The organism is Mesorhizobium sp. WSM4842 (assembly GCF_055901575.1).
This window is the reverse complement of the sequence record NZ_CM148372.1, coordinates 5,323,731-5,433,990: the sequence shown is the minus strand read 5'-3', so window position 1 is coordinate 5,433,990 and position 110,260 is coordinate 5,323,731. Positions and strand designations below refer to the sequence as shown.

General features: G+C 63.0%; 110 protein-coding genes, 1 tRNA gene and 2 pseudogenes (2 of these 113 only partly in view). 56 read left to right on the top strand and 57 right to left on the bottom strand.

From position 1 onward, the window contains the following. Together AC0NIE_RS26590 and AC0NIE_RS26585 are read left to right on the top strand one after the other, a co-directional pair. Positions 1-666: the 3' portion of a LacI family DNA-binding transcriptional regulator gene (locus AC0NIE_RS26590; RefSeq protein ID WP_473489799.1), read on the top strand. 381 nt of this gene lie to the left of the window's left edge; 666 of the gene's 1,047 nt are visible here — the last part of the coding sequence; the start codon falls outside the window, past its left edge; the stop codon is at positions 664-666. A gap of 454 nt (positions 667-1,120) precedes the next feature. Further along, entirely contained in the window at positions 1,121-1,726 is a 606-nt protein-coding gene (locus AC0NIE_RS26585) for a DUF922 domain-containing protein (protein WP_473489815.1), read from the top strand. Positions 1,727-1,730: 4 nt separating this feature from the next. Here the strand turns inward: AC0NIE_RS26585 and AC0NIE_RS26580 are convergent, their stop codons facing one another. From AC0NIE_RS26580 to AC0NIE_RS26560, 5 genes are all read right to left on the bottom strand, one after another. After that, positions 1,731-2,786 carry an endonuclease/exonuclease/phosphatase family protein gene (locus AC0NIE_RS26580; protein WP_473489800.1) on the bottom strand — a complete coding sequence of 352 codons (1,056 nt, stop codon included), beginning with the start codon at positions 2,784-2,786 and terminating at the stop codon, positions 1,731-1,733. A gap of 96 nt (positions 2,787-2,882) precedes the next feature. Beyond that, a complete protein-coding gene (locus AC0NIE_RS26575; RefSeq protein WP_473489801.1) occupies positions 2,883-4,343 on the bottom strand; it encodes an AMP nucleosidase in 1,461 nt (486 codons plus the stop codon). 131 nt (positions 4,344-4,474) lie between these two features. Next, complete coding sequence (locus AC0NIE_RS26570; protein WP_473489802.1) at positions 4,475-4,669, bottom strand: hypothetical protein; 195 nt, start codon at positions 4,667-4,669, stop codon at positions 4,475-4,477. A gap of 35 nt (positions 4,670-4,704) precedes the next feature. Next, positions 4,705-4,857: a hypothetical protein gene (locus AC0NIE_RS26565; protein WP_165848692.1), complete on the bottom strand. Its 153-nt coding sequence runs from the start codon at positions 4,855-4,857 to the stop codon at positions 4,705-4,707. A gap of 313 nt (positions 4,858-5,170) precedes the next feature. After that, complete coding sequence (locus AC0NIE_RS26560; RefSeq protein WP_473489803.1) at positions 5,171-5,515, bottom strand: DUF2147 domain-containing protein; 345 nt, start codon at positions 5,513-5,515, stop codon at positions 5,171-5,173. A 472-nt stretch (positions 5,516-5,987) separates the two neighbouring features. Between AC0NIE_RS26560 and AC0NIE_RS26555 the strand changes: the two genes are divergently transcribed. Together AC0NIE_RS26555 and AC0NIE_RS26550 are read left to right on the top strand one after the other, a co-directional pair. Continuing rightward, a complete protein-coding gene (locus AC0NIE_RS26555; protein ID WP_027152750.1) occupies positions 5,988-6,254 on the top strand; it encodes an SEL1-like repeat protein in 267 nt (88 codons plus the stop codon). Positions 6,255-6,665: 411 nt separating this feature from the next. Further along, positions 6,666-7,787, top strand: a complete 1,122-nt coding sequence (locus AC0NIE_RS26550) for an ABC transporter substrate-binding protein (RefSeq protein WP_473489804.1) — start codon at positions 6,666-6,668, stop codon at positions 7,785-7,787. A gap of 116 nt (positions 7,788-7,903) precedes the next feature. On the opposite strand, the gene AC0NIE_RS26545 is transcribed toward AC0NIE_RS26550, so the two are convergent. The 8 genes from AC0NIE_RS26545 to AC0NIE_RS26510 all read right to left on the bottom strand — a co-directional run bounded on the left by AC0NIE_RS26545 (position 7,904) and on the right by AC0NIE_RS26510 (position 15,288). Beyond that, complete coding sequence (locus AC0NIE_RS26545) at positions 7,904-9,862, bottom strand: acetyl/propionyl/methylcrotonyl-CoA carboxylase subunit alpha (RefSeq protein ID WP_473489805.1); 1,959 nt, start codon at positions 9,860-9,862, stop codon at positions 7,904-7,906. 49 nt (positions 9,863-9,911) lie between these two features. Beyond that, complete coding sequence (locus AC0NIE_RS26540; protein WP_473489806.1) at positions 9,912-10,289, bottom strand: hypothetical protein; 378 nt, start codon at positions 10,287-10,289, stop codon at positions 9,912-9,914. A 118-nt stretch (positions 10,290-10,407) separates the two neighbouring features. Then, positions 10,408-10,938 carry an O-acetyl-ADP-ribose deacetylase gene (locus tag AC0NIE_RS26535; protein WP_473489808.1) on the bottom strand — a complete coding sequence of 177 codons (531 nt, stop codon included), beginning with the start codon at positions 10,936-10,938 and terminating at the stop codon, positions 10,408-10,410. Position 10,939: 1 nt separating this feature from the next. Further along, entirely contained in the window at positions 10,940-12,547 is a 1,608-nt protein-coding gene (locus AC0NIE_RS26530) for a carboxyl transferase domain-containing protein (protein WP_473489809.1), read from the bottom strand. 4 nt (positions 12,548-12,551) lie between these two features. Continuing rightward, positions 12,552-12,935 (bottom strand): PIN domain-containing protein, encoded by a 384-nt coding sequence (locus AC0NIE_RS26525; protein ID WP_192356790.1) that lies wholly within the window; start codon positions 12,933-12,935, stop codon positions 12,552-12,554. Continuing rightward, positions 12,932-13,324 carry an AbrB/MazE/SpoVT family DNA-binding domain-containing protein gene (locus tag AC0NIE_RS26520; protein ID WP_473528076.1) on the bottom strand — a complete coding sequence of 131 codons (393 nt, stop codon included), beginning with the start codon at positions 13,322-13,324 and terminating at the stop codon, positions 12,932-12,934. Before AC0NIE_RS26520 ends, AC0NIE_RS26525 begins: the two co-directional genes overlap by 4 nt. A gap of 85 nt (positions 13,325-13,409) precedes the next feature. After that, entirely contained in the window at positions 13,410-14,573 is a 1,164-nt protein-coding gene (locus AC0NIE_RS26515) for an isovaleryl-CoA dehydrogenase (RefSeq protein ID WP_473489811.1), read from the bottom strand. Positions 14,574-14,661: 88 nt separating this feature from the next. Beyond that, the gene (locus AC0NIE_RS26510) at positions 14,662-15,288 is read right to left on the bottom strand and encodes a TetR/AcrR family transcriptional regulator (RefSeq protein WP_473489812.1); all 627 of its coding nucleotides are present in this window, start codon (positions 15,286-15,288) and stop codon (positions 14,662-14,664) included. Between the two features lie 157 nt (positions 15,289-15,445). Here AC0NIE_RS26510 and AC0NIE_RS26505 point away from each other — a divergent pair, with 157 nt between their 5' ends. Continuing rightward, entirely contained in the window at positions 15,446-15,955 is a 510-nt protein-coding gene (locus AC0NIE_RS26505) for a MarR family transcriptional regulator (protein WP_473613764.1), read from the top strand. Positions 15,956-15,985: 30 nt separating this feature from the next. Here the strand turns inward: AC0NIE_RS26505 and AC0NIE_RS26500 are convergent, their stop codons facing one another. Further along, on the bottom strand, positions 15,986-17,098 hold the full coding sequence (locus tag AC0NIE_RS26500) for a pyridoxal phosphate-dependent aminotransferase (protein ID WP_473489816.1): 1,113 nt from the start codon (positions 17,096-17,098) through the stop codon (positions 15,986-15,988). Between the two features lie 142 nt (positions 17,099-17,240). Here AC0NIE_RS26500 and AC0NIE_RS26495 point away from each other — a divergent pair, with 142 nt between their 5' ends. After that, a complete protein-coding gene (locus tag AC0NIE_RS26495) occupies positions 17,241-18,920 on the top strand; it encodes a tetratricopeptide repeat-containing sulfotransferase family protein (RefSeq protein ID WP_474044381.1) in 1,680 nt (559 codons plus the stop codon). A 369-nt stretch (positions 18,921-19,289) separates the two neighbouring features. On the opposite strand, the gene AC0NIE_RS26490 is transcribed toward AC0NIE_RS26495, so the two are convergent. Both AC0NIE_RS26490 and AC0NIE_RS26485 read right to left on the bottom strand, forming a co-directional pair. Further along, on the bottom strand, positions 19,290-20,444 hold the full coding sequence (locus AC0NIE_RS26490; protein ID WP_474044109.1) for an IS4 family transposase: 1,155 nt from the start codon (positions 20,442-20,444) through the stop codon (positions 19,290-19,292). Positions 20,445-20,891: 447 nt separating this feature from the next. Continuing rightward, complete coding sequence (locus AC0NIE_RS26485; protein ID WP_473613661.1) at positions 20,892-22,088, bottom strand: porin; 1,197 nt, start codon at positions 22,086-22,088, stop codon at positions 20,892-20,894. Positions 22,089-22,553: 465 nt separating this feature from the next. On the opposite strand from AC0NIE_RS26485, the gene AC0NIE_RS26480 reads away from it, so the two are divergent. Together AC0NIE_RS26480 and AC0NIE_RS26475 are read left to right on the top strand one after the other, a co-directional pair. After that, positions 22,554-22,644 (top strand) — tRNA-Ser (locus AC0NIE_RS26480). Positions 22,645-22,875: 231 nt separating this feature from the next. Further along, positions 22,876-23,118 (top strand): GIY-YIG nuclease family protein, encoded by a 243-nt coding sequence (locus AC0NIE_RS26475; protein WP_473486636.1) that lies wholly within the window; start codon positions 22,876-22,878, stop codon positions 23,116-23,118. Between the two features lie 23 nt (positions 23,119-23,141). Here the strand turns inward: AC0NIE_RS26475 and AC0NIE_RS26470 are convergent, their stop codons facing one another. Further along, positions 23,142-24,035: an alpha/beta fold hydrolase gene (locus tag AC0NIE_RS26470; RefSeq protein WP_473486637.1), complete on the bottom strand. Its 894-nt coding sequence runs from the start codon at positions 24,033-24,035 to the stop codon at positions 23,142-23,144. Between the two features lie 292 nt (positions 24,036-24,327). Further along, positions 24,328-26,367 (bottom strand): lytic transglycosylase domain-containing protein, encoded by a 2,040-nt coding sequence (locus AC0NIE_RS26465; protein ID WP_473486638.1) that lies wholly within the window; start codon positions 26,365-26,367, stop codon positions 24,328-24,330. Between the two features lie 331 nt (positions 26,368-26,698). Here AC0NIE_RS26465 and dapA point away from each other — a divergent pair, with 331 nt between their 5' ends. The 3 genes from dapA (at position 26,699) to AC0NIE_RS26450 (ending at position 29,078) form a co-directional block, all read left to right on the top strand. Then, on the top strand, positions 26,699-27,580 hold the full coding sequence (gene dapA / locus AC0NIE_RS26460; protein ID WP_473486639.1) for a 4-hydroxy-tetrahydrodipicolinate synthase: 882 nt from the start codon (positions 26,699-26,701) through the stop codon (positions 27,578-27,580). A 246-nt stretch (positions 27,581-27,826) separates the two neighbouring features. Further along, positions 27,827-28,306, top strand: a complete 480-nt coding sequence (smpB, locus tag AC0NIE_RS26455) for an SsrA-binding protein SmpB (protein ID WP_473486640.1) — start codon at positions 27,827-27,829, stop codon at positions 28,304-28,306. 28 nt (positions 28,307-28,334) lie between these two features. After that, a complete protein-coding gene (locus AC0NIE_RS26450; protein WP_473486641.1) occupies positions 28,335-29,078 on the top strand; it encodes a glycoside hydrolase family 25 protein in 744 nt (247 codons plus the stop codon). On the opposite strand, the gene AC0NIE_RS26445 is transcribed toward AC0NIE_RS26450, so the two are convergent. Both AC0NIE_RS26445 and AC0NIE_RS26440 read right to left on the bottom strand, forming a co-directional pair. Further along, a complete protein-coding gene (locus AC0NIE_RS26445; protein WP_473486642.1) occupies positions 29,047-29,724 on the bottom strand; it encodes a uracil-DNA glycosylase in 678 nt (225 codons plus the stop codon). The genes AC0NIE_RS26450 and AC0NIE_RS26445 overlap by 32 nt on opposite strands. Beyond that, the gene (locus AC0NIE_RS26440) at positions 29,721-30,302 is read right to left on the bottom strand and encodes a LabA-like NYN domain-containing protein (protein ID WP_123149816.1); all 582 of its coding nucleotides are present in this window, start codon (positions 30,300-30,302) and stop codon (positions 29,721-29,723) included. Before AC0NIE_RS26440 ends, AC0NIE_RS26445 begins: the two co-directional genes overlap by 4 nt. 309 nt (positions 30,303-30,611) lie before the next feature. Between AC0NIE_RS26440 and rpoZ the strand changes: the two genes are divergently transcribed. From rpoZ to AC0NIE_RS26380, 12 genes are all read left to right on the top strand, one after another. Next, complete coding sequence (gene rpoZ, locus AC0NIE_RS26435; protein ID WP_473486643.1) at positions 30,612-31,013, top strand: DNA-directed RNA polymerase subunit omega; 402 nt, start codon at positions 30,612-30,614, stop codon at positions 31,011-31,013. 111 nt (positions 31,014-31,124) lie between these two features. Continuing rightward, complete coding sequence (locus AC0NIE_RS26430) at positions 31,125-33,353, top strand: RelA/SpoT family protein (RefSeq protein WP_095496691.1); 2,229 nt, start codon at positions 31,125-31,127, stop codon at positions 33,351-33,353. Positions 33,354-33,455: 102 nt separating this feature from the next. Then, the gene (gene pyrE, locus AC0NIE_RS26425) at positions 33,456-34,034 is read left to right on the top strand and encodes an orotate phosphoribosyltransferase (RefSeq protein ID WP_473486644.1); all 579 of its coding nucleotides are present in this window, start codon (positions 33,456-33,458) and stop codon (positions 34,032-34,034) included. 74 nt (positions 34,035-34,108) lie between these two features. Next, positions 34,109-34,489, top strand: a complete 381-nt coding sequence (locus tag AC0NIE_RS26420) for a VOC family protein (RefSeq protein WP_123149812.1) — start codon at positions 34,109-34,111, stop codon at positions 34,487-34,489. 393 nt (positions 34,490-34,882) lie between these two features. Next, entirely contained in the window at positions 34,883-35,296 is a 414-nt protein-coding gene (gene acpS, locus AC0NIE_RS26415; protein WP_473486645.1) for a holo-ACP synthase, read from the top strand. Positions 35,297-35,373: 77 nt separating this feature from the next. Then, positions 35,374-36,123 carry a signal peptidase I gene (lepB, locus tag AC0NIE_RS26410; protein ID WP_473486769.1) on the top strand — a complete coding sequence of 250 codons (750 nt, stop codon included), beginning with the start codon at positions 35,374-35,376 and terminating at the stop codon, positions 36,121-36,123. 4 nt (positions 36,124-36,127) lie between these two features. Continuing rightward, on the top strand, positions 36,128-36,853 hold the full coding sequence (gene rnc, locus AC0NIE_RS26405) for a ribonuclease III (RefSeq protein WP_095496687.1): 726 nt from the start codon (positions 36,128-36,130) through the stop codon (positions 36,851-36,853). Continuing rightward, complete coding sequence (era, locus tag AC0NIE_RS26400; RefSeq protein WP_473486646.1) at positions 36,850-37,782, top strand: GTPase Era; 933 nt, start codon at positions 36,850-36,852, stop codon at positions 37,780-37,782. The genes rnc and era overlap by 4 nt, the downstream gene beginning before the upstream one ends. A 42-nt stretch (positions 37,783-37,824) precedes the next feature. Then, complete coding sequence (locus AC0NIE_RS26395) at positions 37,825-38,748, top strand: aminoglycoside phosphotransferase family protein (RefSeq protein ID WP_473486647.1); 924 nt, start codon at positions 37,825-37,827, stop codon at positions 38,746-38,748. 41 nt (positions 38,749-38,789) lie between these two features. Further along, positions 38,790-39,566 carry a DNA repair protein RecO gene (gene recO, locus AC0NIE_RS26390; protein ID WP_473486648.1) on the top strand — a complete coding sequence of 259 codons (777 nt, stop codon included), beginning with the start codon at positions 38,790-38,792 and terminating at the stop codon, positions 39,564-39,566. Further along, positions 39,563-40,081, top strand: coding sequence for a PaaI family thioesterase (locus AC0NIE_RS26385; RefSeq protein ID WP_473486649.1), 519 nt, complete (start codon positions 39,563-39,565; stop codon positions 40,079-40,081). The genes recO and AC0NIE_RS26385 overlap by 4 nt, the downstream gene beginning before the upstream one ends. 63 nt (positions 40,082-40,144) lie before the next feature. Further along, the gene (locus AC0NIE_RS26380; protein WP_473486650.1) at positions 40,145-42,886 is read left to right on the top strand and encodes a DUF2339 domain-containing protein; all 2,742 of its coding nucleotides are present in this window, start codon (positions 40,145-40,147) and stop codon (positions 42,884-42,886) included. A 3-nt stretch (positions 42,887-42,889) separates the two neighbouring features. Here AC0NIE_RS26380 and AC0NIE_RS26375 read toward each other — a convergent pair whose 3' ends face one another. Together AC0NIE_RS26375 and AC0NIE_RS26370 are read right to left on the bottom strand one after the other, a co-directional pair. Continuing rightward, positions 42,890-43,318: a type II toxin-antitoxin system VapC family toxin gene (locus AC0NIE_RS26375; RefSeq protein ID WP_473486651.1), complete on the bottom strand. Its 429-nt coding sequence runs from the start codon at positions 43,316-43,318 to the stop codon at positions 42,890-42,892. Further along, positions 43,308-43,562, bottom strand: coding sequence for a type II toxin-antitoxin system VapB family antitoxin (locus AC0NIE_RS26370; protein WP_292216872.1), 255 nt, complete (start codon positions 43,560-43,562; stop codon positions 43,308-43,310). Before AC0NIE_RS26370 ends, AC0NIE_RS26375 begins: the two co-directional genes overlap by 11 nt. A gap of 280 nt (positions 43,563-43,842) precedes the next feature. On the opposite strand from AC0NIE_RS26370, the gene AC0NIE_RS26365 reads away from it, so the two are divergent. The 5 genes and pseudogenes from AC0NIE_RS26365 to AC0NIE_RS26345 all read left to right on the top strand — a co-directional run. Continuing rightward, positions 43,843-44,361, top strand: a complete 519-nt coding sequence (locus AC0NIE_RS26365) for a sigma-70 family RNA polymerase sigma factor (RefSeq protein ID WP_135936357.1) — start codon at positions 43,843-43,845, stop codon at positions 44,359-44,361. After that, entirely contained in the window at positions 44,358-45,149 is a 792-nt protein-coding gene (locus AC0NIE_RS26360; RefSeq protein ID WP_473486652.1) for an anti-sigma factor family protein, read from the top strand. The genes AC0NIE_RS26365 and AC0NIE_RS26360 overlap by 4 nt, the downstream gene beginning before the upstream one ends. Before the next feature lie 169 nt (positions 45,150-45,318). Beyond that, a complete protein-coding gene (locus AC0NIE_RS26355; protein WP_473486770.1) occupies positions 45,319-46,518 on the top strand; it encodes a peptidase C39 family protein in 1,200 nt (399 codons plus the stop codon). Beyond that, complete coding sequence (locus AC0NIE_RS26350; protein ID WP_473486653.1) at positions 46,515-47,978, top strand: RimK family protein; 1,464 nt, start codon at positions 46,515-46,517, stop codon at positions 47,976-47,978. Before AC0NIE_RS26355 ends, AC0NIE_RS26350 begins: the two co-directional genes overlap by 4 nt. A 40-nt stretch (positions 47,979-48,018) precedes the next feature. Continuing rightward, positions 48,019-48,573: pseudogene (locus tag AC0NIE_RS26345) on the top strand (fatty acid desaturase); the annotation flags it as partial. A 48-nt stretch (positions 48,574-48,621) separates the two neighbouring features. On the opposite strand, the gene AC0NIE_RS26340 reads toward AC0NIE_RS26345, so the two are convergent. The 3 genes from AC0NIE_RS26340 to ygfZ all read right to left on the bottom strand — a co-directional run bounded on the left by AC0NIE_RS26340 (position 48,622) and on the right by ygfZ (position 52,348). Continuing rightward, complete coding sequence (locus AC0NIE_RS26340) at positions 48,622-50,772, bottom strand: putative bifunctional diguanylate cyclase/phosphodiesterase (RefSeq protein ID WP_473486654.1); 2,151 nt, start codon at positions 50,770-50,772, stop codon at positions 48,622-48,624. Between the two features lie 65 nt (positions 50,773-50,837). After that, on the bottom strand, positions 50,838-51,470 hold the full coding sequence (locus tag AC0NIE_RS26335; RefSeq protein WP_473486655.1) for an HD domain-containing protein: 633 nt from the start codon (positions 51,468-51,470) through the stop codon (positions 50,838-50,840). After that, entirely contained in the window at positions 51,470-52,348 is an 879-nt protein-coding gene (ygfZ, locus tag AC0NIE_RS26330; protein ID WP_473486656.1) for a CAF17-like 4Fe-4S cluster assembly/insertion protein YgfZ, read from the bottom strand. Before ygfZ ends, AC0NIE_RS26335 begins: the two co-directional genes overlap by 1 nt. Positions 52,349-52,431: 83 nt before the next feature. Here ygfZ and AC0NIE_RS26325 point away from each other — a divergent pair, with 83 nt between their 5' ends. Next, the gene (locus AC0NIE_RS26325; RefSeq protein WP_473486657.1) at positions 52,432-53,763 is read left to right on the top strand and encodes a dihydroorotase; all 1,332 of its coding nucleotides are present in this window, start codon (positions 52,432-52,434) and stop codon (positions 53,761-53,763) included. A gap of 21 nt (positions 53,764-53,784) precedes the next feature. On the opposite strand, the gene AC0NIE_RS26320 is transcribed toward AC0NIE_RS26325, so the two are convergent. The 4 genes from AC0NIE_RS26320 to AC0NIE_RS26305 form a co-directional block, all read right to left on the bottom strand. Beyond that, complete coding sequence (locus AC0NIE_RS26320) at positions 53,785-54,588, bottom strand: hypothetical protein (protein ID WP_473486658.1); 804 nt, start codon at positions 54,586-54,588, stop codon at positions 53,785-53,787. A gap of 138 nt (positions 54,589-54,726) precedes the next feature. Beyond that, the gene (locus tag AC0NIE_RS26315; protein ID WP_077381793.1) at positions 54,727-54,984 is read right to left on the bottom strand and encodes a hypothetical protein; all 258 of its coding nucleotides are present in this window, start codon (positions 54,982-54,984) and stop codon (positions 54,727-54,729) included. Positions 54,985-55,297: 313 nt separating this feature from the next. Next, positions 55,298-55,675, bottom strand: a complete 378-nt coding sequence (locus tag AC0NIE_RS26310) for a TIGR02301 family protein (RefSeq protein ID WP_123149796.1) — start codon at positions 55,673-55,675, stop codon at positions 55,298-55,300. 48 nt (positions 55,676-55,723) lie between these two features. Then, on the bottom strand, positions 55,724-56,143 hold the full coding sequence (locus AC0NIE_RS26305) for an NUDIX hydrolase (protein ID WP_473486659.1): 420 nt from the start codon (positions 56,141-56,143) through the stop codon (positions 55,724-55,726). 125 nt (positions 56,144-56,268) lie between these two features. On the opposite strand from AC0NIE_RS26305, the gene AC0NIE_RS26300 reads away from it, so the two are divergent. Next, positions 56,269-57,027: an SOS response-associated peptidase gene (locus tag AC0NIE_RS26300; protein ID WP_473486660.1), complete on the top strand. Its 759-nt coding sequence runs from the start codon at positions 56,269-56,271 to the stop codon at positions 57,025-57,027. Positions 57,028-57,110: 83 nt separating this feature from the next. Here the strand turns inward: AC0NIE_RS26300 and AC0NIE_RS26295 are convergent, their stop codons facing one another. Then, positions 57,111-57,266 (bottom strand): hypothetical protein, encoded by a 156-nt coding sequence (locus tag AC0NIE_RS26295; RefSeq protein WP_095496669.1) that lies wholly within the window; start codon positions 57,264-57,266, stop codon positions 57,111-57,113. A 389-nt stretch (positions 57,267-57,655) separates the two neighbouring features. On the opposite strand from AC0NIE_RS26295, the gene cysS reads away from it, so the two are divergent. The 8 genes from cysS to AC0NIE_RS26255 all read left to right on the top strand — a co-directional run bounded on the left by cysS (position 57,656) and on the right by AC0NIE_RS26255 (position 64,758). Further along, positions 57,656-59,128 (top strand): cysteine--tRNA ligase, encoded by a 1,473-nt coding sequence (gene cysS, locus AC0NIE_RS26290; RefSeq protein WP_473486661.1) that lies wholly within the window; start codon positions 57,656-57,658, stop codon positions 59,126-59,128. Further along, positions 59,125-59,511 carry a VOC family protein gene (locus AC0NIE_RS26285; RefSeq protein ID WP_473486662.1) on the top strand — a complete coding sequence of 129 codons (387 nt, stop codon included), beginning with the start codon at positions 59,125-59,127 and terminating at the stop codon, positions 59,509-59,511. Before cysS ends, AC0NIE_RS26285 begins: the two co-directional genes overlap by 4 nt. Positions 59,512-59,515: 4 nt before the next feature. Beyond that, positions 59,516-60,007: a GFA family protein gene (locus AC0NIE_RS26280; RefSeq protein ID WP_473486663.1), complete on the top strand. Its 492-nt coding sequence runs from the start codon at positions 59,516-59,518 to the stop codon at positions 60,005-60,007. Further along, a complete protein-coding gene (locus AC0NIE_RS26275) occupies positions 60,004-60,480 on the top strand; it encodes a GFA family protein (protein WP_473486664.1) in 477 nt (158 codons plus the stop codon). The genes AC0NIE_RS26280 and AC0NIE_RS26275 overlap by 4 nt, the downstream gene beginning before the upstream one ends. After that, positions 60,477-61,433: a prolyl aminopeptidase gene (gene pip, locus AC0NIE_RS26270; protein WP_473486665.1), complete on the top strand. Its 957-nt coding sequence runs from the start codon at positions 60,477-60,479 to the stop codon at positions 61,431-61,433. The genes AC0NIE_RS26275 and pip overlap by 4 nt, the downstream gene beginning before the upstream one ends. A 2-nt stretch (positions 61,434-61,435) precedes the next feature. Then, on the top strand, positions 61,436-63,052 hold the full coding sequence (cimA, locus tag AC0NIE_RS26265) for a citramalate synthase (RefSeq protein ID WP_473486666.1): 1,617 nt from the start codon (positions 61,436-61,438) through the stop codon (positions 63,050-63,052). Between the two features lie 83 nt (positions 63,053-63,135). Next, positions 63,136-64,056, top strand: coding sequence for an EamA family transporter RarD (rarD, locus tag AC0NIE_RS26260; protein ID WP_473486667.1), 921 nt, complete (start codon positions 63,136-63,138; stop codon positions 64,054-64,056). Positions 64,057-64,071: 15 nt separating this feature from the next. After that, complete coding sequence (locus AC0NIE_RS26255) at positions 64,072-64,758, top strand: glutathione S-transferase family protein (RefSeq protein WP_473486668.1); 687 nt, start codon at positions 64,072-64,074, stop codon at positions 64,756-64,758. Positions 64,759-64,767: 9 nt separating this feature from the next. Here the strand turns inward: AC0NIE_RS26255 and AC0NIE_RS26250 are convergent, their stop codons facing one another. Continuing rightward, positions 64,768-65,025 carry a CorA family divalent cation transporter gene (locus tag AC0NIE_RS26250; protein WP_473613662.1) on the bottom strand — a complete coding sequence of 86 codons (258 nt, stop codon included), beginning with the start codon at positions 65,023-65,025 and terminating at the stop codon, positions 64,768-64,770. 31 nt (positions 65,026-65,056) lie between these two features. Between AC0NIE_RS26250 and AC0NIE_RS26245 the strand changes: the two are divergent. Beyond that, positions 65,057-65,655, top strand: a pseudogene (locus tag AC0NIE_RS26245) (PQQ-dependent sugar dehydrogenase); the annotation flags it as partial. 78 nt (positions 65,656-65,733) lie between these two features. Here the strand turns inward: AC0NIE_RS26245 and AC0NIE_RS26240 are convergent. After that, positions 65,734-66,345, bottom strand: a complete 612-nt coding sequence (locus AC0NIE_RS26240; protein WP_473486670.1) for an LOG family protein — start codon at positions 66,343-66,345, stop codon at positions 65,734-65,736. 146 nt (positions 66,346-66,491) lie between these two features. Between AC0NIE_RS26240 and AC0NIE_RS26235 the strand changes: the two genes are divergently transcribed. From AC0NIE_RS26235 to AC0NIE_RS26225, 3 genes are all read left to right on the top strand, one after another. Beyond that, positions 66,492-67,868: a LysM peptidoglycan-binding domain-containing protein gene (locus tag AC0NIE_RS26235; protein WP_473486671.1), complete on the top strand. Its 1,377-nt coding sequence runs from the start codon at positions 66,492-66,494 to the stop codon at positions 67,866-67,868. 75 nt (positions 67,869-67,943) lie between these two features. Then, a complete protein-coding gene (locus AC0NIE_RS26230; protein WP_473486672.1) occupies positions 67,944-68,270 on the top strand; it encodes an ArsR/SmtB family transcription factor in 327 nt (108 codons plus the stop codon). 99 nt (positions 68,271-68,369) lie between these two features. Further along, complete coding sequence (locus AC0NIE_RS26225) at positions 68,370-70,256, top strand: ABCB family ABC transporter ATP-binding protein/permease (RefSeq protein WP_473486673.1); 1,887 nt, start codon at positions 68,370-68,372, stop codon at positions 70,254-70,256. 3 nt (positions 70,257-70,259) lie between these two features. On the opposite strand, the gene AC0NIE_RS26220 is transcribed toward AC0NIE_RS26225, so the two are convergent. Then, complete coding sequence (locus AC0NIE_RS26220; RefSeq protein ID WP_473486674.1) at positions 70,260-71,132, bottom strand: SMP-30/gluconolactonase/LRE family protein; 873 nt, start codon at positions 71,130-71,132, stop codon at positions 70,260-70,262. A 256-nt stretch (positions 71,133-71,388) separates the two neighbouring features. Between AC0NIE_RS26220 and AC0NIE_RS26215 the strand changes: the two genes are divergently transcribed. From AC0NIE_RS26215 to AC0NIE_RS26205, 3 genes are all read left to right on the top strand, one after another. Continuing rightward, the gene (locus tag AC0NIE_RS26215; RefSeq protein ID WP_123149893.1) at positions 71,389-72,087 is read left to right on the top strand and encodes a phosphatidylserine decarboxylase; all 699 of its coding nucleotides are present in this window, start codon (positions 71,389-71,391) and stop codon (positions 72,085-72,087) included. 3 nt (positions 72,088-72,090) lie between these two features. Beyond that, complete coding sequence (gene pssA / locus AC0NIE_RS26210) at positions 72,091-72,906, top strand: CDP-diacylglycerol--serine O-phosphatidyltransferase (protein WP_473486675.1); 816 nt, start codon at positions 72,091-72,093, stop codon at positions 72,904-72,906. A gap of 261 nt (positions 72,907-73,167) precedes the next feature. Further along, positions 73,168-73,431, top strand: coding sequence for a hypothetical protein (locus tag AC0NIE_RS26205; RefSeq protein WP_473486676.1), 264 nt, complete (start codon positions 73,168-73,170; stop codon positions 73,429-73,431). Positions 73,432-73,434: 3 nt separating this feature from the next. Here AC0NIE_RS26205 and AC0NIE_RS26200 read toward each other — a convergent pair whose 3' ends face one another. Next, on the bottom strand, positions 73,435-75,657 hold the full coding sequence (locus AC0NIE_RS26200; protein ID WP_473486677.1) for an AMP-binding protein: 2,223 nt from the start codon (positions 75,655-75,657) through the stop codon (positions 73,435-73,437). 176 nt (positions 75,658-75,833) lie between these two features. Next, positions 75,834-76,241, bottom strand: a complete 408-nt coding sequence (locus AC0NIE_RS26195; RefSeq protein ID WP_292184285.1) for a tautomerase family protein — start codon at positions 76,239-76,241, stop codon at positions 75,834-75,836. Positions 76,242-76,353: 112 nt separating this feature from the next. Here AC0NIE_RS26195 and AC0NIE_RS26190 point away from each other — a divergent pair, with 112 nt between their 5' ends. Continuing rightward, positions 76,354-77,217 carry a LysR substrate-binding domain-containing protein gene (locus AC0NIE_RS26190; RefSeq protein ID WP_473486678.1) on the top strand — a complete coding sequence of 288 codons (864 nt, stop codon included), beginning with the start codon at positions 76,354-76,356 and terminating at the stop codon, positions 77,215-77,217. 153 nt (positions 77,218-77,370) lie between these two features. Here the strand turns inward: AC0NIE_RS26190 and AC0NIE_RS26185 are convergent, their stop codons facing one another. Then, a complete protein-coding gene (locus AC0NIE_RS26185) occupies positions 77,371-78,255 on the bottom strand; it encodes a DMT family transporter (RefSeq protein ID WP_473486679.1) in 885 nt (294 codons plus the stop codon). Positions 78,256-78,580: 325 nt separating this feature from the next. Between AC0NIE_RS26185 and AC0NIE_RS26180 the strand changes: the two genes are divergently transcribed. Continuing rightward, the gene (locus tag AC0NIE_RS26180) at positions 78,581-79,087 is read left to right on the top strand and encodes an OsmC family protein (RefSeq protein ID WP_473486680.1); all 507 of its coding nucleotides are present in this window, start codon (positions 78,581-78,583) and stop codon (positions 79,085-79,087) included. Positions 79,088-79,098: 11 nt separating this feature from the next. Here AC0NIE_RS26180 and AC0NIE_RS26175 read toward each other — a convergent pair whose 3' ends face one another. The 15 genes from AC0NIE_RS26175 to AC0NIE_RS26105 form a co-directional block, all read right to left on the bottom strand. Beyond that, a complete protein-coding gene (locus AC0NIE_RS26175; RefSeq protein ID WP_123149778.1) occupies positions 79,099-79,305 on the bottom strand; it encodes a hypothetical protein in 207 nt (68 codons plus the stop codon). A gap of 126 nt (positions 79,306-79,431) precedes the next feature. Next, complete coding sequence (locus tag AC0NIE_RS26170; RefSeq protein WP_473486681.1) at positions 79,432-80,061, bottom strand: hypothetical protein; 630 nt, start codon at positions 80,059-80,061, stop codon at positions 79,432-79,434. An 83-nt stretch (positions 80,062-80,144) separates the two neighbouring features. Beyond that, entirely contained in the window at positions 80,145-80,891 is a 747-nt protein-coding gene (locus AC0NIE_RS26165; RefSeq protein ID WP_473486682.1) for an SDR family NAD(P)-dependent oxidoreductase, read from the bottom strand. A 112-nt stretch (positions 80,892-81,003) separates the two neighbouring features. Next, complete coding sequence (gene purF, locus AC0NIE_RS26160) at positions 81,004-82,473, bottom strand: amidophosphoribosyltransferase (RefSeq protein ID WP_473486683.1); 1,470 nt, start codon at positions 82,471-82,473, stop codon at positions 81,004-81,006. Positions 82,474-82,551: 78 nt separating this feature from the next. Then, positions 82,552-83,220, bottom strand: a complete 669-nt coding sequence (locus AC0NIE_RS26155; protein WP_473486684.1) for a CvpA family protein — start codon at positions 83,218-83,220, stop codon at positions 82,552-82,554. Between the two features lie 27 nt (positions 83,221-83,247). Next, entirely contained in the window at positions 83,248-84,651 is a 1,404-nt protein-coding gene (radA, locus tag AC0NIE_RS26150; RefSeq protein ID WP_292397778.1) for a DNA repair protein RadA, read from the bottom strand. Positions 84,652-84,731: 80 nt separating this feature from the next. Then, the gene (locus tag AC0NIE_RS26145) at positions 84,732-85,244 is read right to left on the bottom strand and encodes a hypothetical protein (RefSeq protein ID WP_473486685.1); all 513 of its coding nucleotides are present in this window, start codon (positions 85,242-85,244) and stop codon (positions 84,732-84,734) included. A gap of 2 nt (positions 85,245-85,246) precedes the next feature. Then, positions 85,247-86,737: a replicative DNA helicase gene (locus AC0NIE_RS26140; RefSeq protein ID WP_123149771.1), complete on the bottom strand. Its 1,491-nt coding sequence runs from the start codon at positions 86,735-86,737 to the stop codon at positions 85,247-85,249. Between the two features lie 206 nt (positions 86,738-86,943). Beyond that, positions 86,944-87,912 (bottom strand): small ribosomal subunit Rsm22 family protein, encoded by a 969-nt coding sequence (locus AC0NIE_RS26135; protein ID WP_473486686.1) that lies wholly within the window; start codon positions 87,910-87,912, stop codon positions 86,944-86,946. 3 nt (positions 87,913-87,915) lie between these two features. Next, positions 87,916-88,239: a YnfA family protein gene (locus AC0NIE_RS26130; protein ID WP_091590534.1), complete on the bottom strand. Its 324-nt coding sequence runs from the start codon at positions 88,237-88,239 to the stop codon at positions 87,916-87,918. Between the two features lie 84 nt (positions 88,240-88,323). Beyond that, positions 88,324-89,613, bottom strand: coding sequence for a class I SAM-dependent methyltransferase (locus tag AC0NIE_RS26125; RefSeq protein ID WP_473486687.1), 1,290 nt, complete (start codon positions 89,611-89,613; stop codon positions 88,324-88,326). A 277-nt stretch (positions 89,614-89,890) separates the two neighbouring features. Next, positions 89,891-90,475, bottom strand: a complete 585-nt coding sequence (rplI, locus tag AC0NIE_RS26120) for a 50S ribosomal protein L9 (RefSeq protein ID WP_095496637.1) — start codon at positions 90,473-90,475, stop codon at positions 89,891-89,893. A 210-nt stretch (positions 90,476-90,685) separates the two neighbouring features. Continuing rightward, positions 90,686-90,934, bottom strand: coding sequence for a 30S ribosomal protein S18 (gene rpsR, locus AC0NIE_RS26115; RefSeq protein WP_006203718.1), 249 nt, complete (start codon positions 90,932-90,934; stop codon positions 90,686-90,688). After that, positions 90,934-91,428 (bottom strand): 30S ribosomal protein S6, encoded by a 495-nt coding sequence (gene rpsF, locus AC0NIE_RS26110; protein ID WP_473486688.1) that lies wholly within the window; start codon positions 91,426-91,428, stop codon positions 90,934-90,936. Before rpsF ends, rpsR begins: the two co-directional genes overlap by 1 nt. Positions 91,429-91,729: 301 nt before the next feature. Next, a complete protein-coding gene (locus AC0NIE_RS26105; RefSeq protein WP_473486689.1) occupies positions 91,730-93,655 on the bottom strand; it encodes an LTA synthase family protein in 1,926 nt (641 codons plus the stop codon). A gap of 268 nt (positions 93,656-93,923) precedes the next feature. Here AC0NIE_RS26105 and fabD point away from each other — a divergent pair, with 268 nt between their 5' ends. From fabD to gmk, 7 genes are all read left to right on the top strand, one after another. Beyond that, the gene (gene fabD, locus AC0NIE_RS26100; protein ID WP_473486690.1) at positions 93,924-94,877 is read left to right on the top strand and encodes an ACP S-malonyltransferase; all 954 of its coding nucleotides are present in this window, start codon (positions 93,924-93,926) and stop codon (positions 94,875-94,877) included. A 56-nt stretch (positions 94,878-94,933) separates the two neighbouring features. Continuing rightward, positions 94,934-95,671: a 3-oxoacyl-[acyl-carrier-protein] reductase gene (fabG, locus tag AC0NIE_RS26095; RefSeq protein ID WP_473486691.1), complete on the top strand. Its 738-nt coding sequence runs from the start codon at positions 94,934-94,936 to the stop codon at positions 95,669-95,671. A gap of 189 nt (positions 95,672-95,860) precedes the next feature. Beyond that, positions 95,861-96,097, top strand: coding sequence for an acyl carrier protein (locus AC0NIE_RS26090; RefSeq protein WP_006203723.1), 237 nt, complete (start codon positions 95,861-95,863; stop codon positions 96,095-96,097). A gap of 34 nt (positions 96,098-96,131) precedes the next feature. Continuing rightward, positions 96,132-97,394 carry a beta-ketoacyl-ACP synthase II gene (fabF, locus tag AC0NIE_RS26085; protein ID WP_473486692.1) on the top strand — a complete coding sequence of 421 codons (1,263 nt, stop codon included), beginning with the start codon at positions 96,132-96,134 and terminating at the stop codon, positions 97,392-97,394. A 102-nt stretch (positions 97,395-97,496) separates the two neighbouring features. Then, positions 97,497-98,735, top strand: coding sequence for an endolytic transglycosylase MltG (gene mltG / locus AC0NIE_RS26080; protein ID WP_473486693.1), 1,239 nt, complete (start codon positions 97,497-97,499; stop codon positions 98,733-98,735). A 179-nt stretch (positions 98,736-98,914) separates the two neighbouring features. Then, positions 98,915-99,805, top strand: a complete 891-nt coding sequence (locus tag AC0NIE_RS26075; protein WP_473486694.1) for a YicC/YloC family endoribonuclease — start codon at positions 98,915-98,917, stop codon at positions 99,803-99,805. A gap of 5 nt (positions 99,806-99,810) precedes the next feature. Then, positions 99,811-100,485 (top strand): guanylate kinase, encoded by a 675-nt coding sequence (gene gmk, locus AC0NIE_RS26070; protein WP_473486695.1) that lies wholly within the window; start codon positions 99,811-99,813, stop codon positions 100,483-100,485. Between the two features lie 12 nt (positions 100,486-100,497). On the opposite strand, the gene rsmA is transcribed toward gmk, so the two are convergent. The 6 genes from rsmA to lptF all read right to left on the bottom strand — a co-directional run bounded on the left by rsmA (position 100,498) and on the right by lptF (position 108,271). Then, positions 100,498-101,337, bottom strand: coding sequence for a 16S rRNA (adenine(1518)-N(6)/adenine(1519)-N(6))-dimethyltransferase RsmA (rsmA, locus tag AC0NIE_RS26065; protein ID WP_473486696.1), 840 nt, complete (start codon positions 101,335-101,337; stop codon positions 100,498-100,500). 22 nt (positions 101,338-101,359) lie between these two features. After that, entirely contained in the window at positions 101,360-102,394 is a 1,035-nt protein-coding gene (pdxA, locus tag AC0NIE_RS26060) for a 4-hydroxythreonine-4-phosphate dehydrogenase PdxA (RefSeq protein ID WP_473486771.1), read from the bottom strand. After that, positions 102,391-103,323, bottom strand: coding sequence for a peptidylprolyl isomerase (locus AC0NIE_RS26055; protein ID WP_473486697.1), 933 nt, complete (start codon positions 103,321-103,323; stop codon positions 102,391-102,393). Before AC0NIE_RS26055 ends, pdxA begins: the two co-directional genes overlap by 4 nt. 229 nt (positions 103,324-103,552) lie before the next feature. Further along, complete coding sequence (locus tag AC0NIE_RS26050; protein ID WP_473486698.1) at positions 103,553-105,841, bottom strand: LPS-assembly protein LptD; 2,289 nt, start codon at positions 105,839-105,841, stop codon at positions 103,553-103,555. A 128-nt stretch (positions 105,842-105,969) separates the two neighbouring features. Continuing rightward, positions 105,970-107,052: an LPS export ABC transporter permease LptG gene (gene lptG / locus AC0NIE_RS26045; protein ID WP_473486699.1), complete on the bottom strand. Its 1,083-nt coding sequence runs from the start codon at positions 107,050-107,052 to the stop codon at positions 105,970-105,972. Between the two features lie 16 nt (positions 107,053-107,068). Then, positions 107,069-108,271, bottom strand: a complete 1,203-nt coding sequence (lptF, locus tag AC0NIE_RS26040; RefSeq protein ID WP_473486700.1) for an LPS export ABC transporter permease LptF — start codon at positions 108,269-108,271, stop codon at positions 107,069-107,071. A 145-nt stretch (positions 108,272-108,416) separates the two neighbouring features. On the opposite strand from lptF, the gene AC0NIE_RS26035 reads away from it, so the two are divergent. Both AC0NIE_RS26035 and AC0NIE_RS26030 read left to right on the top strand, forming a co-directional pair. Beyond that, the gene (locus AC0NIE_RS26035) at positions 108,417-108,782 is read left to right on the top strand and encodes a hypothetical protein (protein WP_473486701.1); all 366 of its coding nucleotides are present in this window, start codon (positions 108,417-108,419) and stop codon (positions 108,780-108,782) included. Between the two features lie 54 nt (positions 108,783-108,836). After that, positions 108,837-110,260, top strand: the 5' portion of a protein-coding gene (locus AC0NIE_RS26030) for a leucyl aminopeptidase (RefSeq protein ID WP_473486772.1). 88 nt of this gene lie beyond the right edge of the window; only the first 1,424 of its 1,512 coding nucleotides appear in the window; it begins with the start codon at positions 108,837-108,839; its stop codon lies beyond the right edge, outside the window.

Here is a 110,260-nt window from a genome sequence, read left to right as displayed (position 1 = left end):
ATTTTGGGCCATAGCGTAGACATCGACCTGATCACCTCGGCGCAGCGCCGGCGCTTGCCATTCGTCATCCTCGAAAGCGATGCCGGCCCGGATATCAATTCGATCCGGATCGACGGCAGGAGCGGAGCGCTGATGGCTGTCGGGCACTTGGCTGCTCTCGGGCACCGGCATTTTGTGATCCTCTCCATCCGGCGCACATCCGGACCACCGATTGTCCACATGCCGGGCAAGGGCAAGATTACCGCGGGCTTTCAGCTCGACTATGAAAGGCTTGATGGCTTCGCCCAAGGCTTGGCGGAGGTCAATCTGTCGATCGATGATTTTCCGATCATCGAAACCACCCCTGGGGAGCCTTCGGCCGGAGCTGTCGTGTTCGATCGATTTCCAGAAGCAACGGCAATCCTGACCATGTCGGACTGGCAGGCAATCACCGTGCTCGACGAAGCGGTTCGTCGCGGCATAAACATACCCGAGCACGTGTCGGTTGTGGGCTTCGATGGCACCGCGGAATCGGCACGCACCACGCCCCCACTCACCACTGTCACGCATGACATCGTCGGGAAGGGTCGCCTTGCTGCCCAGATGGTGTTTGAAAACGGCCAGCCGAGGCAGATCATCATGTCGGTTGAACTGGCGGTCCGCGGATCGACGGGTCCGCCGCGTTGAGGAAATCCGCAAGGATCGCGATTGGCGCGCAGCACGCCGCCCTGCCGAACGCATGACGCGTCGCCCCCTTTCCGTGCCGCAGGCGCTTAAGAGACGCCGCGTTTGCGCCAGCCAGCGGACCATCGGGAACTCGGGGTGTGTTGAGATTCAAGTCAGGCCGCGCCGACATGGTGGTTTCCGAGAACCGGAACGGAGCGTATGTTCGGGTACGAGAGCCCCGGAAGCGCAGGAAGTTCGCTTCTGGGTCGAGAGACGTTCCGGCCAGTTCAATGTGCGATCGAAGGCGCCGCTGTCATGAGTAGATCAATGGAGCACAACGTCAGCGTGTGAAGTCCAACTGAACCGTCGACCAAAATGAAAGCCGGGGAAAGTCCGTTATATTTGCGGCGTCTAAAAGAAGTTGAAGCGGCGCGGCGCTTGTGGTTCCCTTCCCTCCTGACCCGGAGACATGACCATGCGCCTGGCGGTTTTGACGTGCCTTGTGGCTATTGGTGGCTTGTGCGGCTTCGCACCGTCGGCATCGGCTGACACGAAGGTGCTGGTCAAGACCCGAACCTACGACATATCAGGAACCACGGGCGCCGCCCTGATCGAGGCCATGGACCGGAAAGGTCCGAAGAGGCACGGCTTCATGACGCACGCCATCGCGCTGGCCGCCTATACGGTAAATTGGGACCTTGAGATCACCAGGGAGGGTGGTGTCTGCCGTCTGCGGCAGGCCAATGGGACACTCGATCTCACCTACACCTTACCGCGCATGATCTCAGCCGCGACGCCGGCGCTTCAGAAGCGCTGGAAGCGATTTTTCGCGGGCGTTCGTGCCCACGAGCATAACCACGGCCGCATCGCCAGGACAATGATGCGGGCGACCGAGAAATCGATCACCGGACTGGAACTCGCCGACAACTGGGTTTGCAGCAAGACGCATCGCGAGGCGAGGCGCCGGATCAAGGCTGTCTATGCCGAATACGAGGCGAAACAGAACGCTTTCGACGCGCGCGAGCATCGCGCCGGCGGCCATGTCGAACGCCTCATCGGTGCCCTGTTGCGCAAGCGCTAGGCGATCAGCTTCGAGTCCTGCCGTCCTGTCTCACGGAGGCGGTCGCGGTTTCATGTTCGTCGACCGGCTCTTTCTGTTCCGGCCTGAGCGAGAATTCCACCATCAGCGGAAGATGGTCGGAGCCGGTGCCTTCCAGCCTCGACACCGAATGGATGAGAACCGCGCCCTTGCTGAAAACCTGGTCGATCGGCAGTCCGGCGAAGCGCAGGAAATCCGGCAGCTCGATATAGAGCCAGGTCGGCCCCGGCGAAGGCGCCACGGTCAGCTTGCCAAGGTCTGCGACGCGCCGGACGGCGGCGCTCCACGGCACTGCATTGCAGTCGCATGCCATGATCGATGTTTCGCCGAGCGAGGCGAACTCCCCCGACAATCCGCCGATCTGCTGTGACTGGTTGCGCGGCCATGGCCAGGTGAGGTGCATGGCGGCGACGTCGACGTCGATTCCGCCGAAATCGACCGTCGCGATGGCCATCGCACCGCGGCCATCGCAGCGCGGTTGCGTGCCGGTGGCAAACGGCCGTCTGGACAGCAGCGCAACGCCGAAAACGCCATTGGGGTAGGGGCAGAGGATCCGGTAAGGATAGGCACTGGCGAGATGGTCAAGCTTCGCCTTCCACATGTCGGACACCTCATCGAGGGTGATCACATCAGGCTGGGTCCGGCCGATCAGCGATAGGACTTTTTCAGGCGTTGGATTGTTGAACCGCAGATTCATCTGCAGCAGGCGGTAGACCGCCTGGTCACCGGGGACCGCCTGATCGCCGGCCTCGGCTTCGTAGGCTGCCTGGACCGGCCACAGGCGGGGCACCGACAGGGCGTTCGAGGTGGTGGCAAAGGCAGCCACCGCAAAGAGCAGTGCTGTGGCCGCCTCTAGGCGAAACGAGGTCGCCAGCAGCGGCAGCGCGCAAAGCGCCATCAGCACAGCAAGATGAGCGCGGAAATGAGCGAAGGAATCGAAGGCCGGATGCAGCGTTCCGAAAAACCCGGCCACCAGCGCGACCGAGAAGACGAGCATTGCTACGAATGCTGCCGACGCCATCATGTTTCGAACGCGTGCCATCTACTTTGTTTATCGGCAGAAATGCAGCCCAAATCAAGATTACGAAATGCCCTGCCGCGCGGTTACCAAGGTCCGGTCGATGCAAGCCGATCGGTGCTACTGGAACGCCGTCTCCGAAAAGCTTCTGAGCTTGCGCGAATGCAACCGTTCCATCGGCATCTCGGCCAGCTTTTCCATCGCCCTGATGCCGATGGTCAAATGCTGTGCCACTTGTCGCTTGTAGAACTCGGTCGCCATGCCGGGCAGCTTCAATTCGCCATGCAGGGGCTTGTCCGAGACGCAAAGCAGGGTGCCATAGGGCACGCGGAAACGGAAGCCATTGGCTGCGATCGTCGCCGATTCCATGTCGAGCGCGATCGCCCGTGACTGCGACAGCCGCTGCACCGGCCCCCGCTGGTCGCGCAACTCCCAGTTGCGGTTGTCGATGGTGGCGACGGTGCCGGTGCGCATGATGCGCTTGAGGTCGTAGCCGGAAAGGCCGGTGACTTCGGCGACCGCCTCCTGCAGCGCAACCTGGATTTCGGCCAGCGGCGGGATCGGCACCCAGACCGGAAGATCGTCGTCCAGAACATGGTCTTCCCGCACGTAGGCATGCGCCAGCACATAGTCGCCCAGCGCCTGGGTGTTACGCAGCCCGGCGCAATGGCCGAGCATCACCCAGGCATGCGGCCTGAGCACCGCGATGTGGTCGGTGATCGTCTTGGCGTTGGAGGGGCCGACGCCGATGTTGACCATGGTGATGCCGCCATGGTTCGGCTTCTTCAGATGATAGGCCGGCATCTGCGGCAGGCGCGGCGGTGCCACGCCATCGCTAGGCGCGCTTTGTCCAGCCTTGGTGACGACGTTTCCCGGCTCGACGAATTCGACGTATCCGCCGCCGCCATTCGCCATCAGCTTGTGCGCACGGGCGACGAATTCGTCGATGTAGAACTGGTAGTTGGTGAACAGCACGAAATTCTGGAAATGCTGCGGACTGGTCGCCGTGTAGTGCGACATCCGGTGCAGCGAGTAGTCGATGCGTTGCGCCGTGAACGCCGCCAGCGGCCTGGCTTCGCCTAACGCCACTTCGAACGTGCCGTTGGCGATCTGGTCGTCGGTGCCGTCGAGGTCCGGCACGTCGAACAGGTCACGAATCGGCCGCCTGATGCGCTCGGCTGCCGCGCCGTCGACATGGGAGCCTTCCAGGAACGCGAAATGCAGCGGGATGGGCGTCGTTGATTCCGAAACCGTGACCGGAACGCCGTGATTGCGCATGATCAGGCCAAGCTGTTCGGTAAGATAGCGTTCGAAAAGGGCAGGCTGGGTTATGGTGGTCGAGAAATGCCCAGGTGTCGGCATGTGGCCGTAAGCCTGCCGCGAGTCGATCTGGGTGAATGAAGTCGTGGTGACGCCGACCTCGGGATAGAAGGCCCGGTAGCGCTTGTTGTTGTCGCCGCCTGCGGCGAGCGCCGTAAATGAATCGCGCAGGAATTTGGTGTTGCGATCGTAGAGGACCTGCAAGGCCGCGACGGCCTTTCCTGCATCATTAAAGCTTTGCCGACCAAACGGCTCCGGCATCACGACTGAGTCTATGGCTTGGGGATAGATTCGCTTTTCCATGACCCAATATAGAGGCTTGGCCATGCGGTTGGGAGGGGCCAAAGGGTCGTTTTTTGTTTTTGGATAGTTTCGATGAAGGCCGATTGCGCCTAGCCGCGCCGCAGGCTGACCAACAGCACAAAGCCGACGCCGGTCTTCTTCAACGCCGGCGCTTCGATCGTCGAGCCGGCATCGGCGCGCATCGAGGGCACGGCCAGAACCGGCGCTGCAAGAACCATCAGGATGAGCGTCGCCCGCGGCACAAGCCGAAGGGTCTTGAGGGCGTTGGCGATGATGCGGTTCATGGTGTGTTGCTTCTCTCTAAGGGTTTCTGTCGGCGTCAATGGCGAAGGTGGCTCGGGCAACCGAACCGGCAGGAATTGGCCTGGTCCCAGGAGCGGGCTGGGCGGCCGGCCTCGGCAACGAGGATGGCGAACGACATGCCGAACAGGCTCATCAGCAGGCAGACGATGGTGAAGCGGCGGGCGAACATTGCGTGGTGTCTCCTTCAACACACATGAGAATGCCCTTATGCAACTGAACCGGTTCTGATGCCGGCGTTCATCTGCGGTTCAAATTTATCGACGGAGGGTCGAGTGCCCGCCGCCACCGCGCCGTCGCCGGCCACGAGCGCCGCCGCAGTCTTGCTACCGACATCCAATCTTGCTGCCGACAAGGGCGGGTAAAATTGCTATTAGGGCGCTGAAGGCACGGCCCGCACGATTGATCCGTTGTCCCAAGCAGACGGCGCAAACAAAAAAAGGGGCCTTCGCGGCCCCGTTTTCAATTTGTGGCAGCGGAAACGATTAGAGCTTGTGCCAGGTCTGGCTCCTGCAGATCAGCCCGCCGAGCACGCAGCCGCTCATCTTGAGCGAAGCGCCCGAGACCGAGGCCTTGCCCGAATAGGTCTTGTCGGTCTCCGGGTCGGCTATGGTCCCCGTATATTTGTTGGCGCCGGACACCTTGAACGAACCGATGCGCTTGCCGGCAAACTTGCCTGATTTGAGCGTGATCGAAAATGCACCGCCGCCGCTTGAGATGGCGGCAGTCGAACCGGCTTGCGTTTTCCAGTTGCCTTCGATCGGATCGGCCCAAGCCGCGCCGGCCATGATCAAGGTGGCCGCAAGGGCCATGCTGATTTTGCGAAACATGTTTCTCCTCCCTCTGGGCATCCGGCCGGGTGTTCTGCCCCGCCTGTCTGCCTTTTACGCAAACGTAAGCTAATTCACCTCCCGACAAAACAAAAGCGGTGCCGCTGCGGAAGACTTCAGGATTTTCTGGCCGCACGAAGCGGTCTCGTCGGTGGGAAATGAAAAGTTCGCAACTCCGTCTTTGTCTCCCGTGGTTAGCGGAGTCTTGATCTTCGCCTCGCAAATTTTCGTCAAATTTAGTGCAAACCGGCGCAATTGCTGGCTTTGCATCCTTAACGAATTCTCGTGTTTACCTCTTGTTTTAGCTTTGTTTTCCTCAAATTAAGCACGCCACTTAACCGCGGATTCAAGCCTCCGGTTCATTCTCGAAAGCATCGAAAGAGCGGCCACCCCCAAGGGTTATCAACAGACACCAAGGGACAGAACGAGGCAGCTCTCGGGAGCCTGACAGGGGCTAGAACAGGGGATTGAAATGGCACGTTTTGAAATGCCTGAAGCCGGCTTCGGCGCCATGGGGGCAACTGCCCAGGCCGACATCCTTTTCGAATTGGGCATGATGTATGCGACCGGCCGCGATTGCGAGACCGATGTCGTCGCCGCCCACAAATGGTTCAACATCGCGGCGATCAAGGGCTCGGTCCGCGCCGCGGAACTGCGCTCGGAATTGTCGGCCGCCATGTCGAAGGTCGAGATCGCCAGGGCGCTGCGCGAAGCCCGCGAATGGATGACGATGCACTAAGTTGGCCCTGAGTTCATCGGGCACTGAGTTGATCGGGCACTGAGATCATCGACAGGGACGCTTCAGGTCAAGGCCGCGCAAGACGGCCGGACCGGCAAAAACAAGGCCGCGCAAGACGGTCGTACCAACAATGACAAGAACGCGGCAGGCCGGATACGGCCAACCTGCGCGACGGACGGGGAAGGCGAGCGGTTTTCGGACGCGGGAGCGCTTGGGATCGTTCGATCGACAAAAGCCGCGACCGGCCGGAACAAGGCAGGCGCGGCTTTTGTGTTCAGGCCTCAGGTTGCAGGCCCAATCGAGTGCCGCCGATGCGCCTAGACAGGCTTGGCGAGGGGTGAAATTCTCCCACCTATTCTGGAAGAGGCGCGGCCGAAGCGGCCGTGCGCGGAGTGGAGGAGTTGTATCGCCATGAAAAAGTTGGTTATTTTGAGCGCGGCCATTGTCGGCCTGGTGATGAGCGCGCCGATTGCCTTCGCCGAAGACATCACCTTTTCGGTGGTCGGACCGATGACCGGACAGCTTGCCACCATCGGCGACCAGTTCAAGCAGGGCGCGCAAGCCGCCGCCGACGCGATCAACGCCGCTGGAGGTGTCGAAGGCCGCCAGATCAAGCTCGACGTCCAGGATGACCAGTGCGATCCGAAGCAGGCGGTTTCGGTCGCCAACCGCATCGTCGCCAACGGGGTCAAGTTCATCGATGGCCATGCCTGCTCGGGCTCGAGCATCCCGGCCTCGGCCGTCTATGCCGAAGCCGGTGCGCTGATGATGAGCCCAGCTTCATCGAACCCAGAGCTGACCGACGCGGCGGCGAAAGCCGGCTGGCCGACGATCATGCGCCTTTATACGCGCGACGATGCGCAGGGCGCGTTCATCGGTCCATGGATCGCCAAGAAATATGCCGGCAAGAAGGTCGTCATCATGCATGACAAGAGCGCCTATGGGCAGGGCGTGGCCGATGCCGTCAAGGCGACGATGAACCAGAACGGTCTCAACGAGATCCTCTACGAGGGCATCAACGCCGGCGAAAAGGACTACTCGGCGCTTGTCACCAAGCTCAAGGAACTGAAGGCTGATGTGGTCTATTTCGGCGGCTACCACCCCGAGGCCGGCCTCATCCTGCGCCAGTCGGCGGAACAGAACCTCAAGTTCCAGCTGATCATGCCGGACTCGATCGCCACCCCGGAATTCTGGCAGGTTGCCGGCCCGGCCGGCGAAGGCACCATGTTCGTCTTCCCGTCGGATCCGCGGGCCAAGCCCGAAGCCAAGGAAGCCATCGAAAAGATCAAGGCGGGCGGCTTCGTGCCCGAGGGCTTTACGCTGTTCTCCTATGCCGTGATCCAGGCCTTTGCCGAGGGTATCAAGCGCGCCGGCAGCGACGACCCGGCCAAGGTTGCCGAAGCGTTGAAGAACGGCGAGCCGATCAGCACCGTCGTCGGCTCTGTCATTTTCGATGAAAAGGGCGACCTCAAGAACGTCAGCTACGACATCAACCAGTGGCACGACGGCAAATACGCGCCGATCCAGCCGTAACAATTGGCGTCGCTTGCGGTAAAACGGAAATGGCCGCGTCAGACCGGCCATTTTCATTTGGGCATGCGTTTGTGGCGCGTGTCTTCAACGTCACCTTATGAATGGGGGAACAGCGGTCAGCCGTGGGCTTCCTCGGCAAAACGCACCAGCACGGTCCCGTCGGTGACCTGCGCGCCTTCCGCTGCGATTTCGGCGATCGTGCCGTCATGGGTGGCGGAAATCGTGTGTTCCATCTTCATCGCTTCCAGGATCAACAGCGGCTGGCCCTTGATGACGGCCTCGCCCTTGGCTGCACGCACCAGCTTCACCAGACCCGGCATCGGCGCCCGCAGGCTGTCAGAACCGGCGGCGATTTCGTCGGCCCTTGCCAACGGGTCCGGCACCGCGAAGCTGTAGCCGACGGCGCCCGAAAAGACAGTGACATGGCCCGGCCAGCGGGCAAGGCGAGAGCCAGCGCGCAGATCAAGCGCGCTGTCATAAGGTGCGTCCAGTGCCACTTGGAAGCGTCCGTCCGGCCGCACCGACACAAGCGCGAGGATCTCATCCTCGCCGTAGCGCAGCCGCGTGCGCCGCGCCAAGGTGTGAAAATGTCCATAACCGGCAAGCGACGACCACGGATCGTCGGACGGCGGCTGAGCGCCGGCGCCGGACGCTGCAAATGCGGCTGCGGCGACGATCTCGCTGCTCGGCGGCGGCACTGCGGTCAGCGCTTGCTGATGCCTGCCGATCAGGCCGGTATCGACATCACCTGCCGAAAAATCCGCGTCAGCGGCAAGAGCGGCGAGAAAGGCGGTGTTGACGGTCGAGCCAGCGATCTCGGTCTGCGAAAGGGCCATGCTCAGCGCTTCGAGCGCCGCCTGCCTGCCCTTGCCGTGCACGATCAGCTTGGCGATCATTGGATCGTAGAAGGGCGAGATGGCATCACCGGCCCGCACGCCGGTCTCGATCCGCATGCTGGCGCCCTCGGGCGCAGTATCCGGAAATTTCAGGTGATGCAGCGTGCCCGTCGCCGGCAAAAAACCCTTTGCCGCGTCCTCGGCATAAATGCGCGCTTCGAAGGCATGGCCGGAGAGCGTGATCTCGCTCTGCGTCTTCGGCAGTTTTTCGCCGGACGCCACCTGCAACTGCCACTCGACCAGATCGGTACCGGTAACCATTTCGGTGACCGGGTGCTCGACTTGCAGGCGGGTGTTCATTTCCATCAACCAGAAGCGGTCGGCCTTCAGCCCTTGTGAGGCATCGACGATGAACTCGATCGTGCCGGCGCCGGAATAATTGATCGCCTTGGCGGCCTTCACCGCCGCCTCCGTCATCGCTTTGCGCAATGCTGGCGTCATGCCGGGGGCGGGGGCTTCCTCGATCACCTTCTGATGGCGGCGCTGCGCCGAGCAGTCGCGCTCGTAGAGATGCACGACGTTGCCGAAGATATCGCCGAATACCTGAACCTCGATGTGGCGCGGCTTGTCGATATATTTCTCGACCAGCACACGGTCGTCGCCGAAAGCGGCCTTGGCCTCGCGCCGCGCACCCGACAGCGCCTCGGAAAAGTCGTCGGGGTGTTCCACGCGCCGCATGCCCTTGCCACCGCCACCGGCGCGCGCTTTGATCAGGACGGGATAGCCGATCTCGCGTGCCTTGGAGGCGAGCAGCACAATCTCCTGCGCCTCGCCGTGATAGCCCGGCACGACAGGCACGCCGGCCTTCTCCATCAGCCGCTTGGCCGCGTCCTTCAGCCCCATGGCGCGGATCGAGGCGGCTGACGGGCCGATGAAGACGAGCCCCGCCGCCGTCACCTGATCGACGAAATCGGGGTTTTCCGAGAGGAAGCCGTAGCCCGGATGGATGGCCTCGGCGCCGGTGGCCAAAGCCGCGGCGATGATCTTGTCGCCGCGCAGATAGCTTTCGCCGACCGGGGAGGGACCGATATGCACCGCCTCGTCGGCCATCTCGACATGCAAAGCCCCGGCGTCGGCGTCGGAATAGACGGCAACGCTACGTACGCCCAGCTTGCGCGCCGTGCGGATCACCCGGCAAGCGATCTCGCCGCGGTTGGCGATCAGGATTTTGGCGAACATGAAACCTCCCGGATTTTCCGCGGGCGGTGCCAGTCAGCCAGGCGACTGACTATTTGGAAAGCGCGATCTGACAGCCGCCGCTCGCAAGCCTGACTTTCCACTTTTTCAAGCCTGACTGACAGTTCCGCAGCGCCAAATCTTCCGCCGCCTTTTGCGATGGTGCGTTCAGCCGCGCGCCGCAAATGATGGAGATGTCGACGACGCGCGAATAAAAGGTCGTTGCATAGGCTGAATGGCCGCTGGCCGCCACATAGGCGTTGTACGTCTTGGTACACGGATCCTTCGGGTTTCCAGCCAACGTCGGGTAGAAACGGATGTCGCCTTTGTTGCCCGCCAGTGATTCCGCAGCGCTGCTGCCTGGAGCAGCTAATATAAGAAGCCCTGCAAGTATCGATGCAGTAGTTTTCTGAGAAAGTCCCAGTCTCATCTTCGCCCCATCCCCATGGAAATTGCAAATCAGCAATAGCCGCAATTTTTCCGTCTGGCCAGTTCGATGTTTGAAAATGAGTCTGAAGGGTGTGGATGGGATTTCTCATCGGGACAGGTCACGCTCCCGCCAGGCGCAGCAACGCCTGCTGGTATAGTTCTGCCGTCTGCTGGTCGAAGCAGCAGAAAATGACAGTTTCCGGAACCGCGTTCTGGCCGACGAAGGCGCTCACAGTGCCAACGGCGATCTGCGTCGCCTGGTCCTTTGGATACCGGTATACACCGGTCGAGATCGCCGGGAATGCCACGGTCCGGCAATCCTTGGCGACGGCGAGTTCGAGCGACCGGCGATAGCAGGAGGCGAGCAGATGGGCTTCACCTTTGCCGCCGCCTTGCCAGACCGGACCGACCGTGTGGATGATATAGCGTGCCGGCAGCCTGTAACCCTTGGTGAGTTTTGCGTCGCCGACCTTGCAGCCATTGAGTGTTCGGCATTCGGCCAGAAGCTCAGGGCCGGCCGCCCGGTGAATGGCGCCGTCGACGCCACCGCCGCCCAGAAGTGACGTGTTGGCGGCGTTGACGATGGCATCGACCGCCAGCTTCGTAATGTCGCCGATATGAACGCGAATCCTCTGATTGATTTCGCTCATCTCACATCCTGAACACGCCGAACCGTGTCTCCTCGATCTCGGCGTTCAGCGCAGCTGAAAGGCTGAGCGCCAGCACCTCGCGCGTCATGGCCGGATCGATGATGCCGTCGTCCCAGAGCCGGGCGGAGGAATAGAGCGGGTGACCCTCATGCTCGTATTTCATCAGGATCGGCTTCTTGAATTTTGCCTCCTCCTCCGCGCTCCATTCCCCGCCCTTGCGCTCGATCCCCTCGCGCTTGACGACGGCCAGCACGGTGGCCGCCTGCTCGCCGCCCATCACCGAAATGCGGGCATTCGGCCACATCCACAGGAAGCGCGGCGAATAGGCGCGTCCGCACATGCCGTAATTGCCGGCGCCGAACGAGCCGCCGATGATGATGGTTACCTTCGGCACCCGGGCCGTGGCGACGGCCATCACCAGCTTGGCGCCGTCCTTGGCGATGCCGCCGGCCTCGTATTTTCGCCCCACCATGAAGCCGGTGATGTTTTGCAGGAAGATGAGCGGGATCTTGCGCTGGCAACACAGCTCGATGAAATGCGCGCCCTTCAGCGCGCTTTCGGAGAACAGCACGCCGTTGTTGGCGATGATGCCGACCGGCATGCCATTGAGATGGGCAAAGCCGGTGACCAGCGTGGTGCCGTAATTCTGCTTGAACTCATCGAAGTCGGAGCCGTCGACGATGCGGGCGATCACTTCACGCACGTCATAGGGCTGGCGCAGATCGGTCGGCACGATACCGTAGAGCTCATCGGCTGCATGAAGTGGCGGACTCGGATCGCGAAGTGCCAGCCCGATCTGCTTCTTTCGATTCAGGTTCTTGACAACGCGGCGCGCGATCGCCAGCGCATGCTCGTCGTCCAGCGCAAAATGGTCGGCAACGCCGGAAAGCCGCGTGTGGACGTCGGCGCCGCCCAGCTCCTCCGCGCTGACGTCCTCGCCGGTGGCGGCCTTCACCAGCGGCGGGCCGCCAAGGAAGATGGTCGCCTGGTTGCGCACCATGATCGTCTCGTCCGACATCGCCGGCACATAGGCGCCGCCCGCCGTGCACGAACCCATGACGCAGGCGATCTGTGGTATGCCCGAAGCCGACATGTTGGCCTGGTTGTAGAAGATGCGGCCGAAATGGTCGCGGTCGGGAAACACCTCGTCCTGATTGGGTAGATTGGCGCCGCCGCTGTCGACCAGATAGACGCAAGGCAATCTGTTCTGCAGCGCGATTTCCTGGGCGCGCAGATGCTTCTTCACCGTCAGCGGATAATAGGTGCCGCCCTTCACTGTGGCATCGTTGACGACGACCATGACTTCGGTGCCTTCGACGCGGCCGATGCCGGCGATGATGCCGGCCGATGAGATGTCTTCGCCGTACATCGACCATGCAGCGAACTGGCCGATTTCAAGGAATGGCGAGCCGGTGTCGAGCAATTGGGCAAGGCGCTCGCGCGGCAAAAGCTTGCCGCGGCTCTGGTGGCGCTCACGCGCTTCCTGCGAGCCGCCACGCTCGACGGTTGCCGCCTTTTCCGCAATGTCGGCGACCAGCGCCCGCATGCGCTCGGCATTGGCGCGGAAGGTGCCGGAGGCGGGCGAGATCTGGGAGGTGAGGGTGGGCATGATGTTACCGGATCAGTTCGATCTTGCAGCCGATATCCAGGTCGCCCCAGTCACGGTCAGCGGTGACGGCAATGGCGTTCTCGCGAATTGCCAGTGCGAGGCAGGCGCGATCGCCCAGCGACAAGCCGCGATGCCGCGTCAACTCGCGAAGCTGACCGGCGGCGATGCCCATCATTTCGTCGAAAACAGCGACCGGCATGCCGAGGCTGGCGAGGTCGTCCGCGGCCTCTTCCATGCTGCGTCCCCTGTCGATCAGCTTGGCGATGATTTCGGCCGCATTGACGGAGCTGCATTGCGCATCCGGCGCGAAACCCAAGGCAATATCGGTGCCTTTCTCGTTGAGCAGGATCGCAAGCGCCGCCGAGCTGTCCATGACGTAAGGTTTCACTTCGCCCTTTTCCTCGCCATTCCTTCGGCATGAAGCCGGTCCAAACGCTCATCGCTTCGGCGCTGTTCTTCCCGCCGCTCCTTTAGAAATTCATCGACGACACTTTCGCCCGGCCTTTTCAACGCCGACAATTCCGCCTGGACGCGCCTGAGATTCCGAAGCCACGACCTTACCCGCAACTCGCCGTTCTCGACATGAAGGATCAAGTCTTCACCAGGCTTCACGCCCATTTCCTCGCGCATCGCAGCCGGGATAACAAAGCGTCCGCCCTCGCCAAGTCTAACGCGCTCGCGTTTCGCTGGAACCCGGAGCGGAGTTTTCCGAGCTCCGGCCTCGAATTGTGTTTGCGGATTTTCGTCAAACCCAGCCTTTTCGGTTCCGTTCGCCATAGTCTGCCTCGTTCCCGAAATGTGGCACATTCTAATCATTATGGCACAATTGCCTATTCATGGCAAAGATTCAAGAAAGGGACCACTAGATCGCCTCCGCCATGATTTCCCGCCCGATCAGCCAGCGGCGGATTTCGCTGGTGCCGGCGCCGATCTCATAGAGCTTGGCGTCGCGCAAAAGCCGCCCAGTCGGATAGTCGTTGATGTAGCCGTTGCCGCCCAGCAGCTGGATGGCGTCGAGCGCCATCTGCGTCGCCTTCTCGGCAGCGAACAGCACGCAAGCGGCGGCGTCCTTGCGGCTCGTCTCGCCGCGGTCGCAGGCGGCGGCCACGGCATAGACATAGGCGCGCGCGGCATTCATCGTCGTATACATGTCGGCGAGCTTGCCCTGCACCAGCTGGAACTCGCCGATCGGCTGGCCGAACTGCTTGCGTTCGTGCACATAAGGTATTGCCACATCGAGGCACGCCGCCATCAGCCCGATCGGGCCGCCGGCGAGCACGGTGCGCTCGTAGTCGAGGCCCGACATCAGCACTTCGACGCCGCGCCCTTCCTCATGCAGCACATTGTCGAACGGCACCTCGACGTCTGAAAAAACCAGTTCGCCGGTGTTGGAGCCGCGCATGCCGAGCTTGTCGAGCTTTTGCGCGACGGAAAATCCGGCAAAATCCTTTTCGACGATGAAGGCGGTGATGCCGCGCGAATGGAGCTCCGGATCGGTCTTGGCATAGACGACCAGCGTCTCGGCGTCCGGGCCGTTGGTGATCCACATCTTGGTGCCGTTGAGCACGTAGTGGTCGTTGCGCTTTTCGGCACGCAGTTTGAGCGACACGATGTCGGAGCCGGCGCCGGATTCCGACATTGCCAGCGCGCCGACCTTTTCGCCGGTGCACAGCGCAGGCAGATATTTCTGCTTCTGCGCCGGCGTTGCCCAGCGATTGATCTGGTTGACACAGAGGTTGGAATGAGCGCCGTAGGAGAGGCCGACCGATGCCGAGGCGCGGGAAATCTCCTCCATAGCGACAACATGAGCGAGATAGCCCATGCCGGAGCCGCCGAAATCCGGATCGGCGGTGATGCCGAGCAGGCCGAGCCCACCGAGCTCGGCCCACAGATGCGCCGGAAATTCGTTCGAGCGGTCGATCTCGGCGGCGATCGGCGCGATCTTGTCCTGGGCGAAGCGCCGCACCAGGTCGCGCAGCGCCTCGATGTCTTCGTCAAGCCCGAAGTTAAGTGTGTGCGTGTACATGCCGTTCCTCCCGGCGCACGACCCCGAAATCGAATTCGATTTTCGCGGTGGATCATGCGCAAAATCAAAGTGCTACAGCGTCGTTTGCTCACCCGGCGCTGTAGGTCGTTGTCGCACTGCGGGCCTTTACTCCAACCAGGCGCATCGTCATTGAAAGATATGTGGCGGTTACCTCCGAGATCGATAGCCGCTCGCCCGGCCGGAACCAGACGATGACGCCGGTCATCATCTGGATCAGCGCCATGGCAGTCAGCCCCGTGTCTTCGACGTCGAAGACACCGGCTTCTGCGCCGTCGCGCAGAATGGCGCGCAGCTCCTTTTCATAAGTCGTGCGCATGCGCAGGATCTGCGTCAGGCGATCATGCGACAGGCTGCGCAATTCCATGTTCGAGACATGGGTGGAGTGGCGGCGTTCGATGTGGAAGGCGATGTGGTTTTCGACATAGGCGGCGAGCCGCGTCGCCGGATCGGCCACGGCGGGGCGCGCCGCATCCCACGCCTCGATCAGCCCTTCCATGTGCTCGCGCATCAGCGTGAACAAGAGGTCTTCCTTGGTCGGGAAATAGCGGTAGAGCGCGGCGGCCTGCACGCCGACCTCGGCAGCCAGCTGGCGCATCGACATTGCCTCGTAGCCAAGACGCGCGATCAGGCTGGCCGCCGCCTCGCGGACCGCTGCCTCGGTCTTTTCCCCGTCAGAACCGGTCGTGCGCGCCATGATCGCCTCTCGAGTGGCAATAATAAAACGAACGTTCAATTAATTCAAGCGTGGATTCGATTCCAAGATAAATGACCATGTCTTTTAAATAGTTGACTTAGTCAATCGATTTGGCGATGATCCTGCAGCGTAGAAATCTCCTGAGAAGGAGCCTGCCATGCCGGATGAGCGGAATGCCATGGTCACCGAAATCCGCCATTTCAACAGGTTTTACACCAGCTTGATCGGGCTGCTCGACGAGACCTTGATGCAGAGCACCTACACGCTGACCGAGGCGCGGGTGCTGTTCGAGCTGGGTCACCGGGCGGGCGCCGTCGCTAGCAACCCGAGCGGCGAGGCAAGGTTTCTCGCGCGAGCGTTCCATCTCGATCTCGGGCCAGCGGCGTCCGGGATTGCCGGCGAACTCCGGCTGGACTCTGCCTATGTCGCGCGGATCCTCAGAAAATTCGCCGCCATGGGCCTGATCGAACTGCGTGCCGACCCGGACGACCGGCGTCGGCGCATCCTGTCGCTGACCGCGCGGGGAAACTCGGAACTGGCCACGCTGCAGGCGGCGGCGGACCGCGATCTTACCCGGCTGACGGCCGGCCTGGCCGACAACGAAGCCGCCGAGCTTGCGGACGCCTTGAAGCGGGTCATGTGCCTGCTCGGCGACGGGGGGAAATAGCGGCAGGGCCGAAACGATATTTTGCGATCCTCAGTTCCTCCGTGCCGCCGCCAGCGCACCGGGCAGCTCCTCAGCAAAAATGTCGAGCTCGTGGTCGAGGCCGACGCTGACCCGGATGCAGCGGTCGAGCACCGGCACCATCGGCTTGCGGATGAACACATCGCGCGACAGCAGCGCCTGCAGCACGTTCAGCGCGAAGGCGCCGTCGCCGCCGCAGTCTATGGTGACGAAGTTGGTTGCAGACGGCAGCGGCTTCAGCCCGTTCGCCTCGGCTATTTCAGCGATGCGGCGGCGGCCGGCAGCAACCCGTGCCACCACGCTTTGCAGATAGTCCTGATCGGCCAGCGCCTCGACACCGGCGATCTGCGCCATGCGGCTGACGCCGTAATGGTTGCGGATTTTCTCGAAATCGCGGATCACCTGGGCTTCGGCCACCGCATAGCCGCAGCGTATGCCGGCTAGCCCGTAGGCCTTAGAGAAGGTGCGCATGCGGATGACGTTCGGCCGCGCGACCTCGATTGGCGGCAGTGCTGAGGCCGGGCCCAATTCGCCATAGGCCTCGTCGAGCACCAGCATGGTGGTCTCCGGCAGGGCTTCGATGAAGCGGATGAGCTCGACCGCTTCCCACCAGCTGCCCATCGGATTGTCCGGGTTGGACAGATAGACCAGCGGCGTATTTTCCCTGGCGACAGCAGCCAACAGGCCGTCGAGGCTTTCCCGGTCGTTCTCGTAGGGAACCGCGACCAGCCGGCCGCCGACGCCGGCAATATGGAAATTGAAGGTCGGATAGGCGCCGAGCGAGGTGACCACCGCATCGCCCGGGGCCACATACATGCGCGCCACCAGGCTGAGCAACCCGTCTATGCCTTCGCCGACCACCACGTTTTCGGCGCCAACGCCGAGATGCGCGGCAACAGCCACCTTCAAATCGTGATTGTCGGGGTCGCAATACATCCACATGTCCCGGGCGACGCTGGCCATGCGGGCGAAGACGCGCGGCGAGGGCCCGAAACTGCTCTCATTGGCGCCGATGCGGGCGCGAAACGCGCGGCCCCGGTCACGTTCCTGCGCCTCCGGGCCGACAAACGGCACCGCCGAGGGAAGCGCACTGACGATCGGCGTGAGGGGAGGGCGCTGGCGCATGGCAAAAGGCTCGTTCGAAAAGGGCCTTCTTGCTAGCGCGGCACAGTTGGCCGCGCAAGCTCCCGCCTTGGCTGCAACCAGCATGCTGGATTCTCCCCGCTCTTTTTGCTAGCGAGATATCTCTTTTTGCTAGCGAGATATCATGAACAATCGACTCCCGCCTGCCTGGTCAAAGCACATCAAGCCCGGACCCGCGCCGAAAGCGAAGGTGCCGATAGCGAAGCCGTTAGCGAGCCCGCAGAAAGGAAACGCCCAATCGCGTTCGCAGGCCGACGACGCGCTGCTGAAACAGGCATATGCCTTTCAGCAGGCCAAGCGGCTCGACGAGGCTCAGGACCTATGCCTTCGGGTTCTGGCGCGCACGCCAAATCATCCGCTCGCCTTGTACATCCTGGGGACCGTATACCTGGGTTACGATGACGAGAGGGCCTTGCGATATTTCGCAAGGGCGGTCGGCGAGGAACCTAAAAACCCCTACTACCACCTCAGCCTGGGCGAGGCCTATGTGAAGGTCAGCGAGTATTCGCCAGCAATCAGGCATATGCAGTACGCCTTGGAACTGCAGCCCGGCCTTATAGAAGCACTTTGCGCATTGGGCCTCACCTACACGGCGTTTGACAAACCCGACTTGGCTTTGCCGCTTTACGAGAAGGCGCTGAAAATCAACCGCGATCATCCCAAGGTGCGAGCCGGGCTGGCCGGCGCGCTCAGCGGCCTGGGGCGTATGGATGAAGCCGCCGTCTATCTGAAAGAAGCGATCGATCGCCGTATTGGGGTGCCGGCTGCCTACAACGACCTTGTACAGACGCGAAAGTTCACCGAGGAGCCCGAGGAGCTCCAATCCATCCTTGGTGAACTTGGCAATCCGAAACTTGGTTCGGAAGGCGCGCAGCAACTCCATCACGCCGCCGGCAAGGTGCTGAACGACCTCAAGCGCTACGATGAGGCATTCGACCATTTCAACAGGGCGAAACAGGCCTCCGGCTACAAGTTCGACATCGACTTGTATCGTCGGTGGATCGATTCGATGATTGAAACCTTCACGCCGGACTTTTTGGCTGCCCGGGCCGGCTATGGAAATCCTTCCGAAATGCCTGTGTTCGTGGTTGGCATGCCCCGCTCGGGAACGACGCTCACGGAGCAGATCTGCGCCAGCCATCCCGATGTTCATGGTGCAGGGGAGCTTAGCAAACTAAGGCGGGTCGCGAATGCGATCGGTCTCAAGACATCATCGGCTGGAGATTTGCACCAGCCAATCATGTCGATCACGGAAGACCTGTCCAGAACGCTGGCCGAAGAGCATCTGTCCTATTTGCGGGAGCGGGCGCCTGCCGCACTTCGCGTCGTTGACAAGACGCCGCACAATTTCGAACTGATCGGCCTTATCGGGCTTCTCTTCCCCAAAGCACGCATCATTCATTGCCGTCGTGACGCCATCGACAATTGCGTCTCCTGCTTTGTCCTCAACTTCAGCGAGGGGCACAGCTACAACACCGACCTGAAAACACTAGGCCTGTACTATCGCGAATATGACCGCCTGATGCAGCATTGGAACAAGGTTTTTCCGGGCCTTATCTTCGAAAATCGTTACGAAACGCTTGTCGAGGACCAGGAAGCGCAGTCACGCCGCCTGATAGATTATCTCGGGCTGCCTTGGGACGACGCCTGCCTGCGCTTTTTCGACAGGGATGGTTCGGTCAACACGCCCAGTCGCTGGCAGGTTCGTCAACCGATTTACAAATCGTCCGTCAAGCGCTGGAAGAATTATGAAAATGAAATTCAGCCGCTGATACAGTCGCTGGGCGATCTTGCAGAGATTTGACTTGAGGATGGCGATCCGCATTGCGCGGACCGCGAGGGTCGCAAGCGCATAGGCTTAGCCGATCTTCAGCCGCCAAATGCCCAACATCTGCGATTGGCCGCAGGCCACCATGCCTTCGCAGGGCGGAGCGAACGGCTTATCCTGTTCCTTCCAAGCGCTGCTGCGGTGCAGAATCTTTCAAGACGCTGGAGGGACAGCGCCCCATAGGCGCTAACTTAGGGCATGAGCGTTATCCTTGCTGCGGCGGATTGGCTTTTTCGTCGCCTCGGTGGATCGCAGACGTGGCGGATGATTTCGGCAAAGCGCGCCACGATTTTTCCCGGCCGCATCACGATCAGTATGGCGTTGAGGATTGCAGGACGCAGGAGACTATGCAGCCTCCAAAGGGACAGCGATTGCGCTGTGGGTGGTTTCATCTTCACAGGGGGGAGAGTCGAGAACGTCGGTGACGGCCTCGTCGATCATCAGCGCCAGGATCAGATGGGCTGTCAGCCAGCTTCGAGCGAGCCGCTCATCGCGTGCGGGAAGCTTATGGATACCCATTCCACTCTTGAGCCGCTTGAAGGTGAGTTCGACTTGCCAGCGCAGCCGATAGGTTTGCAGAACCTCGTCGGCCGCCAATTCATCGGCTGGGATCGACGTCAGCAGCATGACGAAGCCTGCTGCGGTGAGGGTCATCGGGTGCAGCCTCTTGCTGCCACGTCGCTGATGCCCTCGCCTTGCCGCCTTCTGTGCTTTTTGCGTGGCCTCCTCATCCTTGCGCTTGACGATGAGCCTCGCCGGCAAGAGCGGCTTGCCTCGGCTCTTGCTCGTGCGGCCTGAATGCTCCAGGAGCACGCTCATCTCGCAAACTTCACCGGGCTGCAAGGGCTCAAAGATGGCGTTCCAGTCGACCCGTTGCCCTTCGGGCGTGGTCAGCCGAACACTGTTCCAGCCCGTGCGCACGATGAAGTCGCCGCCCGCCGCCACCACCTTTTCAAGGGACGGGGTACGAGCGTAGGCGCGATCGCCGACAACGATGTCGCCTTGGCAAAGCGGAACACGAAAGAAGCCTTCACCGCCGCGAGCGTCGCTAATCTCCAGATGCGTGAACCGCGCAAGCGCAGGTTCGTAGGTGGCGTGCAGCCGCCAGTCCGTGCCGGCACTGCCGGGGTGCGAGATCGAACTGCCATCGACGACGCGCAGCCGACGCCCCGTCGCCGCGGTACTTTTGACACAAGCGTTTTCCAGCAAGGCGCCTGCGATGCAGCCAAGCCAATCGGCCGCTCCACGCAAGCGCTTCAAAAGAGCAACATCGGAAAGGCTCGCAACGTCGTTCATCCCGGCCCAGGCGGCCGCCGAGCGCAGGCTCATCCCGCCGGGGCCATAGGCCAAGGCCAGACGCAGCAATGTCGCTGCGTCCGCAACATTGCGACGACGTACCAGCGCTCCCGTCGCTCGCGCCGTCGTGTCAAGATCAACACATTGCGACAGTCTCGAGATCAGAGCCTGCCAGTCGCTTTCAATCGAATCATTCCTTTGCATCTGGCCTAGGAATCACATCTCGATTCCACCACTCTACCCCTAAGGTTAGCGCCTATGGGACAGCGCCCCCCTCTGTCCTGCCCTCTTTGCCAAAACTTGACATCTCCCCCACGAGGGACCCTCAAGGGGGGAGATTGGCCGTCATTGCGGCTTTCGCTAATCTCCAACGTTGATGAACAGGCGCTGTCAGCGAAGCTGCCGATCTCCCTCCTTGTGGGGGAGATGCCACCATTTTGGCAAAGAGGGCAGGACAGAGGGGGGCGCGAAGGATCGCTGCTGCTTTCATTCTGCGCAGCCGATCGGCTTCCAACCTGTCAGAAATCACAGACCGAGATCCAGCACAGAACGACCATGGCGGCGCCATGAATCACGCAACTTGACAGTCACGCCGACACGAAAAAACCCGGCGGTTGCCCGCCGGGTTGGAGTTCAGTCAGGCAAAGCCTGTTAGAACGAGCGCTGGAAGCGGAGCATGCCGCCGAGGCTGTCTTCGTCGTCCGCAGCGGTCCAGTTGGAGAAGCCGTCCTCGCCGAACTCGCCGGCGTGCAGGTAGTCGACTTCGGCCGTGATCGTCAGGCCGGGAACGATGTCATAGGCAATGTTGGCGGCGATGCCGAGGTTTTCACCTTCGTCATACGAGATCTGGGTGTTGAACGAGGTCTTCTCGTTGATGGTGTAAGTGCCACCGCCCCAGACCGCCCAGTTGCCGGACCACAGCTTGTAGAAGCCGCGGCCGCCGGCGGCGGGGAACGCATAGCCGCCGTCCGTGAGGTTGTCGTCGGTGCCGTAGCCGGCCATGATGAACAGCGACAGGTTCTCCATCGGGGTGACGTCGAGGCGAACCTTGCCGGCGACTTCTTCATAGTTGGCGTCGTAAGCAATGACGCCGGTGATGGCGCCCCAGCCCTGCGTCCACTTCACGCCGCCGACGACATTCGGAACATAGCTGTCGATCGTGAAGTCGCCATAACCTTGTTCGAGAGAGACCACGGCCGAGAAGCCGTTGCCGGCATCGAAGTAGTACTGAACGACGTTGGTGTCGAAACCACCGTAGGGAACCAGCGTATCCTGGATGACGTTGCCGGCATAACCGATGAACGTATCGAAGGCCGATTCGTCTTTACCGACGCGCAGCCCACCGAGCTGAATCCAGGCGAAGTTCAGCGAAATGCCTTTGTTTTCGGCAGGGTTAAAGACATAGGTCGTGACCGGTAGCAGCGGACCCGCACCGTCCGGGTCGGTGGTGTCGACGCTGACGTGTCGGTTCCGGTTGCCGAAGTTGAAACGGGTCTCGGTGTAGGTCTTCAAGGTGCCGAGCTCGGTTTCCTGGCCGGTCCAGGTCTTCAGCGTGAAGCGGGCCTGCTTGTAGTACGTGTCCTGCGCGTCACCGTCCTCGACGTCGAAGTTCTCAGCACCATCGAACGAGCCGACGTCGCCGATGCCGATGTCGTAGCGGACATAGCCGCCGATGCGCAGGCAGGTCTCGGTGCCGGGGATGTAGAAGTAGCCAGCGCCGTAGACGTCGCAGATGCGGACGTATTCAGCGGGTTCCGGCTCGGCAACGACGACGGCGTCGGCGGCGCGCGCACCGGAAACTGCGACCAGTGCCGCAGCGGAGCCAAGAAGAAGGCTCTTGATGTTCATTTTCTGACCTCCAGTCAAAAGTTAAAAAACGGGTCTGGGTATTCTTTGCTGAAGGACAGCGTTCCCTGCCCCATCCCCACTACCGAAAAAGATGCGCACCGCGCCGCTCCTTCGAATTCGACATTACCCATGAGGCGGCGGCGTTCAACCACCATCGCATCGGCGAAAGGTCTGTGCGGGTGCTATCCCCCTGCGTTGTTGCACAAATGACACGATTTGGCCTCACTCGGAAAGCTCCCGTTAACCATTGAGCTGTCGGAGACCCTTGGGCGAGCCCTTGCAATCCGGCCGATTCCGGCAATTGCCCCTCCCGGAATTGCGACGATGTCGTGAGTCGTCAGCCAAGGGATTGCCGCAGAATCGCCGCATGGCAAAAGCGCCGTTTCGGCAGAAGCCGGTTTTTTCAACGATAATGGGTCAGGCTTGTTGATTGTGCCGGCGCTTTTCTTTATCCACCGGCGCAACGGAGAGGTGGCCGAGTGGTCGAAGGCGCTCCCCTGCTAAGGGAGTAGAGGTCAAAAGCTTCTCGTGGGTTCGAATCCCATCCTCTCCGCCATCCTGCTTCGCGCTTCGCGCTTCGCAGGACAAGTCCAGCAAATCCATCCTGCTTCGCGCTGCGCGCTTCGCAGGACAAGTCCAGCAAATCCCTCTCCGCGCGAAGCAGGATGCCCTCCGAAGGCTTGGCGAAGGAGGGCTGCAAAACAGGGTTGGCAGTGTTCCTCTCGCGAAGCAGGATGCCCTCCGCGTAGTCCTGCGAAGCGCGAAGCAGGGAAGGAGGGCCGATTTCGTGTGGTATGTATATCTGCTGGAAAGCAAGGCTGCCGAAGGTGAGCGCTATATCGGCGTAACTTCCGACCTGAAACGACGGAATGTCGAGCACAACGCCGGAAAATCCAGCCATACTTCCAAATTCATGCCATGGCGGATCGTGACCTATGTCGCCTTCTCGAACCAGGCTAACGCGACTTCATTCGAGCGTTATCTTAAATCCGGTTCCGGGCACGCTTTCGCCAACAAACGTCTGTGGTGAATGTCCGCATCCCTCGCAAAAATTCACTTTGCGGCGAAGCATTGCTCGGCCATATCAAAAAAGTTGGCGATGGCGCCGGGCAGGCCGCCGGTCTCGAGGAAAGGCGCATGGCCTTGGCCCTCGACCATGATCGTCTCGACACAAGGGTGACGCTTTCGCATCTGTTCGAGCGTCTCAGTGGACAGCAGCTTCGAATTGGCACCGCGTATGGCGAGCAACGGAATCGCCGTCAGCGCCTCGAACTGCGGCCACAGGTCAGGCAGGTTCTGGGTCAGGTCGAGTCCCGCCAGCGTGTCGACCAGCTTCGGGTCGAAATCCGGCACCTGCCCCTCATCCGTCTCTCGGTAGAGGGCCGATACCATCCGCTCCCAATCCGCCTCGGTCAGAGCAGGAAAGTCGCTGCCATGCGCGCCGCGCTGGGCGCCGACCGCCTCGGCGCGGGTTTTCGGCTTCGGCACGCTCTCGAGATAGGAGCGGATATGGGCGAGGCCGCCGGCCTCGACCACCGGGCCGATATCGTTGAGTACGACAGCCCTCAGGACGGCCGGGCGCATCGCGCCGAGCACATGGATGATCAGCCCGCCGCGTGACGTGCCGATGAAACCTGCCTCCTCGATATCAAGCGCCGCCATCCCGGCGAGGATATCACCGGCTTCGACGCCGACATTGTAGTGGCCGACATCGGGGTCATAGGCGGATTGCCCGCGCCCGCGATAGTCGAAGGCGATAATTTTTCGCGGACTTTCCGTCCGTCGCGACAGGTGCAGCGCCAGCTCATGAAAATCGCGGCAATTGCGAGTCAGGCCGGGCAGGCAGACGACCGGCCAGTGGCCGGAGTTCGCTTCGCCATAGATACGGGCGTGGAGTTGCAGCCCGTCCGGCGAGGGGTAGAAAAAATCGGAAAAACCGCTCGACATTTGGACTCGATTCCTCGCCGTTGCCGGATCGTCGAGACTGCTACAGGCGAGGGCGGGGGTGGTCAAATCGGCTTAGCCGTCGGCGGGACAGCACCCCCCTCTGTCCTGCCGGACATCTCCCCCACTTGGGGGGAGATTGGCAGTTCGGGCGCCCCGCCAGTTCTGCGACGTTGGCGATTGGCGAAGGCCGAAGTGACATCCAATCTCCCCCCCAAGTGCCCCCAAGTGGGGAGATGGCCGGCAGGCCAGAGGGGGGCGCGAAAGATCGCTTGCTTTTGTCCAATCGCGCCCTTCAACTCCGCCCGTTCACCAGATCTCCGACAATATCGTACTTACCGGTAATACGCATCTTGTAGACTTCGTAATTCTCCATCACGCGCTGGACGTAACTTCTTGTTTCCGTGTAGGGAATCCGCTCGATCCAGTCGACGACGGCGTCGATGTCCTTGCCGCGCGGGTCGCCATATCTAGCCACCCACTGGGCGGCGCGGCTGGGGCCGGCATTGTAGCCGGCAAATGTCAGCACATAGGAGCCGTCGAAGCGGCCGAGCTGCTCGCCAAGGAAGGCGGCGCCCAAGGTCGCATTGTAGCCGGCGTCGGTGGTCAGCCGCGCCTGCGAGAAGATCATCCCGGCCTTCTTCGCCAATTGCCTGGCGGTCCCCGGCATCAGCTGCAGCAGCCCGCGCGCGCCGGCGCTGGAGACGGCGCCGATGTTGAACTCGCTTTCCTGGCGGGCGATCGCATAGGCCAGCGCCTTGCCCGAGCCGGAAATGTTGGCGGTCTCGGGAATGACGCCGAGCGGATGCGACAGCGCCCCGATAGCGATGCCGCGCGCGCCGGCGATCTTGCCGACTTTCAGCGCCAGGAAGTGATTGCCCTGCTTTTCCGCCATCGCGGCCAGCAGCGCCAGCTCTCCAGGGCTGGTCAACTGTCCAGCGAGGTCGCGGTAAAGCGTGTCGGCGTAGCGCTCATAGCCCGCCTCCTGCAGCCGCCTGATGGCGCTGACCGCCTCGCGATTGGCGAAATTCCGGTGATCGGCGGCGCTCGGCTGCGGATGGGCGATGTTGAGGACCTGCCGGCCGACGCGCTCGCCGGCGAGCTGGCCGTAGAAGGTCGTGCCATAGGCGGCGGCACGGATGAAATAATCCTTCGCACTGCCGGGGCCGCCGGCTTCGGCCGCACGGCCGAGCCAGTAATAGGCGCGCGACAGCGATATCGGCCCCTGGGTGAGAACGGCGATCCGCGTAAAATGCCTGGCAGCGGGGTTGGGGTCGTTGAGGCCGCGCAGCGCGTACCAGCCGGCATGGAACTCGGCATCCGCCGCGTTGGTAGCACTTTCGGCGGCGTGCGCGGCGACTATTCTGTAGGCGGTCTTCATATCGCCCTGGTCGACCAGTTCGCGCGACAGCACCCGGCGCTCGGCCCACCAGGCATCCGGGTCGACAAGCGCGATGCGATCGCTCGGCGCCTTCATCACCATAGCGGCGGCGTCGGAAAACTTCTCCTGCTTGCGCAGATATTGGGCTTGCGCGAAGAGATAGCCGGCCGAACGCTGCGCGGCCGGCACGGCCTTCAGCAGTTTGGCCGCATTCTTGTCGCCCCTGTCCGCCGCCGCCCAGGCGTCAGCCAGCTGCCGGGCGCCGGCAAGGTCGGCGACGCGCAGCGCCGAATTGATCCGGTCGGCATAGAACATGCGCTCCATGCGAAATCGGTGGTCGGCGGCGGCGATCAGCTTGCCGAATTCTTGGATGATCGCCGCCTCGTCCCTGGCTTCCAGTTTTTCGGTGCGCCAGAAAGGCGACAGCACCGAGCGCGCCGCCTCGACGTTGCCGTGCGACACATAGGAGCGGGCAAGGATCACCACGCCCTCGACTGTTTGCGGCTGGCTGCCGCCAAAAGCCTGCACCACGATCTCCGGCGCGGGGTTTTCACGGTAGAGCGCGCGCTCGCTGTTCCTGCGCAAGGCGATCATGCCCGGCCAGTTCGGCAGCATTTTCGCAGCATCGGCGATCTCGCCGCTTGGCACCTTGTCGCCGCCATAGAGCGCGATCGACCAGGCAAGGATGTGCTGGTCGAGCGAATTGACCGGCAGGGCATCGCGCACTCGACGCGCGCCGGCAATGTCGTTTGCCGCCAGCGCATCGAGGCCGCTCTTCAGCCTGGCGACACTGGCGGGAGGGGATTCCGGACCCTGCGGGCCCGTATCCTGCAGGTTTGGCATCGGAATGGCCGAAGTGACCTGCACATCGACTTTGCCGGCGGCCACAAGGCTCGGCGTCAACAGGAGAATTGCGCCAAGCAGCGCGAAAAAATGAGGCTGCCTGGTCGGCATGGCTTTCATCATTCCTGCCTTGCACATTACCAACAGGCACAGATCAACTGAAGCCTAGTTGGCTGTGATGAAGAGCCCGTAAATAAAGGCTGTCGAGGTCTTTCTAATTGCGCTTGCTGGCACTACCGCCACGCTTGCCGCGCAACAGTGTCGAGACTATGGTGCGCCGCTTCGCTTTCGGCTAGAAGGCGCGCACGACAAAACACCTACGGCGCCGCGCGTCTTCTCGGACGCGCAAAGGACGCTGTAGCACATTAAATTTGGCGCATGATCTTTCCGTAAATCGACACCGATTTTCGGGTCATGCGCCAGTCCCAAGGAGTTGGACGACATGCTGAGAGGCTCGCTTACCGCGCTCGTGACACCGTTCGAAAAGAGCGGCCGTTTCGACGAGAAAGCCTTTCGCGCCTTCATCGCCTGGCAGATCGCCGAAGGTACGACGGGCGTGGTTCCGGTCGGCACCACCGGCGAGTCGCCGACGCTGTCGCATGACGAGCACCGCCAAGTCGTCAAGGTCTGTATCGAGGTAGCCAAGGGCCGCGTTCCGGTCGTCGCCGGCGCCGGCTCCAACAACACCGAAGAGGCGGTCGGCCTGGTGCAATATGCCGAGAAGGCGGGCGCCGACGCGGCACTGGTCGTCACGCCCTACTACAACAAGCCGACGCAGCGCGGCCTCTATGCGCATTTCGCTGCCGTCGCCAAGGCGACCAGCCTGCCGATCATCATCTACAACATTCCGCCGCGCTCGGTGATCGACATGATGCCCGAGACGATGGGCCAGCTGGTGCATGACTTCAAGAACATCGTCGGCGTCAAGGACGCCACTGGCAAGGTCGAGCGGGTTTCCGAGCAGCGCGCCACCTGCGGCAAGGATTTCATCCAGCTTTCCGGCGAGGACGCCTCGGCGCTCGGCTTCAACGCCCATGGCGGCGTCGGCTGCATCTCGGTGACGGCGAATGTCGCGCCACGGCTGTGCGCCGAATTCCAGGAGGCGACGCTTTCCGGTGAGAGCGCCAAGGCACTGGATTTGCAGGACCGCCTGCTGCCGCTGCACAAGGCGATTTTCCTGGAACCCGGCGTGTCCGGCGCGAAATACGCGCTGTCGAAGCTGGGCAAGGTGGAGAACGTGCTGCGTTCGCCACTGGTCACCGTCGAGCAGTCGACCGCCGAGAAGATCGATGCGGCCATGAAGCACGCCGGCTTGATTAATTAGCGAGCCCGTTTGGAAACTCTACTCCTGCGGCCATCTGAAGGCGTCACCTGCGCTTCCGGTGCTCACGTACTATATGTACGCTCCGCTCCGGTTCGCGCATGGCCCCGAAAGCGTTCGCTTTCGGAAAGGACCATGCGCAAAGTCAGACTTTTAGAGCGCCCTTTGCGCGTTTGAAAAACACGCGGCGCTCTAGTGCCACCATCATCTGACTCGCAGGAGCGAGTTTCGAAACGGACTCTAGGCGTCATGAATCAAGTCAGAAAAGCCGACCCCAACAACAAGACCGTTGCGGAAAACCGCAAGGCGCGGTTTTCCTATGAGGTGCTCGACACGATCGAGGCCGGCCTGGTGCTGACCGGCACCGAGGTGAAGTCGCTGCGCCAGGGCCAGGCCAACATCCAGGACAGTTACGCCTCGGTCGAGGGCGGCGAGATCTGGCTGATCAACTCCTATCTGCCGGAATATCTGCAGGCCAACCGCTTCAACCACGAGCCGCGCCGGCGCCGCAAACTCCTGCTCAACAAGCGCGAGATGGCCAGGCTGGCGCAGAGCGTCGATCGTGAAGGCATGACGCTGGTGCCGCTAAAAATCTATTTCAACGACCAGGGCCGGGCGAAGCTTTTACTCGCCGTCGGCCGCGGCAAGAAATTGCACGACAAGCGCGAAACCGAAAAGCAGCGCGACTGGTCGCGCGAGAAGGGCCGGCTGCTGAAGGAGCGTGGGTAGGCTGGGAGCCACTCTTTTGAAGAACCGGATGAAGAACCGGATCGTCTTTTGGGGTGCGGCCAGCCTGATCCTGGCGTGCCTCGTCGCGGTCGGCGGCTATTTCTATTTCCATCCGTTTTCTCCGGACCGCGGCAAATATCCGGTCAGGGGCATCGACGTTTCCCATCATCAGCGGCAGATCGACTGGCGGCGTGTTGCCGCCGATGATGTCGCCTTCGCCGTCATCAAGGCAACCGAAGGCGGCGACTATATTGATGACGCCTTCGCCGCCAATCTACGTGAGGCCCGTGCGGCCGGTCTGGCGGTCGGTGCCTATCATTTCTTCACCTTCTGCAGGCCTGGCGCCGATCAGGCGAAGAATTTCATCTCCGTCGTGCCGCGCGGTCAACCGCTGCTGCCGCCGGTGGTGGATATCGAATTCGTCGGCAATTGTCCGCGGCGGCCATCGCCCGAAGAATTGAATGTCGAACTCTCCGCTTTCCTTGGTCCTGTCGAAGCAGCCTTCGGCAAAACGGCGATCCTTTACGTGACCGACGACGCGGCGCGGGCCTATGCCGGGCAGATTGTCGGCCGCCCGCACTGGGTTCGTTCGCTGGCGCTACAGCCAGGTCATGACGAGTGGATCTACTGGCAGTACCACGACAGGGGTCGCGTCGACGGCATCACTGGCGATGTCGATCTGAATGTCCTTCAGGGCGGGCAGGAGAAATTGGCCGAGCTGTTTGCGCCGCCGCCCGAATCTATCTCTCGAGAAGCGCCGCTATCTCCCTGAACACGTTGACGAACATCGCTTCCGTCAGCACGCCCGTGTTGGTGTTGTAGCGCGAGCAGTGATAGCTGGAAAACAGCGTGATGCCATTGGTTTGCTGCTGTCCGCCATGCCTGAAAGGGTAGGCGGCAACACGCTGGCCGAGCGCCCGCACAGTCGACTGGTGCGCGATCGAGCCCAGCGCCAGCACGGCGCGCAGGTTTTTAAACCGCGCGATCGTCGGCACCAGGAACCTCCGGCAGGTGGCAATCTCGGCGCCGACCGGCTTGTTGTCCGGTGGCACGCAGCGCACCGCATTGGTGATCGCCGTGCCGACAAGCTCCAGCCCGTCATCGGGCCGCGCCTTGAATTGGCCGCGCGCAAAGCCGTGTGCGATCAGCGTGTTGTAGAGCAGGTCGCCGGCATAGTCGCCGGTGAAGGGGCGTCCGGTGCGGTTCGCCCCACGCAGGCCCGGCGCCAGCCCGACGATCAGCAGCCGCACCGTATCCTCGCCCTCGGGCGCCATGAAGGTCGGCACCGGCGCATTGAACCAGGACGGCTCGCGCTGCCGCCATTGCGCTCTAAAATCATGCAGCCGCGGGCAGAGCGGGCAGTCGCGATCCGGCTCGGGGGATGCGACCAGGGGAGCGGTCAAGACCGCCGCCGTCAATAATCGTCCTCGTCGACTTCGGCCGGCTCGGGCCGGCGCACCGGCCGCTCGGACGGATCGCGGCCGACCTCGCTCTTCAGCGTCATCAGGTCGATGAAATGGTCGGCCTGGCGGCGCAGATCGTCGGAAATCATCGGCGGCTGCGAAGCCATGGTGGAGACGATCGAAACCTTGCGCCCGCGCCGCTGCAGCGCCTCGACCAGCGTGCGGAAATCGCCGTCGCCGGAAAAGATGACATAGTGATCGACGACATCGGCGAGTTCCAGCGCATCGACGGTCAACTCGATGTCCATATTGCCCTTGATCTTGCGGCGGCCGGTCGAGTCGGTGAACTCCTTGGCCGGTTTGGTCACCACCTTGAAGCCGTTGTAGTCGAGCCAGTCGATCAGCGGCCGGATCGAGGAGTATTCCTGATCCTCGACGAGCGCGGTGTAGTAGTAAGCACGCAGCAGATAGCCGCGCTTCTGGAAGCTCGACAAAAGCCTGCGGTAGTCGATATCGAAGCCGAGCGCGCGCGACGTGGCGTAAAGATTGGCACCGTCGATGAAAAGGGCGATTTTTTCGCGAGGGTCGAACATGGAAAATATTCCTTTTCGAAAAAAAGCGGTCGTCTAAATGCGCGTGACTATCGGTCGGCTTGAAATAACCGGCTGACCTTCGTCATTCGAGATAGCGCCGGTTTTACGGCAATCCAAGGGTATGATGCTGCAAGCAAGCAATTGTGATCGGTGCCGTATCGTCGCAGGCGGCGCGCGCCCAGACGGCCTTGGCCCCGGCCCCGGCCCTGGCCCCGATCTTGGCATTGCCAAAAAGCTTGTATTTTGGCGGCGTTCGGGTTATGGACCGCGCCTGTTTTCCATCAAATCCAGGCATGAAAGGGGCAGCTCATGGCCCGCGTAACCGTTGAAGATTGCATTGACAAGGTCGACAACCGCTTCGAGCTCGTGCTTCTGGCCGGCCACCGCGCCCGTCAGATCAGCCAAGGCGCGCAGATCACTGTTCCTCGCGACAACGACAAGAATCCGGTCATCGCGCTGCGCGAGATCGCCGAGGAGACATTGTCGCCCGACGACCTCAAGGAAGATCTGATCCACTCGCTGCAGAAGCATGTCGAGGTCGACGAGCCGGAAGCCGATGGCGAGGCGATCGCCGACCAGACCGGTACCGCCGCTTCGGCAACCGATGCCGACGACACCGAGGACAACATCACCTTCGACCGCATGACCGAGGAAGACCTGCTGGCCGGCATCGAAGGTCTGGTACCGCCGGAAAAAAGCGACGATTATTGATCTTCGCAGCGGCCGCCGACACTTTCGCGTCGGCAGTTTCGTGGTTATCTATGACATGCGCCGTACGCCAGTGCGGCGCATGATTCATTTCAGCACTGCGAGATCCCGCCCATGATGCGTCAGTATGAGCTTGTCGAGCGCGTCCAGCGCTACAAGCCTGACGTCAACGAGGCGCTGCTCAACAAGGCCTATGTCTACGCCATGCAGAAGCATGGTCACCAGAAGCGCGCCTCCGGCGATCCCTATTTCTCGCATCCGCTCGAAGTCGCCGCCATCCTCACCGAAATGCACATGGACGAGGCGACCATCGCGGTTGCCCTGCTGCATGACACGATCGAGGACACCACGGCGACCAGGGCCGAGATCGACGAGCTGTTCGGTCCGGAAATGGGCAAGCTGGTTGAAGGCCTGACCAAGCTGAAGAAACTCGACCTCGTCTCCAAGAAGGCCGAGCAGGCTGAAAACCTGCGCAAGCTCTTGCTGGCGATCTCGGAAGACGTTCGCGTGCTGCTGGTCAAACTTGCAGACCGCCTGCACAACATGCGCACGCTCGACCATGTGCCCGAAGCCAAGCGCCTGCGCATCGCCGAGGAGACGATGGATATCTATGCACCGCTGGCCGGGCGCATGGGCATGCAAGGCATGCGCGAGGAGCTTGAGGAGATCGCCTTCCGCTTCATCAATCCGGAAGCCTACCGCGCTGTCACCGCGCGGCTCGCCGAAATTTTCGAGCGCAACAAGGGCGTGCTGTCCGAGATCGAGACGGCGCTGTCCACGCTGTTCGACAAATATGCGATCAAGGCCGAGGTCAAGAGCCGCCAGAAGAAGCCGTGGTCGGTGTTCCGCAAGATGGAGGCCAAGGCGCTGTCCTTCGAGCAGCTGTCCGACATTTTCGGCTTTCGTGTCGTCGTCGATACCGTCGAGGACTGCTACCGGGCGCTCGGCGCCATCCATACGACATGGTCGATGGTGCCCGGCCGCTTCAAGGACTACATCTCGACGCCGAAGCAGAACGACTACCGTTCGATCCACACCACCATCGTCGGACCGTCGCGCCAGCGCGTCGAGCTGCAGATCCGCACCTATCAGATGAACAAGATCGCCGAATATGGCGTTGCCGCGCATTCGATCTACAAGGACAGCGGCGGCAAGGTGAACGGCACTGCCCATGCGATCTCGAAGGAGACCAACGCCTATGCCTGGCTGCGGCGCACCATCGAGCAGCTTGCCGAAGGCGACAATCCCGAGGACTTCCTCGAAAACACCAAGCTGGAGTTGTTCCAGGACCAGGTTTTCTGCTTCACGCCCAAGGGCATGCTGATCGCGCTGCCGCGCGGCGCCACGCCGATCGATTTCGCCTACGCCGTGCACACCGATGTCGGCGACACCTGCGTTGGCGCCAAGGTCAACGGCCGCATCATGCCGCTGATGACCGAGCTGAAGAATGGCGACGAGGTCGAGATCATCCGCTCCAAGGCGCAGGTGCCGCCGGCGGCGTGGGAATCGGTCGTCGTCACCGGCAAGGCGCGTTCGGCAATCCGTCGCGCCACCAAGGCCGCCATCCGCAAGCAGTATTCGGGTCTCGGCGTTCGTATTCTGGAGCGTGCGTTCGAGCGGTCCGGCAAGACCTTCACCAAGGAAAGCCTGAAGTCGGTACTGCACCGGCTGGCGCGCAAGGACATCGAGGATGTGCTGGCTTCGGTCGGACGCGGCGAACTTGCCTCCACCGACGTGATGAAGGCGGTGTTTCCCGACTACAAGGATGAACGCGTCACGCTGGTTGCGCCCAAGCAGCGCGAAGAGGGCTGGTCGAAGATCCGCAACGCCGCCGGCATGCTGTTCCAGATTCCGGGCCGGGCGGCGCGCAAGGACAAGGACCAGCCAAAGGACGGCGCCGTGCCGATCCGCGGCGTCCGCGGCGACCTGCCGGTGCGCTTCGCGCCGGAAGGTGCTGTGCCCGGCGACCGAATCGTCGGCATCGTGCAGCCGGGGACCGGCATCACCATCTATCCGATCCAGTCGCCGGCGCTGCAGGCCTTCGATGACCAGCCAGAACGCTGGATCGACGTGCGCTGGGACATAGACGAGCGCACCAAGGAGCGGTTTCCGGCGCGAGTCTCGGTTACCGCCATCAACGCGCCGGGCTCGCTGGCCGACATCGCGCAGGTCGTTGCATCCAACGACGCCAACATCCATACATTGTCGATGGTGCGCACCGCGCCCGATTTCACCGAAATGCTGATCGATCTCGAAGTCTGGGACCTGAAGCACCTGAACCGGCTGCTGTCGCAGCTCAAGGACAATTCGAGCGTCAGCGATGCGCGGCGGGTGAATGGGTGAATAGTGAATAGTGAAAGAAGGGTGCTCTCACTACTCACTACTCACTACTCACTACTCACCACCATTCACCATTCACCATTCGCCATGGACATGGAGCGAACAATGAACACCGATGAAGTGCTGGGCATTTTCCGTGAAGCCGGTGCCGTTCTCGAAGGGCATTTCATCCTGACATCGGGCTTGCGAAGCCCGGTCTTCCTGCAGAAGGCGCGGGTCTTCATGCATGCCGACAAGACCGAGCGCCTGTGCAAGGCGCTGGCCGAAAAGATCCGCGCTGCTGTGTCCGGCAGGATCGATTACGTCGTCGGCCCGGCGATCGGCGGGCTGATCCCGGCCTACGAAACCTCACGCCATCTTGGCGCACCGGCGGTCTGGGTCGAACGGGAAGGGGGCGAGTTCAGGCTCCGCCGCTTCGAGATCGCCAAGGGTTCGCGCGTCGTCATCGTCGAGGACATCGTCACCACCGGCCTGTCGATCCGCGAGACCATCGACTGCCTGCGCGCGCTTGGCGCCGATGTCGTTGCCGCAGCCTGCATCATCGACCGCTCGGCCGGCAAGACCGATGTCGGCGTGCCGCTGATCGCGCTCGCCGAATACGAGGTTCCGGCCTACCCGGCCGACAGGCTGCCGCCCGAGCTCGCCGCCATACCGGCCATCAAGCCCGGCAGCCGCAATATCTGATGCATGTCGCCCAAAACTGCGCAGCGGTTTTGGGACAATGACATGCATAGAACAACGTTAACTGAGGCGCTGCCGTGATTGCAGGCATCGATCATTTCGTACTGACGGTTCGCTCCGTCGAAGACACCTGCGCCTTCTATCAGCGCGTGCTTGGTTTCAGGCGCCTCGACGAGCCGAACCGGCCGACGGCGCTGCTGTTTGGAACGCAAAAGGTCAATGTGCATGAGGTCGGGCGCACCTTCGAGCCCAAGGCCAAGGCGCCGACTCCGGGCTCCGCGGATTTCTGCCTGGTCGCCGGCCGTCCGCTGTCGGAGATATGCGCCAGCCTGGCGGCCAACGGCGTTGCCGTCGAAGTCGGGCCGGTCGAGCGGATCGGCGCCCGTGGCCCGATGATGTCGGTCTATTTCCGCGACCCGGACGGCAATCTCGTCGAGGTCAGCGAGTATGGGCCGTAGATAGCTGGAGTTGCTGCCGATTTCTGCGGCGACTCGCCTCCTCAAATCCGCCGCGATCATACTGTGTCCGGAGTGGCGAAACGCCGGCCCCGCAGGCGACAGCAAGCGGACGGCATGCAGCTACGGTTGTTCTGCGGCCAGCGTATCGCTATATCAAGGTCGTTGTTGCCTTTCGACGGCCGCAAAGCGCAAGATGTAGCTGTCGTGCCCGGCCCAGGATGGTCGGAGCGGCAGCTTTGGATATCAGGACAGGAACAGAGTGCTTTTTCGACGCCGCAAGCCTGAAGGTTTTCTCGAGCGGGTGCGTACCTATCTATGGCGATGCCGCTCGTTCTCGCGCTCGCTGCGCCTGGCGGACAGAGCTGGAATCGCCGGACGGGAAGTTCCCGCCGAATGATCATTGGTATCGGCAGCGACCTGATCGATATCAGACGCATCGAAAAATCGCTGGAGCGCTATGGCAAGCGCTTCATCCAGCGCATCTATACCGAGGTTGAACAGGCCCGCTCCGAAAACCGCGGCGCCCGCGTCGCTTCCTATGCGAAGCGCTTCGCTGCCAAGGAGGCCTGCGCCAAGGCGCTGGGCACCGGTATGGCGCAAGGGGTGTTCTGGCGCGACATGGGCGTCGTCAACCTGGCCAGCGGCCAGCCGACCATGGCGTTGACCGGCGGAGCGGCGGCGCAGCTGGACAAAATCCTGCCTGACGGGCACAGGGCGGCGATCCACCTCACCATCACCGACGATTTTCCGCTTGCTCAAGCCTTTGTGATCATCGAGGCGTTGCCCGTCGAAGAAGCGCCATATTGATTGCATCTGACCACCGGCATGGCGTTGCCCAGCGCACGCCGAGACTCTATACCAACCAACGCATAATCGAGGACGACATGAGCGTGGCTGAAAAATCCCAGAAGAAATCCGGCGGGCTTGGCGAAACCGTCAGCGTCATCGTCCAGGCGCTGTTGCTCGCTCTGGTCATCCGCACGCTGCTTTTTCAGCCATTCTCTATCCCGTCCGGGTCGATGCGGCCGACCTTGCTCGAAGGCGACTATCTCTTCGTCACCAAATGGTCGTATGGCTTCTCCCGCTATTCCCTGCCGTTCGGGCCGGACCTCTTTTCGGGTCGCATCTGGGGCGCCGAGCCGAAGCGCGGCGACGTGGCGGTGTTCAAGTTCCCGCCGGACCCCTCCGTCGACTACATCAAGCGCGTCGTCGGCCTGCCGGGCGACACGATCCAGGTCAAGGACGGCCAGCTCTTCATCAACGGCGTCGGCGTGCCACGCCAGAAGGTCGGGCAGATCGACAATCGCGACATCACCGAGGAGAGCGGGCCGGTCGACGTCTATCGCGAGACATTGCCGAATGGCGTCAGCTATGACACGCTCGACCTGATACCCAACTCGATCGGTGACAACACCAAGGAATTCGACGTGCCGCCCGGGCACTATTTCATGATGGGCGATAACAGAGACAATTCCTCGGACAGCCGCTTCACCGTCGGTTTCGTGCCCGACGACAACCTGGTTGGCCGCGCCAATCTCATCTTCTTCTCGATCGGTGGCAGCGCCAGCCCGCTCGAAATCTGGAAATGGCCGTCGCTGATGCGCGCGTCGCGCCTGCTCCATTTCGTCAATTAGGGTCATGGCGGCAACAAAACGGCTGACCGTCGACGCGCTCGCCGAAGCGCTCATGGAGCGCACCGGCCACGCCTTTGCCGACCGCCAGCGCTTGCAGCGCGCGCTGACCCATGCCAGCGCCCGCAGCAGCCATGCCGGCATCGACTATGAGCGTTTCGAATTCCTGGGCGACCGCGTCCTCGGCCTGGTCGTCGCCGACATGCTGCTGGCGGCGTATCCTGACGCTGCCGAAGGTGAGCTGTCGCTCCGGCTCAACGCGCTGGTCAATGCCGAGGTGCTGGCGGACATCGCCGAGGAGATCGGCCTGCCGGAGTTGATCCGTGCCGGCTCGGACGTACGCGGCCTGGACGGGCGCAAACGCGTCAATCTGCGGGCTGATGCGCTGGAATCGCTGATCGCCGTGCTCTATCTCGACGGCGGGCTGGAGGCGGCCCGCGCCTTCATCCACAAATACTGGCGGCCGCGCTCGCAGGCCATCGGTGCCGCCCGCCGCGATGCCAAGACCGAACTGCAGGAATGGGCGCATCAGGCGGCAGGCGCCGTCCCGGTCTACATAATTGACAGCCGCGAGGGACCGGACCACGATCCGCTATTCACCGTCAGCGTCAAGGTCGGCGCCTATCCGCCGGCGACCGGCAGCGGGCGCTCCAAGCGCGAGGCCGAGCAAGCCGCCGCTACTGCACTGCTGTTGCGCGAAGGCGTCTGGCTAAATAAGGGGAGCGCGGCATGACCGCCACCGAAGACGTCCCGCCGGCAACAGAAGCCGCCACCACGCATTCTGGCTTCGTTGCGCTGATCGGCGCGCCCAATGCGGGGAAATCGACGCTGGTAAACCAACTGGTCGGCGCCAAGGTGTCGATCGTCACCCACAAGGTGCAGACGACGCGCGCCATCGTGCGCGGCATCGCCATCCACAGTAACGCACAGATCGTCTTCGTCGACACGCCGGGCATCTTCAAGCCGAAGCGGCGGTTGGACACGGCGATGGTGACGACCGCCTGGGGCGGCGCCAAGGACGCCGACATCGTGCTGTTGCTGATCGACGCCGAGCGCGGCATCAGGGGCGACGCTGACGCGATCCTCGAACGGCTGAAGGATGTCCGCCAGCCGATGGTGCTGATCCTCAACAAGGTCGACCGGGTCAAGCCCGAGGCGCTGCTGGCGCTGTCCGCGGCAGCGAATGAAAGGGTGCCCTTCAAGCGCACCTTCATGGTCTCGGCGCTAACCGGGTCGGGTTGCAAGGACCTGCTCGACTATCTGGCCGAAACCCTGCCTGCCGGCCCCTGGTATTACCCGGAGGACCAGATCTCCGACCTGCCGATGCGTCAGCTGGCGGCGGAGATCACTCGCGAAAAGCTCTATCTCAGGCTGCATCAGGAACTGCCCTATTCCTCCCATATCGAGACGGAGAAATGGGAAGAGAAGAAGGACGGCTCGGTGCGCATCGACCAGACCATCTATGTCCAGCGCGACAGCCAGAAGAAGATCGTGCTCGGCCACAAGGGCGAGACGATCCGTGCCATAGGCCAGGCGGCACGCATGGAGATATCAGGTATCCTCGAACAGAAAGTGCATCTTTTCCTGTTCGTCAAGGTGCGCGAGAACTGGGGCGACGACCCCGAGCGCTATCGCGAGATGGGGCTGGAGTTTCCGCATTAGAGCATGTTCCCGAAAAGTGGGAGCCGGTTTTCGGCAAAGATCATGCTCAAACACGAAGTTACTATCGACACAGCCCTCGTGAGCCGGTTGGTCGCCACGCAATTTCCCCGATGGAAGGATCTTGCTGTCCGGCCGGTTTCATCATGCGGATGGGACAACAGGACCTTTCATCTCGGAGACCATATGCTGGTGAGGCTGCCGAGTGCGGCGGCCTATGCCTTGCAAGTGGAAAAGGAACATCGCTGGCTGCCAAGGCTTGCGCCTCTGCTGCCGCTGCCTGTCCCGGTCCCGCTGGCGATGGGAGCCCCGGCCGACGGCTATCCCTGGCATTGGTCCGTCTACCGCTGGATCGAAGGCGAGACGGCGACGCTGGAGCGTATTGCCAGCCTGCCGCAATTCGCGGCCGGCCTGGCCCAATTCCTGGTCGCCTTGCAACGGATCGATCCCGCCGGTGGACCGGCGCCAGGGCAGCACAATTTTTTTCGCGGCGGACCACTGAGCGTCTATGACGGCGAGACCCGGCAGGCAATTGCGGCCCTCGACGGCAAGATCGACACTGGCGCCGCGAGCGCGGTGTGGGAAGCAGCGCTTGCCGCGACATGGCATGGTGCGCCCGTCTGGTTCCACGGTGACGTCAGTTGGGGAAACCTGTTGGTCAGGCAAGGCGCTTTGAGCGCCGTGATCGACTTCGGGACTTCCGGCGTGGGCGATCCCTCGTGCGACTTGGCGATTGCGTGGGCGCTCCTCGAAGGGAAAAGCCGAGAGGTGTTTCGCGCGGTTCTTCATGCCGATGAGGCAACCTGGGCACGGGGCCGTGGTTGGACGCTATGGAAAGCGCTGATCACGATCGCCGGCCATATAGACATCAATCCAGTCGAAGTTGAAAAGTCGCGACGCGTGATCAATGAAGTGCTTGCCGATCACCTCCGCGCGGACCGCCGCGGAGGGCACCCACAGAGCGCCTGAAAAACTTGATTTCGCCACCGAAGCAGTGACAAGCTCCGTTCATGGAATGGCGCGACGAGGGAATTATTCTCGGCACCCGCAAGCATGGCGAAACCAGCGCCATTCTTGAGGTCATGACGCGTGCGCATGGCCGCCACCTCGGCCTTGTGCGCGGCGGCCGCTCGCGCAAGCAGCAGCCGGTTCTGCAGCCCGGCAACCGCGTCGACCTGCTGTGGCGGGCGCGGCTCGACGAACATCTTGGCACCTTTCAGGCCGAGGCGATCGAGATGAACGCCGCCCGGCTCATGGACAGCGCCGTCGCCATCTATGGGCTGCAGACCATGGCTGCGCATCTGCGCCTGCTGCCCGAGCGCGACGCCCATGACGGCCTCTACGAGACGCTGGCCGTGATGATCGCCCATCTAGACGATGCGGACGCCGCCGGCGAGCTGGTGGCGCGCTTCGAATTGCTGATTCTCGACGAACTCGGCTTCGGCCTCGATCTCAGCCAGTGTGCTGCGACCGGCGCCAGGCAAGACCTTGCCTATGTCTCGCCGAAGTCCGGGCGCGCCGTGTCGCGCCAGGCCGGCGCGCCATGGCGCGACAAGATGCTGGTGCTCCCCGCTTTCCTGCAGCGCGGCTCCAGCCTGCGCGCCGATCCGGCGGCGATCGAGGACGCCTTCCGGCTGACCGGCTTCTTTTTTACCCGCCATGTCTACGAGCCGCGCGGCATTGAGGCGCCCGGTGCCCGAGCCGGCTTCCTCGCCGCCTTGCGCAAGCACCACGCGGCGGGCAAAGAGATTGGCGCCGAGACCGCCGCCGGAGAAATCACCAGATGAGCGAAGTGGAACTCTATCCCGGCCGGGTCTCGCCGCTCGGCCTCGGCACCATTCCGCACGGCGACATCTCTAGATATACCGGCCTGGAATTGCTCCAGCGCATCATCGACAACAAATATCCGGCGCCGCCGATTTCCTTCCAGCTCAGCTTCGACCTTACCGAAGTGTCCGAAGGTCGTGCGGTGTTTCGCGGCCTGCCGAACGAGCGCTATCTCAATCCGCTGGGTGGGGTGCATGGCGGCTGGGCCGCGACGCTGCTGGATTCGGCTCTTGCCTGCGCGGTGCAAACGCTGCTCGACAAGGGCGAGGCCTATACGACGGCGGAGTTCAAGGTGAACCTGACACGGCCGATCACGCCGAAGACCGGCGAGGTGGTGTGCGAGGGCAGGGTGGTGCACAAGGACCGCACATTGGCGGTTTCGGAAGCGACGCTGAAGGATGCCAACGGCAAGCTGCTGGCTTTCGGCACCGAAACGTGCTCGATCTTTCCGGCCGCCAATCTGGCGGCGCGCTGACTCGGCTGGCCGTCTGGCCGCCGTATTTGTCAGTAACTACTGGCTTGGTTTGGGGGAACCGCCATGTTCGAAAGCCTGATCGGCCTAGTCGCGATCATCGCGCTGTTCGTCATTATCTCGCGCCAGCAGAGCCGCATCGGCCTGATCGAGCGCGAACTTGGTGCGCTGCGCAGCCTCGTGCTTTCGGGCGCGCATGTGGCCCCGCCGCAGGCCAAGCCGGCAGAACAGGCCGCAAACGACAGCATGTCAACAGACGCGGCAGTTGCGGCCGTGACCGAAATTGTCCCGTCATCGGCGGGCGAGGCTGAGGAAAAGCCGTCCACAGAGGTTGAAGCCGGGGAGATTGCATCCGGACCGTGGGCTGCGGGCGAAGCGGCGCCGGCTGGATCTGCACCTGCGCAACCGGCCGCCGCGACGGCGAAAGCGACGCAAAAGCCTGACATTGAAACGGCGCTCGGTACCCGATGGGCGGTCTGGGTCGGCGGCATCGCGCTGGCGCTGGGCGGCCTGTTCCTGATCCGTTACACCATCGAGGCCGGCATTTTCGGTCCCGGCGTGCGGCTGAGCATGGCAGCAATGCTCGGGCTGGTGCTGGTCGCCGTCGGCGAGTTCATCCGCCGCACCGGCTTCAGGGTGCCGGTGCAGGGCGTCGCCGGCGCCTATATTCCGGCGATCCTGACGGCGGCCGGTGCTTTCATCCTGTTCGGCACGGTTTATGCCGCGCATGGCGTTTACGGCTTCATCGGGCCGGCGCTCGCTTTCACGCTGCTCGGCGCCATCGGTGTGGCGACCATCGCGGCCGCCCTCGTCCACGGCCAGGCGCTGGCCGGCATCGGCCTGCTCGGCGCGGTGGTGACGCCGATGCTGGTCGCCTCGCAGGCACCGAATCCTTGGGCGCTGTTCGGCTATTTGGCGATCGTGCTCGCCGCCACCGGCGTCATCGCCCGCCTGCGCGACTGGAAATTGCTGATGGCGGCAGCGTTTGTGGGCACCGGCCTCTGGACCATTCTTTACATGACTGATGCGCCGGGCACCGACCTGCCTGTCATCCTCTTCATCAATGCGGTGACCCTGGCCGTGCTTGCCTTCGTCTGGCTCGGCCGTCGCGGTGGCGAAGCAGAGCCCGCCAGGGGCTTCGACTGGCCGTCGATCGCACCTGGCTTCTTCGTCGGCCTTTCGGCGATGGCGCTGTTCGTCGACCCGGCATACGCTGCCGGCGATGCTCTGCCGGGAGCAGCCCTTATCGCAGCCCTGGTCGCGGTAGCGCTCTACCGGCCGCTGGCGCTGGCGCTTCTGCACGCCGCAGGGCTGGCGACGGTGCTGGTCTATCTCGGCATTATTCCGCCAACCTCCGTCGCTGCAGAGTTTTCAGGTGGCGTTCTCGACGTCGAAGGTCTGCCGGCGGGAGTTGCCGATACGCTGATGCTCAGGATCGGTATCTTTCTTGGACTTATGTTCATCGGCGCCGGATTCTGGGCTGCGCGCAAATTTGCCGCGTCGGCACAAATCCGCGCCGCCTCATGGGCGGCATGGGGCGCTGTCGCGCCGCTGGTCATTCTGTTGGCGCTCTGGTTCACCTTCGGCAATCTCGACCGTGATCTTGTCTACGCGGCGGTTGCAGCCCTTCTGGTCGTGGTCTTCGCCGCCGGCGGCGAGTGGATCGCGCGCGGTGAAGAGCCGCCGCTACAGGGCGGTGCTGCCGTCTCCTTCGCGCTTGGCGGGACAGCAGTCGCCGCCTTGCTGATGATCTACATGGCTTTCGGGTCCGGCTGGACCACCATCCTCCTGGGTGCCGCGGCCATCGTGCCGGCGCTGGTCACCCGCTGGCGCGCCTATCCGGTGCTCGGCTGGATTTCGGTCGGGACGGTCATCGCGGTGCTCGGCCGCGTCGCCTTCGATCCGACAATCGTCGGCGCCGAATTCCTGTCGACGACGCCGGTATTCAACTGGCTGCTGCCGGGCTACGGCGTGCCGGCGCTTGCCTTCGGCTTTGCCGCCTGGCAGCTTGCCCGCACCACAAATGGCCGGCCACGCCTCGCCATGGAAGCTGGCGCAGCACTCTTTGCGCTGCTCACGGTTGCGATATTGGTGCGCCACGCCATGCATGGCGGCGTCATCGACACGGGTGCCATCACGCTCGCCGAGCAGGCAATCTATACGCTGATCGCCATCGGCGCCGGCGCCATCCTGGTCGCCATCGACATGCGCTCGCCAAGCTCGGTGCTGCGCTATGGTTCGCTTGCCGCGGGCGTGGTCTCGGTCGCCTTCATCGTCATCCAGCATTTTGTGGCGCTGAACCCGCTGTTTACTGACGAATCGACCGGGCGAATCCTGGTGTTCAACCTGCTGTTCCTCGCCTATCTCTTGCCGGCCGTCGCTGCCGGGGGGCTCGCGCTCTATACCAGAGACAAGCGGCCGAAATGGTACGCCGCGATGCTGGCGCTGGCGGCGGCACTGCTTGCCTTCGCCTATGCGACGCTGTCGGTGAGGCGGCTGTTCAAGGGCGAGTTCATTGGCCTCTGGAGCGGCCTCGGCCAGCTCGAGACCTACACCTATTCCGCGCTGTGGCTGATCATCGGCGTGGCGCTGCTCACCGCCGGCGTCTGGCTGAAGTCGCAGGCGCTGCGCATTGCGTCGGCAGCGCTGATCTCGGTCGCCGTGTTGAAGGTCTTCCTCTTCGACATGTCGGAACTGGAAGGCGTGCTGAGGGCGCTGTCCTTCATCGGCCTCGGCGCGGTGCTGATCGGCATCGGCCTGTTCTATCAGCGTCTGCTGACAAGAACGGTCAAATCCGATGCCGGATAGTATTCAGGCCAGATCGGTCTGCAAGAAATCATTGCCCTTGTAGAGCAGGGGTACCCGGTAGGCCTTGGCGCATGCATAGCTGAAGCAGTCGCCGAAATTCAGCTTGGCGGGATGGCCGACGTATCGACCGTAGTCGCGCGCGGCTTTTACTGCGAGTTCGCGAATGGCAGCATCCAGTGGAACTTCCACGGCCATGAGTTCGGCCAAGAAGCCGATGACGATCGTTTGGCATTGATCGATCAGAGCAGGCGGTGTCGGAGCTTGATCGCCGCTTTCAGCCACAGATTTCCTGCGGGCGATTCCGAGGATAGCTTCAAAAGCGGAACTCGGCGAGAAATAGAGCGTCTCGGCAGCTTCAATCCTTCTCAGCAGACGAGCCGCATCTGCCTCTCTCAAAATCAGCGCAATAATGGCGGACGCATCAAGAAACATCGGGTTCCCCCCAGGCCTCGTCCATGAATTTCTTCATATCGAAGGTGGGGTCATCGGGACCAAGTGCGCTCGCGGCATCCTGATACTTTTTGATACGCTCGCTCAGCGGAAGGACAGAGTTCGCTCGTTCAAGCTCGCGCTTGAGAGCGATTCGCACTGCTTCAGTCTTCGTGGGCGCCTTGATGGCGGACTGCAACTGACGAGCCAGCGCGTCGACCTCGTTATCGCGGATGTACAGAGACATATCGATTTCTCCAAACGTATATTCCAAGTCGAATATACAAAATATATGACTTCGAATATACGCCTTCAGGGCGCGCTTTCAACCTCACACCTCTCATTCATGGCGTGCGGCGCCTTGACAGGTGGCCCTCCAGCGCCGGCCGGGAATAAATCGCCCGCCGGCCGCGTTATCTTGTTGCTTGGGTGGCCGGGGCGGCGGACCGCTTCGCGCTGGCCGCTTGCGCCGCGCCGTGAAGGCGCGTTCAATCGGATGAACAAGGGCGACCTCAGAACCAGCGGTCATGGACGAAAAGAAGGCAGCAATCCTGGGCGAAATACCACGCCTGCGCCGTTATGCGCGCTCGCTGCTGCGCGACCGCGATTCCGCCGACGATCTCGTTCAGGACTGTCTCGAACGGGCGCTTGTGCGGCTCGACAATTGGCAGACTGGAGAAAGCCCCAGGAGGTGGCTGTTTACGATCATGCATCATTTGTTCATCGACCAAATGCGCAAGGTGAACCGGCGCGGCGAAGCCGCGATGCTGCCGCTGGAAGCGAGCGAGGCGCAGGCAGCACCAGCCGAGCAGGTGGAGAGCATCGCCTCGCGCGAAATTATCGACGCGTTGCAGGCGATAAGCCCCGATCGGCGCGCAGCACTGGTCATGGTCGCCATCGAAGGCTTTTCCTATGCCGAAGCCGCCAACATCCTCGGCGTGCCGGCCGGCACGCTGATGTCGCGCATCGCGCGCGGGCGTGATGAGTTGCGCGGGCTGCTGGATGACGCCGCGCGTCGCCGGGCGATAAGGATCGTCGAGAAATGACCCGGCGCGATTTTTCCGAACGCGACATCCACATGGCCCTCGATGGCGAGTTGCCGATTGACGAGCGCGTGGCTTATGACGCCTGGCTCGACGCCAATCCTGAAATGAAGGCGAGGAGCGCCCGCTATGTCGCCGACCGCGCAGCGCTTCGTGCCGCCTTTGCCGGCGTGCTCGACGAGCCGGTGCCGGCGCGGTTGCAGAAGATCGTGTTCGGCGAGGCGCCGGTCAAGACGGTGCCATTGGGCTCGCGCTGGTGGCTCCCGGCTGCCGCAGCGGCGATGCTGGCCATTGGCGGTGTTGGCGGTTATTTCGCCGGCATCGACCATCTCGGCCTGGAAGACCCCGCCGAGGACCAACTCGCCGAGCAGGCGATCGCAGCCCATGTCATCTATGCCGCCGAGCAGCGACATGCGGTGGAAGTGCCCGCCAGCGACAAGGATCATCTGCAGACCTGGCTGTCCAATCGGGTCGGCCTGAAGCTGGTCGCACCGGATCTGGCGGCGCAAGGATTCCAGCTCGTCGGCGGCCGGCTGCTGCCCGCTGGCGAGAGCAAGGCCGCGATGCTGCTTTATGAGGACGACAAAGGCGAGCGCATCTCGCTGTTCGTCACGGCCGAATCGGCCGAGAAGGCCAAGGGCACCTATGGGTCGGAAGAGAACGGCCCCGAGGCCGTCTACTGGCTGGATAAGGGCTATGGCTGCGCCGTCGTCGGCTCGCTGCCGCGCGCGCAGCTGACTGCGGTGGCGAAGAGCGCCTACAGCCAGCTTCTTGCCGGGCTGGCCAGCTGAGCTGCGCCTGTTTTTCAAAGGTTGCGTCTACAGCGCCGCGCGTCCTTTGGACGCGCAAAGGACGCTGTAGCACTTTAATTTTTGCGCATGATCCTTTCCGAAAATCGATTTCGATTTTCGGGCCGTGCACCCGGCGAAACTGTCACAATTGAGCCCGAATCGAGGTGCGATAGCGCTTGACGGATGCTGGCGCTTCGGCTGTGTTGTCGACACTTCTGACCAGGGCCTTTTCCACAACGCAATCGAGGTTTTCCGAGCCCGCATGCCTGCCGAGATTCGCACGGCCCGCGCGTCCGACGTCGATGACCTCGCCGTCATCGAGAAGGCTGTTTTCTCGAGCGATCGCATTTCCCGCCGCTCCTTTCGCCAGTTGATCGAACGCGAAAGTGCCGAGCTGCTGGTTGCCGAAAGCGACGGCCGCGTCGCCGGCTATGCGGTCGTGCTGTTTCGCAAAGGCAGCGGCGTCGCGCGGCTCTATTCCATCGCCATCGGTCCCTTTTTCGGCGGGCTCGGCATTGGCCGCATGCTGCTGGCATCGGCGGAGGAGACCGCCTTCGAACACAACCGCATGATGCTGCGCCTCGAGGTGCGCGAGGACAACAGCCGAGCCATTCGCATCTACGAGCAGAGCGGCTACCGCAAGATCGGCCGCGAACCGGGCTATTACGAGGACGGCGCCTCGGCGCTGCGCTACGAAAAGACCTTGCGGGGCGACATTCCGGTCGCCACCAGGGTGCCGTTCTACCAGCAGACCTGCGAATTCACCTGCGGCCCGTGCTGCCTGATGATGGCAATGGCCAATTTCGAGCCCGGCTTCGTGCCCGACCCGGTCATGGAAATCCGTTTGTGGCGCGAGGCGACCACCGTTTTCATGATGTCGGGGCCTGGCGGCTGCGAGCCGTTCGGCCTCGCCGTTGCCGGCCATGAAAGCGGGCTCTCTGCCGAGATATATGTCTCCTTCCATGGCGCGCTGTTCCTGCAGTCGGTGCGCAGCCAAGACAAGCGCCGGGTGATGGAACTGGCGCAGGTCGACTTTCGCCGGCGCGCGGAACATTACGGCATCCCGGTGAATTACCGTCCATTCGCCATCGACGATATCCGCACCGCGATCGCCGAGGGGAAACTGGTGTTGGTCCTGATCAGCGGCTTCCTGATGTTCGGCAAGAAGGTTCCGCACTGGGTGCTGGCCATCGGCGACGACGGCGACCATATCCTGATCCACGATCCCTGGGTCGAAGACGAGAGACAGGAGACCATTCTTGATGCCGCCAACATTCCCGTGCCTTACGGCATCTTCATGAACATGGCGCAGTTCGGCCGCGACGGATTGCGTGCCGCCATTACCCTCGGAAAGCGCGACAGACAATGACCTGGGTCATCCTTACCGGCCGGCAGAACGATCTCGATCAGGTGGCGACACCGCACAAGATCATCACCAATCGCGACTACCTTGCCCATCCTGCGCTGTTTCGCGGACAGCGGCCGAAGGTCATCAACCTGTCGAACAATTACGGCTACCAAAGCCGCGGCTACTATGCCTCGCTGCTGGCCGGTTCGCGCGGCCACAAGGTCATCCCGACGGTCGAGACGATGATCGACCTGTCCGAGCGCAAGCTCTACGATCACGCGCTGCCGGAGCTGGAACTCGCGCTCAACAAATGCCGCAAGGATCTGGGCGGCGCCTTTCCGCAAAAAGTCTGCATCTTCTTCGGCATCGGCCCGTCGAGGATATGGGATCGCTTCGCCAAGCTTTTGTTCGACTGGTTTCGAGCGCCGGCGCTGGAAGTCCGCATCACCGACGGCGCCGAATGGGCGTCGGTCCGCAAGATCGGCTTCCATCCGCTGGCCAGGATGACCGAGGAGGAAGAAAAGCGCTTCCTTCAGTGCCTCGAGACCTATACCAACCGCGAATGGCGTGACACCAAGGGCCGCACGCCGGCGCGCTACACCTTCGCCACATTGGTCGATCCGCATGAGGAGTTGCCGCCGTCGGAGATTTCGTCGCTGCGCTACTGGGCCAAGATCGCCGAAAAGATGGGCGTCGAAATCGAGCCGATCACCAAAAAGGATCTGGCCAAGCTCGCCAATTACGACGCGCTGTTCATCCGCGAGACCACTTCGATCTCCAACCACACTTACCGCTTCGCGCGCCGCGCCCAGCAGGAAGGCATGCCGGTCATCGATGATCCGCTGTCGATGATCCGCTGCACCAACAAGGTCTATCTCAACGAGCTGATGACCTACAACAAGGTGCCGGTGCCACCGACGGTGATGATCGCCGGCACCTCGGATCTCGAAGTTGCGGCGCGGGCGCTGGGCTTTCCGCTGGTGCTGAAGATCCCGGACTCGTCGTTTTCGCGCGGCGTCAAGAAATGCGCCACCTTCGAGGAACTGAAGACGCTTGCCACCGAATGGCTGGAGGATTCCGATCTCTTGATCGCGCAGAAATTCATTCCGACCGAATATGACTGGCGCGTCGGCGTGCTCGGCGGTCAACCTCTGTTTGCCGTGCACTATCTGATGGCCAAGAAGCACTGGCAGATCGTCAACCACAAGGCCAACGGCAAGCCGGACCAGGGCGGCATCAAGACCTTTACCTTGAAGGAGGCGCCGGCCCATGTCGTCGAGACGGCGGTGAGGGCGGCGCGCTGCATCGGCGATGGCCTCTACGGCGTCGACCTCAAGGAGACCAAGGACGGTGTCTTCGTCATCGAGGTCAACGACAATCCCAATCTCGACCATGGCTGGGAGGACTCCGGCGAAAAAGACGAGGTCTGGGTGCGGCTGACGCAGTGGTTCCTGGAACGGCTCGACCGACAGGGTCGGTAACCGTTCCACTTGGGGAGACGGAGAGATGCTATTCATAGTGACCCAGGATCCGGAGAACGACCCGGAACTGGCCTTTCCCAAGCCGGAAACGCTGCGGCAGTATATTGTCCACGTCTCCGGCATTCCGGTGTGGTGGGGCCACTTCAAGAGGCTCTACATCAACGCCACCGGCAGATGCCAGGACAGTTGCGTACCGCCAAAAGGCCGGCCCAAGGTGCGCGCCGAGGCCCGCGCCATGATTGCCTTCTATGCCGTCGTGCTTGTGCTGGCCGTCTGGTTCCGGGCAACCACGCTCGTCTATGTCTGGATCGTGCCGGCGCTTCTCGGGCAGCCGTTCCTACGCCTCTATTTGCTGGCCGAGCATGGCCGCTGCCCTTTCGTGGCCAACATGCTGGAAAACACCCGGACGACGCTGACCAACTGGTTTGTCCGCAAGCTCGCCTGGAACATGCCCTTTCACGCCGAGCATCATGCCTATCCGGGTGTGCCGTTCCATCAACTGCCGGCGTTTCACGCGCTGATCGAGCGCCATCTCAAGGAGATCGAAGCCGGTTACGTGCGCTTCCAGGAAAAATATATCGAAACATTGCGCTGATGGCAGGTATCTCAGGCCGAGCCGATGACTGGCTCGGCGCTGTCGCGTTCAACCGGATTGTCTGACCACCGCGCTCGACTTCAGCAGGCGCTGGATATCCGCCGCATTCGACGGCACACCGATCAGGTAGCCTTGGGCCTCGACACAGCCTTCCCTGCGCAGGAATTCAAGTTGCGCTCCGGTTTCGACGCCTTCGGCGGTGACGGTCGTTGCAAGCTGCGCACCGAGCCCGATAACCGTGCGCACGATCGCGGCCGTGTCGCGGTTGTCGATGTCGCGGATGAAGGAGCGGTCGATCTTGATCTTGTCGACCGGGAAGCGGCGGAGATAGCCGAGCGACGAATAACCGATGCCGAAATCGTCCAGCGCGATTCGGACGCCGAGGTCGCGCAACTGCCTGAGCGTCTTGAGCACGGTATCGCTCTCGTCCATCAGCACTGTTTCGGTGATTTCTAGTTCAAGCCGATCGGCCGGCACGCCGGAAAATGCCAGCGCGGAGATCACGCTGCGGGCAAAGGTGCCACTTTTGATCTGCACAGCCGAGACATTGACCGCGATACGCAACCCATGCGGCCAGCCCGCCGCAACCGTGCAGGCTTTCCTCAGCGCCCATTCCCCGAGCGGCACGATCAGCCCGGTTTCTTCGGCGACCGGGATGAAGTCGTCTGGCGGCACCAAGCCGCGTGCCGGCGAGTGCCACCGCATCAGCGCTTCGGCGCCGACGATTTCGCTGGAGGCGATGTTCATGATGGGTTGGAAATCGAGCTCGAATTCCCGCCGCCGCAGCGCTGCCTGCAGGTCGGTTTCGAGTGCGCGTCGTGCCCGTACCATCGCATCCATGCCTGGCTCGAAGAAGCGATAGACGTTGCGTCCTTCGCTTTTCGCCCTGTAGAGGGCCATGTCGGCGTTTTTTAGCAGCGTGTCGGCATCCCTGCCGTCATTGGGGAAAAGGGCGATGCCAAGGCTGATGCCGACATGCATGTCGCGGCTTTTGTCGCGAAATGGCTTTCCGATGATATCGATAATGCGTTTTGCCAGTTTTTCCGCATCGCCGGCACCTTTTGGGCCGGCACCTTTTGTATTGAACTGGATGATGACGAACTCATCGCCGCCGAAACGAGCGACCACGTCCGTTTCGTTGCGAAGGCAATTTTGCAGCCGCTCGGCCACGCATTTCAGCAGCCAGTCGCCCGCCGGGTGCCCCCAGGTGTCGTTGACGGACTTGAAGCGGTCGAGGTCGAGCGAGAATATCGCCAGGTCCGTGGCCTCGCCCAAGGCCTGGTCGAGCCGTTCGCGGAACATCGAGCGATTGGGCAGATTGGTCAGCGTGTCGTGATGTGCAAGGTGGGTCATGCGCTCTTCGACGCGCCTGCGCTCGGTGACGTCGTCGAAAGTTGCGACCCAGCCACCTCCACTCATCGGCCGCCGCACGACCAAAAGCGTTCTGCCATCGGCAAGATGGCGATAGGTTGACCGCATTTCCCCGGCTTGAAGGCAGGCTGCGGTTTTCGAGATCTCGCTGTCGATGTCGATCTCTGCATAGATACCCAGGCGCACGAGCTGCTCAAGCGCGTCGCCGTGGCTCATGCCAAGCGGAAAATCGGCCGGCGTCACGTGGTAGAGTTCCAGGAAACGTTCGTTGCGCACGATCAGCCTGCTGTCTGCGTCATACATCAAAAGGCCTTGCGACATGTTGGCGAGTGCCGCGTCGAAGCGTCGATGCTGCTCCTTCAGCTCCTGCTCGGCGCGCCGTTGTTCGGTGATATCCTCGTAGATCGACACCCAGCCGCCTGAAGCCAGCGGCCGGTGCGAGATGTTGATGATGCGGCCATCCGACAGCGTTTCCTCGTAGGTCGAGGGTTTCGCCCGGTCGATATAGGGCTTGCGGATGGCGTAGAGTTCTTCGGCGCTGTGCGAGGCGACACCGATGTCGACGCTGTGCTGGAGGATGTCGAAAAACCGGATGCCGGGCTGCACGATCTCGGGGTCGAGGCAAAAGATGCTGGTATAATTGCCGTTGCAGATGATCATACGCTCGTCGGCATCGAACATGGCCAAGCCATGCGACATGTTCTCGACGGCGGCCGAAAAACGATCATCCTGTTTTCGCAGTTCGTCCTCTATCCGTCGCGGCAGGCCTATACCTTCGGCCCTCCGTCCGCGGACGGGCGAACCAGCCTTGGCATGAGTGACGGACATGAGGCGTGCCTGCAGACCGTGATCGAACACGGCACTGTTGTCCTTTTCGGTTAATTTACCGTTTTTCAGTCGGCCGGCTGCAGCGTTTGACGCCGCGATTTCTCGATTGCCGCATACCGTTTGAGGAACGCGTTTTGCGCCCAGGTCACCGAACGCGGGGTGAAATCGAAGCGTTCGGCATTGAAGCCGCGCGGTCGGCCGAAGAATTCGGTCGCCTCGGCGGTCGAAAAGCCGGCAAGCAGCGTCGCCTCGAAATAGGCGGCGATCTGGTCGGCGCGCTTGATTTCCTTGCGCAGGCCCGCACTAGGTTCGACCGGCAGCGAAAAGCGCAGATGGATGGCGCGCTGCAGCCTCAGCTCGCACTCCTTGTAGCTGCCGCCCATCACCGATTTGAACGGTGAGATCATGTCACCGATGACATATTCCGGCGCGTCGTGCAGCAAAGCCGCCAGCCGCGCGTCGGCCGGGGCGTCCGGCGCCAGCTCGCCGAAAAGCGCCTCGACCAGCAGCGAATGCTGGGCGACGGAAAAGGCGTGATCGCCGCTGGTCTGGCCGTTCCAGCGGGCGACGCGGGCAAGCCCGTGGGCGATGTCCGAAATCTCGATATCAAACGGCGAAGGGTCAAGCAGATCCAGCCTCCGGCCCGACAGCATGCGCTGCCAGGCGCGCGGCGGCGCGCCGGCACGGTCGGCCGCCATCAGGCCTCCTCCGCGCCGACGGATTCCTGCGGGCCAACGGTTTCCAGCGGAAAAGTGAACTTCGCCCAGGCAGGGATGGTGAGCGACACAGTGACGTCATCCGCCATGATCGGCTGGCCGACGTCGAGCGCTGCCTTGACTCGGTCGATACGGGCTATGGCGAGGCCTGCCGTGCCGGCGGCAGTACCAAGCGTGCCGACCGGTCGCCCGGCAACTGTCAGTTCGGCACCAGGAGCCGGCAGGGGCCGCTCGGCCGAAACGATCAGTACCCGCCGTCTGGCGGTGCCGCGATGCTGCATGCGCGAGACCACCTCCTGGCCGACATAGCAGCCCTTCCTGAAGCCGACACCGCCGGTCTCGTCGAGCAGCACATCATGCGGGAAGGCGTCGCCGAGCTGATAGTCGCTGCCGCTTTCGGCAATCCCATGGGCGATGCGCAGAGCTTGCCATGCGGCCGGATCGCCGCCGGCGGCCGTGCCGCCATAAAAGCGCGTTACGGACGCGTCGCGGAACCGTGCATCTGCAACCGGCGTTGAATCAAACTGCGAAGCGGTTGAGTCATCCCCCCACGCAACAGCGACAAGTCCCTGATCTGCCTTGGCGATCTCGACCTTGGCGCGCAATTTGTAGAGCATCAGCCGCCGGATGAAATCATCTGATACATCGGCTCGGCATTCGAGGCGGAAGGAATTCTCGCCAGCGCGGGAGATCAGGAAGTCGAACAGGATCTTGCCTTGCGGCGTCAGCAAGGCGCCAGGCTTTGCTTCGCCGGCAGCCAGTGCGTCGAGGTCGGTGGTCAGGATGTTCTGCAAAAAGTTCTCGGCATCCGGGCCTGACACGGAAACGAGTGCGCGATCTCTCAGTAGGGCAAAGGGCATGGGCGGAAAAAGAACCTGATCTTGCAAAACAGTCGGCCATTACGTAAGCCGCTCACACTCCCCCCGCAAGAGACCGGATCAGCATGGCCACGACCTACGACCTCATCCTGACAGGCGGCACGGTGGTCAATCACGATGGCGAGGGCCGGCGCGACGTCGGCATCAACGGCGGGCGCATCGCCGCCATCGGCGATCTTGGCCAGACTTCAGCCGGCGAGACGGTCGACTGTCGTGGCCTGCACGTCCTGCCCGGCGTCGTCGACAGCCAGGTGCATTTCCGCGAGCCGGGGCTGGAGCATAAGGAAGATTTGGAGACCGGCTCGCGGGCAGCTGTGCTGGGCGGCGTCACCACCGTCTTCGAGATGCCCAACACCAACCCGCTGACCACCAGCGAGGCAGCCCTTGCCGACAAGGTGCGGCGCGCCTCCGGCCGCATGCATTGCGACTTTGCCTTCTGGGTCGGCGGCACCCGCGACAATGCCGGGGATGCCGGCGAACTGGAGCGGCTACCCGGTGCTGCCGGCATAAAAGTATTCATGGGCTCGTCCACCGGTGACCTTTTGGTCGAGGACGATGAGGGCGTCGCCTCGATCCTGAGGAATACCCGCCGCCGTGCGGCCTTCCATTCCGAGGACGAATTCCGGCTGCGCGAGCGGCTCGGCGAACGCATCGAGGGCGACCCGGCCTCGCATCCGGTTTGGCGCGACGAGATCGCCGCCTTCCGCTGCACCGAGCGCCTTGTGCGCATTGCTCGCAAAGCCCGCGCGCGTATCCATGTGCTGCACATCTCGACCGCCGAGGAGATCGCCCTCCTCGAACGGCACAAGGACGTCGCGACCTGCGAGGCGACACCGCATCATCTGACGCTGAGCGCTGACGACTATGCACGCCTCGGCACGCTGATCCAAATGAACCCGCCTGTGCGTGCAGCACGCCACCGCGACGGCATCTGGCACGGCATTGCGCAAGGCATCGTCGATGTGCTGGGTTCCGACCACGCCCCGCACACGCTGGCCGAAAAGGCAAAGCCCTATCCGACCTCGCCGTCGGGCATGACCGGCGTGCAGACGCTGGTGCCGATCATGCTCGACCACGTCAATGCCGGCCGGCTGACGTTGCAACGTTTCGTCGACCTGTCCAGCCACGGCCCGCAGCGTATCTTCGGCATGGCCAGCAAAGGCCGCATCGCCGCCGGCTACGACGCGGATTTCACGATCGTCGATTTGAAACGTCGCGAGACCATCACCAATGCGCAGGCAGGCTCGAAGGCTGGCTGGACGCCCTATGACGGCAGAGAAGTGACCGGGTGGCCGGTCGGAACAGTCGTGCGCGGCCGCCGCGTGATGTGGGAAGGCGAGATCGTCACGCCCGGGCAGGGCCGGGCGGTGGAGTTTTCCGAGGCGCTGGCGGTCTAGAGCGTCGGACTTTCAAGCCGCTCAATCCCCGGCGACGAAGAACGTCCACTGTCCGTCCGGCGTGATGCCGACGCGGTAGAAGATGTAGGCGCCGAACTGCTTCATGCTGTCATAGTCGCCGGCGGTGACGATCTTGAACAGCTCGACCCGCTGCCTGGCGTCGAGCTTGTCCAGCGGCAGCGCGAAGAAATATGGCCAGACATAGAGCTCCTGCGGCGTGCCGACATCGACATGGACATAGCCGGCACTGAGTACCTCTTCCAGGATGGCGAGGATTTCCTGGCCTTCCGTGTCGCCCGAAAGACCTTTCAGGAAGGTGATCGGGTCGCCTTCGATCTCGCTCAGCGACAATTGGGTCATCGTATCGCCCTGGCCGATCAGCGGCCGGAGCTTTTCGATGTCGCCGCTCTTGCAGGCCCCGATAATCAGATCGTGCATGCGCCTGACCGGCTCCGGCAGCTTGCTGAGATCGTAGACGACCTCGGGCAAGGGTTCATCCGGGTCGACTTGCGGATTGGCTATGCCACCATCGTCTGTTGGCCTCTCCGGTTCGATCTGTTCCCGCTCGTCGGGGGGCGTTGGCTGGCTAGCCGCAGGCGGCGTCGTGGCGAGCGGGTCGGGCATCGGCACCGCAGTTCCCGGCGGCGGCATGTCGTCGTCGGCGGGCGGCGCGACCGGCGAAGGAAGGTCCTCGCGCTTGATTTCACTCAGCGCATATCCGGGGCTGCTTGCGAGGCAAAGCGCGAGCGGAACCGCGGCGCAAAAAGCGGCGAGCCGGATGCTGAGGGCCAAGCCACGCGGCTGGCCTGACGTCGAAAAGTTCACCGCCTGCCTCTCCATGATTCCGTCCAGATGCCCAGGCCCTTACAGATGCCCAGGCCCTTACAGGTGCCCAGGCCCGCCCAGGTGCCCGGGGCATGACCGCCCAAGCGGCACGCCGTGGTCAAAGAGCCTGATGCCGGTTCAGTGCCGCAGCCGTCCTGGTTCGAAGGCCCCGGCTATCACCTTTTCACGCATGCGGTCGAGCAGGGCAAGGGCCGAGGTCTCGCCATTGGCGCGCAGCATTTCGCCGAACGCGGTTTCAAGGGCCGCCTCGGCGATGATTTCCGGCTCGATTCCGGCCGAAAGCCCTTCCGCCCAGGCCTCGCTGTGGCTTTCCACGGCAGTCAGGCGCTTTTCTTCCCTGACCAGCGCGTCGATGTCGTTGACGCCATGTTCCATTGCGATGTCCACCCTTTTCAAGCGGCGATCCGGCAGATGCGGATCAGGCTTGGGCTGTCCCTTTTACACGCAGGTTAAGTAAGTACTTGTAAATACGACATTTCTAGGGTCGTTTCGACAAGGGCTCGTCACGTTTTGCAAACCTGCGTTCGATCCGATTCAAACTTAGCCGATTAGGCCGGCGAGCGGGATGAAAACCTTCAGTTTGAGTTAATTCCACATCCGCGCGGTAACGTTTCGTTAATGCCGTTGCAGAAGTGCAACACAAGGATTGCACTAAGACGCCACCGGACACAAGCAGGGGGTGCCAAGGTCAGTTGCCGTAGCGCGAGGCGATGTCGCGCGACAGCGTCTCGCCTTCCTTCATGTAGCGGCTGATGGCTTCGGTCGCCGAGGCGGTACACTGCGTGTAGGTGCCGCCGAAGGAGCGGTAGCCGCGATTGAAGCTGGCGATGAAGCGGGCGCGCCGCTCCGGGTCCGGATTTTCCGAAGCGATCAGCTTCTCCATCTCGACCCGCCAGCGGTCGCCCTTCTCGCCGCACAGATTACGCAGGAAATGCAGCGACCCAAGCACCTCCGCCAGCCGCATCAGCCCCGGCTCGAACGGCGACTCGGCGGCCAGCGCCGGCCGCGCGCCGATTGCCGTACTGGCGGCGAGGCAAGCTGCAAGGAAAAGCGATGCGCGGATCATAAGTCTATGTGGCCAAACAATTTGTCGGCTGCAAGGCGATTTTGGAGGTTACGCCCCTGCATTCCTGAGCAATTCTTCGGCAACGGCAAACACCGAAGCGGCAAGCGGCAGCGCCGTCATTTCGCCGAGCGTATAGAAGGCGGCGGTCTCGGCGTCGTCGCTGGCTACGGGCTCGCCGCCGACATAGGTGGCGCCGAACACCGTCAGCAGATAGTCGACCGGGTGCCCGTCGCTGCCGCCGTCGATGTGGATTTCCCGAAGTGGGCGGTAGTTGTGAGCCTGCAACCCGGTTTCTTCCAGCAATTCGCGCTGCGCGGCTTGTTGCAGCGTTTCGCCGGCCTCGACCTTGCCGCCTGGAAACGCGTAGAATCCTTGCGAAGGCTGCCGCGCCCGCTTGACCAGCAGCACCGTGTTGCCGCGGACAATGGCGACCGAGACAGCCGGGAGTATCTTGCGCATCTCGTCCATGGATCTCCGATCGTCATTTGCTGCAGCCCGTTGTGGACCGGTCGGCTTGAAGAAGCATTAGCGATTGCGCAACGCCGGTTCCATTGCCACCTTCGCATCCGACCAATTCAACGAGTTTTTAGCTTATGTGCGGACGCTTCGCCTTGACCGCCACGCCGGACCAGACTGCCGCCTTTCTCGGTCTGACGGAGCTGGAGGATTTTCCGGCCCGCTACAACATCGCGCCGACGCAGCCGGTCCTGATGGCGATTGCAGGCTTGCCGCAGGCGTCAGGCTCGAATCTGCCTGACCGGCAGCCGATGCTGGTGCGCTGGGGACTGATTCCAGCCTGGGTGAAGGACACGCGTGAGTTTCCGCTGCTGTTCAACGCCCGCTCGGAGGGAGCAACGGAAAAGGTCTCGTTTCGCACCGCCATGCGCCATCGCCGCGCTTTGGTCCCGGCTTCCGGCTTCTACGAATGGCGTCAATCGGGCGGCGAGAGGGGGCAGCCCTATTGGGTGCGGCCTAAGCATGGCGGGCTTGTCGCCTTCGCCGGGCTGATCGAGACCTATGCCGAGCCGGGCGGTTCGGAGATGGACACCGGCGCCATCCTGACCGTTAACGCCAATGCCGACATCGCCCATATCCATGACCGGATGCCGGTGGTGATGGATCCGCAGGATTTCGCCCGCTGGCTGGATTGCCGCACGCTGGAGCCGCGCGACGTGGCCGACCTGCTCAGACCGGCACTGCTCGATTTCTTCGAGGCTGTTCCGGTTTCCGACCTCGTCAACAAGGTCGCCAACACCGGGCCGGAGATTCAGGGGGGCGTCGTGGGGCCGGAGCCCGGGAAGGCCAGGCGCCAGAAGCCCGGCGCGGACGACAATCAGATGACCTTGTTTTAGCAGTAGCTGCTATTTCCTGGGGCGCTTCAGCGCCTTCATTGCCGGCGCCCCATTTACTGGCGACCGGCCGGCCGCACGTCACATCAGGCAGCGCGCGGCGATATGATCTTCTGCACCGGCTTCTTCTTCTTCGCTGTGTGGAGAAGGGCGGCGACGATCGCGGCCGGGCCGATCGCCCGGTATTGGCTGGCGAGCGCCGGTTGCTTGGCACTGCTGGAGTCCTGCTTGGTTCGGGGCATTTTTCTCTTCCCTGGTAACGTCTTCGTGTCCGCGTTTGCTGGTCGAATCCGACCAAATCGTGACATCTGGTGATCTAGCCGGCGAATGTTTCATGACTGTGCCGAGATGTTTAATAAAATGTTTCACTGCGTCATTACCTGTGATCCAGCGACTCTTTTGCCGAAAGTTGCGACTTGACGGCAACACTGGGTGAGGCGATAAAGCCGCTCATGAGAACGTCTTTCGCCATTTGTGGCATTTGCATTATTGGCTAGCTTCGCGCTGGTCCGGACGTTTTCGCCTATCTTCCTTCTAGAGTGGACAAACGCCCCGGCCAGCAGGCTGGTGCCTGATTTGCGTCTCGGCGCAAGTGGGCCCAGCCAAAAAGTAACGCACCGGGAAGGCACGAATGTCTGACGCATCGCAGGGCCTGCGCCTCTACAACACGCTGACGCGGACCAAGGAGGATTTCTTCCCGATCGATCCGCGCAATGTGCGCATGTATGTCTGCGGCCCGACGGTCTACGACTTTGCCCATATCGGCAACGCGCGGCCGGTGATCGTCTTCGACGTGCTGTTCCGTCTGCTGCGCCATCTCTACGGGCAAGCGCAGGTCACCTATGTACGCAACATCACGGATGTCGACGACAAGATCAATGACCGCGCACTGCGCGATTTCGGCGGCGAGATTGCCTCGGGAAAGCTGTCGCTGAACGAGGCGATCCGGCGGGTCACCGAAAAAACCGCCGACCAGTTCCACAAGGATGTGGCAACGCTCGGCTGCCTGGAACCGACGGTCGAGCCGCGTGCCACCGAATTCGTCGAGCCGCGCGCCGATGGCAAAGTCGACATGATCTCCTTGATTCAACGGTTGATCGAACGCGGCCATGCCTATGTTGCGGCAGGCGAAGTTCTGTTCGACACGGCCTCGATGCCGGACTACGGCCAATTGTCGAAGCGCAATCTCGACGAACAGCAGGCCGGCGCTCGCGTCGCCGTCGATCCACACAAGAAGAACCCTGGCGATTTCGTGCTGTGGAAGCTGTCCTCGCCGGAAGAGCCGGGCTGGGACAGCCCGTGGGGCAGGGGCCGGCCGGGCTGGCACATCGAGTGCTCGGCGATGTCGGCCGCCTATCTCGGCGAGGTCTTCGACATCCATGGCGGCGGGCTCGACCTGATCTTCCCGCACCACGAGAACGAGATCGCCCAGTCGCGCTGCGCCCACGGCACCGATGTGATGGCAAAAGTGTGGATGCACAACGGCTTCCTGCAGGTCGAGGGGCAGAAGATGTCCAAGAGCTTGGGCAACTTCTACTCGATCAACGAGTTGCTGGAGACCGAGACCTTTGGTGGCCGCAAATGGCCGGGCGAGGTGCTGCGGCTGGCGATGCTGATGACGCATTATCGCGAGCCGATCGACTTTTCCGTGCGCAAGCTGGAAGAGGCGGAAAATACGCTGCGTAAATGGAAGCGGGCGGCGGATATCGCACCGGCGGCGGCAATGCAATTGCCGGTGGAAGTGGTGGAAGCCCTGTCGGACGATCTCGCAACCTATTCTGCGTTCCAGGTGCTGACGCAGTTGGCCGGCGAGGCTGTGGATTTCAATGCTGCCGGTGGCGGTAACGCTGCCGCAGCGGGCAACGATGCTGCCGCTTCGCTGAAGGCGGCGTTGCTGTTCCTTGGCTTCGACGTTACGCCGGCCAAAGTCGATGAAGACGCCATCGCCAGGGCGATCGCCAAACGCCTGACCCTCATCTCTGCTGGAAATTGGGCCGAGGCCGACCGCATCCGCGCCGAATTGCTGGCGCAAGGTATCCAGTTGAAGGACGGCAAGGACCCCGTCACCAGCGCCCGCATCACCACCTGGGAGGTAAAAAGATGATCGATCATCTTGGCATCACCGTTTCCGATTTCGACGCGTCGAAGGCGTTCTATGATAAGGCGATGGCGCCGCTCGGTGCCTCGCTGCTCTACATGGTGCCGCAGGAATATACCGGCGGTGCGAAGGTCGGCGGCTATGGCCGTGACCGGCCGGTGTTCTGGCTGCATCAAGGCAAGGACAAGCCGAAGGACCGCCAGCACGTCGCCTTCACCGCGCGCAGCCGCGCCGAGGTCGATGCCTTCCACGCCGCCGCCATCGCTGCCGGCGGCAAGGACAATGGCGGGCCGGGCCTGCGTCCGCACTATCATGCGAACTACTATGGCGCCTTTGTCTTCGACCCCGACGGCAACAATGTCGAAGCCGTCTGCCATACCCCGGAGTGAAGCAATGAGCCTAGACAACAGACCAGTCTACACAGGCGGTTGCCAGTGCGGCGCCGTGCGCTTCCGTGTCGAAGGCGCGCTGGGTGACGCCTCCGTCTGCCATTGCCGCATGTGCCAGAAGGCAAGCGGCAATTTCTACCTGCCGCTGGTGTCCGTGCGTGGCGCAAAACTCGACTGGACGCGCGGCGAGCCCAAACGCTTCCGCTCCTCCAACGCCGCATGGCGCGGTTTTTGCGCCGATTGCGGCACGCCGCTGACCTTCGAGGCGCCCGACGGCATCGCACTCGCCATCGCCGCCTTCGACGATCCGGAGGAGATCGCGCCGACCATCCAGTGGGGCATCGAAGCAAAACTCCCCTATGTCGATCACATCCACGAATTGCCCGGCGAGGACACGATGGCCGATTTTTCGTCGTCCTCGTATCTCGCCGACCTCGTCTCTTACCAGCACCCCGACCACGACACCGAACAATGGCCGCCGGAGGAAAGATCATGACCGAAACCGTTCGAACCGGCGGCTGCCAGTGCGGCGCCGTGCGTTTCCGCATTCGTGGGGCGCTTGGACGCCCGTCCATCTGCCATTGCCGCATGTGCCAGAAACAGTTCGGTTCCTTCTTCGGCGCGCTGGTGACGGTGCCGAAGGACGGCGTCGAATGGGTGCGCGAGGAGCCGAGCTATTTCCAGTCGTCGGTCAACATCGATCGCGGCTTCTGCGCCCGCTGCGGCACGCCGTTGGCCTACAGGCAGCCCGGCGGGCTTGAGATCGCCATCGGCGCTTTTGACGATCGCTCCGACCTCGCACCGCAGATCCAGGTCAACTACGCCGCCCGGCTGCCCTGGGTGGAGAAGATCTTCGACGCGCCGGTCCATGACGATCCCGACTACTACACCCGGCAGGAATCGATCATCTCCTTCCAGCATCCGGATCACGAGACGGCCAACTGGCCGCAGCAGGGCCTGAAATTATGAGCAGTGAACTGCGCACCCTCTATCCGGAGATACAGGCTTACGAGTCCGGCATGCTGGATGTCGGCGACGGCCATCAGGTCTACTGGGAGCGTTCCGGCACCAGGGGTGCCAAGCCGGCCGTATTCCTGCATGGCGGACCGGGCGGCACCATTTCCCCGAAGCACCGGCGGCTGTTCGATCCGAAGCTTTACGATGTCATCCTGTTCGACCAGCGCGGCTGCGGGAAGTCGACGCCAAACGCCTCGCTCGAGGCCAACACCACCTGGCATCTGGTCGCCGATATCGAGCGCCTGCGCGACATGTGCGGCTTCGACAAATGGCTGGTGTTCGGCGGCTCGTGGGGCTCGACACTGGCGCTGGCCTATGCCGAGACGCACCCCGAGCAGGTCAGCGAACTGGTCGTGCGCGGCATCTACACGCTGACGCGCGCGGAGCTCGAATGGTATTACCAGTTCGGCGTCTCGGAAATGTTCCCCGACAAATGGGAGCGCTTCCTGGCGCCGATCCCCGAGGCCGAGCGCGGCGACATGATGGCCGCCTATCGCAAGCGGCTGGTCGGCAGCGACCGCAAGGCGCAGGTCGAGGCCGCCCGCGCCTGGAGCCTGTGGGAGGGCGAGACGATCACGCTGGTGCCCGATCCGGAAACCAGCAGCCGGTTTGGCGAAGACGACTACGCCGTCGCCTTCGCCCGAATCGAGAACCATTATTTCGTCCATGCCGGCTGGCTGGAGGAAGGGCAATTGCTGCGTGATGCCTTCAAGTTGAAGGATATCCCCGGCACCATCATTCATGGCCGCTACGACATGCCGTGCCCGGCGCGCTATGCCTGGGCGCTGCACAAGGCGTGGCCGAAGGCGGATTTCCACCTGATCGAGGGTGCCGGCCATGCCTATTCGGAGCCGGGCATCCTCGACCGGCTGATCCGGGCGACGGATCGGTTTGCGGGGAAATGAGCATGGGCCGCGAGCGCCTCTATCTCTTCGACACGACACTGCGTGATGGCCAGCAGACGCCGGGCATCGACTTTTCGGTCGAGGACAAGATTGCCATCGCCGGGCTGCTCGACGGGTTCGGCGTCGACTATGTCGAGGGCGGCTATCCTGGCGCCAATCCGACCGACACCGCTTTCTTCGCCGAGCACCGCACGGCCAGTGCCAAATTCGTCGCCTTCGGCATGACCAAGCGGGCAGGCGTGTCGATCTCGAACGATCCAGGCCTTGCCGCACTGGTCCAGTCGAAGTCGGACGCCATCTGCTTTGTCGCCAAGAGCTGGGACTACCATGTCCGCGTCGCGCTGGGCTGCACCAACGAAGAAAACCTCGAGGCGATCAAGGCCTCGGTCGAGGCGGCGGTTGCTGCCGGGAAGGAAGCACTGGTCGACTGCGAGCATTTCTTCGACGGCTTCAAGGCCAATCCCGATTATGCGCTCGCTTGCGCCAGGACCGCCTACGACGCCGGCGCGCGCTGGGTGGTGCTGTGCGACACCAATGGCGGCACGCAGCCGTCGGAAGTGCGTGCCATCGTCGAGAAGGTCATCGTCTCAGGCATTCCCGGAGACCATCTCGGCATCCATGCCCATGACGACACCGGCCAGGCGGTGGCGAATTCGCTGGCCGCCGTCGAGGCCGGCGTGCGCCAGATCCAGGGCACGCTGAACGGCATCGGCGAGCGCTGCGGCAACGCCAATCTGATCTCGATCGTGCCGACGCTGGCGCTGAAGCCGGCCTTTTCCAACCGTTTTATGACAGGCATCTCGGCCGAAGCATTGGCCGGCATATCGCGCCTTTCCCGCGCCTTCGACGAATTGTTGAACCGTGCGCCGGAAGCGCAGGCGCCCTATGTCGGTGCTTCCGCCTTCGCCACCAAGGCCGGCATCCATGCCTCGGCGCTGGCCAAGGAGCCGGCCACCTACGAGCATGTGCCGCCGGAAGCGGTCGGCAATCGCCGCCGCGTCATGGTCTCGGACCAGGGCGGCAAGGCCAATTTCCTCGCCGAGTTGAAACGGCGCGGCATCGAAATGCCGAAGGACGACCACCGGCTCGATGCGCTAATATCAGTGGTCAAGGAGCGCGAGGCCGAGGGCTATGCCTATGAAGGCGCCGACGCCAGCTTCGAGCTGCTGGCGCGCAAGATGCTGCACGGCCTGCCGGAATTCTTTAGCGTCACCTCGTTCCGCTGCATGGTCGAGCGCCGCTTCGACGCCAACGGCCAGCTGAAGACGGTCTCCGAGGCGATCGTCAAAGTGCTGGTCGACGGCGAGGAGAAGATGTCGGTGGCGGAGGGGCACGGTCCGGTCAACGCGCTCGACATCGCGCTGCGCAAGGATCTCGGAAAATTCCAGAACGAGATCGCCGACCTCGAGCTTGCCGACTTCAAGGTGCGTATCCTCAATGGCGGCACCGAGGCGATCACCCGCGTGCTGATTGAATCGCATGACAGCACCGGCGCCCGCTGGTGGACGGTCGGCGTCTCAGAAAACATCATCGACGCTTCGTTTCAGGCGCTGATGGATTCGATCGTCTACAAGCTGATGAAGAACCGCGAGTTGGCTGGGCTGGTCGCGGCAGAGTAGGATTGAACCATCAGCGAAAGTCCATTGATCCATCAGAACTTTGCGATGGTCTTGGCCCGGCGGCTGGCGCATAGCGTTGGGCCATGGCCACGCAAGCAATTCAGCTCGAAGCAGACTCAAAGGCCCGGCGTGGCTTCCTGCTGGCGCTGGGCGCCTATCTCCTGTGGGGGTTGCTGCCCTTCTATATGAAGGCGGTCGCACACCTGCCGCTGGCCGAAGTCATCGCGCACCGCATCGTCTGGTCAGTGCCGATCGCGGCCGCCGTTTTGATCTGGGCCGGCCGCACGGCGGATTTCAAAGCGGCGTTGCGTTCGCCGCGCATCATTTCTATGGCGGCGCTGACGGCGGCGCTGATTTCGGTCAACTGGGGCATCTATGTCTGGGCCATCGCGGTCGACCGTACCATCGAGACCGCGCTTGGCTACTACATCAACCCGCTTGTCAGCGTCGTTGTCGGCGCGCTGCTGCTCAGCGAACGGCTCAACCGGCTGCAAATCGCGGCGGTGGTGCTGGCGGCCATCGCGGTCGCGGTGCTGACGATCGACGCCGGCAAGCTGCCCTGGGTGTCGCTGGTGCTGGCGTTTTCCTTCGCCGCATACGCCTTCTTCCGCAAGACGCTGCCGATCGGTCCTAGCCAGGGTTTTTTGCTTGAAGTGCTTTTGCTGTCGGTGCCGGCGCTCGGCTACATCATCTATCTCGTCGTCACTGGGCAGGACCATTTCGTCTCCAGTTCGCTGAACGATACCGCGCTGCTGATCGGCTGCGGCCCGGTCACCGCCATACCGCTGCTGCTGTTTGGCTTCGGGGCCAAGCTGCTGCGTCTCTCTACCATCGGCATCATGCAGTATATCGCGCCGACCATTGTGTTCCTGATCGCCGTGCTGATTTTCGGCGAACCCTTCGGCAGCATCCAGGCCATCGCCTTCGGCCTGATCTGGACGGCGCTGGCGATCTATTCCTGGTCGATGTTCCGCGGCCGCGAGATCCGGCCGGCAGTGCGTTAGAACGAGGGATTTTCGATGTACGTGCTACACATAGCAAACAAGAATTATTCCTCGTGGTCGCTGCGGCCCTGGGTGCTGATGCGGATATTGGACGTCCCCTTCGAGGAGCGGCTGACACCGTTTCCGACCGGATCGAGCTGGAGGCTCTACCGGCCGTTCTCGCCCAGCGGCCGCGTACCGTGCCTGATTGACGATGGCTGGGCGGTTTGGGATTCGCTCGCCATCGTCGAATATCTGGCCGAGCGCCACGCCGGCGTCTGGCCTGCCGACGCGAAGGCGCGAGCCTGGGCGCGGTCGGCTGCGGCCGAAATGCATTCGAGCTTCACCGCCTTGCGCGGCTCCTGTCCGATGAATTGCGGTGTCCGCGTCGCGCCGGTGCCGATGTCGGATGCGCTGAAGCACGACCTCTTCCGTCTCGGCGATCTCTGGGGCGATGGGCTGCGCCGCTTTGGCGGACCGTTCCTGGCTGGCGATCGCTTCACCGCCGTTGACGCCTTCTTTGCCCCGGTGGCGTTTAGGGTTCAGTCCTACGGACTGTCCTTCGAGGGCGCAGCTGCCACCTATCCGGCGCGATTGCTGGCTCTGCCGGCAATGCGCGAATGGTATGCGGCAGCCCTTGCTGAGACGTGGCGCGAGCCGAACCACGAAGCGGAAGTGCGCGCTGGCGGCACTGTCATCGAGGATCTTCGCGCCACCTTGTAGCGGTTGCTGCTACATCCCGCGCCCCAGACGCCTGACGAACAGATAGACGACCGCCGCGACCGCGAGCGATATCGCCGACGCCACCCAAAAGCCCACCCGCGTGTCGACCAGCGGCAGCCCGCCGACATTCATGCCGAACAGGCCCGAGATGATCGTCATCGGCAACAGCACCGCGGTCATCACCGACAGCATGTAAAGCAACTGGTTCGACTGCGTCGTCAGCTTGGCCATCAGCTCGTCCTGCAAGAGCCTGGCGCGTGCCTGCAATTGCTCGCCGTCGTGATGCAATGTATGGGCGCATGTCGCGAATACCGACGCGCTTGTCGCTTTCCCCTACTCCAATGGCCAGACCCGAGCCACAACGCCGCCGGAAAGATCGTCGACTTACCGGCCGGAGATCTCAACCATCATTGGACCAAGGATGTGATCGCAAGTGCGGATGGACGCAAGCTCTATGTCACCGTCGGCTCCAACAGTAACGTTGGAGAAAACGGCATGGCCGCGGAGAAGAACCGCGCCGCCGTCCTTGAAGTGGACCGGTCGACCCGCGGTACCCGGGTCTTCGCGTCAGGGCTGCGCAACCCGAACGGGCTTTCCTGGAGCCCTGAAACTGGCGAGCTTTGGGTCGCCGTGAACGGGCGTGACGAAATCGGCGACGATCTCGTGCCGGATTACATGACCTCGGTTCGTGACGGCGCTTTCTACGGCTGGCCTTACAGCTACTACGGACAGAACGTCGACGAACGCGTCAAGCCGCAGCGCCCCGATCTCGTGGCGAGGGCGGTCAAGCCCGACTATGCGCTGGGTTCCCATACCGCCTCGCTGGGACTGACCTTTTCCAAAGGCGCGTCGCTCGGTCCGGCCTACGGCAACGGCGCCTTCGTCGGCAATAGGGGAATAGGGGAATAGGGGAGTTCATGAGCGGCATTCACTACCTACTCCCCTACTCCCCTACTCCCCTACTCCCCTATTGCCTTAAAGCTTGTCGATTACCGACTGCACACCTTCGGTCGGTGCGTCGACCGATGATCCGGCGACCATGATGGCGGCGACGATCGCTTCCGGATCGTCGACCACCAGCGGCCTGACCCGCTGCGCGGTATGGATGAAGCCTTCGGCCATCATATGGTCGAGCAGCGCCAGCATCGGATCCCAGAATCCCCCAACGTTGCCGAAGACAATCGGCTTGCGATGATGGCCGAGCTGGCCCCAAGTCATGATCTCGATGATTTCCTCGACCGTGCCGATGCCGCCCGGCAGCGCCACAAAGGCGTCGGATTTCTCGAACATCGTATGCTTGCGCTCGTGCATGTTGTTGGTGATCACGAGCTCGTCGAGCCGGTTAAGCGCGGTTTCGGTGGCCTCCCTGTTGATCAGGAAGCGCGGAATGATGCCCGTCACCTTGCCGCCAGCCCGCAACGCGCCTTCGGCAACGGCTCCCATGATGCCCCTGGTGCCGCCGCCATAGATCAGACGCAGGCCGGACTTGGCGATCGAACGCCCAAGCAGGTGTCCGGCCTTGGCATAGGTTTCATCGCGGCCTGGAGACGAGCCGCAATAGACGCAGATAGATCGAATCGTGTTCATGAGATGATTGGTGATTGGGTCTTTATTCGCGGTCAAGCCCGGGCGGGCTTTTTCTTGCTGGCCCCTTTTTCTTGTCAGTCCCCTTTTTCTTGTCGGTTTGGGCAAAACAGGCTAGACCGGCATTAGGTGGCTAAGGGCAGGGAAATATGACGATTAATCCAATGAAGGCGCTTTTGTTCGCCGTCGGCGGCTCCGTCGCCGCGGCGGGGACCGCCTATGTATCGGGCGCGCTCGACCCGTATCTCAATCGCGCGCCACCGGCGGAAGTGGCATCACTGACGCCGCCGGTGAAGAAGCCGGCCGAGCCGGGGACCGATGGACCGCCTCCGCCCGCGCCGGCCTCAGATGCGATGGCACCGGCAGCGCCGGCCGCGGCCGATGCGATCGCGCCGACCTTCGATATCGTTCGGGTCGAAATCAAGGGCTCTATCGTCGTCGCCGGCAATGCCGCACCCAACGCCAAGGTCGAGATTCTCAACGGTTCGACGGTTCTCGGCTCGACGGTCGCCGGTGCCGATGGCGCTTTTGCCATCGTTCTCGACGATCCGCTGAAACCCGGCGATTACACGATCGCGCTGCGTTCGATGACCGGCAATGTCGTGACCCCCTCTGCGCAGACAGCCGTCGTCTCGATTCCCCAGAGTCCTGCTGGCCAGGTGCTGGCGATGATCGAGGAGCCGGGCAAGCCCTCCGAATTGCTCACCGTTCCTACACCCGGGAAGAAGCCTGAAGGCCCTGCCGGCGACAAGGCGGCCGCTCCGGCTGCCGGGGACCCCGCTGCCGCAGCACCAGCCCCAGGCGCACCGGCTGCCACGGCGCCGGCCACTGTCGAAGCCGTCCCCGTGCCGGCTCCGGACGTGCCGGTCGCACCGGCAACACCAGCTGCAGGGCCAAAGATCATCGTCGAAGCGATCGAGATCGACGGCAACAAGATCTTCGTCGCCGGGCTCGCCGATCCAGGCCGCAAGGTGCGCGCCTATGCCAACGACATCTTGCTCGGCGACGCGAAAACTTCGCCCGACGGCCACTTCCTGGTCGAGGCGACGCGCAACATTCCGGTCGGCACCTACACCATCCATGTCGACGCACTCGATGCCGACGGGGTCAAGGTGGTGGCCCGTGCCGCCGTGCCGTTCGAGCGCGAGCCGGGCGAGTCGGTCGCCGCCGTGGCGCCCGCCGAGCAGAAGCCTGCCAAGCCGCCCGCCGCCGCGGACACGACCGCGCCTGCTCCACCTGCCACATCGGCTGAAATTCCCGAGACCGCGGCACCGAAGCTCGAACACGCCGACGGCGCCGTCATCATCCGCCGCCACGACACGCTGTGGCAGATCTCGCGGCGCGTCTATGGCCAAGGCGTGCGCTACTCGACCATCTACCTCGCCAATCAGGATCAGATCAGGAATCCAGACCGCATCTGGCCGGGGCAGGTGTTCAAGGTCCCGGAAAAATCGCAGGAAGGCGAAGCCGCCAACCTCAAGGCGATGGGCGACCAGATGACGACCGCCCCTGCCAAGTCCAACTAGAGGTCCAGCAGAAATCTTTTTTCTTCGTTAGGCTCTCTTGCGGAAAGTTCGTTCATCGTCTATCGCCGATAGACGATGAACGCTCCCTTGACCGAGAAGACCTGTGGCTTCGCCGACAGCCAGTCCGTCGCCGCGAAGCTCGCCGCGCTTTCGCATCCGGCCCGAATCGAGATCCTCCGGCATCTGTCGGCCAGCCGCTCCTGCTGCTGCCGCGAGGTCGTCGACCATCTCGACCTGGCGCAGTCCACCGTTTCGCAGCACCTGAAGATATTGGTCGAGGCCGGGCTGGTCCGCTACGAGCCGGACCGGCAACGCTCGCGCTATGAAGTCGACGGCGATGCGCTCGCCGATGTTTCCGCATCGCTGGCCGCGCTCGTCAATTCGTGCTGCACCGGCCGCTAATCATGATCCCGAATCGAAGGACCGCGTCAGCGAAAAGTGGAAGCCGGTTTCGGAAAAGGTGACGGTCAAGCAGTGAGATATAAGAAAAAGGCGATAAAAATGGCCGAAAAAACCGTTTCCGCTGAATCCGGTTCGACCGTCAAGACATTGCGCAATCTTTGGCCCTATATGTGGCCGGCCCACCGGGCCGACCTCCGGGCGCGGGTGGTGTGGGCGACCGTGCTTCTGGTGGTCGCCAAGCTGACACTGGTTGCCGGCCCCTATTTCTTCAAATGGGCGACCGATGCGCTAGCCGGGGATGCCAAGTCGGTGCCGCCGCTGCCGGCCTTCCTGCTGGCGCCGGTCATGCTGGTCATCGCATACAATGTCGTGCGGCTGGTGCAGCTCGGTTTCAACCAGCTGCGCGACGCGCTGTTTGCCCGCGTCGGACAATATGCGGTGCGCCAGCTCGCCTTCCGCACCTTCATCCACATGCATCAACTGTCGCTGCGCTTCCATCTCGAGCGCCGCACCGGCGGCCTGTCGCGCATCATCGAGCGCGGCACCAAGGGTATCGAGACGATCGTCCGCTTCACCGTGCTCAACACCTTGCCGACCATCCTCGAATTCGCGCTGACGGCCGCCATCTTCGCCGTCACCTATGGCTGGAAATACGTGGCCGTGGTGGCGGTGACGGTCTGGCTCTACATCTGGTTCACCATCAGGGCGAGCGACTGGCGCATCGTCATTCGCCGCGACATGAACGACAGCGACACCGACGCCAGCACCAAGGCGATCGATTCGCTGCTCAATTTCGAGACGGTCAAATATTTCAACAACGAGAGCATGGAAGCCGAGCGCTTCGACCGTTCGATGGCGCGCTACGAGACCGCCGCCACCAGGATATGGACCTCGCTCGGCTGGCTGAACTTCGGCCAGGGCGTCATCTTCGGTCTCGGCACGGTTATCGTGATGTGCCTTTCGGCGCTGGAGGTGCAGGCTGGTACGCAGACGGTTGGCGACTTCGTCTTCATCAACGCCATGCTAATCCAGCTTTCGGTGCCACTCAACTTCATCGGCTTCATCTATCGCGAAATCCGCCAGGGTCTGACCGACATCGAGCAGATGTTCGATCTGCTCGATGTGCCGCAGGAGATCGTCGACAAGCCGGGTGCCAGGCCGCTGGTCGTCGGCGCCGGCAAGGTCGAGTTCCGCGACGTGCAGTTTTCCTACGATCCCAACCGCAAGATCCTGAAAGGCATCAGCTTCGAAGTGCCGGCCGGCAAGACGGTTGCCATTGTCGGGCCGTCGGGCGCCGGCAAGTCGACCATTTCGCGGCTCCTGTTCCGCTTTTACGACATCCAGGGCGGCAAGATACTGATCGACGGCCAGGACATTCGCGACGTGACGCAGGAGAGCCTGCGCGCGGCGATCGGCATGGTGCCGCAGGACACCGTGCTGTTCAACGACACCATCGCCTACAACATCCGCTACGGCCGCGTCGATGCCAGCGAGGAGGATGTGCACAAGGCGGCAGAACTCGCTCAGATCGGGCCATTCATCGAGCGGCTGCCCGACGGCTACCGTTCGATGGTCGGCGAGCGCGGGCTGAAACTGTCGGGCGGTGAGAAGCAGCGCGTGGCGATCGCCCGCACCATTTTGAAGGCGCCGCCGATCCTGATGCTCGACGAGGCGACCTCGGCTCTCGACAGCCATACCGAACAGGAGATCCAGGCGGCGCTCGACCTCGTCAGTAAGGGCCGCACGACCATCGTCATCGCCCACCGGCTGTCGACGGTGATTTCGGCCGACGAGATCATCGTGCTGCAGGACGGCCAGATCGCCGAGCGTGGCACGCATGCCGCCTTGATGCGCAAGGCCGGTCTGTACGCGTCGATGTGGGACCGCCAGCGTGAGGCAACCGAGGCCGAGGAGCGGCTGCGCATTGCTCGGGAGCGCGACGAGTTCGGCGTCGTCGTCCGCCGCCGCCCCTCGGAAGTGTCGTAGCCCTTATGGCCAGCCGGCGCCCGGTGCGGAAGCCTCGATGCTGAGCACCTGGCCGGTGCGGGCATCGCTGATCATGTGTTCGAAGCCGCGCCATTCGGCGGCGACGATGAACAGTGTCTTGCCATCGGCGCCGCCGAGCATGCAGGCAAAGCAGCCGCGATCGGCATCGACACTCTCGAGCATTGCGCCGCCTTCGCGCACGCGCACGCAGTGCCGGTTGGGCACGTCGGCATACCAGACAGCGCCTTCGGCATCGAGACAGATGCCGTCTGGAAAGCCGTTGCCGAGGTCGGCCCATCGCCGCCGGTTGGCGAGGCTGCCATCGGCGGCGATGTCGAAGGCGGTTAGCCTGTTGGCGTGGGATTCAGCGACGATCAACGTTTTGTTGTCAGGCGTCACCGCCATCCCGTTGGCAAAGGCGATCTTGTCCGCCACCTGCCGCACCGACCCATCCGGCGCAATCAGCACGATGGTGCCGGGGCCGAAATGCTGGCCGGGAGCCGGCGCCGGCCCACCGCCATTGACGTAGATGTTGCCGCGCCCGTCGACGACGATCTCATTCCAAGGGCTCGTTGAAAAACCCCGCAGATCGGCGTGGGTGGCCAGCGTACCGTCTGCTTCTTGCCGCAGCACCAACCCCTCACGCCCGCAGACGACGACCAGGCGACCGTCCGGCAGCCAGTCGATCGAATAGGGCAGGGTGGCCGGCACAGTGAGCATGACCTCACTGTTGCCGTCGGCATCGACGGCGATGATCTGGCCGGTTCCCCAGTTGCAGAACCAAAGCCTGCCATCATGCCAGCGCGGCGACTCGCCGAACGCCAGACCGTTCATCACGACATTTGCTTCTTTGGCTGCTAATTTCTGCGACGGCATTGCGGGCTCCCAGGTTTCGTGCCGTAGGCGCCCCACTCGGCCGATATAAAGCGCCTCTCACCAAGGACGGGCGAGGATGCCGCGCGCCGACAACTGCGCCGGTTTTTTCGCAAAGGCCGGATCGGTTCCAATATGCGTAAACCGGATACGTGCCCCAACGCACCCGCGCCGAACCGGCTTTCGCTCATTGTTGCGTTGCGGCCACAGGGTGTTTCCGCTATTGAGGCCGGACCTGAAACTAGGCTGTTTCCATTCCATGGACCTCGTCGACACGATCAAGAAAACGTTCGTTCCGATCCATCGCGAAGGCTATCCGTTTATCGCCGCCTTCGCAGCGGTGACGCTTTTCCTCGGCTATTTCTCTTCGATCCTGTTTTGGGTCTGCCTGATCCTGACCGCCTGGTGCGTCTATTTCTTCCGCGATCCCGAGCGCGTCACGCCTGTCGATGACCGGCTGGTGGTGAGCCCGGCCGACGGCATCATCACGGCGGTCGGTCCGGCCGTGCCGCCGCGCGAACTTGGCCTCGGCGGCGGCGAGATGACCCGCATCTCGGTGTTCATGGACGTCTTTTCCTGCCACGTGAACCGGGCGCCGGTGCGCGGCCGCATCACAAGAATCGAGCATCGGCCGGGCCAGTTCCTCAACGCCGCACTCGACAAGGCGAGCGCCGACAACGAGCGCAACGGGCTGGTCATCGACAGCCCCAACGGCACGGTGGCCGCGGTGCAGATCGCCGGCCTGGTGGCGCGGCGCATCGTCTGCTGGGCCGAGACCGGCGGCACGATCGGCATCGGCGAGCGCTTTGGGCTGATCCGCTTCGGCTCGCGCGTCGACGTATTCCTGCCGTCGGCCGCAACGCCGCGTGTCGCCGTCGGCCAGACTGCGGTCGGTGGTGAAACCATACTGGCCGAATTCGGCGGCATTGCCGCAACGCCGCTCGTGCGGGTGTCCTGAGCCGTGGGCGCGCCGTTCAAGAAATTCGAGGCGCATGGCAGCGGCGGTCCGCGCATCCATGAAATCCCGATGCGCATGGTGCTGCCCAATCTCGTCACCGTGCTCGCCATCTGCGCCGGCCTGTCCGGCATCCGCTTCGGCTTCGAAGGCCGTTTCGAGCCGGCAGTGGTGATGGTGCTGCTCGCCGCCTTCCTCGACGGCATTGATGGCCGCCTGGCGCGGATGCTGAAGGCGACGTCCAAATTCGGCGCGCAGATGGATTCACTGGCCGACATCGTCAATTTCGGCGTAGCACCCGCGCTGGTACTCTATGCCTTCCTGCTCGACCAGGCCGGCTCGCCTGGCTGGATTGCCGCGCTCCTGTTCACCATCGCCTGCGGGCTGAGACTCGCTCGCTTCAACGTGCTCGACGAAGAAACAGATCGCCCGCAGTGGCAAACCGAGTATTTCGTCGGCGTGCCGGCGCCGGCGGGTGCAGTGCTGGTGATGCTGCCGCTTTATCTGTACTTCCTGCGGCTTGGCGTGGAGCCGTCCCGCCCTGCCGCCTTCGTCGCCGCCGGCTTCACCGTTCTGGTCGCCTTCCTGCTGGTCAGCCGGCTGCCGGTCTATTCCGGCAAGAGCCTGAAAGTCCCGGGCGACAAGGTGCTGCCGATCATCCTCGGCGTCGTCCTCCATATCCTGCTTTTGATGACCTACCCCTGGTACACGCTGACAGCGTCGGTCGCCGGCTATCTGCTGTTCCTGCCGTTCAGCGTGCGCGCCTATTCCAGGCGCGCCAAGCGCGAAGGCGAGAAGGTGCCGCCTTCAGACATCGGCTGACAGGCCTGTCGCCAATTCGCTCCGACGGTCACCTCAAGCATTTGCAGCCAAGTGGAACCACTTGGCGTCGCAGAAATGCGGCTAAAACAAATAGATAGAGCGGGATGCCCAGTTCAATTCGGACGCATCCCGCTCTAGCGGGAACCTGCCGGGCATCTTGACCGTTTTGTTTCAGCGAGGCGAGCGACCTCGCGAAGCGCCTTGCTACCAATCTCTCAAGTTGCTGTGCCAGGCGCAGGAGTTGAAGAAGAGTGAGGAGAAATGGCTGTCGTCCTCATTGGTGCGTTGCTCATTGTCGCTGGCGTTGTGTACATGGCTGGCGCAGCCCTATGGCGCGGGCGGCTCAGCGAACCGGCACCTGTTCGCACGGCGGCGGATAGCTCGACGCCAAATCTCGCAACGCCAGGCCCGACACTTGAGCCGCGGCGGCGCGGCCTCGGTTTCCTCGGCCTGTCGCAGAACTGGCCGGGCCTGCTGATGATGGCGGTCGGGTTCATCCTGCTGTTGTCAGTGGTGGTCCTCTAAGCGCTAAGCTGCCGCGCTGAGCCCCAGCCGGTCAATCGCCAGCTTGCGGGTCGAGACATAGTCGGTCTTGCCTGAACCCAGCACCGGGATTTCCTCCACCTTGACGATGTCGTTCGGCACCATCAAATCGGCGGCACCGGCTTGTCTGCCAAATTTGCGCAATTCATCGGGGTCGGCGTCATCAGCGGTGGTGACCAGCACGATGCGCTCGCCGCGGCGCCTGTCCGGCACCGCCACCACAGCGTGGTGCTCTTCCGGCCATAGCGACTGCACCAGCATCTCGACTGCGCCCAGCGACACCATCTCGCCGGCGATCTTGGCGAAGCGCTTGGCCCGGCCGCGAATGGTGATGAAGCCTTCGCGGTCGACCGAAACGATGTCGCCGCTATCGTGCCAGCCGTCGAGCGGCTGCAATTCGCCGGGCCTATCTGATGTCATGTAGCCCATCATCAAATTCGGCCCGTCGAGCCACAACCGTCCGGCGCCGCTAATGCCCTCGACCGGCTCGAGCTTCATGCGCATGGCCGGCAACAGCCGCCCGACCGTGCCGTCGCGGCCGTGGATGGCGGTATTGACGGCAACGACTGGTGACGCCTCGGTCAGGCCGAAACCCTCAATGATCTCGGCCTGAAAACGCTCTCGGTAGACGCGGCGTGTCTCCGGTTTCACAGCCTCGGCTCCGGCGACGATGAAGCGCAGGCTGGAAAAGTCGCCGTCCTTGGCGGTGCGCGCATAGTTGGCGAGGAACGTGTCGGTGCCGAACATGACGGTCGGCCTTGCCTTGCGTGCGACCTCGGGGATCAGCTTGTAGTGGAGCGGCGAGGGATAGAGAAATAGTTTCACTCCGGTGACCAGCGGCAGGATGGTGCCGCCGGTGAGTCCGAACGAGTGGAACACCGGCAGCACGTTGAGCAGGATATCGGCCGGTGAGATGGTGATGCGGGCTTCGGCCTGCATGGCGTTGACGAGAAGGTTCCTGTGCGACAGCACCACCGCCTTGGGCGTGCCTTCCGAGCCTGAAGTGAACAGGATCACCCCTGGCTTGGCGGCATTCTGCCGCTGTAGCGGCCAGCGCCACAGCAAGGCGGCAGCGAGCTTGTCCAGTACGGTTACGCTGGCCCGCACATCCTCCAGCCACAACAGCTTGGCGCCGCCTTCTTCTACCGCCGCGACGATGTCAGCGAGGCTGGCCTTGTCGACAAAGGCGCGCGACGAGACCACGGTGCGGATCTCCGCCGTGCGCACGGCGGCGGTCACGCTGGCCGGGCCTGCGGTGTAGTTGATCATCGCCGCCACCCGGCTCGCCGACAACAGGCCAATGAGCGACAGCACGACGCCATTGGCGTTGGGCAGCAGCAGTCCAACCGCTTCGCCCGGCGCCGTCACCGCCTCGAAGCGGCGGCCCAGCACACGCGCGCCGATGAACAGTTTTCTGTAGTTCAGCGTGCCGCTGACCACGTCTTCGACGATAGGATGCGAGGCGCCGACACGGTCGGCGGCGTCGCGTATGGCGAGGAACAGGCCGCGGTTAAGATCGCTGCCGAAAAGGCGGGCTTCGGCGACACGGTCGAACAGCGCATTGGTGTTCGAGGACTGTTCAGGATTTCGTGCCACCAGCTCGGCGATGGTCATTGGCTCCAGCACGCTGATCGACAGAAGGGGAAACCAGCGCCGCGGCGCCTTGTCCGCCGGCGTCAGCGATACCGGCAGGGTGCGCGCACCGGCGACGAAGATCGGCACGATGCGGGCGTCGGCCTGCATGGCGATGCGGGTGACGGCGCGAAACAGGCGAAATGTCTTGATATCAGGCTCGACCGCATCCGGCAGATAGACGGCAAGGCGGCCCTTGCCCTTCAGCACCCGCACCAGCCGGCGGCTGACGAAGACATGCTCGGCGTTGAAAGCGATGGTGCGGCCAAGCTCGCGCCATGGTTCGAGCCAGGGCGATCGCGCCGAGACTTCGTCGAGGATGTGCAGGGTGTCTTCCGGCAGTAGTGACAGCATCAGCGCCGGTTCGAGACGCGACTGGTGCGAAATGACGTAAATGACCGGGGCGGCTGTTCTGCGGGCGATCTTGATACGATCATCGGCGACCCGGTAGGTGAGCTTGAACGGCACGTAGAGCAGCGCCTGGGTGAAGCGCAAGCCGAGGCGGAATTTTTCCACCACGGCGATAAGCAGCCAGGCCGCGACGAGGCCCGCAAGCAGCGCCAGTGTCAGGGTCATGCCGCGTCTCTCCCAACGGATTCTCACGTCGCGGCTCTTTCCTGGCCGCTTCAATGAGAACCTAGACGAAGTGGGCTCAACGTCAATGCTGCTCGACCAGGGCTGGCTGCAGGCCTGTTACGCTTCACCGTCGCTAATATGACTTGCGGGATGAGCGTGGAACTGAACGGCGCCCTTCAAGCCGCTTTCAACCTCCCGCTGATGAAACGGAATTCCTGTGTCTTGCCGCCATAGCCATAGGCGGCGGCCGGCACTTCGTGCACGAAGGCGTAGCTTTCTTCGTGCATCTCACCCAGCATGCGGCCAAAGGCGGCGAAGATCGCCTTGAGATAGGCTTCCAGTTCGAGCTTGGTGTTGGTGCCGTCGACCACCTTGATGTCGAGCCAGAAGGTCTTGGCGCCGTGCTCGGCCAGCGACTTGCCGCCGGCGAACCAATGCTGCGGGTCGAGATAGGATATGGCGACCGCGGTGATGGTCGGATCCTTGCGCAGATGCATTGCGGTCAGTTCGGTCACTTCCCTGGCGATGGTGGCGGACAGAGCGGCATCGGGCCTGCCGGTGACGCTGACATTGATGATCGGCATAATTTTTCTCCTCGGGTTACGCGGCATCTCTTCGCCGTCAGAAATCTTTGCCATCGCTCTTTCATTATGAAAATCAAATTGTTTTTGGCAGACACTTTGATATTATCGAATTATGCGAATGCTCGACCCCGATCTCCTCAAAACCTTTCTCGCCTTCGTCGATGGCGGCTCGCTGGCGCAGGCGGCGTCAGTTGTCGGCCGCTCGGCGTCGGCGGTGACCACGCAGATGCAGCGGCTTGAGGATATTGTCGGCGAACCGCTTCTGGTGCCGCAGGGGCGGGGCCGCGTCCTGACGCCGGCCGGGGAGGATCTGGTCGGCCACGCACGGCGTATCCTGGCAGTGCATCGCGCGGCGTGGCTGGCCCTCAAGGGCGTGCGAGCCGATGGGCGCGTGGCCATAGGCACGACACAAGATTTCGCCGACAGCGGCCTGCCGGATTTGCTCAGGGCCTTCGCCGTGAGTCATCCACGCGTCAGGATCGAATTGCGCGTCGGCCGCTCCGCCGAATTGGCCGAGGCGCTGCAATCCGGCACCCTCGATCTGGCGATCGCCATGCGCCAGGCGCCGGCGCCGGACGAAGTCGGCGTGCTCCGCGAGCCGATGGTCTGGCTCTGTTCGCAAAAGGGGCTGGTTTCGCGCCAGGACGAGCTGCCGCTGGCGCTGCTCGATCCGCGTTGCGGCTTTCGTGAAGCAGCGATCGCGGCACTCGACACGACCGGCCGCCGCTACCGCATCGCCGCCGGCAGTGCCAGCCTGGCAGGACTGCGCACAGCGGTGAATGCCGGCATCGCGCTGACGCTGCGGACGGCGCGCTTTGCCCATTCCGGCATCGTCGAGGCACCGCGCGACCTTGGGCTGCCGCCGGTTCCCATCGCCGAGTTCGCCATCCGGCTGCGCCAGGATGCCGAGCCCCCAGCACAGCATCTGGCTGCGCTGTTCAGCGGCAATCTTGCCTTGGCAGGCGCACCAAGCTGATTTCGCAAAAAGAAAAAGCCGACCTTGCGGTCGGCTCTAGGTTAGACGGGCCGAGGGGTTTGGGGGGACTTGGGGTGACCCGTCGAACCCAACAATGCCTGAACCCGATGATGGTTCCATGACTTTACAAATTTATTTCAGGGGCAGTTTTTCTCAGGCAGAGCGCTGCCTCGCCATGTGCCAGTCACGCCCGGCATGGGCGAACACAGCGCAGAGCACGATGGCGCCGCCGATCATGCTGGCGGCCGGCGGGACTTCGGCCAGGAACAGGAAGGCGAACAGGATCGCGAACGGCACTTCAGCCGAGCCTAGCAGGCCGGATTCGGCTGCCGGGATGAGCCGTGCGCCCTCCGTCCACAGGATCGAGGCCAGCGCGAAGGACATGCCGAAGGTGACGAGCAGCACTGCGTCTCTGGCCGAAACCGCCAGTGGATCGGTGACGAACCAGCCGAGCACGAACAAAAGGAACGCCGACATCGCTCCGGCCCACACCACAGGCGTGTCGCGGAAAGCGCGCACCATGATCATGTAGAGCGCGCTGCCGATTGTCATCAGCAGCGCCAGCCCGTCGCCGAACAGATGCCCGGTACCGAAGCCGGACCAGACCATGATCGCCACACCGCTGAGCGACACGGCGGCGGCGGCAAGCGTCTGCAGTCGGAAGCGCTCACGGACCAGCATGAAGGCAAGCAGCGCGGTGACGAAGGGCGCGGTGGCGTAGATGATCGCGACGTTGGCGACGAAGGTGAATTTGAACGCTGAGATGAAGGCGATGCTGGCCAGCGCGCCCTCGATCGCCAGCAGCCAGCCGCGCCACCCGAGACGCAGGCTTTCACGCCTGCCGGAGCGGCGGCGGCGCCAAAGCACATAGAGGGTGATCAGGATCGAGCCGACGAAGCCGCGCCAGCAGGTGATGGTGAGCGGGTCGGCATGGATCGACTTGGTCAATACGCCGGTGAGGCCGAACACCGCCGCCGACGCCGAAACCAGGATGATGCCAAGGGTGCGCTCGGCGGCGGTGTCAGTGGTGGCTGGCATGCTTAGGGATCCCGTCATGTCACCAGACTATGCTGCCTTGTCCTGACATCGTACTGTCAGCAGCGGTTGGCGCATCCTACAGCCGCTTGTGGAAATGTTCGTTGCCGATGATCAGCAGGCCGGCCCCAAAGATCAGCGCCGCGCCAAGAAACACTTCGCGGCGCGGTGGCCCCGCTGGTCGACCGTTTTTTCTGCTAATGACGCAGCAATGTCTGGACAGCTTGTCACTACGGTCCAAACGTCGTGAAATCGAAGTTTTTAGGCCGTATCGGTTCTATTCGAGTATCCTGACGAGCGATAAAGCCGACTGCCAAAAGGGTTGGACATGGACGCCACCGGACTGAAGGCCATGCAGGCGCCGCTCAAGGAGGCCTATCGCGAAGATGCGTCGAGCGCGCTGGTCACGCTGAGGGCCAGGGGCTCGATCGACGACCAGTCGATCGCCTGCAAGGTCGAGACCGGCAGGGCGCTCGCCGTTGCCGGTCTGCATCCGGCTACCGGCGGCTCGGGGCTCGAACTGTGCTCGGGCGATATGCTGCTGGAGGCGCTGGTCGCTTGCGCCGGCGTAACGCTGAAGGCAGTGGCGACGGCGCTGGAGTTCAAGCTCGGCGCCGCCACGGTGGAGGCCGAAGGCGATCTCGACTTTCGCGGCACCTTGGGTGTGGCAAGAGATGCGCCGGTCGGCTTCCGCGCCATCCGGCTGACATTCGGCCTCGACAGCGACGAGTCACAGGAGCGCGTCGACGCGCTGCTCAAACTGACCGAACGCTACTGCGTGGTGTTCCAGACCATCAATACCAGGCCGGAACTGACGGTCAGCGCTCAGCGCTGAACGCGCGCCGGCTACTCACTTTCGCCCTCGTCGGCGAAGGGCGAGGCGCTCGGCACGCACTGCACCGACCAGCCGGCCGGCGTTGGCTGCTTCTGATATTCGGTGACGGCGGAGGTGCACTGTTCGCGGGTGTCGAACGTGCTGGGCAGCACCACCATGCCGCCTTGCGGGCCGGCAATCACCAGATACCAGACCAACGCTACGCTCGGAGCCGCCATGGGATTTCCTCTTTTGTTGTGGGAGTCGGGCGATCCTATCAACTCTGGGCAATCGACGAAAGCGCGGCCGGGCGCGGTGGTTCGCCACGGCAGCCCGCGTGAATGTCCTACGTCCGTTGGAACGGCTCAATTCACGGCAAAGCAGTAGAACAGGCCGTCGCCACCGGTGCTCCTCAGCGCCTCCTGACTGCAGCCGCCACGTGAAGCGTGCGAGGAATTCCACGATTTGGCGGCGGCCGAATCGTCGAGACCGGTGCGGTCGTGATGGCCCGTCATTGCCGCACCTTCTGCTCCGCTGAGCGTCCAGTCGCCGCAGGTCTGGTCGGCGATTTTCGTGCCGTCGGGCTTGGAGCCGGTGAGCACGTCGTGCCGGTTGGGCTTGTCGCTGCGGCCGTTGATCATTTCGCCCTTTTCGTCGAGCGCCGTCTGCTTGGTAATGGCGTTGGCATCGCTATGCAGCGAAGCGACATCGTCGGCGATCTTGACGCCCTTGGCGTTGAACCACGGTCCCTTGCCGATGCGATCGCGCGCATCGGTGTCGCTGGTCGAGAGATAGGCGCGCCATGTTTTGCCGGTAACGCCGGCGGCTTCGGCCAGCGAACCGCAATGCGCGTCGGCTCCTGCGAGGCCGCCGAGATCAGCGCCCTTGCCCAAGCCAACACTGGTGACGAAGAAGCTCATCGTCGCATCCTGTGAGGATGCGACGCCGACAGCTGTTAGCGATGCAGCGGCGGTGACGAGAAGCAGTCTGCGCATGGTGGTCCTCCGTTTGCGAACATTTGGCATTCCGACAACGTCGGTTGCGGCGCTATTCCTCCGCCAAAAAATGCGCGATGCGTCTACTCCGGCTGCCGGTAGGCAACAAAGCGATTATGCTTGGCCTGGAAGATCAGCCCGGTTTCCCTGAGCGCAGGGCTGGCCAGCGGCACGATGCGCTTGGCGATCTCCTGGGGATGCGGCAGCGTCTCCGGATCCTCGCCGGGCACCGCCTGCGCCCGCATGGCGGTACGGGTGGCGCCGGGGTCGGCGGCATTGACCCTGAGGGCCAAGTTTTCCGTCTCATGCGCCCAGGAACGCATCATCGTCTCGACCGCCGCCTTCGACGCCGCATAGGGCGCCCAGAAGGCCCGCGCCGAATGGGCGGCGTTGGAGGAAAGCACGATGGCGCGGCCGGCATCGGAGAGCCTGAGCAACGGATCGACCGAGCGAATCAGCCGCCATGTCGAGGTGACGTTAATGGTCATCACCTTCTCGAAGGTCTTGGCCTCGACATGGCCGATCGGCGAGATGACGCCGAGCACCGCCGCATTGGCGACCAGGATGTCGAGCTTGCCCCAGCGCTCGTGGATGGCGCCGCCCAGCCGGTCGATGCCGGCCATGTCGGCGAGGTCGAGCGGCACAAGTGTGGCTTGTCCGCCCGCCGCCTTGATCTGGTCGTCGAGTTCTTCCAGCCCGCCGACGGTGCGGGCAACCGCGATGACATGCGCTCCGGCAGCGGCAAGTTCCAGGGCGATGAAGTAGCCGACGCCGCGCGAGGCACCGGTGACGACCGCGACGCGGCCGGAAAGGTCGAGGGCAGGGGTCACCGGGCAGCTCCGAAGGTTAGCGCTCTATGATGTCCGGCAGGACAGTGGGGGCGCGACACAGCAATCGCGACGAAATTTGCAAACCGGCGAAATTCGCGGGTTGCAGCAAGACCTACGAACCTCCTGCCGCCAAGAGCGACAGCGTGCGCACATTGTCCGAACCTTCGAAGTCGGCAAGCCGGGTCGGATATTGCCCGGTGAAGCAGGCGTCGCAGAATTGCGGCTGCTCATTGTCGCGGCCGGCCTCACCGACGGCGCGGTAGAGCCCGTCGATCGACAGGAAACCGAGTGAATCGACGCGGATGAACTCGGCCATCTCTTCCACCGACATGCGCGACGCAAGCAGCTTCGACTTCTCCGGCGTATCGACGCCATAGAAGCACGAAGCGCGCGTCGGCGGCGAGGCGATGCGCATGTGCACTTCCTTGGCGCCGGCATCGCGCACCATCTGCACGATCTTCTGGCTGGTGGTGCCGCGCACGATCGAATCGTCGACCAGCACCACGCGCTTGCCTTCGATCATGCGGCGGTTGGCATTGTGCTTGAGCTTGACACCCATGTGGCGGATCGAATCGCCAGGCTGGATGAAGGTACGGCCGACATAGTGATTGCGGATGATGCCGAGCTCGAACGGGATGCCCGCGGCTTGCGAAAAGCCGATCGCCGCCGGAGTGCCGCTGTCCGGCACCGGCACGACAATGTCGGCCTCGACCGGGCTTTCCAGCGCCAGCTCGGCGCCGATGCGCTTGCGAACTTCGTAGACGTTGCGGCCTTCGACCGACGAATCCGGACGCGCGAAATAAACATATTCGAAGATGCAGAAGCGGGTCTTCTGCGGCTCGAACGGAAACAGGCTCTCGATACCCTTGGCTGTGACGACGACCATCTCGCCGGGCTTCAGGTCGCGCACGAAACGCGCGCCGATGATGTCGAGCGCGCAGGTTTCGGAAGCCAGGATCCAGGCGCCGTCGAGATCGCCGAGCACCAGCGGCCGGATGCCGAGCGGATCGCGGCAGCCGATCATCTTCTTTGAAGTCATCGCCACCAGCGAGAAGGCGCCTTCGACCTGGCGCACCGCATCGATGAAGCGCGAGTTGAGATCGCGTTCCCTGCTGGTAGCGACCAGATGCAGCAGCGTCTCGGTGTCGGAGGTCGATGAGAAGATCGCGCCCTGTTTCTGAAGCGCGCGCTGCACGGTCATGGCGTTGGTGAGGTTGCCGTTGTGGGCGACGGCGAAGCCGCCATCGGCGAGCTCGGCGAAAAACGGCTGGATGTTGCGCTGGCCGGCGCCGCCTGTGGTGGCGTAGCGCGTGTGGCCGATGGCGCGGTTGCCTTGCAGGCTGTCGATGACGCGCTGCTTGGTGAAGGTGTCGCCGATCAGGCCGACGTGATGTTCGACATGGAACTGGGTGCCGTCATAGGAAACGATACCCGCTGCTTCCTGGCCGCGATGCTGCAATGCATGCAGGCCGAGCGTGACGATAGCCGCGGCGTCCTGCCGGCCAAAAATACCGAACACACCGCATTCGTCATGGAAATGATCGTCAGCTTCGGCGGAAAGCAAGTCGTCTGCGTCTGCCATCTTCAGCTCCGCTAAAGTCGCTATATAGTGTGATGACTGCTCGAGAGCAACGTAGAGTTTGCCGCTTTCACATGATCGTCAGTTTGCCGGCGCCGGATTGGCCGGTGCATTGTCGGCTGGTGGCGCGTTGGTCTCGCTGCCGTCGAGCGCCGGAGCATCGTCGCCGGTTGCCGGTGCGTCCGCCGCGGGTGCGTCCGCCGCCGGAGGTGTCTCGGCTCCGGTGTCGGGTGCCGGCTGATTCGGATTGAGCCTGTTGAGGATCGCGTTTTCCGGATCCTCGGGCAGCAGGCTTTCGAGCTTGGCGCCGATCGATTCGAGCAGCGGCCGCGACTTGGCGTTGGCGACCCAGCCCGGAGCCTTCGGGCCGGCCAGCCAGTTGAAGAACAGTAGGGCCACCGCGACGACCAGGATGCCGCGCGCCGCGCCATACAGGAAACCGAGCGTGCGGTCGAGCGCGCCGACCCTGGAATCTATGATCCAGTCGGCGAGTCTCATGGTGATGACGGAGACGACGATCAGCGCGACGATGAAGACGATGCCGGCGGCCACCACCATGGCAATCTTCTCATTGTCGACATAGGGCTGAACGTAAGGCAGGACCGGTTGGTAGAAGAAGAACGCCGCAGCCGCCGCCGCTATCCAGGAGACGACGGAGAGGATCTCGCGCGAAAAGCCGCGAACCATGGCGAGCATCGCCGAGACCAAGGTGAAGCCGACGAGAATTCCGTCAAGCAGCGTAATCGGCATGTCTTTTGCCCCACTTCATGAGCCGCGTCACTCTTGCTCGTCGGCGCGGCTGCGCCGTGAGCCGGCTATGCGCGCCACGAGATCGGCAAGCTCGGTGGGCTGGAAAGCTCCGGCCCCTATGCCGCCGGCAAGTTCCTCGCTGCCCAAGGGCAGAACCGCGCTTCCAAAACCCAGCTTTTCGGCTTCCTTCAGGCGCTGCTGCGCATGCGCAACCGGCCTCACGGCGCCCGAAAGGCTGATTTCGCCGAAATAGACGCAATCGGCGGGAAGGGCAAGACCGGTGAGCGAGGAAACCAGTGCGGCCGCTACCGCCAGATCGGCAGCCGGCTCCGAGATACGGTAGCCGCCGGCGACGTTGAGATAGACGTCATGCGTGCCGAAGCGGACGCCGCAATGGGCTTCGAGAACGGCGAGGATCATCGACAGCCGGGCGCCGTCCCAACCGACGACGGCGCGGCGCGGCGTGCCCAGCGACGACGGCGCCACCAGCGCCTGGATCTCGACCAGCACCGGGCGGGTGCCTTCCATGCCGGCGAAAACCGCGGCGCCCGGCGCCTTCGCATGGCGTTCGCCGAGAAAAAGCTCGGACGGATTTGCGACCTCGCGCAGGCCCATATCAGACATTTCGAAGACGCCGATCTCGTCGGTTGGTCCGAAGCGGTTCTTGACCGTGCGCAGGATGCGGTAGTGGTGGCCGCCTTCGCCCTCGAAATAAAGCACCGCGTCGACCATATGCTCGACGACGCGCGGCCCGGCGATCTGGCCTTCCTTGGTGACGTGGCCGACGAGCACGATCGCCGCGCCTGTGGATTTCGCATAGCGGATCATCGCCTGGGCGGCGGCGCGCACCTGGGTGACGGTGCCGGGAGCCGAATCGGCCATGTCGGTCCACAAGGTCTGGATCGAATCGAGGATCACGAGGTCCGGCCGCTTGCCGTCGGCGATGGTGGCGAGGATGTCCTCGACATTGGTTTCGGCGGCAAGCTCAACCGGGGTCGAGGCGACGCCGAGCCGCTGCGCACGCAGCCTGATCTGGGCAACCGCCTCTTCGCCCGAGACGTAGACGATGCGGTGGCCCTTGGACGCCAGTGCTGCGGCAGCCTGGGTCAACAGCGTCGACTTGCCGATGCCGGGATCTCCGCCGACCAGAAGGGCCGAGCCGCGCACGAAACCGCCGCCGGTGGCGCGGTCGAGTTCGCCGATGCCGGAGACGATACGCGGCGCATCCTCGATATCGCCGGACAAAGTCGTCAGCACCACGGCGCGGCCCTTGCGGGCATTGCGGGTGTTGGCCGGACCCGAGCCGATGCCGCCGGACGTGCCTTCTTCGACCAGCGTATTCCACTCGCCGCAGGCATCGCATTTGCCGGCCCAGCGCTGATGCACCGAACCGCAATTCTGGCAGATGAACTGGATGCGGGATTTAGCCATGGAGCCGCACCCAGTTTTGAATGGTGGCTGACTGGAACTGTCCACGTATCCGAGCGTGGTTTGGAGAGTGTGGATGCAATTCAGTGCTTCTTGGCGTGAGCGCGGACTTCGGCAAGCGCCTCGTCGAGCAACTCAGGATTGGGCGGTAACATCTGCGTGTCGTAGATGGAGATCATACCTTGTGTCTGGCCGGCAAGTTCAGGCAGGCCTTTCCGCGCCTTCTCATCAAATCCGTCAACATAAAACAGGAAATGCTGGCCGGTTAGGACGGGTACACCACATCCTCCCATGATCAGCGTGGTCGTAGAGATCGTACCACTCGCTTCCGGCTTGCCCTTGAACACCTCGATTGTCTCGTAGCGTACGTTAACCAGTATCCGGCCATCGCCCGCGTCGGCTGGGACATCCCCAAGCTTTGTTGAACTAAGCTCCGTGGCTGTCACCCGGCCATGGAACACCAAGGCCGCCTCTGCAAATGCTCGCTGCGGCGTCCAGCCGGCAGGCATGGAACAAGCGGAAGCGATCCCGGGCAAGACAGCCGCGCCTAGGAGCGCGTGAGCAAGAGAGGCCGGAAACCCGAAACGGTTACCCATGTCTACTCAAACCTCTCCGCAATATGATGCTCTTCGGCGAGGTCGGAGAAGCGGGTGAACTCGCCCTGGAAGGCGAGGCTGACCGAGCCGGTCGGTCCGTGGCGCTGCTTGGCGACGATGACCTCGGCCTTGCCGCGCATCTCGTTCATCTCGTGTTCCCATTTGATGTATTCGTCGGTGCCCGGCTTCGGCTCGCGGTTCTTCAGATAATATTCCTCGCGATAGACGAACATCACCACGTCGGCGTCCTGCTCGATCGAGCCCGATTCACGCAGATCCGAAAGCTGCGGGCGTTTGTCGTCACGGCTTTCGACCTGGCGCGACAGCTGCGACAGCGCGATGATCGGCACGGCAAGCTCCTTGGCCAGCGCCTTCAGGCCGGTGGTGATTTCGGTGATCTCCTGCACGCGGTTCTGCGAGGATTTGGCGCTCGAACCCTGCATCAGCTGGATATAGTCGATGACGATGACGTCGAGGCCGCGCTGGCGCTTTAAACGACGCGCGCGGGCAGACAACTGAGCAATAGAAATGCCGCCGGTCTGGTCGATGAACAGTGGGATCTTCTGCATGGTCTGCGAACAGGCGACTAGCTTTTCGAAGTCCATCTCGCTGATCTCGCCGCGACGGATTTTTGACGACGGGATTTCGGTCTGCTCGGAAATGATGCGGGTGGCGAGCTGTTCCGATGACATTTCGAGCGAGAAGAAGCCGACGACGCCGCCATTGGCCGCCTTGAACGAGCCGTCGGCCTGTTGCGCCGGCACATAGGCCTCGGCGATGTTGAAGGCCATGTTGGTGGCAAGCGATGTCTTGCCCATGCCGGGGCGGCCGGCGATGATGATCAGATCGGACGGCTGCAGGCCGCCCATCCGGCGGTCGAGATCGCGCAGGCCAGTGGCGACGCCCGACAGGTGCCCGTCGCGCATATAGGCGGCGTTGGCCATGTCGACGGCGGTTTTGACCGCGTCGGTGAAGCTCTCGAAGCCGCCATCATAGCGGCCGGTTTCGGCCAGTTCGAACAGGCGCCGCTCGGCATCCTCAATCTGCTCGGACGGCGACATGTCGACCGGCGCATCATAGGCGATGTTGACCATGTCTTCGCCGACGGTGATCAGCGCGCGTCGTGTGGCCAGATCATAGATGGCGCGGCCGTAGTCGGCGGCGTTGACGACGGTGACCGCCTCAACGGCCAGCCGCACGACATATTGCGCGACCGTCATGTCGCCGACCTTCTCGTCGGCCGGCAGGAAGGTCTTCAGCGTGATCGGAGTCGCTATCTTGCCCATACGGATGAGCTCGGCGGCTACTTCAAAGATCTTGCGATGCAGTGGCTCGTAGAAATGGCCGGATTTCAGGAAGTCCGAGACGCGGTAGAAGGCGTCGTTGTTGACGAGGATGGCGCCGAGCAGCGCCTGCTCGGCCTCTATGTTGTTCGGCGCCTCCCGATAGAGTGGTGTTTCCGCCACGCCGAATTTTCGCGCTGCCTCTGCCATGATGTCCCCGATTTCGATCCCGGTCTTTCGATATCAGAACGGGATAAGTCGGTGATGACATATCTGCATCAGTCCCCGTCCAATCAGCTTTGGTGCCCGCGATTCACAGCCGAGGTTTTTCGGTGGAAAGAATCTTGATTGACTCGAATCAAGACGGCGAGCTTAGCCGTTCTCGGGCGAGAACAAAACAGGAAAATAGCTGCCAATCACTCCGGCAGCGCGTCGCCCCAGCCCAGCCGCCGGGCGGCCTTGAACACATCGCCGTCGCGCTTGGTGAACAGTTTCTCATCGGCACTGCCGTCCTTTTCGCAAAGTTTCAGCAGGACCTTGCCGGAGCCTGATTTCGGCGGTGCGATCACACGCGCCTGCGGTGGGGCAACAGCTTGGCGGGAGGCGGCGAGATAGATGAATTTCTCGTCCTCCCATGGCACGTCGGCGTCTTTGGCCAGCCGGTGCAGGCGCGAACGCGCGACGCGCTGCGAAAAATGGCACCAGTCGGGCGGCACGAGCGGGCAGGGCTCCTCATGCGGGCAAGGCGCAAGCACATGCGCTCCCGCCTCGATCAGTTGCCGGCGCACGGCAAGAATGCGCTGCCATCCGGCCGGCGTGCCCGGCTCGACGACCAGCAGCGTGTCGTCGGTCAGGTGCCAGAGCCGGTCGATGAGTTTTGGCAGCGACGCCGGTCCGATCTCGTCCAGCACATAGGCGCAGGTGACCAGCTCGGCCGGCTTGAGATCGGCAAGGTCGATGGTGACATCGCCGGCCAGCCAGGCGATCCTGGCCGTCATCGCCTCAGTGGCAAGCGCCTCGCCGACCCGGCGCACCGCGGCGCTCGCCTCGATCAGCACCGCCTGCTCGAGGTCGGGCCAGAGATCGAGCGCAGCCCAAAGCACGGTACCAGGGCCGGCGCCGACATCGAGCAGGCTTTTGGGCGCATAATCGGGCCTTGGCTCGCTGACCGCATCGAGGCTGGCATGGACGGCGGCATAGGTTGCCGGCAGCCGCGTCGCCAGATAGGCCTTGACCGCCATCTCCTCGGCCATGTGCAGGCGCCCGTCGCGCAGTTCGGCGCGGTAGCGGTCCGACAGCGTTTTTGCCGCTTGCTTCAGCGTCGGCAGCGGCACTTTTTCGAGGAGGCGCTCGACGCTCTGTCGAAGCGGGATAGGCAGTTCCATAGCTCAGGCACCCCGAGGTGCGAGCAGGATGACCGAAGCGCCAACGATGCAGAGCGCGGAACCGGCGAGGTCCCAACGGTCGGGGCGAACGCCTTCCACCAGCCACAGCCATCCGAGCGAGGCGGCGATGTAAATGCCGCCATAGGCAGCATAGGCGCGGCCCGCCGCGCTGATGTCTACCAGCGCCAGCAGGAAGCCGAACAAAGCGAGCGAGACCAGGCCCGGCGCCAGCCACAACGGTGACTTTTCCAGCCGCCACCACGCCCAGATCGAAAAGCAGCCGGCGATCTCGGCAAGGGCAGCAACGATGTAGATGAGATAGGTCATGAAAAAAGGTCTCGCGGCGGCGACGAGACCTTTTTCAGCGTGCGGGCCGGCAATGGCAAGCGCAATGGCGTGATCGTCGACAGTCTATTCCGTATCAGCCACCTTGCGGCGCCGCGCGGGCTTGGCGGCAGGGGCTTTTGGGCGATGTCCCATGTCGCGCATCTCCAGCGCCTTCTCGCATTTAGCCATATAGTCGCGAGACATCGGCAGCGTGTCGTTCTTCTTGGCAATCTGGATCTGGAAGATCACCAGATCCTGCCAGCGGAAGGCTGCTTCCGAGGCCCCCAGGTAGAACTCCCACATGCGGCAGAAACGCTCGTCATAGATCGCCTTGGCCCTGTCGCGATTGGCGGCGAAGCGCTCGCTCCAATGCCTCAGCGTCTCGGCATAATGTAGCCGCAGGATTTCGATGTCGGTGACGATGAGGCCCGACTTTTCGATCGCAGGCATTACTTCAGAGAGCGAGGGTATGTAGCCGCCGGGAAAGATGTATTTGCGGATGAAGGCGCTGGTTGCCCACGGCGCGCCGGAGCGGCCGATCGTGTGCAGCAGCATGACGCCGTCCGGCTTCAAAAGCGTCGCCGATTTGTCGAAGAAGGTGCGGTAGTGGTTGACGCCGACATGCTCGAACATGCCGACCGAGACGATGCGGTCGAAGCGCTCGTTGAGCTCGCGATAATCCCTCACTTCGAAATGCACGCGGTTTTCCAGCCCCTGCGCATGGGCGCGGTCGGTGGCGACGCCATGCTGTTCGGTCGACAACGTCACACCTTGCACGTCGACGTCGAAGGACTTGGCGAGATAGATGCCGAGCCCGCCCCAGCCGGAGCCGATGTCGAGCACCGTCTGGCCGGCCTTCAGCCTGAGCTTGGCGGCGATGTGGCGCTTCTTGGCGGCCTGGGCCTCATCGAGCGTCATGTCCGGTTGCTCGAAATAGGCGCAGGAATACTGCATGTCCTCGTCGAGGAAGAGCCGGTAGAGGTCGCCCGACAAATCATAGTGGCGCTGCACGTTACGGCGCGCGCGCGCCGCCGTGTTGATCTGCTGCAGGCGGCGGAAGGCGTGGCGCAGGCCCTCGATCGCCTTCGACCAGGTGGCGTCGATGCCGCCGCTACCCATGTTCTGGAAGGCGATGCGCATCACCCCCAGCACGCCGCCCTCGAGTATGTCGAGTTCACCGTCCATATAGGCTTCCGGCACCGCCAGCATCGGATCGAAGGTGATGGCGCGCTCGGCATGCGCGGTCTTGATGTGCATGTGCACCAGATCGCCGCTGCCGTCGCCGAAGATCACCGAGAGGCCTTTCGGTCCGGTGACTTTGAGATTGCCGGTGCGCACCAGGCGGTCGAGAATGCGTTTCAGCAGAATATTCATGACCAATGTCCCCTCTCGGTCAGACACGCTGTCTTGGCGCATGACCCCGAAAATCGAAATCGATTTTCGGAAAGGATCATGCGCCAAACCAAAGTTCTACAGAATCCTTTCCGCGTCCAAAGGACGCGCGGCGCTGTAGTCTGCCTCAACATATAGGGGTTCGAAAAGTTCCTTTTGGCACAAAAATGCCCAGGCGAGGGGCCCGGGCATTGGTCCAGAAATGATTGGAAGCCGACGAAACGTTTTAAAGCGCCGCTCTGACGCTTGTGACGTGCAATCAGCCGTTGTCTTCGCCGCCTTCGAACTCGGCATTGGGGTCGAAGAAGTTGTCCGGGCGGGCATTGTCGTTGATGTCTTCGCCATAGATGGCTTCGGCGGTGGTCAGCGTCTCGCCCTTGGCCTGGCGCTCGGCTTCGTCGGCCGTGCGGGCGATGTTTAGCGTGATGGTGACCTCGACTTCCGGATGCAGCGCGATCGCCACATTGGTAAGGCCGATGGTCTTGATCGGCTGGTTGAGCAGGATCTGGTTGCGGTTGACCGAGAAACCTTCCGCCGTCAGCAACTCGGCGATGTCGCGGGTCGACACCGAGCCGTAGAGCTGGCCGGTTTCGCCGGCCGAACGCACCGCGATGAAGCTCTTGCCGTCGAGCTTTTCCGAAATCTGCATGGCCTCGGACTTGCGCTCGAGGTTGCGGGCTTCGAGCTGGGCGCGCTGGCCTTCGAATTTCTTCTTGTTGGCTTCGTTGGCGCGCAGCGCCTTGCCCTGCGGCAGCAGGAAGTTGCGGGCGAATCCATCCTTGACCTTGACGGTATCGCCCATCTGACCGAGGCGGGAAACGCGCTCGAGAAGAATGACGTCCATGGTTTTGTTCCTTCGTTTGGGCGCCAAATCGCTGGCATCGACGCCGAATTGTTTGGAACAGGTCAGGAAGCTGAGGGCGTCGCCGCCTGTGTCGCTGTCCTGCCTGTCGCGGCAGTTAGAGGTCTTCACCTCAACCTGGGATTTGATGGCAACCCCGCGGCGCCCGTCGCCGTGGGAAAAGCGGGCGGCGAACCGCCCGCTGAAAGAGTGCTAGCGAACCACGTAGGGCAGCAGGCCGAGGAAGCGGGCGCGTTTGATCGCCTTGGCGAGCTCGCGCTGCTTCTTCTGGCTGACGGCGGTGATGCGCGACGGCACGATCTTACCGCGCTCGGAAATGTAGCGCTGCAGCAGACGTACGTCCTTGTAGTCGATCTTGGGCGCGTTGGCGCCGGAGAACGGGCAGGTCTTGCGGCGGCGGTGGAACGGGCGCCGGGTCGGGATCTGGTTGATGTCGACCATTATTCTGCACCCCCTTCAACACCTTCGCGCGGACGGCGCGGACCACGTTCTGCACCGGCGTCGCCACCGAAGCTGCGCGGCGGGCGATCGCCACGGTCGCCGCGATCGCGGTCGCCGAACGAGCGCGGGCCGCGGTCACGGTCGCCGAAGCCGCCGCGTTCCGAGCGCTCCTCGCGCTTCTGCATCATCGCCGACGGGCCTTCCTCATGCGCATCGACCTTGATGGTGAGGAAGCGCAGCACATCCTCGGACAGGCCCATCTGACGCTCCATCTCGTTGAGTGCGGCCGGCGGGCAGGTGATGTCCATCAGCGTGTAGTATGCCTTCCGGTTCTTGTTGACCCGGTAGGTGAGGGACTTCAGTCCCCAGTTCTCGACCCGGCCGACGGACCCGCCATTCGCGGAGATGACGCCCTTGTACTGTTCGACAAGCGTATCGACCTGCTGCTGCGAGAGGTCCTGCCGGGCAAGAAACACATGTTCGTAAAGAGCCATATTGTTCTATTGCCTTTCTTCGTTTCTCTCCCGGTTCCCGGCGGCAAAAGCCTCTGCAACTTCTCTGACCCGCCGATCCCTAGGGGGCGGGGAAGAAAGGAGCATGACGAGACGGTCGAGAGCGGAGACACGGGAGGCGGAAGCGCTTCTGGCTCCACACGAAGGTTTCGAAAAAACCTCCGGCCCTCCGTTCAGCCCCCAGCAAGGACCGGCAGATTGCGGGCGTCTATACAGGAATTTGGCCGCAAGGCAAGGGCGAGCCGAAAATCCGCCGCCGCGAGGGCGACATGTCGCGGCATCTTCAGCTTGTATGCGGAACGAGCTTCTTCACCGTTTCCGGGAAGAAATCGGGCGCTGCGCGGCGCTTGCCGAACATCATGTCGTATTGCAGCAGACGGAAATCGCGAATGGCCGGGTCGATTTTCTTCTTGCGCGCCCAGTCCGGCGTGGCCTCGCCCGCCGGCGTCATCAACAAATTGCGGTCGACGACGCTGTAGCGCTCGCGCATCTGGCCGAGGAAGCCGGTGTAATAGGGGTGGCTGATCCCGGCCGTGGTCAGGACATGGTAGGGCAGAAAGACTGGACTGACAGTGCCCATGTCCGCGACCGGACCGGTGCGGTTGGACCATACGATCAGCGGTGTTCGGTGATGCAGCAGCATCTGGTCGGGCGGCTCCTTGCGTGGCGCGACGTTATCCTTGAGGAAGCCGGTCTCGACATAGACAGGACCGAGCGGCGGCAGATGGTCGCCGAAGAAGGCGATAACCGTCGGTCGCCGCCGGTTCTTCGCCCATTCGACAAGGCGCTCGAGGCTCTTGTCGGCGTCGGATGCGCCTTCCGTGAAGCTCAGCAGCGAATCCTTTGCCCACTGGCTGGTCGGAGCCTGCACCTTGTGGGTCGGATTGTAGTAGCGATTCGGTTCGTAGGGTCCGTGGTTTTGCAGGCTGACGGCGAAGTAGAAGAACGGATTGTCCGTGGCGTCGGCTTCGCGGATGATCTCGTCGGTCATTGCCGCGTCCGACGCTAGCGGCCCGCGCTTTTCGAGATACGGCATGTTTTCTTCGGACTTGAAGTCATCGAAGCCGAACTCCGCATAGACCGGCGTTCGGTTCCAGAACCAGCTTGTGCCCGGATGGATGGCGCGCGTCTCATAGCCCTGGCTCTTCAGGAACGTTGCCATCGACGGCACCGGCGCGCGGACATATTGCTGGTAGGGGATGCTGCCGGCCGGCAGGAAGGCGTTGGAAAGGCCGGTCAGCGCCTCGAACTCGACATTGGCGGTCATGCCGCCGAATTCGGGCGAGAATACGTGGCCAGAGCGCAGCGCCCGCACGTTGGGAATCGGATCGGGCGTGATGGTGACGCCGGGCAGTTCGGTCGGATCCCAGAAGGATTCGCTCATGACGATGATGATATCTGGCTTCTCGGTCGGTACCGATGCCTTCACATCAGGCCTTTCGATCGCCGCGATCGCTTTGTCGGAGTAGCCGGCAGGCGCGGGGACATGGGCCATCGGCACGTTGAGCGCGAAGGCCAGTGCGAAGCCGTTGGAGGCGTAATTTTCCTTCTGGTCCCACATGATCGGGATGATTTGCAGCCGGTCGCGGGTCCACGAGAACGTCGCGTAATCCATGATCGACACGAAGAAGGCGAGCAGCGGCACGGTCAGCGTCAGCCTGGCCAGCCGCCCCTTGCGACCGAGCGCCGGTACCCGGCGGCGCCACAGCCGCCAGCCATAAACGAGCAGCGAGAGGCTGCCAACGATGCCGACCGCCAGAGCGATGGCGGTTCCCGGACGTTCGCGCACCAGAAGCGGCATCAGCGCTACGATCTGGCGTGAATAGAGGAAATCGGTCGGATAGAGCGGATCGCCGAGATAAAGCGATTTCTGATGGCCGACGAAGGCCAGCGCCAGGGTCAGCGGCGCGACGATAATCAGGCTCTGGTGGCTGCGGCCGAGCACTGCGTCGAGGCCGATCAGAATCAGCGCGAAGATGATGATGGTGGTCCAGCCCGGCTTGAAGGGCTGCAGGAAGAATGCGACGGTACCGGCAAAGTCGCCGCGCACGATCAGTTCGATCGCAAAAACCAGGATGGTGGCGGCGAGAAGGCTGACGAGGCCATAACGGATAACAGGCCATTTCCGGCCCGGCAGATAGCCGGTGGCCGGATCGCCTTCCAGAAACTGTGGCGCGGCTTTGCCAGCGCCCTTCCCAGTCCTTGCCACGTTACAATTCCCCCGACCATACACAAAAGCGTCATTGAGCTGTCATCGATATGTCACGAAAAGCTAGCGCCTGTGGCTGAAATAAGAAGAGCCAGCAAACGAATCGTGAGCGATTTTCATCATGAGTGATCGATAAAAAGCCTTTTGGAACAGGTACTCGGCCAGCAATACCGAGCCGGAGTGGCCCGGGTCGGGCCGATACCGGACTTGACTTGCCCGCCCGCCTTGCGTCACAGGCAGGAAAAAATCAGCCGGTTGGGAGCCACACATGGCCGTTGCATTCACCTTTCCGGGACAGGGCAGCCAAGCTGTCGGCATGGGCAAGGACCTCGCCGACGCCTTTCCGGAATCGCGGAAGATCTTCGAAGAGGTCGACGACGCGCTCGGCGAAAACCTGTCGAAGCTGATCTGGGAAGGGCCGGAAGAGACGCTGACGCTGACCGCCAATGCCCAGCCGGCGCTGATGGCTGTGTCACTTGCCGCGATCCGGGCGCTGGAATCGCGCGGCTTCTCGCTGAAGGACAAGGTCGCCTATGTCGCCGGCCATTCGCTCGGCGAATATTCGGCGCTTGCCGCCGCCGGTTTCGTTTCGGTCGCCGATGCCGCCCGGCTCTTGCGTATCCGCGGCAATGCCATGCAGGCGGCAGTGCCGGCCGGCGAGGGCGCCATGGCGGCGATCATCGGGCTGGAACAGGCCGATGTCGAAGACGCCTGCGCTGAAGCGGCCAAAGGTTCAGCCAAAGATTCAGTTTGCCAGATTGCCAACGACAATGGCGGTGGCCAACTGGTGATCTCCGGCGCCAGGGCGGCGGTCGAACTGGCGGCGAGGCTGTGCACGGATAAAGGCGCCAAGCGGGCGCTGATGCTGCAGGTCTCGGCACCTTTCCATTCGGCGCTTATGGCACCGGCGGCCAAGGTCATGCGCAATGCGCTGGCCGAGGTCACGAAGAACGCGCCGTTGGTGGCCGTAGTCTCTAACGTGTCGGTCACCCCGTCCAGCGATCCGGACGCAATCGCCCGCCGCCTGGTCGAACAGGTGACCGGCCGCGTGCGCTGGCGCGAAACGGTGGAGTGGTTCGGCGCAAATGGCATTGCGACACTTTACGAGGTGGGCGCCGGCAAGGTGCTGTCGGGACTGGCGCGGCGCATCAACCGCGATATCGCCACCGGCGCTGTCGGCACGGCGGCGGATGTCGAGGCGGCGCTGGCGGCGCTCGCATAACCGCCGAGATTTGACCCCACCCGTGTAGGGTGTTCTCTTAGATCAGGAGACAAGACATGTTCGAATTGACCGGCCGCAAGGCGCTCGTCACAGGCGCATCGGGAGGCATCGGCGAGGCTATCGCCAGGGTGCTGCATGCGCAGGGCGCCGTTGTCGGCCTGCACGGCACCCGCGTCGAAAAGCTGGAGACGCTGGCGGCCGAGCTCGGCGAGCGGGTCAAGCTGTTCCCGGCGAACCTTTCCAATCGCGACGAGGTCAAGGCGCTCGGCCAGCAGGTCGAGGCCGATCTCGAAGGCGTCGACATTCTCGTCAACAATGCCGGCATCACCAAGGACGGTCTGTTCGTACGCATGGCGGACGCCGACTGGGATACGGTGCTCGAAGTCAATCTGACCGCCGTGTTCCGGCTGACCCGCGAACTGACCCATCCGATGATGCGGCGCCGGCATGGCCGCATCATCAACATCACCTCTGTGGTTGGCGTCACCGGCAATCCCGGCCAGACCAATTACTGCGCCTCCAAGGCCGGCATGATCGGCTTTTCCAAGTCGCTGGCGCAGGAGATCGCCACCCGCAACATCACCGTCAACTGCGTCGCTCCGGGCTTCATCGAATCGGCGATGACCGACAAGCTCAACGACAAGCAGAAAGAGGCGATCATGGCAGCGATCCCGACACGGCGCATGGGCACCAGCGCCGAAGTCGCTTCCGCCGTCGCCTACCTCGCTTCCAACGAAGCTGCCTATGTCACCGGCCAGACCATTCACGTGAATGGCGGCATGGCGATGATTTGACAGTTGCGGGAAAACACCCCTTTTCGCCTTGGACCCAGGCCGATTTTCGTGTAATGCGGCCCGCAACCCGGCGGTTCGGGCAAAAACCGGCCCGGTGCTGTTGCGTTTCCGGCCGGACCATCTTTCAGCTTGATTAGCGGCATTCTGCCCGCTAACGAAGACAGACAAACAAAAGACGAGGATGCCCAAATGAGTGACACCGCAGAGCGCGTCAAGAAGATCGTTATCGAGCACCTTGGCGTCGATGCCGACAAGGTGACGGAGCAGGCGAGCTTCATCGATGATCTGGGCGCGGACAGTCTCGACACGGTCGAACTCGTCATGGCGTTCGAAGAAGAATTCGGCGTCGAGATCCCGGACGATGCGGCCGAAACCATCCTGACTGTTGGCGATGCGGTGAAGTACATCGATAAGGCTTCTGCCTGACGCTATTTGCAGTCATCACCGAGGAGGACCTGCGATGAGGCGTGTCGTCGTCACGGGCCTTGGGCTGCTTTCGCCCTTCGGCGTAGGCTTCGAGCATGGCTGGAAGGAGCTTCTTACCGGCCGCAGCGCAGCCAAGCGCATCACCGAGTTCGAGGTGGAGGATCTTGCCTGTAAGGTCGCCCACGTCATTCCGCGCGGTAATGGTGAGGACGCCACCTTCAATCCCGAGGCCGTTCTCGAGCCGAAGGAACTGCGCAAGATCGGCGACTTCATCCTCTACGGGCTCGCGGCCGCCGACGAGGCGCTGAAGGATTCGGGGTGGGCACCGAAGACGCATGAGGAACAGTGCGCCACCGGCGTGCTGATCGGCTCCGGCATCGGCGGCATCGAAGGCATCGCCGAGAACGCGTTGATCCTGAAGGAGCGCGGACCGCGCCGCATCAGCCCGTTCTTCATCCCCGGCCAGATCATCAATCTCGTCTCCGGCCAGGTTTCGATCCGGCATGGGCTGAAAGGCCCCAACCACGCCGTCGTCACCGCTTGCTCCACCGGCGCGCATGCCATCGGCGACGCCGCTCGGCTGATCATGTGGGGCGATGCCGACGTGATGGTCGCGGGCGGCACCGAGGCGCCGGTGACGCGGCTGTCGATCGCCGGTTTCGCAGCCTGCCGTGCGCTGTCCACCGACCGCAACGACGCTCCGGAAACGGCCTCGCGTCCCTATGACCGCGACCGCGACGGCTTCGTCATGGGCGAAGGCGCCGGCGTCGTCATTTTGGAGGAACTGGAACACGCCAAGGCACGCGGCGCCAAGATCTATGCCGAGGTCACCGGTTACGGCCTGACCGGCGATGCCTATCACATCACCGCGCCGGCCGAAGATGGCGACGGCGCCTTCCGCTGCATGGTTGCGGCGCTGAACCGGGCCAAGCTGACGCCCGCAGACGTCGACTACATCAACGCGCACGGCACCTCGACCATGGCCGACACGATCGAGCTCGACGCCGTCGAGCGGCTGGTAGGCAATGCCGCGTCGAAAATATCGATGTCGTCGACCAAGTCGTCGATAGGCCATCTCCTGGGTGCGGCGGGCGCCGCCGAGGCGATCTTTTCGATCCTCGCCATTCGCGACAACATCGCGCCGGCCACCATCAATCTCGACAACCCGGAGCGCGAAACGGCGATCGACCTGGTGCCGCACAAGCCGCGCGCCCGCCAGGTCGACGTGGCGCTGTCCAATTCCTTCGGCTTCGGCGGCACCAACGCCTCGCTGGTCTTCCAGCGCTACAATGGCTGACCGGTCCGCCGACCGGCACGGTCTATGCGTGCCGTCAATTTTGCCATATTCGCCCCTACTGTGCCCAAGGGGATTCGTTGCACGATCAAACGGTAGGGCGCCATGAGCACAAATTCGGCGGACAATGGGGAATTCGGGCAACGGTCCGCACCGTCGGGTCCGATCATGCCGAAGACGGCCAGCGAAGCATTGCGGCCTGAAGCCGGCACGCCGCCGCCCAAGCGCTCGCGCGCCTCGCGCAGCCAGTTCGTCGTGTTTATGAACTTCGTCATCTCCTTGGTGATGCTGTTGGTTCTGGCGGCCGGTTTTGCATTGTATTTCGGCAAGCAGGAATTCAACGAGCCCGGCCCGTCGGCCAATGCCGACACCTTCCTGGTCAAGCCGAACACCGGCGTCCAGGAAATTGCAGAGCAGCTCGAGCGGCGCGGACTGATCAGCGACGCGCGCATCTTCCGCCTTGGCGTGCGTGCCTTTGGCAATGATTCGGAACTGAAGGCCGGCGAATACGAGATCAAGCCGCAGGCCTCCATGCGCGACATCATGGAGTTGCTGAAGAGCGGCAAGTCGGTGATGTATTCGCTGACCGTCCCCGAGGGACTGACGGTCGAGCAGGCGCTGCAGCGCATCGCCGATCAGGCAGCGCTCGACGGCGATATGCCGGCGACCATTCCACCCGAGGGCAGCCTTGCCACCGACACGCTGCGTTTCACCCGCGGCGCGACACGCCAGCAGATGGTCGAGAAGCTTTTGGCGGATCAGAAGAAGCTGGTCGAGGATGTCTGGCAGCGGCGCGCCCCCGATCTGCCTCTGGCCAATGTCGACGACTTCGTCATCCTGGCTTCGATCGTCGAGAAGGAGACGGGCAAGGGCGACGAACGCTCACGGGTCGCCGCCGTCTTCCTCAACCGGCTGGCCAAGGGCATGCGGCTGCAGTCCGATCCGACCATTATCTACGGTCTGTTCGGCGGCAAGGGCAAACCCGCCGACCGCCCGATCTACCAGTCGGACATCAAGAAGCCGACGCCCTACAACACCTATCTGATCAATGGCCTGCCGCCGACGCCGATCGCCAATCCCGGCCGTGCGGCGCTGGAGGCGGTAGCCAACCCGTCGAAGACCGACGAACTCTATTTCGTCGCCGACGGCACCGGCGGTCACGTCTTTGCCGCGACGCTCGCCGAGCACAATGAGAACGTCGCCCGTTACCGGGCGCTGCAGAAGAAGCTGGCCGACGAATCCGCCAAGGCCGGTGCTGCCAAGGCCGACGCCGCCAAGGTGGAAGGTCAGACCGATGCGCCGGTTGACGGCGGCGATGGCGATGCGGGAGCGGCGCCGCAGTAGCGCCGGACGGTTCTGGGATCGTCCCTCCGATCCGTTGACGGCAGCGGACGTGCTGATTTTGAGATCAGGAGCATCTGCGTCCGATCCGGCGCGAAGAGGCGCTCCGGCATTTTGAAGCCGCGCATGATCTGGCCCGGAACCGCTTCCGGGATCATGCGCCAGGGGGAAGCAAGGGCATTATGAATTTGCAGAGCATGACCGGTTTTGCGCGGGCCGTCGCCGAACATGACGGCACGTCGATCGCCTGGGAGGTCAAGTCGGTCAACGGCAAGAGCGTCGAGGTCAGGCTGCGGCTGCCGCAGGGCCTCGAGCGACTGGAGCCGGCCGTCAGGCAGACGGTGCAAAAGCGCTTTGCGCGCGGCAATTTCCAGGCAACGCTGACCGTCGGCCGCGCCGCCGGCCAGCAGGCGCAGCCAGTGGTCAACGAGGTCTTCCTTAGGGATCTGGCACGGCTGGCCAAGCGGCTGCAGGAGCAGTTCGGCGCAGCGCCTGCGACAGCCGACGGGCTGCTTTCGCTACGCGGCGTGCTCGACATCCCCGAAACCACCGAAACCGAAGAGGCGCGGGCGGTGCTCGACAGCGCAATTCTCTCGGCGCTCGAAGTGGCGCTGGGCGGGCTGGAGCAGGCACGCCAGGGCGAGGGCGCCGCCCTGCGCTCGCTACTGTCCGGCCATATCGACGCTATCGAGGCGCTGACGCTGCGCGCCGAGGCCGATCCGTCGCGCGAGCCGGCGGTGATCCGCGAACGGATTGCCGAGCAGGTTCGGCTGCTGATGGATGCCTCCGCCAATCTCGACGCCAGCCGGTTGCATATGGAAGCGGCGTTCCTGGCCACCAAGGCCGACATCCGCGAGGAGATCGATCGGCTGAAGACGCATGTGGCGTCCGGCCGGGTGCTGCTGGCAGGCGGCGGCGCCATCGGCCGCAAGCTCGATTTTCTGGCGCAGGAATTCAACCGCGAATCGAATACGCTGTGTTCGAAGTCGAACGCCGCTGGTGTCACCGCCATAGGGCTGGAGCTGAAGGCGGTGGTCGACCAGTTTCGCGAACAGGTCCAGAATCTGGAGTAACCCTGATGGTTGCCAAGGAGCCTATGGTTGCCAGGGATTTGGGTTCCCGCATTCGCCGCCGGGGTCTGATGCTCGTGCTGTCGTCGCCGTCCGGCGCCGGCAAGTCGACGATCGCGCGCAATCTTCTGGAGAGCGATTCCAGTCTCGAACTGTCGGTCTCCGTCACCACGCGGCCACGCCGCGGCAGCGAGATCGAGGGCGTCCACTATCATTTCCGCACCATGCGCGAGTTCGAGCGGCTGCGCGATTCAGACGAACTGCTCGAATGGGCCGAAGTGCATGGCAATTGCTATGCGACGCCGCGTGAACCGGCCGAACTGGCGCTGGCACAGGGCCGCGACATGCTGTTCGACATCGACTGGCAGGGCGCCCAGCAGCTCAAGGAGAAGATGCGCGCCGACATCGTCTCGATTTTCATCCTGCCGCCCTCGATGAAAGAATTGAAGGCGCGGCTGAAGCGCCGCGCCGAGGACCAGGAATCGGTGATCGAGACGCGTCTGAAGAACGCCCGCAACGAGATCGAGCACTGGAAGGAATATGATTTCGTCATCATCAACGACGATCTCGACCGTGCCTTCGCCGAAGTGCGCGGCATCGTCACCGCCGAGCGGCTCAGACGCGATCGCCGGCCCGGCCTGTTCGATTTCGTCTCGGCGTTGCTCGACGAGAAGACGGACTAGGGGCCGGCGCAATCACACCGCGTTGGTCAGTCGCACGAATTCCTCGACGCTCAAGGTTTCCGCCCGCCGCGTCGGATCGATGCCGGCGCGGCTGAGCAGGGCTTCGCCGCCGAGGCTCTTGACGCTCTGCCGCAGCATTTTGCGGCGCTGGCCGAAGGCCGCTTCGGTGACGCGGCTGAGCTTCTTGACCTCGGCGGGCAGGGGACTCGCCCGCGGCACCAGATGCACCACCGACGACACAACCTTGGGCGGCGGCGTGAACGCTTGCGGCGGCACGTCGAAAGCGATTTTTGCCTCCGTCCGCCAGCCTGCCAGCACGCCCAGCCGGCCATAGGCATCGCTGCCGGGGCGGGCGACGATGCGCTCGGCCACCTCGCGCTGGAACATCAGCGTCATCGATGCGTAGAAGGGCGGCCACTCGGCGACGGTCAGCCAGCGTATCAAAAGTTCGGTGCCGATATTGTAGGGCAGGTTGGCGACGATCCTCACAGATCCATTGCCCCCATGTGCCCCTTTGGCAAGCGCTGCAAAATCCGTCTTCAGCGCATCGCCGGCAATGATCTCCAAACGGCCCGGATAGTGATCTGACACCTCCGCGAGCGCTGCCAGGCAGCGCTCGTCGCGCTCGATGGCGATGACCCGACCGGCGCCGTGGGAAAGCAGCGCCCGGGTCAGGCCGCCGGGACCCGGACCGACCTCGATCACCGTGGCGTCCTTCAGGTCGCCGGCGGCGCGCGCGATCTTGCCGGTCAGGTTGAGGTCGAGCAGGAAATTCTGGCCGAGCGCCTTTTTCGCCTGCAGCCCATGGCGTTCGATCACCGTGCGCAACGGCGGCAGCCCGTCGATGCTCATGCGACCGCTCTCATGCACAGGCTCATGCGGCGGCAGCCCTCGTCCCGGTGTCGGCAAGCCTGCGGGCGAGCCTTAGCGCCGCGATCAGGCTGTCGGCCCGGGCTATGCCCTTGCCGGCGATATCGAAGGCGGTGCCGTGATCCGGTGAGGTGCGGATGAAGGGTAGGCCGAGCGTGACGTTGACCGCCTCGTCGAAGGCCAGCGCCTTGGCCGGGATCAGCGCCTGGTCGTGATACATGCACAGCGCCACATCGTAGCCGGCTCGGGCGCGGGCATGGAACAGCGTGTCGGCCGGCAGCGGCCCGAAGGCGTCGATGCCCTCCGCCCTCAGCCTGTCGACCGCCGGGCGGATGATGCGCTCGTCCTCGGCGCCCATCGCGCCGCCTTCGCCGGCATGCGGATTGAGGCCGGCAATGGCAAGCCGCGGCTTGGCGATGCCGAAGCGGTGTTCGAGGTCGGCGGCGGTGATGCGGGCGGTCGCGACGATCAACTCCGTCGTCAGCGTTTTCGGCACCTCGCGCAGCGCAATGTGGATGGTGACCGGAACCGTGCGCAACTCGGGACCGGCGATCATCATCACCGGCATCGCATCTGCGCCGGTGTGGAGCGTCGCCAGATGCGCCAGATATTCGGTGTGGCCGGGGAAATGGAAGCCGGCATCGTAGAGCGGCTTCTTGGCGATCGGGCACGTGACGACTGCTGCTGCGCGGCCGCCAAGGCAGTCGTCAACAGCGCGGTCGATCGCCTCGATGATGCCGGCGGCGTTGGCTGGGTCCGGCCGGCCGGGGCTGTCGACGAAGCGGATGGCAAGCGGCATGATGGGCAGCGCGCGTGTAAAGACGCGCGCCGCTTCGGCTGGCATTGTCTCCGTGATTGGCACATCGGCGCCGAGCAGGCGCGCCCGTGCGGCGATCAACGCCGGATCGGCGATAAGATAGAAGGGCGGCACACCGGCGCTGTCGCGCGCCTGCCAGGCAGCAATGGCGATTTCCGGCCCGACGCCGGATGGATCACCGGCGCTCAGCGCCAGCGGAAGCTCTGCCTCTGGCGACTTCAGCGCTCAACGATGCGGGCTTTCTTCCGCAACTCCTCGACATACTTCTTGGTGAGCTCGTCGGCATCCTTGCCGCTCGAGCCTTCGCTCTGGAACACCATCTGGGCGGCCTTGTCGTCGGACACTTCGCGCGACGAGCAGATGCCGATGAACTCGACGCCGCGGTCTGTTTCGCGCGTGGCGGTGGCGCCGCCGACCTTGGTGGCCTTGATCTGGTCGGCCCAGTCCGGCGGCAATTGCGGCGCCAGTATCCGGCCGAGATCGCGCACGGTGACGTCGATCAGGCCCTTGGCAAATTCGCGCGAGGTGTTGCAGCCGTTGAAGCGGGCGCGCATGACGTCGGCCTCGCGTTTGCGCTTGGCCAGCGTCGCGCTGCGCTCGGCCGCCGGCACGACGAAGATGACCTGCTGCAGCATGTACTCCATGGCGGTTGGCTTGGTGCCGCCATTGTCGAGCATGCGCCTGACCACGTCCTGCTCGCTCATGGCGCCGCCGCTGTCGGAGCGATGGCGCGCGGTCAGCGCCTGGTTCCAGGCCATCTGGGAGCGGATGAATTCCTTGAAATGCTCCTTGCCGACGCCGGACTGCGCCATGACGCCGTCGAGTTGCTTGAGCTGCATCTTGTTGGTCGTGGCAAAGCGCTGATAGGCGGCGTCGACCTGGGCGTCGCTGATGCGGATGCCGAGACGCTTGGCTTCGGCGACGCGCAGCGTCTGCTCGATCATCTCCTCGGCGGCGTCGCCTTTCTTGCGCTGCAGGCGCAGGAAGGCAGCCCGATGCTGGATGTCGCCGGTGGTGATCGGTACGTTGTTGACGACGTATTTTATCTGGCTGGCGAAAGCCGGCGGCGTCATCATGGTGATCGAGGCCGAGGTCGCCGCCACCAGCAGCGCGAACCCTGCCGAAAAGAGGTATTTCCTCATCGAAAGCATCCCAATTCTATCTCGGTTCCGGCCCAATTCTATCCCATTTTGAGGGAGCTGGAATCCGTGCCTGCCCTATGCGGCGAAACGATGTCGTCAGAAGCGATGTGCGTCCACTTGGACGTACAAGATACGCTCTGACACTTTGAATCGTGCTTTCCGAAAATCAATTCCCGATTTCGGGCCGATGCGTTGGCCGGCCGCCCGTTCCGATCGTCTGCTGCTGGCCAGTCGTCTGCTACTGGACAGTGTCGATGGAACTTTGTGTCGAGCCGAAATCGCCGAGCGTGCGGAACGACAGGTTGAAACCGATGTTCTGCGACACTTCCTTGGTGCTCAGGTCGCGGGATTCCGAGAATGTCATCAAGTAGGTGAAGCATGAATCACTATAGGCAAAGCCGACCCCGTCCTTGACAAGGACGCTTTGCTCCAGATCGTAGGTGCCGGTTCCGAAGACACGCCAGTTCTCTGCAAGTTGCGTCGACGCGCCGAGCGTGACCTCGTGGCGATCGGTCGTGAAGCCATAGAGTGGCTGCGCCTGGATGAAGGCGTATTTGGCACTGAACGAAATCGGCAGGCCGGAATAGGCTGCCTTCACCTCGGCGCGGCGAACCTCGAAGCTCTGCTCGTCGAAGCGGCCGCTGACCGAGCCGGAAAGCCCCCTGGGGCTGTTGAAGCCGACAAGGCCGACATAATCGGAGGTCGCGTTCTCGAGGCCCGAATCGGCGCCGACGTTGACAAGGTCCGGCGCCGCGAAGGAGTTCTGGCCGTCAATCTGGTAGGATTGGCCGAACAGCGCGTTGGTGCTCCAGCCATTGTCATAGGCGCCGGAATAGCGCAGCCCGATATTGGCGCGCGTGCCGCCTTCCAAGCGGTCGTAACCGGAGAACTTGTCGCGCTCGAACAATGTCGTGGCGTCAAAGACGAAGCTCTGCGCGTCCTCGTTGGGGACAGCGAGGCCGCCGACATATTGCTCGTTCGGACGCACGAACACCTGCGCCATCGGCTCGAAGATGTGGCTGGAACTGGTCGACGAGAACAGCACCGGCCAACGCATTTCCAGCCCGGCGGTCGCCATGAAGCGGGCGAGCGACGATCGCATATCGTCGTCGACGCCGAGGTTAGACGCCATCTGATTGATGGCATTGAGCGATCCCGAAGAGGCATTGACATAGCCTGCGTCGCCGCGCAGCGCCAGCAGCGGCGTCAGCAGCAGCCCACCATCGGTGGTGAAGGTGCGCTTCCATTCCGCTTCGGCGGTGAGACGGCCCGACTGGCCCTCGATGCCGCGGACTCTGTTGACGGATGCATTGTTGTTCGGATCGGCAAGGACCGTATCCAGCCTGTCGCGGCTGATGGTCTGCGCGTTGACATTGAACGACAACTGCCCGCCGCCCACCGCCATGTCGGGGATGTAGGCGTAGTCGAGCGAGGGCAGCACCCAGGGCTGCTTGCCGGCGAGTGCGGTCGGATCGTCAGGGAGTGTCTCTTCCTGGACCTCGAAGCGCATGGCGCGCACGTCGAAATAGTTGCGGCCGTTGAGGCCGGTCAGGTAGATCGAGGAGCGATGCACGCTGTCGTTGAAGTCCTCGATGGCGTAGGTGCGTGAGAAGTTCTTGTCGGTCTGCAACAGGACATCCCAGCCGAAGTCCCAGCGCGGATTGATAGCGAACTGGCCCTTGGTGCCCATCATGCCGCGAAACTTGTTCGGGTCGCCGGGCGCACCCGAATCGACATTGTGCCCGTCGCTGTTGATGAACTCGTCGGGATCCTCTTGCCGGATGCCGGCGATCTTCAGGCTGTACTGGCCGTTGTTGAAGCGCTGGCGCCACTCGGCTTCGCCGAGGAAGCCCTGCTTGGTATAGCCGCTGCCGGTGACGGTGAGATCGTAAGTTGGTGAGAGCGCGAAATAATAGGGAACTTTGACGCCGATGCCGAGATCGCTCTCGTAGGCGATGCCTGGAATCAGGAAGCCGCTCTTGCGCTTGACGGTCGGGTCGGCAATCTCGAAGGCCGGCAGATAGGCGAGCGGAAAGCCGAAGAACTCGAAATTCGAATTCTCGAAGCGAACCGTCTTCTTTTCGCCGTTCCAGATGATCTTTCTGGCCTTGATGCGCCAGGTAGGCGCTTTGTCCGGTTTGTCCTCGCACGGCTCGCACGCCGTGTAGACGCCGTTGTGGAACGTCGTCAACACGCCGCCCATGCGCTCCGCGCTTTCGGCGGCGAAATAAGCCTTGTCGACGGTTTCGACACGCAGCGCGTTGACGAAGCCGTCGGCGAAATCGTCGGTGATGTCGACGTGCTGCGAATAGATCTTGGTGCCGTCGCTGTTGATGACCTCGACATTGCCGCTGGCGACGAGGCGTTTGGTGTTGCGATTGTATTCGACCCGCTGGGCGACGAGGCGGTTGCCGCCGTAATCGATCTGCACGCCGCCGACGGCCGTCACTGTCTGGTTGTCGTTGTCATAGACCAGCGTATCCGCCGCCAGCAGCATTTGCGAGCCGGCGGGAACGTCGGCTGCCATGTCGCTGATATCCTGGGCAAAAGCCGGGATATTCGGGACGACGCAAGCGAGCAGGCATGCCAAGGCGCTCGCCCCATAGAGGCGCGCCAAACCGGCCTGCCTATGGATGCGTAAAACCGCCCCCCTCACTAGCCGTCTTCCTTGTACAGCAAGAAAGTCACCCCGAAGAACATAGCCACGACAACCGGAACCCATGCAGCCACGACTGTGGGTACGAATCCCGCCACGCCGAATGCCTTGACCAGCACTGTCACGACATAAAGCAGAAACCCGGCCAGGACGCCACCCAGAATCATCGTTGCGGATTGGCCCATCCTCGCAAATCGCATCGACACCGTTGCGGCGATCAGCGTCATGGCGACGAGAAGGAACGGCAGCGCCACCAGCGAATCGAACTGCATGGCAAAGGCATTTGCCTTGAGGCCGAAGGAGCGGGCAACCTCGATCTTGCCGGGCAGATCATAGAAAGGAATGGTTTCCGGGCGCGCCAGCCGCTCTTGCACGAATTCGGGCTTGAGATTGGTCGGCACCCGGTCGCTTGCCACCGACTGGATGTTGCCGTCCCGGAAAACCTTGACGTCCTGCAGTTCCCAGTAGCCGTCCCGCAAAAAGGCGTGCGCCGCGTCCTTGCGTTCGACGATGTCACCTTGCGGGTTGAGGACGAAGAAGACGGCGTCGGCCATCTCCAGGCCCTGATTGAGAATGGCGCGCGCGCCGATAATGGTATCGCCGGAACTGGTTTTCTGCCGGATCCAGGGCTCGGCGTCGGCCGAGACGGTGGTCGACTTGCCGGAGCGGAGCTGGGTTTCGATTTTTTCGGACCAGGAAAACGCATGCGCAGCGATCGGGTTGATGACGCCGACCGACAACACCCCGAACAGCAGCGCCCCGATGCAGCACGGCAGCAGGAATTGCCATGCGGACACACCGGCCGAACGCGCGATGACCAGTTCATATCTGCGGTTGAGCGAGACCAGCGTTGCCATCGCCGAGAACAGGCCGACGAAGGGCACCGTCTGCAGCATGATCATCGGCATCCGCAACCCTGAAATGGCGAACGCCGTGCCGTAGGTAAAACCCGGCAAGCCGGTCGTGCGGCCGGAAAGCTCGGTGAAGTCGATCAGGAACACAAGCGCCAGGAGGCCGATGAAGAACCAGATGGTGATCGTCACGTAGCGGAAGAAGAAGTATCTGCCCAGAGTCCAGCCCATTAGCGTATCCAGCCCATCAGCCGGCCCCTTGGCCAGAAGCGCCGCGCCTGGCGAAGCGGAGCTTCAGGGCGCTCCAGCCGTCACCGAAGCGGCCGGCGAAATTCGTCATCCAGTCGGCCCAGGCGACCGGCAGCTCCATGGTCCGGTTGGAGACGATGAACCATGTCGCGACTGCGGACGCCACGATAGGGACGCCGTAGACCATATAGGTGTATTGCGGAACGTTGTCGGCCTTGCCGGCGGCAAAGAAACCAAGCCAGCGCACGAAAAGCGCAATCGCGATGGCCGTGATCAGCGGATGAATGCGCGCCTCGCGATGGGAGCGCGCGTCTCCCGCCACTGCAAGCGCGATCAGCGCGAAAACGAGTGAATAGGACCATTCGGAAAAACGCTGGTGGAGCTCGGCCAGGTACTTGTTCGGCCTTTTCTGGAATATCTTGTCGTTCGGACTGGGATTGAGCAGGTACTGGGTCGTCCGGTCCTTCGGCAAGAGCAATACGTCCGATGAGGCTGACATGAAGGCGGACAGGTCGAAGGCATAGGAGGTGAACCGGATGACCGAAAGATCGCCGGCCAGCGTTTCGCGATGGATAACGCCGTCGTTCATCATCAGCACCCTCTCGTCGCCGCTATCGATGATGGCGCCGCTCTTGGCGTAGTAGATAAGGTTGACGCCCTCTTCGCGTGAATCGGCGACGAAAATGCCGCCAAGGCGGTTGTCCGGAAGCCGCTCGCCAATCTGCAGGAACAAGCCGTCATCGATCTTGCGGAAGGTGCCTTCCTGGATAATCAGCGACAGAAGATCGGCACGCGAAGACGCCACCAGCTCGCGGTTTTTCTGTCGTGCATAGGGGTCGACGCCGTTGTCGACGGCAAACGAAAAGATGCTGGCCGCCAGCGCCAGGAGCATGATCGGCCTGACGATGGTCCAGCGCGAAGCGCCCGCGGCGTTCAAGACGGCAAGCTCAGAATCGGAATTCATCGCGCTCAGTGTCTGGGCGACCGCGACCACCAGGGCGAAAGGCACGACGATCGGGACGATCGACGGAATGATCAGCGCAGCGACTTCGAAGAAGGTCAGCGCCGACTGCCCGCTGTCGGTGACAAGGTCGATGCGGGCGAGCACCTGCGTCGTCCACACGATCGCCAGCGTCCAGATGAGCGCTGCCAGGAAGACCGCCAACGCACGACGCATGATGTAGCGTTCAACGACCTTCATGAAGGCTTTTCTCGATTTTGCCGAACGGCATCATGCCTCCAGACAAGGTAGTCGCCCGGCGACGACTCTACAACCGGTCCGTTGGCGGTTCGATCTGGTTCCCGTCCCAGATCGATATTTCCGGTGGGCCGGAGTGTCGGCGGCAATGGATAAGAAAGGGCGAACATCAATGGTTAACAACACGTTGCGGCAGGAAAGCGGGGCCGTGCCGCGACGAATCGCCATCGATTCCATCCGCCATATGGGATCGGATTCCGGCAAAGTCTTGCCAAATGCCGGAAAACGACCAAATGTCGCGCCGATCACGGTCCTGGCCGCCGTAGCTGCGACGGCGGCGAGACGAACCCGAAATTGCCCGGCCTGTGGTTTACCGGCATGCGGCCAAGCATTCGCGGTTGCTTCGCCAAACGCACGAATTCAGGCCAACGCATTCGCGCAGGAGGATCGTCAGGCAGGGGTGATGATTGAAAATTGGGGTGGTGCTTCCGATCGGAAACAGCCAAATATCTAGTTTCGCCAAGGCACTCTCCCAAAAATCCAACGCCGTTCCCGAAAGCAGGACATGATGACTTCGAGACCTTCGATCGCCTTCGCCAAATTCGCAGCGCCCAAAAAGGGCAGTGTCTTCGTGCTGGCGGCCAACGATGGCGGTCTCGGCGATGCTGCAAAGGCTTGCGATCCGGCAAAGACCCTGGAGCGGGCGTTTCCGGTGGCCGACTTTTCCGGCAAATTCGCCGGCCTGGTCGAAGTGCTGGCGCCGGAGGGCACATCGCTCGACCGGCTGGTGGCGGTCGGCGCCGGCAAGGTCTCGGGGCTCGACGACCATGCCTGGCTCAAGCTTGGCGGCACCATCGCTGCGTCCCTGCGCAAGGCGACAGAGGTGGCCGTCGTGCTCGATCTGCCGGGTGCTGACGTCGGCGGCAGGCAAGCGGCACAGCTTGCCGCGGGCATCCTTCTGCGCAGCTATGCCTTCGACAAGTACAAGACGAAAAAGGAGAATGGCGACGGCCAGCGCGACGGCAACAAGGCCGAGCCCAAAAAGCCGGTCAAGGTGACCATCCATACCACCGATCCGGCTGCGGCGAAAAAGGCATTCGCCGACGAGGCGGCGGTAATCGACGGGGTGCTGCTGGCGCGCGATCTGGTCAACGAACCGGCCAATATACTCGGGCCGGTGGAATTCGCCGCCCGCGTCAACGAACTGGAAGCGCTCGGCGTCACGGTCGAGATCCTGGTCGAGAAGGAGATGAAGAAGCTCGGCATGGGCGCGCTGCTCGGCGTTGCGCAAGGCTCGCCGCGTGGCGCCCGCCTGGCCGTCATGCGATGGAACGGCGGCAAGGCCAAGGACAGCCCGATTGCCTTCGTCGGCAAGGGCGTCACATTCGACACCGGCGGCAATTCGATAAAGACGGCCTCCGGCATGGAGGACATGAAGGGCGACATGGGCGGCGCGGCGGCCGTGACCGGGCTGATGCACGCGCTGGCCGCCCGCAAGGCCAAGACCAATGTCGTCGGCGTCATCGGGCTGGTGGAAAATGCCGTTGACGGCCATGCGCAGCGCCCCGGCGACATCGTCACCTCGATGTCGGGCCAGACCATCGAGGTGCTCAACACCGACGCCGAAGGCCGTCTGGTTCTGGCCGATGCGCTGTGGTACTGCAACGATCGCTTCCAGCCGAAATTCATGGTCAATCTGGCGACGCTGACCGGCGCCACCATGGTCGCGCTCGGCCAGCATTATGCCGGCCTGTTCTCCAACAATGACGAATTGGCGAACAGGCTGACGAGCGCCGGGCAGGCGACGCAGGAACGAGTGTGGCGAATGCCGCTCGGCACCGAATACGACAAGCTGATCGATTCGAAAAATGCCGACATGAAGAACATCGGCGGCCGCTATGGCGGCGCCATCATCGCGGCGCAGTTCCTGCAGCGCTTCGTCAAGGATACTCCCTGGGCGCATCTCGACATCGCCGGCACCGCGATGGGCGC

What these genes read in the sequence shown, in the direction of transcription:
- era (WP_473486646.1), top strand. Translation starts at nt 36,850, where the DNA reads ATGACCGCCACCGAAGACGTCCCGCCGGCAACAGAAGCCGCCACCACG.
- recO (WP_473486648.1), top strand. Translation starts at nt 38,790, where the DNA reads ATGGAATGGCGCGACGAGGGAATTATTCTCGGCACCCGCAAGCATGGC.
- AC0NIE_RS26465 (WP_473486638.1), bottom strand. Translation starts at nt 26,367, where the DNA reads ATGCCGACCAGGCAGCCTCATTTTTTCGCGCTGCTTGGCGCAATTCTC.
- AC0NIE_RS26505 (WP_473613764.1), top strand. Translation starts at nt 15,446, where the DNA reads ATGCCGGATGAGCGGAATGCCATGGTCACCGAAATCCGCCATTTCAAC.
- AC0NIE_RS26545 (WP_473489805.1), bottom strand. Translation starts at nt 9,862, where the DNA reads ATGTTCGCCAAAATCCTGATCGCCAACCGCGGCGAGATCGCTTGCCGG.
- rsmA (WP_473486696.1), bottom strand. Translation starts at nt 101,337, where the DNA reads ATGAGCATCGACGGGCTGCCGCCGTTGCGCACGGTGATCGAACGCCAT.
- cimA (WP_473486666.1), top strand. Translation starts at nt 61,436, where the DNA reads ATGGGCCGCGAGCGCCTCTATCTCTTCGACACGACACTGCGTGATGGC.
- AC0NIE_RS26490 (WP_474044109.1), bottom strand. Translation starts at nt 20,444, where the DNA reads ATGCAAAGGAATGATTCGATTGAAAGCGACTGGCAGGCTCTGATCTCG.
- AC0NIE_RS26135 (WP_473486686.1), bottom strand. Translation starts at nt 87,912, where the DNA reads ATGGAACTGCCTATCCCGCTTCGACAGAGCGTCGAGCGCCTCCTCGAA.
- AC0NIE_RS26230 (WP_473486672.1), top strand. Translation starts at nt 67,944, where the DNA reads ATGAACGCTCCCTTGACCGAGAAGACCTGTGGCTTCGCCGACAGCCAG.
- rpsR (WP_006203718.1), bottom strand. Translation starts at nt 90,934, where the DNA reads ATGGTCGACATCAACCAGATCCCGACCCGGCGCCCGTTCCACCGCCGC.
- AC0NIE_RS26205 (WP_473486676.1), top strand. Translation starts at nt 73,168, where the DNA reads ATGGCTGTCGTCCTCATTGGTGCGTTGCTCATTGTCGCTGGCGTTGTG.
- AC0NIE_RS26335 (WP_473486655.1), bottom strand. Translation starts at nt 51,470, where the DNA reads ATGGCGGCCGACCGTGCCGGCGCGCCGCCGCGCGCCTGGCAGCGCATG.
- AC0NIE_RS26295 (WP_095496669.1), bottom strand. Translation starts at nt 57,266, where the DNA reads ATGCCCCGAACCAAGCAGGACTCCAGCAGTGCCAAGCAACCGGCGCTC.
- AC0NIE_RS26220 (WP_473486674.1), bottom strand. Translation starts at nt 71,132, where the DNA reads ATGCCGTCGCAGAAATTAGCAGCCAAAGAAGCAAATGTCGTGATGAAC.
- AC0NIE_RS26285 (WP_473486662.1), top strand. Translation starts at nt 59,125, where the DNA reads ATGATCGATCATCTTGGCATCACCGTTTCCGATTTCGACGCGTCGAAG.
- AC0NIE_RS26145 (WP_473486685.1), bottom strand. Translation starts at nt 85,244, where the DNA reads ATGGGTAACCGTTTCGGGTTTCCGGCCTCTCTTGCTCACGCGCTCCTA.
- AC0NIE_RS26255 (WP_473486668.1), top strand. Translation starts at nt 64,072, where the DNA reads ATGTACGTGCTACACATAGCAAACAAGAATTATTCCTCGTGGTCGCTG.
- AC0NIE_RS26275 (WP_473486664.1), top strand. Translation starts at nt 60,004, where the DNA reads ATGACCGAAACCGTTCGAACCGGCGGCTGCCAGTGCGGCGCCGTGCGT.
- AC0NIE_RS26485 (WP_473613661.1), bottom strand. Translation starts at nt 22,088, where the DNA reads ATGAACATCAAGAGCCTTCTTCTTGGCTCCGCTGCGGCACTGGTCGCA.
- lepB (WP_473486769.1), top strand. Translation starts at nt 35,374, where the DNA reads ATGAGCGTGGCTGAAAAATCCCAGAAGAAATCCGGCGGGCTTGGCGAA.
- AC0NIE_RS26325 (WP_473486657.1), top strand. Translation starts at nt 52,432, where the DNA reads ATGGCCACGACCTACGACCTCATCCTGACAGGCGGCACGGTGGTCAAT.
- ygfZ (WP_473486656.1), bottom strand. Translation starts at nt 52,348, where the DNA reads ATGCCCTTTGCCCTACTGAGAGATCGCGCACTCGTTTCCGTGTCAGGC.
- rplI (WP_095496637.1), bottom strand. Translation starts at nt 90,475, where the DNA reads ATGGACGTCATTCTTCTCGAGCGCGTTTCCCGCCTCGGTCAGATGGGC.
- AC0NIE_RS26440 (WP_123149816.1), bottom strand. Translation starts at nt 30,302, where the DNA reads ATGTTCGACCCTCGCGAAAAAATCGCCCTTTTCATCGACGGTGCCAAT.
- AC0NIE_RS26575 (WP_473489801.1), bottom strand. Translation starts at nt 4,343, where the DNA reads ATGCCGGAGCCGTTTGGTCGGCAAAGCTTTAATGATGCAGGAAAGGCC.
- AC0NIE_RS26195 (WP_292184285.1), bottom strand. Translation starts at nt 76,241, where the DNA reads ATGCCGATCATCAATGTCAGCGTCACCGGCAGGCCCGATGCCGCTCTG.
- radA (WP_292397778.1), bottom strand. Translation starts at nt 84,651, where the DNA reads ATGGCTAAATCCCGCATCCAGTTCATCTGCCAGAATTGCGGTTCGGTG.
- AC0NIE_RS26190 (WP_473486678.1), top strand. Translation starts at nt 76,354, where the DNA reads ATGCGAATGCTCGACCCCGATCTCCTCAAAACCTTTCTCGCCTTCGTC.
- AC0NIE_RS26430 (WP_095496691.1), top strand. Translation starts at nt 31,125, where the DNA reads ATGATGCGTCAGTATGAGCTTGTCGAGCGCGTCCAGCGCTACAAGCCT.
- AC0NIE_RS26305 (WP_473486659.1), bottom strand. Translation starts at nt 56,143, where the DNA reads ATGGACGAGATGCGCAAGATACTCCCGGCTGTCTCGGTCGCCATTGTC.
- AC0NIE_RS26035 (WP_473486701.1), top strand. Translation starts at nt 108,417, where the DNA reads ATGGATAAGAAAGGGCGAACATCAATGGTTAACAACACGTTGCGGCAG.
- rpsF (WP_473486688.1), bottom strand. Translation starts at nt 91,428, where the DNA reads ATGGCTCTTTACGAACATGTGTTTCTTGCCCGGCAGGACCTCTCGCAG.
- AC0NIE_RS26510 (WP_473489812.1), bottom strand. Translation starts at nt 15,288, where the DNA reads ATGGCGCGCACGACCGGTTCTGACGGGGAAAAGACCGAGGCAGCGGTC.
- AC0NIE_RS26500 (WP_473489816.1), bottom strand. Translation starts at nt 17,098, where the DNA reads ATGCGCCAGCGCCCTCCCCTCACGCCGATCGTCAGTGCGCTTCCCTCG.
- AC0NIE_RS26565 (WP_165848692.1), bottom strand. Translation starts at nt 4,857, where the DNA reads ATGTTCGCCCGCCGCTTCACCATCGTCTGCCTGCTGATGAGCCTGTTC.
- cysS (WP_473486661.1), top strand. Translation starts at nt 57,656, where the DNA reads ATGTCTGACGCATCGCAGGGCCTGCGCCTCTACAACACGCTGACGCGG.
- lptF (WP_473486700.1), bottom strand. Translation starts at nt 108,271, where the DNA reads ATGAAGGTCGTTGAACGCTACATCATGCGTCGTGCGTTGGCGGTCTTC.
- AC0NIE_RS26235 (WP_473486671.1), top strand. Translation starts at nt 66,492, where the DNA reads ATGACGATTAATCCAATGAAGGCGCTTTTGTTCGCCGTCGGCGGCTCC.
- fabD (WP_473486690.1), top strand. Translation starts at nt 93,924, where the DNA reads ATGGCCGTTGCATTCACCTTTCCGGGACAGGGCAGCCAAGCTGTCGGC.
- AC0NIE_RS26580 (WP_473489800.1), bottom strand. Translation starts at nt 2,786, where the DNA reads ATGGCACGCGTTCGAAACATGATGGCGTCGGCAGCATTCGTAGCAATG.
- AC0NIE_RS26495 (WP_474044381.1), top strand. Translation starts at nt 17,241, where the DNA reads ATGAACAATCGACTCCCGCCTGCCTGGTCAAAGCACATCAAGCCCGGA.
- dapA (WP_473486639.1), top strand. Translation starts at nt 26,699, where the DNA reads ATGCTGAGAGGCTCGCTTACCGCGCTCGTGACACCGTTCGAAAAGAGC.
- AC0NIE_RS26570 (WP_473489802.1), bottom strand. Translation starts at nt 4,669, where the DNA reads ATGAACCGCATCATCGCCAACGCCCTCAAGACCCTTCGGCTTGTGCCG.
- AC0NIE_RS26530 (WP_473489809.1), bottom strand. Translation starts at nt 12,547, where the DNA reads ATGCCCACCCTCACCTCCCAGATCTCGCCCGCCTCCGGCACCTTCCGC.
- AC0NIE_RS26130 (WP_091590534.1), bottom strand. Translation starts at nt 88,239, where the DNA reads ATGACCTATCTCATCTACATCGTTGCTGCCCTTGCCGAGATCGCCGGC.
- AC0NIE_RS26395 (WP_473486647.1), top strand. Translation starts at nt 37,825, where the DNA reads ATGCTCAAACACGAAGTTACTATCGACACAGCCCTCGTGAGCCGGTTG.
- AC0NIE_RS26520 (WP_473528076.1), bottom strand. Translation starts at nt 13,324, where the DNA reads ATGGCGAACGGAACCGAAAAGGCTGGGTTTGACGAAAATCCGCAAACA.
- purF (WP_473486683.1), bottom strand. Translation starts at nt 82,473, where the DNA reads ATGGCAGACGCAGACGACTTGCTTTCCGCCGAAGCTGACGATCATTTC.
- AC0NIE_RS26375 (WP_473486651.1), bottom strand. Translation starts at nt 43,318, where the DNA reads ATGTTTCTTGATGCGTCCGCCATTATTGCGCTGATTTTGAGAGAGGCA.
- fabF (WP_473486692.1), top strand. Translation starts at nt 96,132, where the DNA reads ATGAGGCGTGTCGTCGTCACGGGCCTTGGGCTGCTTTCGCCCTTCGGC.
- rarD (WP_473486667.1), top strand. Translation starts at nt 63,136, where the DNA reads ATGGCCACGCAAGCAATTCAGCTCGAAGCAGACTCAAAGGCCCGGCGT.
- AC0NIE_RS26185 (WP_473486679.1), bottom strand. Translation starts at nt 78,255, where the DNA reads ATGCCAGCCACCACTGACACCGCCGCCGAGCGCACCCTTGGCATCATC.
- AC0NIE_RS26450 (WP_473486641.1), top strand. Translation starts at nt 28,335, where the DNA reads ATGAAGAACCGGATCGTCTTTTGGGGTGCGGCCAGCCTGATCCTGGCG.
- AC0NIE_RS26075 (WP_473486694.1), top strand. Translation starts at nt 98,915, where the DNA reads ATGAATTTGCAGAGCATGACCGGTTTTGCGCGGGCCGTCGCCGAACAT.
- AC0NIE_RS26055 (WP_473486697.1), bottom strand. Translation starts at nt 103,323, where the DNA reads ATGCTTTCGATGAGGAAATACCTCTTTTCGGCAGGGTTCGCGCTGCTG.
- AC0NIE_RS26350 (WP_473486653.1), top strand. Translation starts at nt 46,515, where the DNA reads ATGACCTGGGTCATCCTTACCGGCCGGCAGAACGATCTCGATCAGGTG.
- AC0NIE_RS26050 (WP_473486698.1), bottom strand. Translation starts at nt 105,841, where the DNA reads ATGGCAGCCGACGTTCCCGCCGGCTCGCAAATGCTGCTGGCGGCGGAT.
- AC0NIE_RS26125 (WP_473486687.1), bottom strand. Translation starts at nt 89,613, where the DNA reads ATGAATATTCTGCTGAAACGCATTCTCGACCGCCTGGTGCGCACCGGC.
- AC0NIE_RS26515 (WP_473489811.1), bottom strand. Translation starts at nt 14,573, where the DNA reads ATGTACACGCACACACTTAACTTCGGGCTTGACGAAGACATCGAGGCG.
- AC0NIE_RS26140 (WP_123149771.1), bottom strand. Translation starts at nt 86,737, where the DNA reads ATGGCAGAGGCAGCGCGAAAATTCGGCGTGGCGGAAACACCACTCTAT.
- AC0NIE_RS26240 (WP_473486670.1), bottom strand. Translation starts at nt 66,345, where the DNA reads ATGAACACGATTCGATCTATCTGCGTCTATTGCGGCTCGTCTCCAGGC.
- AC0NIE_RS26555 (WP_027152750.1), top strand. Translation starts at nt 5,988, where the DNA reads ATGGCACGTTTTGAAATGCCTGAAGCCGGCTTCGGCGCCATGGGGGCA.
- AC0NIE_RS26090 (WP_006203723.1), top strand. Translation starts at nt 95,861, where the DNA reads ATGAGTGACACCGCAGAGCGCGTCAAGAAGATCGTTATCGAGCACCTT.
- gmk (WP_473486695.1), top strand. Translation starts at nt 99,811, where the DNA reads ATGGTTGCCAAGGAGCCTATGGTTGCCAGGGATTTGGGTTCCCGCATT.
- AC0NIE_RS26340 (WP_473486654.1), bottom strand. Translation starts at nt 50,772, where the DNA reads ATGTCCGTCACTCATGCCAAGGCTGGTTCGCCCGTCCGCGGACGGAGG.
- AC0NIE_RS26540 (WP_473489806.1), bottom strand. Translation starts at nt 10,289, where the DNA reads ATGAGACTGGGACTTTCTCAGAAAACTACTGCATCGATACTTGCAGGG.
- AC0NIE_RS26170 (WP_473486681.1), bottom strand. Translation starts at nt 80,061, where the DNA reads ATGCGCAGACTGCTTCTCGTCACCGCCGCTGCATCGCTAACAGCTGTC.
- pyrE (WP_473486644.1), top strand. Translation starts at nt 33,456, where the DNA reads ATGAACACCGATGAAGTGCTGGGCATTTTCCGTGAAGCCGGTGCCGTT.
- AC0NIE_RS26370 (WP_292216872.1), bottom strand. Translation starts at nt 43,562, where the DNA reads ATGTCTCTGTACATCCGCGATAACGAGGTCGACGCGCTGGCTCGTCAG.
- AC0NIE_RS26360 (WP_473486652.1), top strand. Translation starts at nt 44,358, where the DNA reads ATGACCCGGCGCGATTTTTCCGAACGCGACATCCACATGGCCCTCGAT.
- AC0NIE_RS26535 (WP_473489808.1), bottom strand. Translation starts at nt 10,938, where the DNA reads ATGAGCGAAATCAATCAGAGGATTCGCGTTCATATCGGCGACATTACG.
- AC0NIE_RS26155 (WP_473486684.1), bottom strand. Translation starts at nt 83,220, where the DNA reads ATGCCGATTACGCTGCTTGACGGAATTCTCGTCGGCTTCACCTTGGTC.
- AC0NIE_RS26310 (WP_123149796.1), bottom strand. Translation starts at nt 55,675, where the DNA reads ATGATCCGCGCATCGCTTTTCCTTGCAGCTTGCCTCGCCGCCAGTACG.
- rnc (WP_095496687.1), top strand. Translation starts at nt 36,128, where the DNA reads ATGGCGGCAACAAAACGGCTGACCGTCGACGCGCTCGCCGAAGCGCTC.
- AC0NIE_RS26225 (WP_473486673.1), top strand. Translation starts at nt 68,370, where the DNA reads ATGGCCGAAAAAACCGTTTCCGCTGAATCCGGTTCGACCGTCAAGACA.
- AC0NIE_RS26550 (WP_473489804.1), top strand. Translation starts at nt 6,666, where the DNA reads ATGAAAAAGTTGGTTATTTTGAGCGCGGCCATTGTCGGCCTGGTGATG.
- AC0NIE_RS26200 (WP_473486677.1), bottom strand. Translation starts at nt 75,657, where the DNA reads ATGACCCTGACACTGGCGCTGCTTGCGGGCCTCGTCGCGGCCTGGCTG.
- smpB (WP_473486640.1), top strand. Translation starts at nt 27,827, where the DNA reads ATGAATCAAGTCAGAAAAGCCGACCCCAACAACAAGACCGTTGCGGAA.
- AC0NIE_RS26215 (WP_123149893.1), top strand. Translation starts at nt 71,389, where the DNA reads ATGGACCTCGTCGACACGATCAAGAAAACGTTCGTTCCGATCCATCGC.
- rpoZ (WP_473486643.1), top strand. Translation starts at nt 30,612, where the DNA reads ATGGCCCGCGTAACCGTTGAAGATTGCATTGACAAGGTCGACAACCGC.
- AC0NIE_RS26180 (WP_473486680.1), top strand. Translation starts at nt 78,581, where the DNA reads ATGGACGCCACCGGACTGAAGGCCATGCAGGCGCCGCTCAAGGAGGCC.
- AC0NIE_RS26175 (WP_123149778.1), bottom strand. Translation starts at nt 79,305, where the DNA reads ATGGCGGCTCCGAGCGTAGCGTTGGTCTGGTATCTGGTGATTGCCGGC.
- fabG (WP_473486691.1), top strand. Translation starts at nt 94,934, where the DNA reads ATGTTCGAATTGACCGGCCGCAAGGCGCTCGTCACAGGCGCATCGGGA.
- acpS (WP_473486645.1), top strand. Translation starts at nt 34,883, where the DNA reads ATGATCATTGGTATCGGCAGCGACCTGATCGATATCAGACGCATCGAA.
- AC0NIE_RS26560 (WP_473489803.1), bottom strand. Translation starts at nt 5,515, where the DNA reads ATGTTTCGCAAAATCAGCATGGCCCTTGCGGCCACCTTGATCATGGCC.
- mltG (WP_473486693.1), top strand. Translation starts at nt 97,497, where the DNA reads ATGAGCACAAATTCGGCGGACAATGGGGAATTCGGGCAACGGTCCGCA.
- AC0NIE_RS26385 (WP_473486649.1), top strand. Translation starts at nt 39,563, where the DNA reads ATGAGCGAAGTGGAACTCTATCCCGGCCGGGTCTCGCCGCTCGGCCTC.
- AC0NIE_RS26280 (WP_473486663.1), top strand. Translation starts at nt 59,516, where the DNA reads ATGAGCCTAGACAACAGACCAGTCTACACAGGCGGTTGCCAGTGCGGC.
- AC0NIE_RS26470 (WP_473486637.1), bottom strand. Translation starts at nt 24,035, where the DNA reads ATGTCGAGCGGTTTTTCCGATTTTTTCTACCCCTCGCCGGACGGGCTG.
- lptG (WP_473486699.1), bottom strand. Translation starts at nt 107,052, where the DNA reads ATGGGCTGGACTCTGGGCAGATACTTCTTCTTCCGCTACGTGACGATC.
- AC0NIE_RS26380 (WP_473486650.1), top strand. Translation starts at nt 40,145, where the DNA reads ATGTTCGAAAGCCTGATCGGCCTAGTCGCGATCATCGCGCTGTTCGTC.
- pip (WP_473486665.1), top strand. Translation starts at nt 60,477, where the DNA reads ATGAGCAGTGAACTGCGCACCCTCTATCCGGAGATACAGGCTTACGAG.
- AC0NIE_RS26365 (WP_135936357.1), top strand. Translation starts at nt 43,843, where the DNA reads ATGGACGAAAAGAAGGCAGCAATCCTGGGCGAAATACCACGCCTGCGC.
- AC0NIE_RS26300 (WP_473486660.1), top strand. Translation starts at nt 56,269, where the DNA reads ATGTGCGGACGCTTCGCCTTGACCGCCACGCCGGACCAGACTGCCGCC.
- AC0NIE_RS26315 (WP_077381793.1), bottom strand. Translation starts at nt 54,984, where the DNA reads ATGGAACATGGCGTCAACGACATCGACGCGCTGGTCAGGGAAGAAAAG.
- AC0NIE_RS26585 (WP_473489815.1), top strand. Translation starts at nt 1,121, where the DNA reads ATGCGCCTGGCGGTTTTGACGTGCCTTGTGGCTATTGGTGGCTTGTGC.